General features: G+C 70.1%; 102 protein-coding genes and 2 pseudogenes. 39 read left to right on the top strand and 65 right to left on the bottom strand.

Annotated elements, in window-relative coordinates; all coding sequences use genetic code 11:
- The first annotated feature begins 639 nt into the window (after window positions 1–639).
- From ACZ49J_RS37030 to ACZ49J_RS37050, 5 genes are all read left to right on the top strand, one after another.
- Window positions 640–2025, top strand: coding sequence for a class II fumarate hydratase (locus ACZ49J_RS37030; RefSeq protein ID WP_467457222.1), 1386 nt, complete (start codon window positions 640–642; stop codon window positions 2023–2025).
- A 115-nt stretch (window positions 2026–2140) separates the two neighbouring features.
- Complete coding sequence (gene fomD, locus ACZ49J_RS37035; RefSeq protein WP_467457221.1) at window positions 2141–2836, top strand: cytidylyl-2-hydroxypropylphosphonate hydrolase; 696 nt, start codon at window positions 2141–2143, stop codon at window positions 2834–2836.
- Window positions 2837–3194: 358 nt separating this feature from the next.
- Window positions 3195–5354 carry an ATP-binding SpoIIE family protein phosphatase gene (locus ACZ49J_RS37040; RefSeq protein ID WP_467457219.1) on the top strand — a complete coding sequence of 720 codons (2160 nt, stop codon included), beginning with the start codon at window positions 3195–3197 and terminating at the stop codon, window positions 5352–5354.
- A gap of 273 nt (window positions 5355–5627) precedes the next feature.
- A complete protein-coding gene (locus ACZ49J_RS37045) occupies window positions 5628–6140 on the top strand; it encodes a hypothetical protein (RefSeq protein ID WP_467457217.1) in 513 nt (170 codons plus the stop codon).
- A 37-nt stretch (window positions 6141–6177) separates the two neighbouring features.
- A complete protein-coding gene (locus tag ACZ49J_RS37050) occupies window positions 6178–6747 on the top strand; it encodes a hypothetical protein (protein WP_467457216.1) in 570 nt (189 codons plus the stop codon).
- 79 nt (window positions 6748–6826) lie between these two features.
- Here ACZ49J_RS37050 and ACZ49J_RS37055 read toward each other — a convergent pair whose 3' ends face one another.
- The gene (locus ACZ49J_RS37055; RefSeq protein WP_467457215.1) at window positions 6827–7408 is read right to left on the bottom strand and encodes a hypothetical protein; all 582 of its coding nucleotides are present in this window, start codon (window positions 7406–7408) and stop codon (window positions 6827–6829) included.
- A gap of 358 nt (window positions 7409–7766) precedes the next feature.
- Window positions 7767–10133 (bottom strand): transglycosylase domain-containing protein, encoded by a 2367-nt coding sequence (locus tag ACZ49J_RS37060; protein ID WP_467457214.1) that lies wholly within the window; start codon window positions 10131–10133, stop codon window positions 7767–7769.
- A gap of 310 nt (window positions 10134–10443) precedes the next feature.
- On the opposite strand from ACZ49J_RS37060, the gene ACZ49J_RS37065 reads away from it, so the two are divergent.
- The 3 genes from ACZ49J_RS37065 to ACZ49J_RS37075 are packed head-to-tail and all read left to right on the top strand — an operon-like array spanning window position 10444 to window position 14014.
- Complete coding sequence (locus ACZ49J_RS37065; protein WP_467457213.1) at window positions 10444–10968, top strand: PadR family transcriptional regulator; 525 nt, start codon at window positions 10444–10446, stop codon at window positions 10966–10968.
- Window positions 10965–11651, top strand: a complete 687-nt coding sequence (locus tag ACZ49J_RS37070; RefSeq protein ID WP_467457212.1) for an ABC transporter ATP-binding protein — start codon at window positions 10965–10967, stop codon at window positions 11649–11651. The genes ACZ49J_RS37065 and ACZ49J_RS37070 overlap by 4 nt, the downstream gene beginning before the upstream one ends.
- A complete protein-coding gene (locus tag ACZ49J_RS37075; RefSeq protein ID WP_467457210.1) occupies window positions 11648–14014 on the top strand; it encodes an ABC transporter permease in 2367 nt (788 codons plus the stop codon). The genes ACZ49J_RS37070 and ACZ49J_RS37075 overlap by 4 nt, the downstream gene beginning before the upstream one ends.
- Window positions 14015–14075: 61 nt before the next feature.
- Here ACZ49J_RS37075 and ACZ49J_RS37080 read toward each other — a convergent pair whose 3' ends face one another.
- The 3 genes from ACZ49J_RS37080 to ACZ49J_RS37090 form a co-directional block, all read right to left on the bottom strand.
- Window positions 14076–14504, bottom strand: coding sequence for a hypothetical protein (locus tag ACZ49J_RS37080; RefSeq protein WP_467457208.1), 429 nt, complete (start codon window positions 14502–14504; stop codon window positions 14076–14078).
- Window positions 14505–14508: 4 nt separating this feature from the next.
- On the bottom strand, window positions 14509–14919 hold the full coding sequence (locus ACZ49J_RS37085) for a roadblock/LC7 domain-containing protein (protein WP_467457206.1): 411 nt from the start codon (window positions 14917–14919) through the stop codon (window positions 14509–14511).
- Between the two features lie 92 nt (window positions 14920–15011).
- Window positions 15012–16016: a MarR family transcriptional regulator gene (locus ACZ49J_RS37090; RefSeq protein WP_467457205.1), complete on the bottom strand. Its 1005-nt coding sequence runs from the start codon at window positions 16014–16016 to the stop codon at window positions 15012–15014.
- Window positions 16017–16231: 215 nt separating this feature from the next.
- Here ACZ49J_RS37090 and ahpD point away from each other — a divergent pair, with 215 nt between their 5' ends.
- Window positions 16232–16765: an alkylhydroperoxidase, AhpD family gene (gene ahpD, locus ACZ49J_RS37095; protein ID WP_467457204.1), complete on the top strand. Its 534-nt coding sequence runs from the start codon at window positions 16232–16234 to the stop codon at window positions 16763–16765.
- A gap of 164 nt (window positions 16766–16929) precedes the next feature.
- Here ahpD and ACZ49J_RS37100 read toward each other — a convergent pair whose 3' ends face one another.
- The 9 genes from ACZ49J_RS37100 to ACZ49J_RS37140 form a co-directional block, all read right to left on the bottom strand.
- Window positions 16930–18303 (bottom strand): AI-2E family transporter, encoded by a 1374-nt coding sequence (locus ACZ49J_RS37100; RefSeq protein WP_467457203.1) that lies wholly within the window; start codon window positions 18301–18303, stop codon window positions 16930–16932.
- Window positions 18304–18453: 150 nt separating this feature from the next.
- Window positions 18454–19143 (bottom strand): aggregation-promoting factor C-terminal-like domain-containing protein, encoded by a 690-nt coding sequence (locus ACZ49J_RS37105; protein WP_467457201.1) that lies wholly within the window; start codon window positions 19141–19143, stop codon window positions 18454–18456.
- A 417-nt stretch (window positions 19144–19560) separates the two neighbouring features.
- Complete coding sequence (locus ACZ49J_RS37110) at window positions 19561–20886, bottom strand: PhoH family protein (protein WP_467457200.1); 1326 nt, start codon at window positions 20884–20886, stop codon at window positions 19561–19563.
- Window positions 20887–21213: 327 nt separating this feature from the next.
- Entirely contained in the window at window positions 21214–21987 is a 774-nt protein-coding gene (locus tag ACZ49J_RS37115) for an isoprenyl transferase (protein WP_467457199.1), read from the bottom strand.
- Window positions 21988–22784: 797 nt separating this feature from the next.
- Window positions 22785–23174, bottom strand: a complete 390-nt coding sequence (locus tag ACZ49J_RS37120) for a winged helix-turn-helix transcriptional regulator (protein WP_467457197.1) — start codon at window positions 23172–23174, stop codon at window positions 22785–22787.
- Window positions 23175–23254: 80 nt separating this feature from the next.
- Window positions 23255–24079 carry a class I SAM-dependent methyltransferase gene (locus ACZ49J_RS37125; RefSeq protein WP_467457196.1) on the bottom strand — a complete coding sequence of 275 codons (825 nt, stop codon included), beginning with the start codon at window positions 24077–24079 and terminating at the stop codon, window positions 23255–23257.
- A 73-nt stretch (window positions 24080–24152) separates the two neighbouring features.
- Window positions 24153–24746, bottom strand: a complete 594-nt coding sequence (locus ACZ49J_RS37130; protein ID WP_467457195.1) for a dihydrofolate reductase family protein — start codon at window positions 24744–24746, stop codon at window positions 24153–24155.
- A gap of 130 nt (window positions 24747–24876) precedes the next feature.
- Window positions 24877–25206 (bottom strand): hypothetical protein, encoded by a 330-nt coding sequence (locus ACZ49J_RS37135; protein WP_467457194.1) that lies wholly within the window; start codon window positions 25204–25206, stop codon window positions 24877–24879.
- Window positions 25207–25211: 5 nt separating this feature from the next.
- Window positions 25212–25514, bottom strand: a complete 303-nt coding sequence (locus tag ACZ49J_RS37140; protein WP_467457193.1) for a hypothetical protein — start codon at window positions 25512–25514, stop codon at window positions 25212–25214.
- A gap of 158 nt (window positions 25515–25672) precedes the next feature.
- On the opposite strand from ACZ49J_RS37140, the gene ACZ49J_RS37145 reads away from it, so the two are divergent.
- Both ACZ49J_RS37145 and ACZ49J_RS37150 read left to right on the top strand, forming a co-directional pair.
- Window positions 25673–25963, top strand: coding sequence for a GntR family transcriptional regulator (locus ACZ49J_RS37145; protein ID WP_467457192.1), 291 nt, complete (start codon window positions 25673–25675; stop codon window positions 25961–25963).
- Between the two features lie 177 nt (window positions 25964–26140).
- Window positions 26141–27043 (top strand): hypothetical protein, encoded by a 903-nt coding sequence (locus ACZ49J_RS37150; RefSeq protein WP_467457191.1) that lies wholly within the window; start codon window positions 26141–26143, stop codon window positions 27041–27043.
- A gap of 29 nt (window positions 27044–27072) precedes the next feature.
- Here ACZ49J_RS37150 and ACZ49J_RS37155 read toward each other — a convergent pair whose 3' ends face one another.
- The 13 genes from ACZ49J_RS37155 to ACZ49J_RS37215 all read right to left on the bottom strand — a co-directional run bounded on the left by ACZ49J_RS37155 (window position 27073) and on the right by ACZ49J_RS37215 (window position 38770).
- Window positions 27073–27747, bottom strand: a complete 675-nt coding sequence (locus ACZ49J_RS37155; protein ID WP_467457190.1) for an OmpA family protein — start codon at window positions 27745–27747, stop codon at window positions 27073–27075.
- Window positions 27748–27750: 3 nt separating this feature from the next.
- Window positions 27751–28341: a hypothetical protein gene (locus tag ACZ49J_RS37160; RefSeq protein WP_467457189.1), complete on the bottom strand. Its 591-nt coding sequence runs from the start codon at window positions 28339–28341 to the stop codon at window positions 27751–27753.
- A 15-nt stretch (window positions 28342–28356) separates the two neighbouring features.
- A complete protein-coding gene (locus tag ACZ49J_RS37165; protein WP_468351699.1) occupies window positions 28357–28971 on the bottom strand; it encodes a pilus assembly protein TadG-related protein in 615 nt (204 codons plus the stop codon).
- The gene (locus tag ACZ49J_RS37170; protein WP_468351703.1) at window positions 28968–29219 is read right to left on the bottom strand and encodes a hypothetical protein; all 252 of its coding nucleotides are present in this window, start codon (window positions 29217–29219) and stop codon (window positions 28968–28970) included. Before ACZ49J_RS37170 ends, ACZ49J_RS37165 begins: the two co-directional genes overlap by 4 nt.
- A gap of 81 nt (window positions 29220–29300) precedes the next feature.
- On the bottom strand, window positions 29301–30074 hold the full coding sequence (locus tag ACZ49J_RS37175; protein WP_467457188.1) for a response regulator: 774 nt from the start codon (window positions 30072–30074) through the stop codon (window positions 29301–29303).
- On the bottom strand, window positions 30067–31482 hold the full coding sequence (locus tag ACZ49J_RS37180) for a sensor histidine kinase (RefSeq protein ID WP_467457187.1): 1416 nt from the start codon (window positions 31480–31482) through the stop codon (window positions 30067–30069). The genes ACZ49J_RS37175 and ACZ49J_RS37180 overlap by 8 nt, the downstream gene beginning before the upstream one ends.
- Window positions 31479–32369: a DUF5936 domain-containing protein gene (locus ACZ49J_RS37185; protein WP_467457186.1), complete on the bottom strand. Its 891-nt coding sequence runs from the start codon at window positions 32367–32369 to the stop codon at window positions 31479–31481. The genes ACZ49J_RS37180 and ACZ49J_RS37185 overlap by 4 nt, the downstream gene beginning before the upstream one ends.
- Before the next feature lie 42 nt (window positions 32370–32411).
- Window positions 32412–33353, bottom strand: coding sequence for a type II secretion system F family protein (locus ACZ49J_RS37190; RefSeq protein ID WP_467457235.1), 942 nt, complete (start codon window positions 33351–33353; stop codon window positions 32412–32414).
- Window positions 33354–33441: 88 nt separating this feature from the next.
- On the bottom strand, window positions 33442–34782 hold the full coding sequence (locus tag ACZ49J_RS37195; protein WP_467457185.1) for a CpaF family protein: 1341 nt from the start codon (window positions 34780–34782) through the stop codon (window positions 33442–33444).
- Between the two features lie 27 nt (window positions 34783–34809).
- The gene (locus ACZ49J_RS37200) at window positions 34810–35313 is read right to left on the bottom strand and encodes a TadE family protein (RefSeq protein WP_467457184.1); all 504 of its coding nucleotides are present in this window, start codon (window positions 35311–35313) and stop codon (window positions 34810–34812) included.
- Window positions 35310–36929 (bottom strand): AAA family ATPase, encoded by a 1620-nt coding sequence (locus ACZ49J_RS37205; RefSeq protein WP_467457183.1) that lies wholly within the window; start codon window positions 36927–36929, stop codon window positions 35310–35312. The genes ACZ49J_RS37200 and ACZ49J_RS37205 overlap by 4 nt, the downstream gene beginning before the upstream one ends.
- A 60-nt stretch (window positions 36930–36989) precedes the next feature.
- Entirely contained in the window at window positions 36990–37706 is a 717-nt protein-coding gene (gene cpaB / locus ACZ49J_RS37210) for a Flp pilus assembly protein CpaB (protein ID WP_467457182.1), read from the bottom strand.
- A 179-nt stretch (window positions 37707–37885) separates the two neighbouring features.
- Entirely contained in the window at window positions 37886–38770 is an 885-nt protein-coding gene (locus ACZ49J_RS37215) for a hypothetical protein (RefSeq protein ID WP_467457181.1), read from the bottom strand.
- Between the two features lie 361 nt (window positions 38771–39131).
- On the opposite strand from ACZ49J_RS37215, the gene ACZ49J_RS37220 reads away from it, so the two are divergent.
- Complete coding sequence (locus ACZ49J_RS37220; RefSeq protein ID WP_467457180.1) at window positions 39132–40826, top strand: chitinase; 1695 nt, start codon at window positions 39132–39134, stop codon at window positions 40824–40826.
- Between the two features lie 32 nt (window positions 40827–40858).
- On the opposite strand, the gene ACZ49J_RS37225 is transcribed toward ACZ49J_RS37220, so the two are convergent.
- The 5 genes from ACZ49J_RS37225 to ACZ49J_RS37245 form a co-directional block, all read right to left on the bottom strand.
- Window positions 40859–41914, bottom strand: a complete 1056-nt coding sequence (locus tag ACZ49J_RS37225; protein ID WP_467457179.1) for a hypothetical protein — start codon at window positions 41912–41914, stop codon at window positions 40859–40861.
- A gap of 103 nt (window positions 41915–42017) precedes the next feature.
- A complete protein-coding gene (locus ACZ49J_RS37230; RefSeq protein WP_467457178.1) occupies window positions 42018–43133 on the bottom strand; it encodes a CU044_5270 family protein in 1116 nt (371 codons plus the stop codon).
- Window positions 43130–43792 (bottom strand): RNA polymerase sigma factor, encoded by a 663-nt coding sequence (locus ACZ49J_RS37235; RefSeq protein WP_467457177.1) that lies wholly within the window; start codon window positions 43790–43792, stop codon window positions 43130–43132. The genes ACZ49J_RS37230 and ACZ49J_RS37235 overlap by 4 nt, the downstream gene beginning before the upstream one ends.
- A 112-nt stretch (window positions 43793–43904) precedes the next feature.
- Complete coding sequence (locus ACZ49J_RS37240) at window positions 43905–44510, bottom strand: Uma2 family endonuclease (protein WP_467457175.1); 606 nt, start codon at window positions 44508–44510, stop codon at window positions 43905–43907.
- A gap of 148 nt (window positions 44511–44658) precedes the next feature.
- Window positions 44659–45135, bottom strand: coding sequence for an ATP-binding protein (locus tag ACZ49J_RS37245; RefSeq protein ID WP_467457173.1), 477 nt, complete (start codon window positions 45133–45135; stop codon window positions 44659–44661).
- A 410-nt stretch (window positions 45136–45545) separates the two neighbouring features.
- Between ACZ49J_RS37245 and ACZ49J_RS37250 the strand changes: the two genes are divergently transcribed.
- Genes ACZ49J_RS37250 through ACZ49J_RS37260 form a run of 3 tightly spaced genes read left to right on the top strand, consistent with a single transcriptional unit; the run spans window position 45546 to window position 46970 of the window.
- Window positions 45546–46349: a helix-turn-helix domain-containing protein gene (locus ACZ49J_RS37250; RefSeq protein WP_467457172.1), complete on the top strand. Its 804-nt coding sequence runs from the start codon at window positions 45546–45548 to the stop codon at window positions 46347–46349.
- Between the two features lie 34 nt (window positions 46350–46383).
- Window positions 46384–46608 (top strand): DUF397 domain-containing protein, encoded by a 225-nt coding sequence (locus tag ACZ49J_RS37255; protein WP_467457171.1) that lies wholly within the window; start codon window positions 46384–46386, stop codon window positions 46606–46608.
- A gap of 56 nt (window positions 46609–46664) precedes the next feature.
- Window positions 46665–46970, top strand: coding sequence for a hypothetical protein (locus ACZ49J_RS37260; RefSeq protein ID WP_467457170.1), 306 nt, complete (start codon window positions 46665–46667; stop codon window positions 46968–46970).
- Between the two features lie 190 nt (window positions 46971–47160).
- Here ACZ49J_RS37260 and ACZ49J_RS37265 read toward each other — a convergent pair whose 3' ends face one another.
- From ACZ49J_RS37265 to ACZ49J_RS37275, 3 genes are all read right to left on the bottom strand, one after another.
- Window positions 47161–47973, bottom strand: a complete 813-nt coding sequence (locus ACZ49J_RS37265) for an amidohydrolase family protein (RefSeq protein WP_467457169.1) — start codon at window positions 47971–47973, stop codon at window positions 47161–47163.
- A gap of 133 nt (window positions 47974–48106) precedes the next feature.
- The gene (locus tag ACZ49J_RS37270) at window positions 48107–48847 is read right to left on the bottom strand and encodes a class I SAM-dependent methyltransferase (protein WP_467457167.1); all 741 of its coding nucleotides are present in this window, start codon (window positions 48845–48847) and stop codon (window positions 48107–48109) included.
- A 244-nt stretch (window positions 48848–49091) separates the two neighbouring features.
- Window positions 49092–49574 (bottom strand): hypothetical protein, encoded by a 483-nt coding sequence (locus ACZ49J_RS37275; protein ID WP_467457166.1) that lies wholly within the window; start codon window positions 49572–49574, stop codon window positions 49092–49094.
- A gap of 151 nt (window positions 49575–49725) precedes the next feature.
- Between ACZ49J_RS37275 and ACZ49J_RS37280 the strand changes: the two genes are divergently transcribed.
- A complete protein-coding gene (locus tag ACZ49J_RS37280; protein ID WP_467457164.1) occupies window positions 49726–50235 on the top strand; it encodes a SigE family RNA polymerase sigma factor in 510 nt (169 codons plus the stop codon).
- Between the two features lie 49 nt (window positions 50236–50284).
- Window positions 50285–51568 (top strand): hypothetical protein, encoded by a 1284-nt coding sequence (locus ACZ49J_RS37285; protein WP_467457163.1) that lies wholly within the window; start codon window positions 50285–50287, stop codon window positions 51566–51568.
- A gap of 75 nt (window positions 51569–51643) precedes the next feature.
- Here ACZ49J_RS37285 and ACZ49J_RS37290 read toward each other — a convergent pair whose 3' ends face one another.
- Both ACZ49J_RS37290 and ACZ49J_RS37295 read right to left on the bottom strand, forming a co-directional pair.
- Entirely contained in the window at window positions 51644–52957 is a 1314-nt protein-coding gene (locus ACZ49J_RS37290; RefSeq protein ID WP_467457162.1) for an Nramp family divalent metal transporter, read from the bottom strand.
- Between the two features lie 436 nt (window positions 52958–53393).
- A complete protein-coding gene (locus tag ACZ49J_RS37295; protein WP_467457161.1) occupies window positions 53394–53897 on the bottom strand; it encodes an ATP-binding protein in 504 nt (167 codons plus the stop codon).
- Between the two features lie 390 nt (window positions 53898–54287).
- Between ACZ49J_RS37295 and ACZ49J_RS37300 the strand changes: the two genes are divergently transcribed.
- Window positions 54288–55643, top strand: coding sequence for a M14 family metallopeptidase (locus tag ACZ49J_RS37300; protein WP_467457159.1), 1356 nt, complete (start codon window positions 54288–54290; stop codon window positions 55641–55643).
- Between the two features lie 101 nt (window positions 55644–55744).
- Here ACZ49J_RS37300 and ACZ49J_RS37305 read toward each other — a convergent pair whose 3' ends face one another.
- The 5 genes from ACZ49J_RS37305 to ACZ49J_RS37325 all read right to left on the bottom strand — a co-directional run bounded on the left by ACZ49J_RS37305 (window position 55745) and on the right by ACZ49J_RS37325 (window position 60319).
- On the bottom strand, window positions 55745–56305 hold the full coding sequence (locus ACZ49J_RS37305; protein ID WP_467457158.1) for a hypothetical protein: 561 nt from the start codon (window positions 56303–56305) through the stop codon (window positions 55745–55747).
- 89 nt (window positions 56306–56394) lie between these two features.
- Window positions 56395–57894: a GntP family permease gene (locus tag ACZ49J_RS37310; RefSeq protein ID WP_467457157.1), complete on the bottom strand. Its 1500-nt coding sequence runs from the start codon at window positions 57892–57894 to the stop codon at window positions 56395–56397.
- 125 nt (window positions 57895–58019) lie between these two features.
- The gene (locus ACZ49J_RS37315) at window positions 58020–58430 is read right to left on the bottom strand and encodes a RidA family protein (RefSeq protein WP_467457156.1); all 411 of its coding nucleotides are present in this window, start codon (window positions 58428–58430) and stop codon (window positions 58020–58022) included.
- A 48-nt stretch (window positions 58431–58478) separates the two neighbouring features.
- Window positions 58479–59240 (bottom strand): IclR family transcriptional regulator, encoded by a 762-nt coding sequence (locus tag ACZ49J_RS37320; RefSeq protein ID WP_467457154.1) that lies wholly within the window; start codon window positions 59238–59240, stop codon window positions 58479–58481.
- Complete coding sequence (locus tag ACZ49J_RS37325) at window positions 59237–60319, bottom strand: sugar kinase (RefSeq protein WP_467457233.1); 1083 nt, start codon at window positions 60317–60319, stop codon at window positions 59237–59239. The genes ACZ49J_RS37320 and ACZ49J_RS37325 overlap by 4 nt, the downstream gene beginning before the upstream one ends.
- 252 nt (window positions 60320–60571) lie before the next feature.
- Between ACZ49J_RS37325 and ACZ49J_RS37330 the strand changes: the two genes are divergently transcribed.
- On the top strand, window positions 60572–61864 hold the full coding sequence (locus ACZ49J_RS37330) for an amino acid deaminase (protein ID WP_467457153.1): 1293 nt from the start codon (window positions 60572–60574) through the stop codon (window positions 61862–61864).
- A 10-nt stretch (window positions 61865–61874) separates the two neighbouring features.
- Window positions 61875–63503, top strand: coding sequence for an N-acyl-D-amino-acid deacylase family protein (locus tag ACZ49J_RS37335; protein ID WP_467457152.1), 1629 nt, complete (start codon window positions 61875–61877; stop codon window positions 63501–63503).
- A gap of 43 nt (window positions 63504–63546) precedes the next feature.
- Here ACZ49J_RS37335 and ACZ49J_RS37340 read toward each other — a convergent pair whose 3' ends face one another.
- A complete protein-coding gene (locus ACZ49J_RS37340) occupies window positions 63547–64482 on the bottom strand; it encodes a trypsin-like serine peptidase (protein WP_467450512.1) in 936 nt (311 codons plus the stop codon).
- A 290-nt stretch (window positions 64483–64772) separates the two neighbouring features.
- Window positions 64773–65588, bottom strand: coding sequence for a hypothetical protein (locus ACZ49J_RS37345; RefSeq protein WP_467450513.1), 816 nt, complete (start codon window positions 65586–65588; stop codon window positions 64773–64775).
- 125 nt (window positions 65589–65713) lie between these two features.
- On the opposite strand from ACZ49J_RS37345, the gene ACZ49J_RS37350 reads away from it, so the two are divergent.
- Together ACZ49J_RS37350 and ACZ49J_RS37355 are read left to right on the top strand one after the other, a co-directional pair.
- Window positions 65714–66925 carry a pyridoxal phosphate-dependent aminotransferase gene (locus tag ACZ49J_RS37350; RefSeq protein ID WP_467450516.1) on the top strand — a complete coding sequence of 404 codons (1212 nt, stop codon included), beginning with the start codon at window positions 65714–65716 and terminating at the stop codon, window positions 66923–66925.
- A 378-nt stretch (window positions 66926–67303) separates the two neighbouring features.
- Window positions 67304–67723 (top strand): SCO4983 family protein, encoded by a 420-nt coding sequence (locus tag ACZ49J_RS37355; RefSeq protein WP_467450518.1) that lies wholly within the window; start codon window positions 67304–67306, stop codon window positions 67721–67723.
- A 586-nt stretch (window positions 67724–68309) separates the two neighbouring features.
- Here the strand turns inward: ACZ49J_RS37355 and ACZ49J_RS37360 are convergent.
- Window positions 68310–70145, bottom strand: coding sequence for a phosphoenolpyruvate carboxykinase (GTP) (locus ACZ49J_RS37360; RefSeq protein ID WP_467450519.1), 1836 nt, complete (start codon window positions 70143–70145; stop codon window positions 68310–68312).
- A gap of 330 nt (window positions 70146–70475) precedes the next feature.
- Here ACZ49J_RS37360 and trhA point away from each other — a divergent pair, with 330 nt between their 5' ends.
- The 3 genes from trhA to ACZ49J_RS37375 all read left to right on the top strand — a co-directional run bounded on the left by trhA (window position 70476) and on the right by ACZ49J_RS37375 (window position 72846).
- A complete protein-coding gene (gene trhA, locus ACZ49J_RS37365) occupies window positions 70476–71189 on the top strand; it encodes a PAQR family membrane homeostasis protein TrhA (RefSeq protein WP_467450520.1) in 714 nt (237 codons plus the stop codon).
- Window positions 71190–71392: 203 nt separating this feature from the next.
- A complete protein-coding gene (locus ACZ49J_RS37370) occupies window positions 71393–72049 on the top strand; it encodes a TetR/AcrR family transcriptional regulator (protein WP_467450521.1) in 657 nt (218 codons plus the stop codon).
- A gap of 65 nt (window positions 72050–72114) precedes the next feature.
- Complete coding sequence (locus ACZ49J_RS37375) at window positions 72115–72846, top strand: Mut7-C RNAse domain-containing protein (RefSeq protein ID WP_467450522.1); 732 nt, start codon at window positions 72115–72117, stop codon at window positions 72844–72846.
- A gap of 21 nt (window positions 72847–72867) precedes the next feature.
- On the opposite strand, the gene ACZ49J_RS37380 is transcribed toward ACZ49J_RS37375, so the two are convergent.
- From ACZ49J_RS37380 to ACZ49J_RS37400, 5 genes are all read right to left on the bottom strand, one after another.
- On the bottom strand, window positions 72868–75288 hold the full coding sequence (locus ACZ49J_RS37380) for a galactose oxidase-like domain-containing protein (RefSeq protein ID WP_467450523.1): 2421 nt from the start codon (window positions 75286–75288) through the stop codon (window positions 72868–72870).
- Window positions 75289–75368: 80 nt separating this feature from the next.
- The gene (locus tag ACZ49J_RS37385) at window positions 75369–76571 is read right to left on the bottom strand and encodes a glycosyltransferase (RefSeq protein WP_467450524.1); all 1203 of its coding nucleotides are present in this window, start codon (window positions 76569–76571) and stop codon (window positions 75369–75371) included.
- Window positions 76568–78238: an ArnT family glycosyltransferase gene (locus ACZ49J_RS37390; protein ID WP_467450525.1), complete on the bottom strand. Its 1671-nt coding sequence runs from the start codon at window positions 78236–78238 to the stop codon at window positions 76568–76570. Before ACZ49J_RS37390 ends, ACZ49J_RS37385 begins: the two co-directional genes overlap by 4 nt.
- A complete protein-coding gene (locus ACZ49J_RS37395) occupies window positions 78235–79497 on the bottom strand; it encodes a glycosyltransferase (protein ID WP_467450527.1) in 1263 nt (420 codons plus the stop codon). The genes ACZ49J_RS37390 and ACZ49J_RS37395 overlap by 4 nt, the downstream gene beginning before the upstream one ends.
- A gap of 217 nt (window positions 79498–79714) precedes the next feature.
- On the bottom strand, window positions 79715–81748 hold the full coding sequence (locus tag ACZ49J_RS37400; RefSeq protein ID WP_467450528.1) for a thioredoxin domain-containing protein: 2034 nt from the start codon (window positions 81746–81748) through the stop codon (window positions 79715–79717).
- Between the two features lie 201 nt (window positions 81749–81949).
- Between ACZ49J_RS37400 and ACZ49J_RS37405 the strand changes: the two genes are divergently transcribed.
- Window positions 81950–85171, top strand: coding sequence for a tetratricopeptide repeat protein (locus ACZ49J_RS37405; protein ID WP_467450530.1), 3222 nt, complete (start codon window positions 81950–81952; stop codon window positions 85169–85171).
- Window positions 85172–85219: 48 nt separating this feature from the next.
- Here the strand turns inward: ACZ49J_RS37405 and ACZ49J_RS37410 are convergent, their stop codons facing one another.
- On the bottom strand, window positions 85220–85489 hold the full coding sequence (locus ACZ49J_RS37410) for a hypothetical protein (RefSeq protein ID WP_467450533.1): 270 nt from the start codon (window positions 85487–85489) through the stop codon (window positions 85220–85222).
- A complete protein-coding gene (mca, locus tag ACZ49J_RS37415) occupies window positions 85482–86363 on the bottom strand; it encodes a mycothiol conjugate amidase Mca (protein ID WP_467450534.1) in 882 nt (293 codons plus the stop codon). The genes ACZ49J_RS37410 and mca overlap by 8 nt, the downstream gene beginning before the upstream one ends.
- Before the next feature lie 182 nt (window positions 86364–86545).
- Between mca and ACZ49J_RS37420 the strand changes: the two genes are divergently transcribed.
- Window positions 86546–86944, top strand: a complete 399-nt coding sequence (locus ACZ49J_RS37420; RefSeq protein WP_467450536.1) for a DUF4307 domain-containing protein — start codon at window positions 86546–86548, stop codon at window positions 86942–86944.
- Window positions 86945–87145: 201 nt separating this feature from the next.
- Window positions 87146–87643 carry a transcription elongation factor GreA gene (gene greA / locus ACZ49J_RS37425; RefSeq protein WP_467450538.1) on the top strand — a complete coding sequence of 166 codons (498 nt, stop codon included), beginning with the start codon at window positions 87146–87148 and terminating at the stop codon, window positions 87641–87643.
- 137 nt (window positions 87644–87780) lie between these two features.
- Here greA and ACZ49J_RS37430 read toward each other — a convergent pair whose 3' ends face one another.
- From ACZ49J_RS37430 to ilvA, 3 genes are all read right to left on the bottom strand, one after another.
- Window positions 87781–88626, bottom strand: a complete 846-nt coding sequence (locus ACZ49J_RS37430) for an ABC transporter permease (RefSeq protein ID WP_467450540.1) — start codon at window positions 88624–88626, stop codon at window positions 87781–87783.
- Window positions 88623–89633 carry an ATP-binding cassette domain-containing protein gene (locus tag ACZ49J_RS37435; RefSeq protein ID WP_467450541.1) on the bottom strand — a complete coding sequence of 337 codons (1011 nt, stop codon included), beginning with the start codon at window positions 89631–89633 and terminating at the stop codon, window positions 88623–88625. Before ACZ49J_RS37435 ends, ACZ49J_RS37430 begins: the two co-directional genes overlap by 4 nt.
- A gap of 231 nt (window positions 89634–89864) precedes the next feature.
- Window positions 89865–91094 (bottom strand): threonine ammonia-lyase, encoded by a 1230-nt coding sequence (gene ilvA / locus ACZ49J_RS37440; RefSeq protein ID WP_467450544.1) that lies wholly within the window; start codon window positions 91092–91094, stop codon window positions 89865–89867.
- A gap of 164 nt (window positions 91095–91258) precedes the next feature.
- Between ilvA and ACZ49J_RS37445 the strand changes: the two genes are divergently transcribed.
- From ACZ49J_RS37445 to ACZ49J_RS37455, 3 genes are all read left to right on the top strand, one after another.
- Entirely contained in the window at window positions 91259–91765 is a 507-nt protein-coding gene (locus tag ACZ49J_RS37445) for a MarR family winged helix-turn-helix transcriptional regulator (RefSeq protein ID WP_467450639.1), read from the top strand.
- 244 nt (window positions 91766–92009) lie between these two features.
- Window positions 92010–92504 carry a sigma factor-like helix-turn-helix DNA-binding protein gene (locus ACZ49J_RS37450; RefSeq protein WP_467450547.1) on the top strand — a complete coding sequence of 165 codons (495 nt, stop codon included), beginning with the start codon at window positions 92010–92012 and terminating at the stop codon, window positions 92502–92504.
- A 19-nt stretch (window positions 92505–92523) separates the two neighbouring features.
- Entirely contained in the window at window positions 92524–92772 is a 249-nt protein-coding gene (locus ACZ49J_RS37455; RefSeq protein WP_467450548.1) for a hypothetical protein, read from the top strand.
- Between the two features lie 27 nt (window positions 92773–92799).
- Here ACZ49J_RS37455 and ACZ49J_RS37460 read toward each other — a convergent pair whose 3' ends face one another.
- Window positions 92800–93954: a cystathionine gamma-synthase gene (locus ACZ49J_RS37460; RefSeq protein WP_467450550.1), complete on the bottom strand. Its 1155-nt coding sequence runs from the start codon at window positions 93952–93954 to the stop codon at window positions 92800–92802.
- 325 nt (window positions 93955–94279) lie between these two features.
- Here ACZ49J_RS37460 and ACZ49J_RS37465 point away from each other — a divergent pair, with 325 nt between their 5' ends.
- Window positions 94280–95398 carry a hypothetical protein gene (locus tag ACZ49J_RS37465; protein WP_467450552.1) on the top strand — a complete coding sequence of 373 codons (1119 nt, stop codon included), beginning with the start codon at window positions 94280–94282 and terminating at the stop codon, window positions 95396–95398.
- Between the two features lie 192 nt (window positions 95399–95590).
- Here ACZ49J_RS37465 and msrA read toward each other — a convergent pair whose 3' ends face one another.
- Window positions 95591–96103: a peptide-methionine (S)-S-oxide reductase MsrA gene (gene msrA / locus ACZ49J_RS37470; RefSeq protein WP_467450553.1), complete on the bottom strand. Its 513-nt coding sequence runs from the start codon at window positions 96101–96103 to the stop codon at window positions 95591–95593.
- Window positions 96104–96524: 421 nt separating this feature from the next.
- Between msrA and ACZ49J_RS37475 the strand changes: the two genes are divergently transcribed.
- From ACZ49J_RS37475 to ACZ49J_RS37490, 4 genes and pseudogenes are all read left to right on the top strand, one after another.
- Window positions 96525–97637 (top strand): AI-2E family transporter, encoded by a 1113-nt coding sequence (locus ACZ49J_RS37475; RefSeq protein WP_467450555.1) that lies wholly within the window; start codon window positions 96525–96527, stop codon window positions 97635–97637.
- Between the two features lie 78 nt (window positions 97638–97715).
- Window positions 97716–98180 carry an SRPBCC family protein gene (locus ACZ49J_RS37480; RefSeq protein WP_467450556.1) on the top strand — a complete coding sequence of 155 codons (465 nt, stop codon included), beginning with the start codon at window positions 97716–97718 and terminating at the stop codon, window positions 98178–98180.
- A gap of 55 nt (window positions 98181–98235) precedes the next feature.
- Window positions 98236–98388, top strand: a pseudogene (locus ACZ49J_RS37485) (DUF4291 family protein); the annotation flags it as partial.
- A gap of 18 nt (window positions 98389–98406) precedes the next feature.
- Complete coding sequence (locus ACZ49J_RS37490; protein WP_467450558.1) at window positions 98407–99921, top strand: recombinase family protein; 1515 nt, start codon at window positions 98407–98409, stop codon at window positions 99919–99921.
- Between the two features lie 180 nt (window positions 99922–100101).
- Here ACZ49J_RS37490 and ACZ49J_RS37495 read toward each other — a convergent pair whose 3' ends face one another.
- From ACZ49J_RS37495 to ACZ49J_RS37510, 4 genes are all read right to left on the bottom strand, one after another.
- Complete coding sequence (locus ACZ49J_RS37495; protein ID WP_467450640.1) at window positions 100102–101460, bottom strand: replication initiator; 1359 nt, start codon at window positions 101458–101460, stop codon at window positions 100102–100104.
- A gap of 294 nt (window positions 101461–101754) precedes the next feature.
- Complete coding sequence (locus tag ACZ49J_RS37500; RefSeq protein WP_467450560.1) at window positions 101755–101952, bottom strand: hypothetical protein; 198 nt, start codon at window positions 101950–101952, stop codon at window positions 101755–101757.
- On the bottom strand, window positions 101949–103253 hold the full coding sequence (locus ACZ49J_RS37505) for an FtsK/SpoIIIE domain-containing protein (protein WP_467450561.1): 1305 nt from the start codon (window positions 103251–103253) through the stop codon (window positions 101949–101951). The genes ACZ49J_RS37500 and ACZ49J_RS37505 overlap by 4 nt, the downstream gene beginning before the upstream one ends.
- Window positions 103253–103609: an SCO3933 family regulatory protein gene (locus ACZ49J_RS37510; protein WP_467450562.1), complete on the bottom strand. Its 357-nt coding sequence runs from the start codon at window positions 103607–103609 to the stop codon at window positions 103253–103255. The genes ACZ49J_RS37505 and ACZ49J_RS37510 overlap by 1 nt, the downstream gene beginning before the upstream one ends.
- Window positions 103610–103783: 174 nt before the next feature.
- On the opposite strand from ACZ49J_RS37510, the gene ACZ49J_RS37515 reads away from it, so the two are divergent.
- Window positions 103784–104563, top strand: coding sequence for a GntR family transcriptional regulator (locus tag ACZ49J_RS37515; protein WP_467450564.1), 780 nt, complete (start codon window positions 103784–103786; stop codon window positions 104561–104563).
- 410 nt (window positions 104564–104973) lie between these two features.
- Here ACZ49J_RS37515 and ACZ49J_RS37520 read toward each other — a convergent pair whose 3' ends face one another.
- Together ACZ49J_RS37520 and ACZ49J_RS37525 are read right to left on the bottom strand one after the other, a co-directional pair.
- The gene (locus tag ACZ49J_RS37520) at window positions 104974–105273 is read right to left on the bottom strand and encodes a hypothetical protein (RefSeq protein ID WP_467450566.1); all 300 of its coding nucleotides are present in this window, start codon (window positions 105271–105273) and stop codon (window positions 104974–104976) included.
- A gap of 331 nt (window positions 105274–105604) precedes the next feature.
- Entirely contained in the window at window positions 105605–106159 is a 555-nt protein-coding gene (locus ACZ49J_RS37525; RefSeq protein WP_467450567.1) for an ATP-binding protein, read from the bottom strand.
- Between the two features lie 208 nt (window positions 106160–106367).
- On the opposite strand from ACZ49J_RS37525, the pseudogene ACZ49J_RS37530 reads away from it, so the two are divergent.
- Window positions 106368–107744 (top strand): annotated as a pseudogene (locus ACZ49J_RS37530) (sporulation protein).
- A gap of 3 nt (window positions 107745–107747) precedes the next feature.
- Here the strand turns inward: ACZ49J_RS37530 and ACZ49J_RS37535 are convergent.
- Window positions 107748–108662 (bottom strand): phosphotransferase enzyme family protein, encoded by a 915-nt coding sequence (locus tag ACZ49J_RS37535; protein WP_467450568.1) that lies wholly within the window; start codon window positions 108660–108662, stop codon window positions 107748–107750.
- Window positions 108663–108920: 258 nt separating this feature from the next.
- Between ACZ49J_RS37535 and ACZ49J_RS37540 the strand changes: the two genes are divergently transcribed.
- Window positions 108921–109334 (top strand): hypothetical protein, encoded by a 414-nt coding sequence (locus tag ACZ49J_RS37540; RefSeq protein WP_467450570.1) that lies wholly within the window; start codon window positions 108921–108923, stop codon window positions 109332–109334.
- Between the two features lie 160 nt (window positions 109335–109494).
- On the opposite strand, the gene fxsT is transcribed toward ACZ49J_RS37540, so the two are convergent.
- A complete protein-coding gene (gene fxsT, locus ACZ49J_RS37545; RefSeq protein ID WP_468351686.1) occupies window positions 109495–111864 on the bottom strand; it encodes an FxSxx-COOH system tetratricopeptide repeat protein in 2370 nt (789 codons plus the stop codon).
- Window positions 111865–111889 lie beyond the last annotated feature (25 nt).

Below are 111889 nucleotides of genomic sequence, written 5' to 3' on the forward strand. Positions count from 1 at the left end.
GGGGCCAGGGCTGGCGTAACTCCCGCGGTGCGGGGGCCAGGGCTGGCGTAACTCCCGCGGTGCGGGGGCCAGGGCTGGCGTAACTCCCGCGGTGCGGGGGCCAGGGCTGGCGTAACTCCCGCGGTGCGGCGGGGACGGATCTCGCCCCCGCCGCCCCTACCCGCCCCATCCCCAGGGGCTCCGCCCCTTCGACCCCGCCAAGGGGCCTCGCCCCCTGGACCCCTGATCGGCCTGAACGGCCTTGTCCTCGAACGCCGGACGGGCTGTTCGGTGCCGTCGGCCGAACAAGTCGAACGACTTCTTCCAGGACCCGGCGCCGCAGCCGACGTTCACGTCGATTCCGGTGCGGGGGCCGGGGCTGGCCTAGTACCTCCTGTGCGGCGGGGGACTGGTTCGCCCCCGCCGCCCCTACCCGCCCCTTCCTCAGAGGCGCTGCCCCTTCGACCCCGCCAGGGGCACCGCCCCCGCACCGCTGGGGCCGCGCCCCAGACCCCTGTCGGCCGGACGGCCTCGTCCTCGGACGCCGGACGTGCCAGCCCGGCGCCGCCCTCCCCGAGCGGCAGCGGCAACGGCAACGGCAACGGCACTCGTGCGGCCCACACCCCGGAACATCCCCGCCGCCGAGATCGCTGTACGGGCATGAGCGAATACCGCATTGAGCACGACTCCATGGGTGAGGTCCAGGTCCCCGCGGACGCCAAGTGGCGGGCCCAGACCCAGCGCGCCGTCGAGAACTTCCCGATCTCCGGCCAGCGCATCGAGCGCGCCCACATCGAGGCCCTCGCCCGGATCAAGGGCGCCGCCGCCAAGGTGAACGCCGAGCTGGAAGTGCTCGACAAGGACGTCGCCCAGGCCATCCAGGAGGCCGCCGCCGAAGTCGCCGAGGGGCGCTGGGACGAGCACTTCCCGGTGGACGTGTTCCAGACCGGCTCCGGCACCTCGTCGAACATGAACACCAACGAGGTCATCGCCACCCTCGCCACCGAACGGCTCGGCCGGGACGTGCATCCCAACGACCACGTCAACGCCTCGCAGTCGTCCAACGACGTCTTTCCCTCGTCCATCCATATCGCCGCCACGGCCGCCGTCACCCACGACCTGATCCCGGCCCTGGAGCACCTCGCCGCCTCGCTGGAGCGCAAGTCCGATGAGTTCGCCGACGTCGTGAAGTCCGGCCGGACCCATCTCATGGACGCCACCCCCGTGACGCTGGGGCAGGAGTTCGGCGGGTACGCGGCCCAGATCCGGCACGGCGTCGAGCGGCTCCACTCCTCGCTCCCCCGCCTGGCCGAACTGCCCCTCGGCGGCACCGCCGTGGGCACCGGCATCAACACCCCGCCCGGTTTCTCCGCCGCCGTCATCGCTGAGATCGCGCGCGTCACGGGGCTGCCGCTCACCGAGGCCCGGGACCACTTCGAGGCGCAGGGCGCGCGGGACGGGGTCGTGGAGGCCAGCGGACAGCTGAGGACCATCGCCGTGTCCCTCACCAAGATCGCCAACGATCTGCGGTGGATGGCCTCCGGGCCGCGGACCGGGCTCGCGGAGATCTCGCTGCCCGACCTCCAGCCGGGGTCCTCGATCATGCCGGGCAAGGTCAACCCCGTGATCCCGGAAGCCGTCCTCATGGTCGCCGCCCAGGTCACCGGCAACGACGCCACCGTCGCAGCCGCCGGAGCCGCCGGCAACTTCGAGCTCAACGTGATGCTGCCGGTGATCGCGAAGAACGTACTGGAGTCCGTCCGGCTCCTCGCAGCCGTCTCGCGGCTGCTCGCCGACCGCACCGTCGACGGCATCGTCGCCCACCGCGAACGGGCCCGCGAGTACGCCGAGTCGTCGCCCTCCGTCGTCACCCCGCTGAACAAGTACATCGGGTACGAGGAGGCCGCGAAGGTGGCGAAGAAGTCGCTGGCGGAGCGGAAGACGATCCGTGAGGTGGTGCTCGAGAACGGATACGTGGAGCGGGGAGACCTCACCGTCGAGCAGTTGGACGAGGCACTGGATGTCCTGCGGATGACGCGGCCGTAACAAGGGACGACACCCCGGCAACCTCGCATGACGCACCCGTAACCGTTTTCCCGCCATGGCGTGAACCATCACGCGCGCAGCGGCGTCGTATGCCTGTGCCACCTAATATCTGTGCATGACGGACGATGAAGCGGTGAGACGAGTGGAAGAGGACGGACCGGCGGCGGGGCACTGGACGCCCGGGACTCAGATCCTGTGGCGGTACCGGGAGAACGCCGGCGAGCAGTTCCACATCGTGCGCCCCGTCACCGTCGTCCGGGACGACGACGAGTTGCTCGCCGTGTGGCTGGCGCCGGGCACGGAGTGCGTCAAGCCCGTGCTCGCCGACGGCACCCCGGTGCACGTCGAGCCGCTGGAGTCCCGCTACACCAAACCGCGGACCGTCCAGCGGGGCCGCTGGTTCGGCACGGGCGTGCTGAAGCTGTCCCGGCCCGGCGAGCCGTGGTCCGTGTGGCTGTTCTGGGAGCCGGGCTGGCAGTTCAAGAACTGGTACGTGAACCTGGAGGAGCCGCAGACCCGTTGGGAGCGCGGCGTGGACTCCCGGGACCACTTCCTGGACATCTCGGTGCGCCCGGACCGCAGTTGGGTCTGGCACGACGAGGACGAGTTCGCGCAGGCCCAGCGGGACGGGCTGATGGACGCGCAACTCGCCGAGCGGGTACGCGCGGCGGGCCGCTGCGCGGTGAAGGTGATCGAGGACTGGGGCCCGCCGTTCCCGGACGGCTGGCAGCACTGGCGCCCGCACCCCGGATGGGGCGTACCCTCCCTTCCGGACGACTGGGACCGCACTCCGGCGCACGCGTCACCATGAGACCCTTGATGCGCCCCCGGTGCAGAACCGTAGGATCGTCCTCCGCAAAGGAATTTCATGGGGGCAACTCCCGCAGGACGCACAGTGCTTGAACAGACGTCACCGAGGGGCGGCAGGACGTGATCAAGGGGTACGTGGGCCACACCGGTACGGGCCCAGGACGGCCGGTCAGGCCATCCGTGCGGCCGGTGCTGTGGGCCGCCGGGTCGGCCGGTACCGTCTGTGGCGCAGGAACTCCCTCCGGCCACGAGGGAATTCCGTTCCCGGGGCAAGTATTCCGGGTATCGGGATTCCTGCGGGCCGAAACAACGGGTTTGCTGTGTGCCGGACCCCACGCACGGCCCGCAGCCCCGGACGGATGGATTCGACACGCGTGACGGAGCACCCCACCTCCCACGAGCGCCCCCAGCCCGGCGCCAGCCCCGCGGACCCCCGCGGGGCGCTCCTGCGTACCCCGGAGGCACTGCCGATGCCGGCCACCGAACCGCTCCAGCTGCCGCCGTCCGCCGCTTTACCGGCTCAGGCGCGCACGGGGGACGCACCCTCCGATCCGGGTACGACCCCCTGCGCGAAGAGTTCCCAGGGCGCCTCCTCGGGCCCGGGCACCTCCGCGCCCGGCGACACCTCGGCGAACAGCGGCCCGGAGCACTCGCAGCCCGCCGCCACCGAGCCCGACCCGCACCGCCCGCGCCCCGCTCCGGAGAGCATCCCGGTCCAGCCGGGCGCCGAGCAGCCCGCGGGCGCGCCGGACGGCCAGGAGCGGCGTCTGGGCCAGGGACTGCCGCCGGGCAGCCCCATGCCCATGCGGCGGGACGGTGACCGGCTGCGGTTCGTGGGTGCGGCGACCCGGCGGATCGCCCGGGGCATCGACCTGGACGAGATCGTGATGGGTCTGTGCCGGGCCACCGTGCCGACGTTCTCGGACGCGATCCTGGTCTATCTGCGCGAGCCGCTGCCGGTCGGCGACGAGCGGCCCGTCGGTCCGCTCGTGCTGCGGCTGCGCCGCACCGACCGGATCCCCGCGGAGCGCGACACCGAGAACGGCTTCATGCCCGCGGTGCAGCAGGAGCCCGCCGATCTGTCGGCGGTCACGGCGGAGCTGTGCGAGGTACGGCCCGGTGGCGCGCTCGCCGAAGTCCTGCGGGGCGTGCGGCCGGTGTTCGCGGACGCTCCCGCGGCCCGCGACGCCCTGCCCGAGCTCATCGGCGAGGACAGCCCGTTCACGGTGCCCACGGGCCAGCGCGCCATCCTGGCGCCGCTGCGCGGCCGGCGCCGGGTGATCGGCGCGGCGCTGTTCCTGCGCCGCCCGGAGCGGATGGCGTTCGAACAGGACGACCTGCTGGTCGCCGCCCAGCTCGCCACGCACAGCGCGCTCGGCATCGACAAGGCGGTCCTGTACGGCCGCGAGGCGTACATCGCGGACGAGCTGCAGCGCACGATGCTGCCCGAGACCCTGCCGCGCCCCACGGGTGTACGGCTCGCGCACCGCTACCTCCCCGCGGCCGAGACCGCGCGGGTCGGCGGCGACTGGTACGACGCGATCCCGCTGCCCGGCAGCCGGGTCGCCCTGGTCGTGGGCGACGTCATGGGGCACTCCATGACGTCGGCGGCGATCATGGGCCAGCTGCGCACCACCGCGCAGACCCTGGCGGGGCTCGACCTGCCGCCTCAGGAGGTGCTGCACCACCTCGACGAGCAGGCCCAGCGCCTGGGCACCGACCGGATGGCGACCTGCCTGTACGCGGTGTACGACCCGGTCTCGCACCGGATCACCATCGCCAACGCCGGGCATCCGCCGCCGGTCCTGCTGCACCTGGGCGGGCGTGCCGAGGTGCTGCGGGTGCCGCCGGGCGCGCCGATCGGCGTGGGCGGGGTGGACTTCGAGGCGGTCGAGCTGGACGCGCCGGCCGGGGCCACGCTGCTGCTGTACACCGACGGTCTGGTCGAGTCGCGCCTGAGGGACGTGTGGACCGGCATAGAGCAGCTGCGCGAGAAGCTCGCCGCGACCGCGCAGCTGACCGGCCCGGACCATCCGCCGCCGCTGGAGGCCCTGTGCGACGAGGTGCTCGACATGCTCGGCCCGGGCGACCGGGACGACGACATCGCGCTGCTCGCCGCCCGCTTCGACGGGATCGCCCCCAGTGACGTCGCGTACTGGTTCCTGGAACCGGAGGAGATGGCTCCGGGTCGTGCCCGGCGGCTGGCGCGGCACGCGCTGTCCCGCTGGGGTCTTGAGGACCTGAGCGACTCGGTGGAGCTGCTGATCAGCGAGGTCGTGACCAACGCGGTGCGGTACGCCTCCCGGCCGGTCACGTTGCGGCTGCTGCGCACGGATGTGCTGCGCTGTGAGGTCACCGACGACGTGCCCCAGTTGCCGCGGCTGCGGCAGGCGCGTGCCACGGACGAGGGTGGTCGCGGACTGTTCCTGGTGAACAAGGTGGCCAGGAGGTGGGGCGCGACGCGGCTGTCCACCGGCAAGGTGGTCTGGTTCGAACTCGCGGTGCGTTCGGCCTCCTAGTGCCTTCCGCGGCACTGGTGCGGTGACCGCGCAGGCGCGGCGGGTGGGCCGAGCACGGTTGTGAGAGGGCGTCCGCCTCGGCGGGCGCCCTTCTCGCTTCGGATACGGGCGTCCCACGGACGGCTCAAAAGTGGTACCGCACGCTCCTCTGTTCGAGTGGCTGTCGGGGCCCTGACGCGCAGGGCGCGTTGCCCGGCGGAGTTCCGCTGCGTGGAATGACTCGCCAGTGCTCCGCAGACCGGGGGCACCCGCCGTCAACTCCTTGGAGGATCTATGCCCTGTTCCCCTGTCCGCCGCGCCGTGGCCGTGGCCAGCCTGACCGCCGTGTTCACGCTTCCCCTCTCCGCGTCGGCCTCGGCGGACGTCGGGGACGAGGACGTCGTGCGGGTCCGGTTCACCGGTGTCACCAAGGAGGACTCGCGCCCCCAGTTCGTCGAACCCGGTGCCAGCTGGGTCACCCACGAGCACCTGTACAGCCTGAAGAAGCGGTTCATCGGAGACGCCAGCGCCCGGTGCACCGCCTCCAAGGTCGAGGGGAGCCGGCTGACCAGCCAGTGCACGCGGGTGCTGCGTCTGAAGAAGGGAACCCTGACGCTCAGCGACATGATCACCCGCAAGTACCAGGACTCCCTCACCGGCCTGTTCGCCGACCCCCGCGCCGGCAAACCCGTCACCGCCAAGACCGCCATCGTGGGTGGCACGGGCATCTACAACGACGCCGAGGGAGAGGGCTACATCACCCTCGAGTCGGACCGGGTCCACTACGACCTCTACATCGATGACTGAGTCCGAGGAGGGGTACAAGGTGCGGCCTGGAGGTTCCGTGATCAGACCAGCTGTCCGCGGTGTCGTCATCACCGCTCTCGTCACCGCGATCGCCCTGCTGCCGACGTCGGCGCAGGCCGAGGGAACGGACAAGGACAACGACATCGAGAGGATCGAACTGACCGGCGTGCAGGCCGACGCGCCTCCCACGCGGATGGCGGTCGGGAACAGCTGGGTGGCCCAGCTGCATCTGTACGCGAAGAAGACGACGAAGGCCACGAAGGCGCCGCAGACCAAGAAGACGGCGAAGTCGGCGAAGACGTCGAAGGTGCAGAAGGCGACGAAGCAGTCGCGCACGACGTGGTGGCAGTACGCCGGTGACGGTGAGTCGGACTGCGCCGAAATCCGGGTCTCCGGAGACCGGGTGACCACCCAGTGCACGCGGGTCCTGCGCCTGAAGCGAGGGACGCTGACCCTCAGCGACATGATCACCTACCGCCCGCAGGAGCGCGTGACGGCCAAGACCGCCATCATCGGCGGTACCGGCCACTACCGCTCCGCCTACGGTGACGGCTACATCACCCTGGACGGCCGGTACGTCCACTTCGAGCTCAACGTCGACGAGTGACGGGCGGCATACCCCACCGGTGCGGAGACGCCGCCGCCCGCGGCGTCCGAGCACCGGCGCCCCACCCTTTCCGCCTCCTTCAGTCGATGCCGGAGGCGTTCTCGATGAGCCGGGTGAAAACGATGAGGACCCCCATGGCGGGAAGGAGGCTGGCCAGTGTCCACAGCACGAAGAACCCCGCTGCCGCACCCGCCGCCATATGCAGCGCCACAGGGGCGTCCTCGGAAATCCCCGCCACCACCAGGAGAGAAACAGTGGACAGGACACCCATGGCGACAATGGTGAAGAACGGCCACAGGTAATTCGTCATGGGCAGGATTCCGGCTTTTCTCGCCTTCTTGAGAAAAGTGTTGTCGCAGGCGCGTGTGATCATCGCCAGGATGGCGAACACGGATCCGATGATGACACCCACCATGGAGACGGCGACCCCCAGGACCTCCTCTATCGGCAGGTCGTCGTCATGGCCCAGCCACGCGCCTCCGGCAGCGCCGAGGACCGCGGCGACCGGCTCCCCCCACCATGACCTCCCCAGGCCGACATGCACGAGCCTCGTGAACTCCTTGAAGTACTTGTCCCCCAAGGTGCGCCCACTCGGCTCCTCGGGATACGAATGAAGGTCATCCCACTGTTTCCCGTTCATCAAAGCGCCGACCGCCACCATCGTTTCTGCGCTTTTCGGCCTCTACCACGGACCCATACGCACTCATGCCCCGAATGGCGTCGTACAGCGACGCGCACTGCTCCTCGGGAGACGAAACAACCGACTCCACCTTCGGAATGCCGGTGATGCTGTCCAGGAGAAGGCCACCCATCTCTGATTCACCTCGCATATGCACGCCGGATGGCGCCGCAGGAAAGGGACCTGGCACATGCGCACCACAATATGGCGGTTCCTGCGGATGGGCCCGTCATGGTGACATTTGGGTGAACACCTCACGCCGTGAACACCAACATCGGATGAACATCGGTGTCCGGCGAACGTCGCGGCCACGACCGGCTGGTCGTGGCCGCGACGGCGTCTACTGCCCGTTCTGTGGATCGTCCGGATCGCCCGGCAGTTCGATCTCCGGTGACGACGGTGTCCCGCCCGGCGCCGGGCTCGTCTGCCCGCTCGACGACGGTGTCGACTCCGGAGTCGTCTCCGGCGTGCTCTGCGGAGCGGACGTCGTCGGCTGCCTCGTGGTCGGCTCGTCCGACGGAGTCCTCGACGGCGTGTCGCTCGGCGTCGGCGTGAAGGTGGGCTGGACCGCCGCGCCCTGGTCGGTTTCCAGGTCGAACTTGGTGACCTTGCCCATCGCGCCGAAGGTGTACGCCGCCCAGATCTGCGCCGGGTAGCCACCGCCGTTGACGCGCCCCTTGCCCGGGAGCAGGCCCGTGGCGCCCTGCAGGGTGACCTGGGCGTGGGTCTTGGCGTCCTCACCGAACAGTCCGACCGAGGTGACCAGGTTCGGGGTGTAGCCGGTGAACCAGGCCGACTTGTTGTTGTCCGACGTACCGGTCTTGCCGGCGACCTGCTGGCCGTCGCGGGCCGGGTTGTCCCGCACCGACGCACGGGCCGTACCGTCGTCGACCACGCCGGTGAGTACCGAGGTGACCGTGTCGGCGGCCTCGCGGCTGATGACCTCTTCGCCGATCGGGTCCGGGAACTTGACCACGTGGTCCTTGTGTTCGGCCGACGCGACGACGGCCGGGGTGACCTTCCTGCCGTGGTTGTCGAGGGTGGCGTAGACGCCGGCCATCTCCAGCGGGCTCGCGCCCATGGTGCCGAGCGTCTGGGCGGGCACCGCCTGCTCGTTCTCGACGTCCATGCCGAGTTCGCCCGCGACCTTCATGACCTCGTCCATGCCGACGTCGACGCCCATCTGCGCGAAGACGGAGTTGATGGACTTGTTCATGGCGGTCTGGACGGTGACCGGGCCGTAGTTCTCGTCGTCCTCGTTCGGCGGGGCGAAGCCGACCTTGTTGCCGTCGCGGTCCACGACCGGCCGCTCGCTGGTGCCGTCGTAGATCGTCTTGGCGGTGATCGGTTTGTCGTCCTCGGTCGTGGCGCCCTCCTCCAGGGCCGCGGCCAGGATCAGCGGCTTGAAGGTGGAGGCGGGCTGGTAGTCGGTGCGCGTGGCGTTGTTGGTGAAGTGCTTGGTGTAGTCCACGCCGCCGTACATGGCGAGGACCTTGCCCGTCTTCGGGTCGACGGACACGGCACCGGCCTGGACGTCGCCGTCGACGGAGCGCTTCTTCGGGTCCAGCTTGCTGGTGAGGGTGTCCTTGACGGCCTTCTCCAGCAGGTTCTGCTTCTTCTTGTCGATGTTCAGCGTGATGGTCCAGCCGCCGGCGTCGACCATCGCCCGGGCGTCGTCCATGTCGCTGGCCGAGCCCTCGGCGACGAGTTGCTTCGCCAGCGCGTTGTTGGCCGCCTGAACCAGGTATCCGGTCTGGCCGTCGAGGCCCGGCGCGCCCTGGGGGTCCTTCGGCACGGGGAACTTCATGGCGTCGCGCTTGTCCGCGTCCAGCCACTTCTCCTCGACCATGTTGTTCAGGACGTAGTTCCAGCGCTGCTTGACCAGTTCCTTGCTGGTCTTGCTGGCGACCGCCCAGTCGTACTGGCTGGGGGCCTGGAGCAGCGCGGCGAGGTAGGCGCCCTGGGCGACGGTGAGCTTGCTGGCGTCCTTGCCGTAGTACGCCTGGGCGGCGGCCTGGATGCCGTAGGCGCCGCGGCCGTAGTAGCTGGTGTTGATGTAGCCCGCGAGGATGTAGTCCTTGGACTTCTGACGGTCCACCTTGAGCGAGATCACGAGCTCCTTGAGCTTGCGCGTGACCGTCTGGTCCTGGGTCAGGTAGTAGTTCTTGACGTACTGCTGGGTGATCGTCGAGCCGCCCTGCTTGCCCTTGCCGGACAGCGTGTTGATCAGGCCTCGGGCCGTGCCCTTCAGGTCGACGCCCGCGTCCCTGTAGAAGGACTTGTTCTCGGCCGCGACGAACGTGTACTGGACGCCCCGGGGGACCTGGTCGAGGTCGACGATCTCGCGGTTGACGTCGCCCTTGCGGGTGAGGGTCTTGCCGTCCGCGTACTTGTAGATGTTGCTCTGTTCCTCCGCGAGTGCGTTGCCCTTCGGGATGTCGATGGCCAGGTAGAGCACGATGAAGGCGCCCATGCCGAGCAGGCAGAGACCGAAGAACGTGCCGATGAGCTTCTTCCAGGTGAAGAAGCGGCGCATGCCGCCCGCCCTGGAGGGCTTGGAAGCGGCCGCCCTCCTGGCGGCCCTGGTGCCGGTCGCGCCGGTCGTGCCGGTCCCGACCGAACCGGAGGCGGCTGCCCTGGACGAGCGCTTGGGCGCCGCGCGGCGGCCACCGCGCTGTCGCGCTCTTCTCTCTTCCGCTCGTCCCATCGCGCTTCCTTCTCGTTTTCCTTCTCGTACGTCACTCGCGTGCGTCAACGGACAGCGTAGAAAGCTAACACCGCGACCTGTGACAAAGCTCCGTCGATCCCGGCTTTTCGGGACGTGACAATCAGCACCCGCCCCGTAGGAACCGACGTGCCAGCAGGGCGGAAGGTTGCCCCGCGGGCCCACGAGCACCGACGGGCCCAGTAGCAGAACCGTGACAATCGGCCGTGACCTGCGGGGTCGGAGCTCCGCGGCGGCATCTATACACGGCACGTATACGCGAGGTGTATACGCCGTGTGTACAGTGCTCCGCATGTCCATCGGTCACACACTCCTCGGGCTCCTGGAGTCCGGGCCCCGCCACGGTTACGACCTGAAGCGGGCCTTCGACGAGAAGTTCGGTCACGACCGGCCGCTGCACTACGGCCAGGTCTACTCGACGATGTCCCGGCTGCTCAAGAACGGCCTCGTCGAGGTCGAGGGCGTCGAGCCGGGCGAGGGCCCCGAACGGAAGCGGTACGCGATCACCGAGGCCGGCATCACCGATGTCCAGCGGTGGCTCGCCACCCCCGAGAAGCCCGAGCCGTACCTCCAGTCGACCCTCTACACCAAGGTCGTCCTGGCCCTGCTCACCCACCGGAACGCGGCCGACATCCTCGACAGCCAGCGTTCCGAGCACCTGCGCATGATGCGCATCCTCACCGACCGCAAACGCAAGGGCGATCTGGCGGACCAGCTGATCTGCGACCACGCCCTGTTCCACCTGGAGGCCGACCTGCGCTGGCTCGAACTCACCGCTGCCCGTCTCGACAAGCTCGCTCAGGCGGTGGTCCGATGACACCCCCCGGTTCCCTCCTCGTCGCGACCGACCTGCGCAAGGCCTACGGTCCGACCACGGCCCTCGACGGTGCCGAGTTCTCCATCCACCCCGGCGAGGTCGTCGCCGTGATGGGCCCCTCCGGCTCCGGCAAGTCGACCCTGCTGCACTGCCTCGCGGGGATCGTGACGCCCGACTCCGGGTCGATCACGTACAGCGGTCGCGAGATGGCCACCATGAACGACACCGAGCGCAGCGCGCTGCGGCGCAGCGAGTTCGGGTTCGTCTTCCAGTTCGGCCAGCTGGTGCCGGAACTGACCTGCGTGGAGAACGTCGCCCTGCCCCTGCGGCTGAACGGGACCTCCCGCAAGGAGGCCGAGCGCACCGCCCTGGCCTGGATGCAGCGCCTGGAGGTCGACGACCTCAAGGACAAGCGGCCCGGTGAGGTCTCCGGCGGCCAGGGCCAGCGGGTCGCCGTGGCCCGCGCGCTGGTGACGAACCCGCGCGTGCTGTTCGCCGACGAGCCCACCGGCGCGCTCGACTCGCTCAACGGCGAGCGCGTCATGGAACTGCTCACGGACGCCGCCCGGTCCACCAACGCGGCCGTCGTCCTGGTCACCCACGAGGCGCGGGTCGCCGCGTACTCGGACCGCGAGATCGTCGTACGGGACGGCAGGTCGCGGGACATGGAGCGGGCCATATGAGTGCGAGCCAGTGGCCTCGCGACCTGGCGATGGGCGTCAGGTTCGCCCTCGCCGGGGGCCGCGAGGGGTGGGTGCGCGCCGTGCTCACCGCGGTCGGGGTGGGACTCGGGGTGGCGCTGCTGCTGCTCACCGCGGCGCTGCCGAACGCCCTGGCCACGCGGGACGACCGCGACGACGCCCGGGACGACATCGGTCTCGTCTACCACGACGAGACCCGCACGTTGAAGCCGTCCGACAAGACCCTGGTCGTCGCCAACAGCGACACCACGTACCGGGGCACGGTCGTCCGTGGGCGGCTGCTGGAGCCCGAGGGACCACGGGCGCCGCGGCCTCCGGGGGTGGAAAAGCTCCCCGCGAAGGGCGAGATGGTCGTCTCCCCCGCGCTCGCCGAGCTGCTGAAGTCGGACGACGGGAAGCTGCTGCGGGAGCGGCTGCCGTACCGCGTCGCCGGCACCATCGACGAGGCCGGGCTGGTCGGCCCGGGCGAACTCTCCTACTTCGCGGGCGCCGACGGGCTGGTGAAGCTGATCAACGGCGCGACCGTGGGCCGCATCGACGGCTTCGGGAAGGTGACGGACCAGAGCGGCGGGGAGGAGATGGACCCGATCCTGCTGCTGCTCGTCCTGGTCGTGCTCGTGGTGCTGCTGATGCCGGTCGCCGTCTTCATCGCCGCGGCCGTACGGTTCGGCGGCGAGCGGCGCGACCGCAGGCTCGCGGCGCTCCGGCTGGTCGGCGCCGACGGCAGGATGACGCGCCGGATCGCCGCGGGCGAGGCTGTCGCCGGGTCGGTCCTTGGGCTGGCGTTCGGCACCGTGTTCTTCCTGGTCCTCCGTCAGCTCGCGGGATCGGTCGACCTGTTCGGCTTCAGTGTCTTCCCGAGCTATCTCAACCCCTCCCCCGCGCTCGTCGCGCTGATCGCCGTCGCCGTCCCGGCGTCCGCCGTCCTCGTCACGCTTCTCGCCCTGCGCGGCGTCGTCATCGAACCGCTCGGTGTGGTCCGCACGGCCAAGCCGCCCCGGCGCAGGCTGTGGTGGCGGCTGCTCCTGCCGCTGGGTGGTCTCGTGCTGCTCTACCCGATGATCGGCCAGGGCGCGGACAACGGGAACTTCAACGAGTACATGGTCACCGGCGGTGTCGTCCTGCTGCTCGTCGGTATCACGGCGCTGCTGCCGTGGGTCGTCGAGGCGTTCGTCGCACGCATGGGCTCCGGCTCGGTGTCCTGGCAACTCGCCGTACGCAGACTGCAGTTGAGCAGCGGCTCCGCGGCCCGCATGGTGAACGGCATCGCGGTCGCGGTGGCCGGCGCGATCGCCCTGCAGATGCTGTTCGCGGGGGTCGAGGACGAGTACACGAAGTCGACGGGACTGGACACCAGCCGTGCCGATCTGCAGATCACCCTGACGCACGCCGTCGGGGAGACAGCCGCCCAGGAAAAGCTCGACCGGACCAGGGGCGTACAGGACGCCGTGGCGGTCAGCAGGGGCTGGATCGGTGACAAGCGCTCGGAGCCGGACCGGTTCGGGGACGTCACCGTCGGCGGCTGCGCGGCCCTGCGGGAGATGGCGAATCTCCCCGCCTGCCGTGACGGTGACGTCTTCGTCCTGCCGTTCTCGGACGGCACGTATCCGGTGAAGCTCGCCAAGCCCGGCAACACGGTCTACTTCGACCCGTCCTACGACTCCGACCGGGGCAAGGAGATCGCCTGGACGCTGCCGGGTGAGCTGAAGAAGGCCCAGACGCGCGAGGACTCCCTGCGCGACGAGAACTACGAGCTGGCGGACGACATCGTGGGACTGCTGGTCACTCCGTCCGCCCTGCCCGATGAGGTCAACCCCGCGCTCGAGGGCACCGCCTACGTACGCCTCGATCCCTCGGTGCCGGACGCGACCGACCGGGTGCGGAACACGGCGGCCGCGATCGATCCGCTGGCGTCCGTCTGGAGCTGGACGTCGACCGAGCGCTCCGGCCAGTACGACTCCATCCGCACCGGCCTGTTCGTCGGCGCGGCCTGCGTACTCTTCCTCATCGGCGCGAGCCTTCTGGTGTCCCAGCTGGAGCAGCTGCGCGAGCGCAAGAAGCTGCTGTCGGCCCTGGTCGCCTTCGGCACCCGGCGCCGTACGCTGAGCCTGTCGGTGCTGTGGCAGACCGCGATCCCCATCGCGCTGGGCCTTCTCCTCGCCTCCGTCGTGGGTCTGGCCCTGGGTGCGGTGCTGCTGAAGATGACGGCCGTCCCGGTGACCGTGGACTGGGCGAGCGTGCTGTCGATGACGGGCGTCGGCGCGGGTGTCGTCGCGGTGGTCACGCTGCTCAGCCTGCCGCCGCTGCTGCGCCTGATGCGGCCGGACGGGCTGCGCACGGAGTAGCCGCGAAGGCGATGTACGGCGAGGGCCCCCTCCGCCCCGGAGGGGGCCCTCACACGCGCGCTCACAGCGTGTGGGCCTGCACCACCCGCCGCGCCTGGGCGAAGAGCATGCCCACGTTCACCGACTTGCGGCAGACGACCACGGCCACCACGTCCTGCTGGTCGTTCATGCGGATGAACAGATGGGTGAGGTTGTCGCTGTTGACGAGGATCTCCTGGAAGAAGTGCTGGTCGCTGGTGACGCCCCGGCGCTCCTTGAACACGTCCTCGATCATCACGACCGTACGGCCCTGGAAGAGGTCGAGGGTGGCGCCGGCGAGCAGGTCGAGGACCTCCGGCGGATGGCTCTCGACCGTCTCGTACGACAGCAGCATCCCGGTCGACATGTCGACCACTCCGGAGGCGACGCAGTCGGGGGTCTCGCTGCGCAGTGCTTTGACCAGGCTCATCACCTGGTCGGAGAAGGAAGACGTCATGCGCTTGGTCGCCATCCCCTCACACCGCCCCGACCGCGGGTGCGGGCTCGTGCCCGGCACCGGTCGCCGTCAGGATCGCATCGATGCGGGCAAGGGCCGGGCGGGCTTCCTCGTGCAGCCGGTCCACGTCGACGCCCTCGTCGCCCAGGACCACCAGCAACGCGGTCTCCCCCACCGCGTAGAAGGCGGCGCAGCCCCGGCTGCCGTGGGTCACCGTCTGGCGCAGGATGCCGCGCCCGGTCGCCTCCGCCGTGCGGTGGGCGAGCCCGAGTCCCGCGGCGGCGATCGCGGCGAGGCCCTCCGGGTCGATCCCGCCGGCGGTGTCGGCCGCGATGAGCAGTCCGTCTGCGGCGGCCACCGCCGTGTCGGTGACGCCGGTGACCTGCTCGCGCAGGCCCCGCATCTCCCTGGTCAAAGCCTCGTGATCCATGTGCGTGAACTCCCTGACGTGTCCGTGGTTCTCCGTGGTCTCCGTGTGCGGAGCCGTGTCCGTGTCCGTCTCCCTGTCCGTCTTCCTGTCCGTCAGGTGCCGGAGTCCGGGGTGAAGATGCGGTGCCGCAGACGGAAGAACCCTTTCCAGCTCGCCGCGCCGCTCTTCGTCGCGGCGAGAGTCTCGTTGATGCCACTGGCCCCCGGCTCGCGCCGGGGGAGCTTGCTGGGTTTGTCGAGCCGTACGGCTGCCGCCGGTGCCGTGGGCGCGGAACGGGGCGCCTCGGGGCGCGGGGGTGTCTCCGGTTCCGTGGGTGCGTCCTGGCGTACGGGGCTCAGGGCGCCCGTGGGCGGCGTGCGGACCGGGAACGGCAGGACCACCGGCGGGGTGTCCTCGCAGCGCAGGAGGCCCTCGGCGAGCATGCGGGCGAGTTCGACGGTGACGGGGTAGACCCCGCGGCCGGTGGCGAAGGCGAGGTCGCGGGCGGTGCGGCGGCCGTCGGCGTGGGTGAGGATCTCCCGCCGGGCGGACGGCAGCCGGGGGTCGTCCGCGTCGGCTCCGGGCGCGGGGAGGGGCCGTTCGCGGTCGGGCAGGACCGGGCAGGGCAGCGCGGAGAGCGCGATGAGCTTGCGGGTCGCCTCCTGGAGCAGCCGCAGCGGGCTCTCACCGACCGCGACCGGCGCGACGGGGCCGGCGCCGGACGGCTCGGCGAGGGGTTCGACGCCGTCCACGCGGCCCGCGACGACCGCGAACACCGCGTCCTGCAACGCCATCATGCGGACCACCCGCAGCTGGGCGGCGCCGGCGTACCCGTGCGCGACCAGTCCCCCCTCGGGCCAGCGACCGGCCCCCGGCTCGCGCAGCAGCCCGTCCCACTGCTCGCCGCTGATCCGCCCCGAGCGCAGCAGCAGCGCCTCGGGGCCGGGCGCGCCCGGGCTCTCGACGGCGACGACGAGCCCGCCCCGGAGGTGGAAGGCGCCACCGGGTTTCCCCGTCACCCGGAGCTCCCCGGTGGCCACGTCCCGCCCGCACTCCGCGAGGGTCCGTGACAGCAGGCCGTACCCGGCCCGGTCGAGGGATATCCGACGGTCCGCCATCACTCCCCTTGACCTGTCGCACACACGCCTGACGTGTAACTCCGAGGGGGTAGGTGTAGCAGCCGGGGAGCGCCTCGCGGCGGGAGTCTCGCTCCCTGCCGTTACCTGACGGAAGATGAAGGGTACGGCCGCCGAATGGTCTCTGTTCGAGTGCACATGTGACCGAATGCGGGGCGGTTTCTTGCGGCCGTTCCCGAGGGGGGAGGATGTCCGGCATGTCACTCGACTCCCTCAAGTCCTCGCTACCGGACTACGCCGAGGACCTGCGCCGGAACCTCGAGTCGGTCATCGGCGGTTCCGGCCTTCCCGCTCAGCGGCTGTGGGGGACGGTGCTGGCGACGGCGATCGCCTCGCGCTCGACGCTCGTGCTGCGTGAGCTGGCGCCGGAGGCGAGGGCCCACCTGTCACCGGAGGCGTACACGGCGGCAAGGTCCGCCGCCGCGACGATGACGATGAGCAACGTCTTCCACCGCACACGGCATCTGCTGTCGGACCCGGCGTACGGCACGCTGCGGGCGGGGCTCCGCATGAACGTCCTCGGCGATCCCGGTGTCGACAGGGCCGACTTCGAGCTGTGGTCCCTCGCCGTCTCCGCCGTCAACGGCTGCGGGGTGTGCCTCGACTCCCACGAGCAGGCCCTGCGCAAGGCCGGTATCGACCGCGAGACCGTCCAGGAGGCCGTCAGGATCGCGTCGGTCGTCCAGGCGGCCGGGGTGACGCTGGAGGCGGAGGCGGTCCTGGGCGAGTAGCCCGCGGCCTCGTCCTCAAGCGCCGGACGGGCTGGATTGTCCAGCCCCTCCGGCGCTTGAGGAGCGGGGCCCGGGGCGCAGCCCCGAGCCGGGTCGAAGGGGCAGCGCCCCTGGGGACCGGACGGGTAGGGGCGGCGGGGGCGATCAGCACGCCAGGGGCGACGTCACTTCTGCCCGCCGCCCGTGTCGCCCGGTGGTGGCGCCTCCTGTGCCGTGCCCGCCGCCGTGGCTCCCCGTGGCTGCGGCGCGTACCGGAGGGACGCCTCGCGGGAGTGGACCCGCAGATAGCCGACGACCGTGTTCGTCACCGCCGCCAGCGGGACCGCGACCACCGCTCCCCCGATGCCGGCGACCATGCCGCCGGCCGCGACGGCCAGGACGACCGCCAGCGGGTGGACGCGGACCGCCCGCCCCAGGATGAACGGCTGCAGGATGTGCCCCTCGATCTGCTGGACGGCCAGCACGACCGCCAGCGTCATCACCGCGGTGAAGACGCCCTGCGTCACCAGCGCCACGACCACCGCCAGGGCGCCGGAGACCACCGCACCCACCAGCGGGATGAACGAGAAGAGGAAGATGAAGACGGCCAGCGGCACCGCCATCGGCACGTCGAGGAAGTAGATGCCCAGGCCGATGAAGATGGCGTCGATCAGGGCCACCATCACCGTGCCGCGCACATAGGACGTCAGGGTGCGCCAGGCCCGCGGACCCGCTCCGGCCACCCCGGGCCGTGCCGCCTCCGGCACCAGCTTCAGGGTCCACTTCCAGATCCGATCACCGTCGTACAGCAGGAAGAGGGTGCAGAACATCGTCAGGAGGATCCCGGTCAGGGCCTCCACGATGACCGTCACACCCTCCAGGCCGGCGGAGGTGATCTCCTCGGTGTTGCTGCTGATCGCCTCGCGCAGGTTCTTGGCGATGTCGTTGATCTGGTCCTCGGTGACGTGGAACGGGCTGTTGAGCAGCCAGCGGCGCAACTCGTCGATGCCGTCCTGGATCTGGTCGGAGAGGTTGTCGATGTTCTCCATGACCTGCCAGGTCACGAACCATCCGATCAGGCCCATCACCACGAAGCCGAGGATCGCCGTCAGCGCCGTGGCCACGCCGCGCGGCACTCCGTGGCGGCGCAGCCGGGCGACCGCCGGCTGCAGCAGGGCCGTGATGAGGAGCGCCGAGACGAACGCCAGCACCACCAGCTGGACGGCGCTGATGACCCGCATCAGGACCCAGAGGGTGCCCGCGAGGACGAGCAGCCGCCACCCGGCCTCGGCCGCGACCCGCATCCCCCAGGGGACCGCCTCGGCGGGATGCGGGCGGGCCATGACGGAGGGTGCGTAAGAGGGCGGCGCCGGGACGTACTCGGGCGGCTGGGCCTCCGCCCAGGGGGAGGTTCCGGCGGTCTCGGAGCCCCTCGGCTCCTCGGAGTCCGACGCGTCGGCGTCGCGGGCCTCGGCCTCCGCGCGACGGCGCTCCAGCTCCTGACCCCATCCGGTCAGTCCGGCGCCGAGTCGGCCGAGCCACTTGGGCACTCGCGACATGATCCGCCTTCTCCCCCGTTCCTCTTCCGCCCCGGTGACTCCCCCGGAATCGCCGCTCCGACCGTACATGGCCCGAGCCCCTCACCAAAGGACGGTGAGGGGCTCGGGAAGGTTGAGCGGCCCACGGGTGCCCGGGGGCTCAGCGGCGGCTCAGTACCAGTTGTTGGCCTGCCAGAACGACCACGCCTCGCACGGGCTGCCGTAGCGGGACTCCATGTAGTTGAGGCCCCACTTGATCTGGGTCGCCGGGTTGGTCTGCCAGTCGGAACCGGCGGACGCCATCTTGGTGCCGGGCAGTGCCTGGAACAGACCGTAGGCGCCCGAGGAGGCGTTGACGGCCTTGTAGTTCCAGCTGGACTCGTGGTCCACGATGTTGCTGAAGCAGGTCCACTGGTCGGCGGCCACCACCTGCTTGGCCATCGCCTGGATCTCCGCGATGGTGTAGGTCTTGGAGGAGCTGCCGACGAGCGACGAGACATCGCGGCTCGCGGAGCGGCTGGCCGCTTCCTTGGCCTTGCGCTCGGCCTCCGCCTTCTCGGCGGCCTTCTGCTTGGCGATCGCGTCCTCGGCGGCCTTCTTGCGGGCCGTCTCCTCCGCGTCCTTCCGGGCGGTGGCGTCCGCGGCGATGGCCTGTGCGTCGGCCTGCTGCGTCAGTGACGCCGTCTGCACCTGGGCCTGCTGGCCCATGGGTATGTCCGAGAGGAGAGTCGCGTCGCTTGCTGTCGTCTCGGCGTCGACGTTCTGAGCGGTGCTGCCCGAGGCAACACCAACGACGCTTCCGACAGCGGTGACCGCGGTGGCCGAGGCCACTGCGAATCCCCGGACCGAAATCCGGCTCACACGGTTTCCTTCCAGCATCGCCCGCTTCGGTGACCCTGGCGGACGCAATCGTGCCCCTGGCACTGGCCTCCCAACTGCGGGGTCACGGGAGGCGCGGGCCCGGTGGGCAACTCCCTTGCGGGGAGCGCCGCGTGGTGCTCGGGCGGCATACGACGACGCTATGGAGTTGATCCTGGTGCTTCTGTTGTTCCGTACCGCTGGGGGTACAGGTGTGTCGTATGCGGGGCCTGACAGGAGTGAGACTCTGCCGTAACCGGACGCGGCATGGCAATTCTGAGTTGCGTGTGAAAGCTCACACCCTGTTTGCGCTGCGGGATTCCAGGAAAGCCGCACACGCCGAGCGCCGCCCAGCTAGGCTCATGGCCTTTGCTGAACGGCGCCAACCAGCGAGTAGCTACCTGAAGTTGAGCACTCCGGTCAGATCTGCCCGTCCTCCAGCATTTCGGTCACCAGGGCAGCAATCTGGGACCTTTCGGACCGCGTCAGCGTGACGTGAGCGAAGAGCGGATGCCCCTTCAGCTTCTCCACGACGGCGACGACACCGTCGTACCGGCCGACCCGCAGATTGTCCCGCTGGGCGACGTCGTGGGTGAGGACCACCCGTGAATTCGCGCCGATGCGGGACAGAACGGTCAGCAGGACGTTCCGCTCCAGGGACTGGGCCTCGTCCACGATCACGAACGCGTCATGGAGAGAGCGACCGCGGATGTGCGTGAGCGGAAGCACCTCCAGCATGCCGCGCGCGGTGACCTCCTCGATGACCTCGCGGGACGTGACCGCCGAGAGGGTGTCGAAGACCGCCTGCGCCCAGGGGCTCATCTTCTCGGCCTCGGTGCCCGGCAGATAGCCCAGCTCCTGCCCGCCCACCGCGTACAGCGGCCGGAAGACCATCACCTTCTGGTGCTGACGGCGCTCGAGGACGGCCTCCAGACCCGCGCACAGCGCCAGCGCCGACTTGCCGGTGCCGGCCCGGCCGCCCATCGACACGATGCCGACGTCCGGGTCGAGCAGCAGGTCGAGCGCGATCCGCTGCTCGGCGCTGCGGCCCTTGATGCCGAAGGCCTCCCGGTCGCCGCGCACGAGGCGGACATTGCCCTCGGCAGTCACCCGGCCCAACGCCTTGCCGCGCTCGGACTGGATGGTCAGGCCCGTGTGCACGGGGAGGTCGGCGGCCTCGGGGACGTACGCGTGCCCCTCTTCGAAGAGGATGTCCACCTGCTCGCCGGCCAGGGTCAGTTCGGACATTCCGGTCCAGCCGGAGGAGTCCGTGATGGCGAGCTCCGCGCGGTACTCCTCGGCAAGGAGGCCGACGGAGGACGCCTTGATCCTGAGCGGGAGGTCCTTCGAGACGACGGTGACGTCGTACCCCTCGGCCTGCAGGTTGCGGGCGACCGCGAGGATGCGGGAGTCGTTGTCCCCCAAGCGGTAGCCGGACGGCAGGACGCTGGGGTCCGAGTGGTTGAGCTCGACACGGACCGTGCCGCCGAGGTCCCCGGTCGGAATGGGGGCGTCGAGGCGACCGTACTTCACCCGGAACTCGTCGAGCAGGCGGAGGGCCTGCCGGGCGAAGTAGCCGAGCTCCGGATGGTGCCGCTTGGCCTCCAGCTCCGTCACCACGACGATCGGGAGCACGACCTCGTGCTCGTCGAAGCGGTTCAGGGCGTTCGGGTCGGCCAGCAGGACGCTGGTGTCGAGAACGTAGGTGCGCCGGTCTGGCTTATGGCGCTTTGTGCTGGTCACCACGGAAGGACGTACCCCCTCGGATGAGGTCGGGGAGCGACGGAGTGGAGCTGGACCGGTCGACGGCCGCGATGCACGGGCCGGTGACCGGCCCTCCGCCTCTTCGTCCGCGCAGTCACCGCACGGTCGGGCTGGTGCAAAGGGCCTCCCGGGCGGACGGCCCCGTGCCGTCCGCTGAGATACGACACCCGTGGTTCGGGTGTCGACCTGACTGGCTTATGCCCTCGAACACGCGCGGCCATGCCATGGGGTACGACGGCACCCCGGTGAACTCCTCGTTACTTGTGCCCCCATGGGGGTGATGTGCACCTCACCGGCGGATACGGAGCGTCAGCCTCCGAAACGCCGGCCTCGCGCGGAGTAGTCGCGCAGGGCCCGCAGGAAGTCCACCTTGCGGAAGGCCGGCCAGAAGACGTCGCAGAAGTAGTACTCCGAATGGGCGGTCTGCCACAGCATGAATCCCGACAGGCGCTGCTCGCCGCTGGTGCGGATGACGAGGTCCGGGTCGGGCTGGTCACTCGTGTAGAGGTGCCGGCCGATCATGTCGATGTCCACGGACTCGGCGAGCTCCTCCATCGAGGTGCCCTTGTCCTGGGCCTCCAGGAGCATCGAGCGCACGGCGTCGGCGATCTCCTGGCGTCCGCCGTAGCCGATGGCGACGTTGACCAGTATCCCGTCGACGTGGGCGGTGGCCTCTTCGGCCTCCTTGAGCGTGGTCTGCATCCCAGGTGACAGCAGGTCGAGCGCGCCTACGTGGTGCACGCGCCAGCGGCCGTCGGCGGCCAGGGTGCGTACGACGTCCTCGATGATGCCCAGGAGCGGGACGAGTTCCTCCTGCGGCCGGTTGAAGTTATCGGTGGAGAGCAGCCAAAGAGTGACGACCTTCACGTCCGTCTCGCTGCACCAGCCCAGGAACTCCTCGATCTTGTCGGCGCCGGCCCGGTGGCCCTGCGTCGTGGTGGAGCCCGCCGCCTTGGCCCAGCGACGGCTGCCGTCCACGATCACGCCGATGTGCTCGGGCACCTTGTTGTGGTCGAGATGGCCTTCCACCCTGCGTGCGTAGACCTTGACCAGCAGGCCACGCAGTGTGTCGCGCAGGTTCACGTGATGAAGCCCCTCCGTAGCGAATGCGGTCCCCCAACGGCGAAGCCTAGCGCTGCCGCTGGGGGTCGGGGGGAAGGGGGTGCGGGGGCCGGTGGGTATGTGCGGGTTGTCGGTGGCTGGTCGCGCCCACGCGGCGGAGCCGCATTTCGACGTCGCTACGCGCCCCTGAAAAGACGAGGGGCGCCCGCGCGATCCCCGCGCCCTGAGAACCGGGGCATGCCGCCCACACCTCCACGTCAGCGCGCCCCTCGTTACCGCACAAAAAACGGGCCGGTCCGTGGGGGGGAGACGGACCGGCCCGAGGGGGGGCTTCCACCATAACCCTTCGTGAGTGATGCTGCGTGCATCGGCGCCAAAAAATTACTCTCCGAAGTCGGCTGACGACGCGCGGGTGGGTGCGGAAGCGTTGATTCAGGGGGTATTCATGGCCGGATCACAGCGGATTCCAAGGCAATCGGGTGGCATCCAGAGGGATCCAAGGGGTTTGAGCTCGCTTGCGCGCCGCATGACGGCATCTTCCGGCGCACCCCGCACGGGTGAACCGCACTGAGAACGCACACTTGACGCCAACGTGGGATTCGCGGCCACAGCCTGCACCCGACGGGCCCGGACGGCCCGCTACCGACTGTCGGATACCGGCACCGCGCAGCCCCCTCCTCTGCGCGGTACCGCCCGCGCAGCTTTGCTCACGCGAATTTCCTTGGTCTGAACTTAACGCGAGATACCCGACTTAAGCCAGCCGCGTCGGATAACAATGTGGACACCGCACCTACTTAATCACCATGAAATAGGACATGTCAGGTTGGCGGAGCGGTGCTCTGAGCAGCTGAGGGGTTCTGATGGTTCGCGAACTTTCGGGCGACGATCTCCTGCATGTGCCGGTCCCCCCACACCCCGAGTGGGACCAGGGCGGTGTTGAGGTCCTCGCCCAGGCCCGTGAGGGAGTACTCCACCCGGGGCGGGACCTCGGGATGGACCTCACGGTGGACGACACCGTCCGCCTCCAGCTCACGCAACTGCTGGATCAGCACCTTCTCGCTGACCCCGTCGATGTTCCGGCGCAGCTCGCCGAAGCGGAGCGTCCCGCCCGCGTGCAGCGTCCAGAGGATCACCGGCTTCCACTTGCCGCCGACGACGTCGACGGCCGCGTCGAGACCGCAGCTGTAGGGGCCCTTGCCCTTGGCCATGGTGGACTCCTGGTCAGAGGTGGACGGGTGGTCAGTGCGCTCCTGGGGGCGCGCTCCTGAGGGCGCACCCGCCGCCGTGGTCAACGGACGGGCTTGCGGGCCTCGATGAGGTGGCGGGTGCTGTGGGCCACGAACGGGCCTTCCGCCTCGATCCGTTCGTGCAGCGCGAGGAGCCTGGGCCGGTACGCCTCGACGGTGAACCCGGGCACCATCCAGACGACCTTGCGCAGGAAGTGCACGACAGCACCGATGTCGAAGAACTCCATCCGCAGCCGCTCCGCGCGCAGGTCGACGACCTCCAGCCCGGCGGCCTCGGCGCCCGCGCGCTCATGGTCGGGGTGGCGGCCGCTGCTCTGCGCATCCGGCTGCGGCCCGAGGAAGTACTCGACGACCTCGAACACGCTGCGAGGTCCCACGTGCTGGGCGAAGTACGTGCCGCCCGGCCTGAGGACGCGCGCGATCTCCGCCCACTGCGGGCTGACCGGGTGCCGGCTCGTGACCAGGTCGAACGCCTCGTCCGCGAACGGCAGCGGAGCGTCCTCCGGACTGACGACGACCGCGGCGCCGCGCGGGTGGAGCAGAGCGGTGGCCTTGGCGGCGTTCGGGGGCCAGCCCTCGGTGGCGACGGTGAGCGGGGCGAGCACCGGGGCGGAGGCCAGGACCTCCCCTCCCCCGGTCTGCAGGTCGAGCACGGCGGAGGCGTGAGCGATGCGCTCGGCCATCGACCGCGCGTACCCCCACGAGGGCCGCTCCTCCGTGGCCCGGCCCTCGAACCAGGAGAAGTCCCATCCTTCGGTCGGCGCGGCCTCGGCCTCGTCGACGAGGTCCTCGAAGGTGCGGCGTGCGCCGAGGATGCGGTGGGGGTTACGGGCGCTGTGGGCGTGGTCGGTGTCGGCGGCGGTCATGGTGGGATCTTCGCAAGGGCGGAGTGGGGGGCGCGACCGAATTCCCCAGCGGCGAAGGCAGGATGAGGGTGTGTCAGTGGGCACTGACAACCGGCGGACCCACGGGCTCGGCACGCTCGTAGCGCAGCAGCACGACCCCGTTGCCGAAGGTCCGGGTCTCCAGCAGCCGCAGCTTCCGGAGGGCGTCGGACTCCGCGAACAGGGGCCTGCCCCGGCCGATGAGGACCGGGTGCACGTAGATCCGGTACTCGTCGACCAGGTCGTGCCGCATGAACTCGGCGGCGAGGTCGGCACCCCCCAGGGTCAGATCACCGCCGTCCTGCGCCTTCAGCGCCCGGATGCCCTCGGGCACGACGTCCCGCACGATCGTCGAGTTCCACTGGGCGTGCCGCAGTGTCCGGGAGAACACGAGCTTGGGCATGTTCCGCCAGACCACGGCGAAGTCGGCCACGTGACGGGGTACGTCCTTCTCGCGGTCGGCGGTCGGCCAGTAGGCCGCCATCAGCTCGTACGTCACCCGTCCGTGGATGAAGGCCCCCATGCCCGCGAGGTACTCGTCGAAGTGCTGGAGCAGTTCGTCGTCGACCATGTGCCAGTCGATCTCGCGGTTCGGTCCCTCGAAGTAGCCGTCGAGGGACACGGACATCATCAGGACGATCTTTCTCATGGTGGCTCCCGGTTCCGTGCGGCCGTACTCGCTCGTGGCACCAGCATCGCGCGGTCCTGCCCGCCGGACGGGGACGCCGCCCCGTCCAGCGGGTTCTCAGGCGCTTCTGTGCCCAGCGCCCGGGGCTCAGCTATCGCGGCTGCAGCACCGTACGGCATCTGGGGCAGGCGCACGGCGGATACGCGGTCATCGGCGGGGGCGCGGCCACGTGGTCGCCGGTACACGTGCGGATGCCACCGCGCTCTCGGCTGCTGATGCCGTCAGGGCTGACCGTGTAGACGCGGATCGTCATGCGGGAGGCTCGCAGGCCGGCGTCGATCAGGTCGAGGGGGTCCTGCTGCGGCGCGTAGTGCGGGGCGCAGTCCGGGCAGGCGTAGACGTGGAAGCCGGGCCCGGTGGCCGCGTGGACCTCGTGGACGACGACCGGGCTGTCGGTGGTGCGCTCGCAGCGGGCGCACATGCGGATCACCGGGCGGCCCCGACGCGTACTCCGTGGATGTGGCTCGGGCCCATGTCGATACCGAGGGTGGCGAGGCAGAGTGCGCGTCGCCGGGCTCGCTGATGGCGGCGCTCCTCGGAGGTGAGGACGTAGGGGCGGACGAGGGCGGAGGCGGTGCACTCGAGGCGTTCGGTGAAGCGGGGTGGGGGCGGGGCGATGTGAGGGGGCGGGGTGTTACCGGCCCGGTGCCTGCCAGGTGGGGTCGGCAGAAGGGTGTTCAGCACCCGTGCGAGGGCTCGTGCGAGGGCTCGGACGATAAGGTCCAGCATGTCGACGCTCCTTGTGCAGCGTTGGCCATGCCCCGGGACGGCCGCGAACCGTCGCCGGGGTCCTTTGTGGTGCGACCAACTTAGCTCGACTTGTATCGCTACGTACAGAGACGTATCTCGATGACGGAGACCTTATCGGTACGAGTAGCTTCCTGATCATGCACTTCCAGCCGGACGACGAAATTGATCACGAGGGCCCCGTGACGCCCTACCGACAGCTCGCGGGCATCCTGCGGGCGCGGATCGAGCGCGGGGACTGGCAACCGAACCGACCCATCTCCAGCGAGACGCAGCTGGTGCAGCAGTACGGCCTGGCCCGAACGACCGTACGCCGGGCCATCGCCGTGCTCGTCGAGGACGGGCTGGTCTTCACGGTCCCGCAGCGCGGCACGTACGTATCGCCGAGCCCCTCCACGACGCTGGGCGGCGACGAGGCGGCCGACGAGTAGCCAATTGGACTCTCAGTCCCACGGGTTCATTCGGCTCCCTCTCGTACCCGCAGGTCAGAGGCATTGCCCACACACAGCCCTGGGACTGCGGAGACAATTGCCGGCCCCTCCGGGGTGCTCGGGCCCGTTGTCCACAGGGCCCAGTGCTCGGTCCGGCGGGTGCGGGAGCATGGGCGCGTGCGGGAGTTGCGGGAGCTGGCCCTGGGGGGCGTGTTGCTGACGTCGTGGGCCGTGGCGGAGGGGTGGTCACGGTCCTCTCTCTTCCGGCGCCTGCGGGAGGAGGGGTGGGCGGCGATCGGGGAGGGTGCCTGGGCGGTGCCGGGCAGGACACCGGACCTCCGTACCCGGCTCCGGGCCACGCAACTCGCCGCGCCCGGGCTGGTGGTGAGCCATCGGGCGGCGGCCTGGCTGTGGCGGATCGAGGTGCTGCACGTGGAGGCGGAGTTCACCGATCCTGACGGGCTGCGTAAGCGGAAGCACGTGCGGGTTCACCGTTGCGCGATGCGTCCCGAGGATGTCGTCTTACGCGACGGGTTGCGGGTCACCTGCGTGGACCGGACCCTGGCCGACCTGCTCGTGGCCTGCCCGCGGGACGAGGCGCTGGTGGCCGTCGAATCGGCGCTCGCTCACCGTACGGTCACTGAGGGGGAGTCGCGGGTCCGGCGAGCTCCCCTGACCAGCCTCGACCGCGTCGCCGCCTCCCTCGGGGGACGCTCGCGGGGCGCCGTCCGCGCCAGGCGCCACCTCGCGATCGCCGATCCCGCATCCGGTTCACCCGCCGAGACCGTGGCCCGGCTGCGCATGTACGACGCGGGCCTGCGCCCTGAGACGCAGGCCAGGATCGTCACGGGAGGCGGGCGCGTCCTGCGAGTCGACTTTCTGTTCCGGGCGCGGGCCGTCGCCGTCGAGATCGAGGGGTACGCCTACCACGGGCGCCGTGAGGACCACCGGCGTGACGTCGCCCGCTTCAACGACCTCCAGCAGTGTCCCGAGGTGCGGGTGGTGCTGCGGTTCACGGCGGAGGAGGTCTTCCACTCCCCCGGGACGATGATCGCGGCGATCCGGCGGGCGCTGGGGTGACGGGGCGGCGGTGCCGGGGCGGGCAGCCCTCAGCTCTGGTCGCTCGCCGTCTCGCTCCCCGTTCCGCTGTCGCTCGCGCCGGCGCCCGCGCCCCTCGGGAACGACACCTCCACGCGGCGGTTCTTGCGGCGGCCCTCCTCCGAGGTGTTGTCCGCGATGGGGTAGTCCTCGCTGTAGCCGCGCACCTCGAAGGTGATCTCCGAGCCGAGGGAGCCGGCCAGCTCGTCGTGGACGACGTCCGCGCGCTTCTTGGACAGGGTCTTGCCGTGCTCGTAGGAGCCGAGGTTGTCCGTGAAGCCGAAGACGCGGACCGTGGTGGGCTTCTGGGCCTTGATCTCGTCCGCGATCGCCTGGATGCGGGAGCGCGCCTCCGGGTTCAGCTTCGAGCTGTCCTTGGGGAACAGCACCTCCGCCTGGAGCGCGAACGTCACGTTCTGGTTCGTGTCCTCCCTGCGCTCCTCGCCGCCGAGGTCCTCCACGACCGACTTGATGTCCAGCACCTTCGCGGGCGCGAGCGTGGCGCCGTTGGCGAGCTTGAGTCCCGGGCTGTTGGCGTCGACCTCCGGTGGCGGGGCGGTGGTGACGGTGCCCGGGGGTTCGCTGGGGCCGTCGTCGGCATGGGCCGGGGTGACGAGGGCGAGCGTGCTCAGTACGGCGAGCGCGGTGACCGTGGTGGTGACGCTACGGGGCGTGGGGGCGGCCATGGGTCACTCGCCGTTGGTGAGTTCGATGGAGGCGGGGGGCATGGAGCCGACGAGGAAGTCGACCTTGTTGGTGCCGTCGGGTGGGGCGGGGAACTGGGCGTACCAGTCGGCGGTCGCGCCCGTGTCGAGGCCACCGGTGAACTGCGTGCACAGGCAACGGCCGGACGTGTCACGGAGGATGAGGTACCTCTTCTTGCCCGACTGGTCGATCAGGCTCGCGCCCGCGATCGAGCCGCCGTTCTTGGCCAGTTCCCTCTCGTCACCTCGCCATTCCGCGCCCACCCACGGTGCGCCGGTACCGTTTGTCACCGTTCCCTCGACCGTGACGAAGCCACCCTCTTCCCGGGCAGCCGAAGTGACCTTGAGCGTCAGGCCTCCGGCCTTGACCTCGGCCAGCGCCGACTCGCCAGCAGGGGCTTGGGACTCCTTCTCGTCATCCCCACTGTTGTTGGACGGCTTTGAAGAGGACTTCGAGTCCGACGACTTGTCGTCGTCCCCACCCCCGCCGCAACCGGCCACCGTCAGGACCAGCCCGGTGGCGATCGTCACCGTGGTCAGAGCCGCGCGGCCCTTCGTGGTGTACCGGAACTTCATGGACACAGCTCCCTCTCACTTGGCCAGATGCACAGAGAACATCACGGACGCGTCGGGAAGGTCGTCCGGATCGAAATCTTCGGGGTCGATGTTCACGGGCTGGCCGTCGCAGACCAGGTCGATGGGCTTCGTAGGGTCCGCGTCGTCGTCGAACTCACAACGCGGCTGGATAAAGGCCGTGGCCTCGGCCTGGGCGTGCCTGCTTTCGGTGCCGGGAACGATCGAGTCGCCGACTGTGTAGTCCGTTTGCACCTTGGCCCAGAATCCAGGGTGACCGTCCACATCGGGCGTACCGAAGCCCACAAGGGCCGAGTCGTTGTCGGCAGCCAACTGCTGGGCTGCGGCCTCGGCCCCGCCGACGGGCAGTCCTCCTTCGCTCGGGAGGTCCAGCCAGTCGAGCCAGTTGTCGTCCGTCCCGATGGCATCCCCCAGGTCGAGCACCAGCTCGTCCCGAGCCTCTTGCGCCGCCGCCAACGCCGCGGCGTCCGCCGCGGACTGAGCGCCGTTCCGGGCGACCGCTGCCTGGGCGAACGCGAAGAAGGCCAACGCCGCGAAGAGCAAAATCGCCGTCAGCCAGATGTAGATGGGGAGTATGGACCCTCGGTCGTCGATCGATCGTACGACCGTCAGCCGCCGCTGGTGACGTTGTTGACGGCCGTCAGGATCGCTTGGGAGATCTTTCCGTCCAACCCCAACCCATCGATCATCACGAAGATCCCCGCCACAATGATCATGATCCCCGCATACTCCACGAACCCGGCCCCCGCGTCCCGCCCCTCCCCCCGCATCCGGGAGACAACGGTCCGCTTCCAGTCGCCGAACCTGCCGAACCCGCTCACGACGCCCGCCCTCTCGCCCGATGCCGATGCCACTACCAACCACAGCACCGTACGTGAGAATCCGCCTACTGCGGGTGGGTCCGGGGGCCCAACTTCCCCCGTGTGGGCCGTCGACCGGACTCATCGGCTCCACCCCTCCCGAGCCGTTCCGAGCCAGTGGGCGATCGCTTCGCTGCGCGAGGAACTGTGCAGCTTCGCGAAGATGCGGTTGATGTGGTTCTTCACGGTCTTCTCGCTGATGAAGCAGGCGGCGGCGATCTGGCGGTTGTTCATGCCGGACGCGATGAGGTCCATCACCTCCACCTCCCTTGAGCTCAGACCGAAGGCCGGACGGTCGGGCACGCGGCGACGGAGTCGTGCGGTGACCGCAGGCCGAGTCTTCGACGACTGTGCCACAACCGGTTGCAGCTGCGAAGGCACTTCGTGACTTTCATGTGAAGGTTCGTACGAAACACCGAGCGGAGACAAGACACGGACAGCGGTGGACAGCGAGGGGGAAAACGTCGGTCTGCCCTCCCGTAAGTCCCGCACCGCCGCGATCAGTTCGGGCGCCGTGAACTCGCCGTGGACGAGGTAGCCGATCGCGCCCCGGCGCAGCGCCTCGGTCACGACCTGGGGTTCGCGGCTGTAGGTCAGCATCATCACGGGGGCGAGCGCGGCGAGTTCGGGGAGCGCGGTCAGGCCGTCCGTGCCGGGCATGCGGACGTCCAGCAGGATCACGTCGGGGCGGTGGGCGGCGGCCTCACGCACCGCCTCCTCCCCGTTCGTCGCGTCCGCCACGACCTCGATGCCGGGGTGCGCGCCGAGCAGCGCGGCGAGGCCCGCGCGGACGACCGGGTTGTCGTCGGCCACGAGGACGCGCAGGGGCGGGCCGGGAAGTGCCTGGTCAGACATGGGCGGCCTCCTGTCGGGGGGTATGGGGGGCGGGCAGCGGGAGGTCGATCGTGATCTCCGTGCCTCCCGTCGCGGGCCGGGCCAGACGGAGGCTCGCGCCGGTCCTCGCCGCCCGCTCCACCATGCCCAGCAGCCCGAAGTGGCCGGATCCGGCCGCCTGGTTGACGGTGAAGCCGGGTGGCAGGCCCACTCCGTCGTCCGTGACGCGGAGGCGGAGGGCGTCGGCGGACTCCTCCAGCTCGACCACGACCTCCGTCGCCCGCGCGTGGCGGTGGGTGTTCTCCAGGGCCTCCGCGACGATCGCCAGGAGGTCGCGGGTCGTCTCGTCGGGAAGGGGCGGGAGCGGGGGCGAGGGCGGGGGCGTGGTGCTCGTGTGCCGCAGGGCCGCCGGGAGCGCGGTACGGGACGTGAAGTCCTGCAGGCGGGTGCTCAGTTCGGTCTTCAGGTCCGCCGCCGGGCGCGGTGTCGTCAGGTCCGTGTGGCGGCGCAGGTCCGTCAGGAGGTCGCGGGACTCCGAGGCCGCCCGGCGGGCCGCCACCGCGACCAGAGTGGCCTGTTGCTTCAGTACCCGGGGGTCGGCCGAGCGGTCCGCCGACGTCGCCAGCGCTTCCGCCGCCAGCGCCAGGCCGTGCAGGGTCTTGGCGACCGAGTCGTGCAGTTCGCGGGCCAGCCGGGCGCGTTCGGACTCGACCGCCTCGGCCACGGCCAGGCGGGACGTGGCCTCGGAGAGCGCCTGGGTGGCCGTACCGAAGCGGAACATCAGGTTGCGCAGGGTCACGCCGACGATGCCGGCGGCGACGCAGAAACCGGCGACGAGGAGGGTGCTGGTACCCGTGCCCGGGCGGTGTTCCCAGGCCCGGTACACCAGGAGCAGCACCGGCAGTTGCAGGCCCGTGAAGACTCCGGCGCCGCGCCGGCCGTAGAGGAGACCGGAGAGGAGCGGGGTGCAGACGGTGGCGTAGGCCAGGGGGGACGCCGGGGACGCCGTGAGGAGGAGGACCGCGCCGAAGAGGAGGTCCAGGGCCATGAGGGTGGGGTGCGCGAGGAGGCGGGGGCCGAAGCGGTCCCAGTCCCTCAGCATGGCGTACGAGCCCATGATGCCGAGGACCCCGGCGGTGAGGACGGCGTGGCTCGGCGGACCGTCCGTGGCGTTGGCCATCGCGAACGGAGTGCCGATCAGCAGCATGGTGAGGCGGACGGCGAAGGTCTGGCGGCACAGCGCCTGCAGGGCGCTCAGGTGCAGGCGGAGGCTCGTGGGGGCGGGCACGTCGTCGGCGAGGTAGCCGACGGCCGGGCCCGTCGGGCTCAGATGTCTCCAGGAACGCCGCCGTAACGGCCGGCCTCTCGTCAGCCCCCTCGTCAGTCCCCTCGGCAGCCCCATCATCGGTCCTCTGATCGGCCTTCTCATCGGCCCAGGATGTCGCCGAAGTTGGTGCCCGAGCCCAGGAACATCCCGGTCGCGATGAGGATCATCGTCGCGGGCAACATGAAGACCAGGGTCACGAGGGTCGCCTTGGGGATGGTCTTGGCGGCGCGGCGGCGGGCGTTCTGGGCGTCGGTGCGGCGCATGTCCGTGGCGAGCTGGATGAGGGTCTCGGCGATCGGGGAGCCGAGTTCCTCGCCCTGCTGGAGCGCGGAGACGAACTGGGCGACCTGTTCGGAGGAGTTGCGCCTGCGGAGTTCGTCGAAGGCCTGGCGGCGGCTGACGCCCATGTCCATCTGGCGGAGGGTGATGCGGAGTTCGTCCGCCCAGGGCCCTTCGTACTTCTCGGCCACCCGGTCCAGGGCCTGGCGGAAGCCGAGGCCCGCGGAGACCACGACCGCCAGGACGTCGAGGAAGTCGGGGAGCGTGCGGTCGATGACGTCCTTGCGTTCGCGGATGGCCTGCCAGATCAGCGCGTCGGCGGCCAGCAGGCCGAAGGCGAAGGTGCCGAGGGCGAGGAGGAGCCGGCCGTTGGTGAGGAAGACCAGGCCCATGAACGCGCCGAAGAAGCCGTAGACGGCGCGGCGGGCCGCGTACCGGTTGAGGGTCAGGCCGCCGGGGTTGCCCGCCATGTCGATGCGGCGGCGCTTGGCGTCGACGCGGCGCGGGCCCATCAGGCGCAGGACGAGGGGCGCGAAGCGCATCCCGAGGCGGTCGACGGCCGAGTCCGCCTTGGAGACGCGGGTCGCGCCCACCTCCAGGGCGAGGGCCAGGTCGCCGGGGAGTTTCGCCTCGGCGCGGATCATGCGGATGCCGAGGAGGATGCCCGCGACGGAGACGGCCGTCAGGAGGGCCAGCAGCAGGGGCAGCACCGCGATCTCTCCTCCCCTCTCATACGTGTCATGCGTGGATTCTCATACTTCGATCTTGCCGAGGCGGCGGATGACGAAGAAACCGACGGTGTAGAGGCCCAGCGAGATCAGGACCAGGGCCTGGCCGAGTCCTGAGCCGGTGACGCGGGCCAGCGCGCCCTCGTTCGAGGAGTTGATCAGCACCAGGGAGCCGAGGCCGAGCAGCGGGACCGTGAAGGCGGTGGCGTTGACCTCGGAGAGCATCGTGCGGACCTCGCGGCGGGTCTCCTTGCGGTCCTCCAGCGTCTGGACGAGGTTGCGCAGGGAACTGACGACCGAGCCGCCCGCCTTGTTGGACAGGACGAGGGTGGTGACGAGGACGATCAGCTCGCGGGAGGGCAGGCGTTCGGCCAGCTCGCCCAGCGCGTCGTCGATCGACCGGCCCAGGGTCAGCTGGTCGGCGACCCTGGCCAGTTCCTCGCCCGCCGGGGCCTCCAGCTCCTCCGCCGCCATCGCCAGCGCCGTACGGAGGGCGAGACCGGCGGCCGTGGCGTTGGCGATGAGCCGTGCCACGTCCGGCAGTTGGTTGATGAAGGCCTCGATGCGTTTCTGGCGCTGCCAGTTGAGGAAGATGGCGGCGCTCCAGATGCCGACGAGGGCGGCGACCGGGCCGAAGAAGGGTGCCAGGGTCGCGGCGGCGATCAGCCAGAGGGCGCCGACGACCGCGGCGACGTACGTGGCGAACTCGCCCGCCGTCAGGTCGAGTCCGGTGGCCGACAGGCGCAGGTTGATGGCCCGGCCGAGGCGGGTGCGGCGCAGGCGCCGGTCGATGCCGGTGAACCGGCGGACGCGGCCGCCCACCGCACGGGCGGGGGCGGTGCCCGCGAGGCGGTCGACGAGCGCCTGGCGCTGCGCGCGGCCGGAGGCGAACGTGTGGACGCCCGCGACGGCGAACGTGCCGCACAGGACGGTGGCGCCGAGGGCCAGCAGGGCGGGGTTGTTCATGCCGGGCACCCCTTCGAGGGCTCGTACGTACTCGTCGTACTCGTCGTCCTGGTCGTACTCGTCGTCCTGGTCGTACTCGTCGTCCTGGTCATCCGATGGCCTGCCTCGTGGTGAGTACGTCGAGGGCATCGGCCACGCCGAACGCGGGCGGCAACGGTTCGTTGGCCACGTACAGCTTCTCGGCGACCGGGCGGGGCAGCGGGAGGTGCTCGAAGCGGCCCTTGACGACGCGGTCCGCACCGAGGGGCTGCGGGACGAAGCGGGAGACCGTGGCGATACGGAACTGTTCGCGGCCGTGCGAGACCAGCAGCGCGATCTCCGTCACCTTGCGGGAGCCGTCCGCGAACCGGGTGAGCTGCACGACGACGTCGACGGCCGAGTTGATCTGGTCCTTCAGCGCCTCGAAGGGGATCAGCACCTCGGACATGGAGCCGAGGGTCTGGAGCCTCATCAGGGCGTCCTCGGCGGAGTTGGCGTGGACGGTGGCCAGCGAGCCGTCGTGGCCCGTCGACATCGCCTGGAGCATGTCGAGGGTCTCGCCGCCGCGGACCTCACCGACGATGATGCGGTCGGGGCGCATGCGGAGGGAGTTGCGGACCAGGTCGCGGATGGTGATCTGGCCCTTGCCCTCGATGTTCGGCGGGCGGGACTCCAGGCGGATCACGTGCTCCTGCTGGAGCTGGAGTTCGGCGGAGTCCTCGATGGTGATGATGCGCTCCTGCTGCGGGATCAGCCCGGAGAGCGCGTTGAGGAGGGTCGTCTTTCCGGTGCCGGTACCGCCGCTGACGATCACGTTGAAGCGGGCGCGGACGAACGCGGCGAGCAGCATCAGCATCTGCTCGTCGAGCGAGCCGAGGCCGATCAGCTCGGGGAGCGTGTAGGCGCGTGGGAAGCGGCGGATGGTGAGGGTGGGGCCGGTGAGAGCGAGCGGGGGGATGATCACGTTGACGCGCTCGCCGGTGGGGAGGCGGGCGTCGACCATGGGGTTCGACTCGTCGACACGGCGGTTGACCGTGGAGACGATGCGCTCGATGGTCTGCATGAGCTGCTCGGTGGAGGCGAAGCGGAGGGGGAGCTGTTCGACGCGTCCGGCGCGCTCCACGAAGATCGAGTCCGGGCCGTTGACCATGATCTCGGTGATCGAGGCGTCGGCGAGGAGGGGTTCGAGGACGCCGAGGCCGAGCGCCTCGTCCACGACCCTTCTGATCAGCTGGGACCGCTCGGCGGACGAGAGGACGGGGCCCTCCCGGCTGATGATGTGGCCGAGGACGCGCTCCAGTCGGGCCCTGCGTTCGGCTGCCGCCAGGCTCGACATCTCGGCGAGGTCGATCTCTTCGAGGAGCTTGGCGCGGTAGACGGCCACGAGGTGCCCGTCCTCGCGTCCGGCTTCCCCGTTCTCGGGGGCGGCGATACGGGATCGGAGGCTCATCTTCTGTGTCAGCTCCTCTCGGGGGCTTCAGTCGTCGGGGTTGTCGGTGGGCATGGTGACTTCGCGGGTCACCTGTACGGGGTCGAGGAGGGGGATGAGGGAGGGGACGGTGACGGTGACGCTGGCGGTGACGGTGGCGCCACCCGCCTGGGGGGCGTTCGGCTCCGGATTCAGCCATGCGCTGGCCGCCGCCACGCCCGCCGCGTTGCCGTCCTCTCCCAGGGACGCCGCCCGAGCCGCAGCCCGCGCCGCCGTCCCCGCCTGGTTGATCCCGTACCCGATGAGCCCGAGCTGGATGGCCGCCATCCCGACGAGGAGCAGGATCGGCAGGAATCCGGCGAACTCCAGGATGGACGCGCCGCGGTCGTTCCCCCGGCGACGGGTCGGCTTCGCCCGGGGATTCTCGCACTCGCCGCCCCTACCCGATCCCGGTCCCGTTGCCAGGGGCTCCGCCCCTTCGTCCCCGGGGGCGAGGTGGTGCGGCGAAGCCGGAGGCGGACACGCGGTCTTGGGGCGGCGGCTCCGGGTCATTGCCCGTCCCCTTCCAGCGCTGCCCCGGCCTGCCCCTCGACCGGCAGCCAGCCCGGGTTGAAGCCCGGGAAGAAGAGAGGGGCATCGGCGGTGACCGTGGCCCTCATGACCGTGCCGTCCGAGCCGCACTCGATTGTCGTACGGTCCTTCCAGGCCCCCGGCAGATGCTCGCTCCCCGCGGCCTGACAGGCACCCGGCACATCGTCGCCCACGGCAGCCGCCGCCGTAGCCGCCCGCGCCGCCTCGTCCGCCGCGTTCCCCGCGAGCGAGTACGTGTAGCCGTACAACACGCACTGCCACAGGATCGCCATCACCACGAGCACCAGCGGGAAGATGCCCGCGAACTCCAGCGTCACCGAGCCCCGGTCGCCGCCCTTCCTGCGGAGCACGAGCGCGCCGCGGTCCGATCCCGGCTTCCGGCGGCGGCCGTGGCCGCCCTCTTGCATCACGACCAGCCCGAGCTCTCCGGCCAGGGCCCACAGGGCCTGCTTGACGGTCGACTTGGTGTCGAGGTCCTGCAGGCGGCCCGCGTCGACGACCGACTGGAGTTCCTTGAAGGCGGCCGGGACGGCGACCCGGGTCACCCGGGTCCCCGTGACCTTCTCCACGAGCGAGGGCTGGATCTCCGTGCCCCGGGAGTGGCGGTTGACGACCGTGAGGGTCTCCTCCGCCTTGCGGATCTGGAGGCGGTCCCACAGGCGGACCATGCGCTTGGCGGCGCGGACCGCGACCACGTCGGGGGTCACCAGGAGCAGCGCCTGGTCGGCCGTTTCCACGGCCGCCGCGGTGGCCGCGTTCATCTGGGAGCCGCAGTCGACGATCACCACGTCGTGCCGGGCCCGCAGCGCGCCGAGGACCTGGCGGGCCACCCGGTCGGTGACCTCCTCGCCGCGCTCGCCCTCGGCGGGGGCGAGCAGCAGGGCGAGGCCCGTGTCGTGGGCGTACACCGCCTCCTGCAGGACGCGCGGGTTGATGTCCGCGATGCCGGCCAGGTCGGCGACCGAACGCCGGAACTGCACGTCGAGGTACGAGGCCACGTCCCCGGACTGCAGGTCCAGGTCGAGCAGCGCCACCGTACGGCCCGACGCGCGTGCCGCCAGGGCCAGGTGGACGGCGGTCAGGGTCGTGCCGACGCCGCCCTTCGCTCCCGTCACCGTGACGAGCGTGCCGCCCGGTCCCGCGTACAGCTCCGGCGCACCGCTGCCGAGGTGGCGGCGCATGCCGGCCGACCAGGAGGCCGCGGCCTGGACGCGTTCCGCGAGGGCGTCGTAGCCGAGGGGGAGCGTGATGATGCCGCGGGCGCCCGAGTCCATGGCGGCGGTCAGCACGCCGGTGCTCGTGTCGGCGGTGATGAGGACGACCCCCACCGCCGGGAAACGCATGACGAGGTCGCGGATCAGGTCGAGCGCCGGGACCGGGCCGATCCGCTCGTGGACCAGGACGACCTCGGGCAGTTCGTCCAGGGAGTCGGCCGCCAGGCGGGCGAGCGTGTCCAGCAGCGCGGTCGAGTCCGGGACCGGGGCGGCCGGTTCGGCGTCCGCGAGCTGGCTCAGCATGGTGCTCAGGGCCCGGGCCGAGTCGATGTCCCCGACGGCGGGGAGGATGCGGATGGTCATCGCCGGGACCCCGTGGTGATGCTCGCGCGAACCCTACGTACTGACCTCATGCGCGGCCTCCTACTTGTCCTCTTCGAGGGTGTACGTACGGTCCGAGGGCGACACGCCGGTGGCGTCGCCGCCCGCGACCAGGGCGAGCCGTACGTGCTCGGCGAACGACTCGGCGTACGCGACGCGCTGGGCGTCCGCGGTGTCGAGCGCGAAGGTGATGGGGACCGCCTCGGTGGCCGTGCGGCGGCGGTCGTTGCTGGACTGGTCGGGGTCGAGCGGGGTGAGCCTGCCGACGTCGAGGACGCGCGCGTCGGCGACGATCAGCTTGGACTGGTCGACGCCCTTGTCGCTGTCGTCGGCCTCGAAGGTGGCGAAGATGTTGACGCGGGAGCCGGGGTTGATCTTCCCGGCGACACCCGTGGACGCGTCGATCATGATCGCGATCTCCTGCTGCCCCGGCTCCAGTGCGGGCCGGTCGACGATCATGTCGCTCTGGAGGAGTGATCCCTTCTCCAGCCTCGTGACGGCGATCTTCCCGCGGATCTCGGCGAGGTTCGTGACGGCCGTCTCCGACAGCCACCGCTCGGGCATCGACACCTTCTCGAACTGGCCCGCCGACAGCTCCTTGTACGGGGCGATGTCGTTCCTCAGGCGGTACGCCGTCACCTCCGGCCCGACCTTCGAGTCCACGTCACGGATCACCGACAGCACCCCGGCGAACGCGCCGACGGCGCAGAGCGCCGAGAGGACCAGCAGGATGACGCCGCGGCGCTGGCGCGAGTTCACTGAATCTCACCTCGTAGGGACTTTCCGGTGGCTGTGCCGAGCGTTTCCTGCCGGGGGTCCGGGGGGTGTCCCCCGGGGTGATGCAGCATGACGCGGACAACCTCGATCGAAGGGCATGGGGCGGGCGGGGCGGGCGGGGTCGAGCGGTCGTGCCTGCTATGGAGTTGTTCGTATGTGACTCACGTCGCGCCTCGGGGTAGCGCACGCGCGGCCGACGTCTGGACGGCGGGTAAAGAGGTCGACAACGGTGCCGCGCAGAATCCGCAGCGGTCCCCGATGAGTTCGAGTCCGCACCAGTGGCACGTCTCCCGGCGCACGGACGAGACGAGCTGGTAGAGCACGGACACGTCGTACAGCCCGGCGGCGAACTCGACGAGCTTGCCCGTCCCCCACCAGCGGGCGGACTCGGCGGGCAACGGCACGGTGCCCACGCCCTGCACCTGCCAGGCGGGCGCGAGTGTCGAGGTGACCCAGTCGGAGGGCGGCTGCGGGCCGTTGGCCACGAGCAGCCGCGTCCCGAACTCCGGCCCGGCGAGCTCCTCCTCCTGGCCGAGGCGGACGAGCCGGGGCCGCGGGTTGGCCAGCACGGCGAACTGGGCTCCCGGCACCCACGACTTGGCGTGGGACTTCAGCGACACCGGCACCCGGTCGAGCTTGGCGACGGAGCCGAGGAGGGCGCCGGCGTAGATGTAGTGGGCGAGGAGGCGGGCGGAGGAGGCCAGTACGCCCGGGCTGAAGTCGCACACGGACAGCTGGCGCAACTGCTGGCAGAGCAGGGCGATCCCGAGCGGCGGCAGATCGATGCCGAGCAGAGCGATCCGGTCGCTTTCGAGCACGGAGCGAACGGTGTGCAGGCGTCGCGCGACGGCCTGTTCGGCGGGTCCGGCGTTCTCGGCGGAGGCCGCGTAGAGGGCGATCACGTACCCGTGCTGCTCGATGAGCGCGTGCATCCCGACGAGGGAGTCCTCCAGCGTGTCCCGCGGCTGGACGCAGGCGGGCGGGGTCTGCCGGTCGAGCGGCGGGAGCACCAGATCGGGACTGGTGACGGCTATCGCGGTCGGCACGCTGCACACCACCCCGTTCCGGCTGCGGCGGGGGTGGTCGACCACCGCCTCAGATGACCCCTGTGACTTCGTGACTTCTTTTCGCATCGACTTTTCGCATCGTCCTGCATCAGCACCATATCCACGGCATGGCCCGCTCAACACCGAATCTCCTTGATCAACTCACGGAAGGTACGGCGTGTCCCACACAGAGTGAGACGCGCATGTCTCAACTCAGCACTGACGTACGGGGATTGAGATGGAGCGGGAAACCTTGACAAGCGGATTGGTCTGGACCAACTTGTACGTCCAGCGGTGGCCACCGTGACGGATTCCCCACATCCACTCCCCTCGGGAGGCATCAGTGCACCGCGTACCAGGCATGCCCAGACGCGGACGCCGGACCTGGGCAGGAGCCCTCGCCGCCGTCCTCACCGCCGCCGGTCTCGCCCTCACCGGCGCGGGCCAGGCCTCGGCCGCCGACATCAACAACGCGAGGAACGCCGGCTTCGAGTCCGGCCTGACCAACTGGACCTGCTCCGCGAGCAGCGGTAGGACCGTCTCCTCCCCCGTCCACAGCGGCTCGGCGGCCCTGAAGGCCACCCCGGCCGGCCAGGACAACGCCAGGTGCGTCCAGACGGTCGCGGTGAAGCCCAACTCCACGTACACGCTGAGCGCGTGGGTGCGGGGCGGATACGCGTACCTGGGCGCGAGCGGCACGGGCACGACGGACGTGTCGACGTGGACCCCGGACACCACGGTCTGGAAGCAGCTGACGACGACGTTCACCACCGGCGCGTCCACCACCTCGGTCACCCTTTACACGCACGGCTGGTACGGGCAGGCGGCCTACTACGCGGACGACGTGTCGGTGTACGGCCCGGACGGCGGGGGCGGGAGCGATCCGGACCCCACGGTCCCGTCCGCCCCGGCCGGTGTCACGGTCTCGGGCTCGTCCTCGTCCTCCGTGTCCCTCGCGTGGAACACGGTGCCGGGCGCGACCGGCTACAACGTCTACCGGAACGGCACCAAGGTCCAGGCGGTGACGGGCACGTCGGCGACCGTGACCGGGCTCGCCGCCTCCACCTCGTACACCTTCCAGGTCACGGCGACGAACGCGGCGGGCGAGTCGGCGAGGTCGGCGACGGTGACGGGGACGACGACGTCCGGCTCCGGCGGTGGCGGCACCGGGCTGCCCAGGCACGCCCTGACCGGGTACTGGCAGAACTTCGACAACGGCGCCACGGTCCAGCGCCTCTCGGACGTCCAGTCCCAGTACGACATCATCGCGGTGGCCTTCGCCGACGCGACCACGACGCCGGGCGCGGTGACCTTCAACCTGGACTCGGCGGGTCTGGGCGGCTACACGGTCGACCAGTTCAAGGCCGACATCAGGGCCAAGCAGGCGGCGGGCAAGAAGGTCGTCGTCTCGGTCGGCGGCGAACGCGGCACGGTGACCGTCAACGACGCGGCGTCGGCCACGAACTTCGCGAACTCGGTCCACTCCCTGATGCAGACGTACGGCTTCGACGGCGTCGACATCGACCTGGAGAACGGTCTCAACGCGACGTACATGACGCAGGCCCTGCGGTCGCTGTCGGCCAAGGCCGGCCCCTCACTCGTCCTCACGATGGCGCCGCAGACGATCGACATGCAGTCGACGTCGAACTCCTACTTCCAGACGGCGCTGAACGTGAAGGACATCCTGACGGTCGTCAACATGCAGTACTACAACAGCGGCTCCATGCTGGGCTGTGACGGCAAGGTCTACAGCCAGGGCTCGGTGGACTTCCTGACGGCCCTGGCCTGCATCCAGCTGGAGGGCGGCCTGGCCCCGTCCCAGGTGGGCCTGGGCCTCCCGGCGTCAACACGGGGAGCGGGTAGCGGCTATGTGGCCCCCTCGGTGGTGAACAACGCGCTCGACTGCCTCACCCGGGGCACGAACTGCGGCTCCTTCAAGCCCTCGCGCACGTACCCGGACCTGCGGGGCGCGATGACGTGGTCGACCAACTGGGACGCCCTGGCGGGCAACGCCTGGTCGAACGCGGTGGGGCCGAAGGTGCACGGGTTGCCGTAGGGGGACCAGCCCGTGTGGGGGCGGGGACTTGGTCAGTCCCCGCCGCCGCCTCCACCGCCGTCGCCGCCACCGCCACCGTCGCCCCCGCCGCCACCGCCGTCGTCGCCTCCTCCGCTGCCCGAGTCCCAGCCGTCCCCCGACCCTCCGCCGGGGCCGTTGTCGTCGCTGTCACGGCCCAGGTGGGTGAACCAGGGCTCGTTCCAGTCGTCCTCGTCCCGGGACCGGTCCGGCCGTGCGCGGAAGCGGACCGCGCCCGTCGCGTCGCCGAGGCCGAAGGCGACCGCGAACACGTGGGCCATCACGGCGTCCAGCGGGTCGGGGCTGTCGTGCCGTACGTCCGCGAGAGGGAGCAGCACGGTGCCGAGTACGGGAGCGGCGGGCCGGGGGCGGGTGAGGCGGGCGACCGGACGGCCGTTGCAGGTCAGGTGGGACGACCGCGCGTCCGCGCGCGTCAGCTCCCAGCGGCGCTGCGGGATCTCGACGGTCACCGAGCGCTTCGACTTCCGCAGGGTGAAGGTGACGGCCGTCAGGGCGGGTGTCTCCCCCACCGTCAGCAGCAGCCCCCGCCCGGGGTCCCTCCGGTCGGCCGACACGCCGTACGGGGCGCGGATCCGCACCACGGGGGCCGACGGCGCCCAGACGTCGACCCGTGCGGTCCGCCGGTCGACCACCACCGTGACCGGGCCCGCCGGGCCCATGGCGACGCGCCGCGCGAGCCACAGCGGGACGCCCTCGGCCCTCGCCCGGTCCGCGAGCGCGGCGACCGCCGCCGGACCACCGGCGTGGCGTACCGCCATGTCCCCGAGGGCCCGCGCGAACTCGGCGGCCCGGCGCACCCGCACCGGCTTCATGGACCCGGTGATCCGCGTGACCGGCACGATCCCGTCGCCCGCGGGAAAGTGGGCGAACGGCCGCTCGGAGCCACCGCCGCCGAGCCACTGCCCCCGCAGATACGCGTCCGCCATGGCCGCCATGTGCAACTCCTCCGGCGGGGTGGTCCTGCGCCCCACCCGCAAGCCGCCCTCGGTCAGTACGACCGTTCTGGCCAGCGGGTTCCGGGACTGCTCCGCGTACACGACCTCGATCACCTGTGCTCCCCCATGTCTCGGGCCGGCCCATGCACTGGTGAAGTCGCTCAGAAGCCCCTGGGCAGTTCCGGTTCCGGGACCCGGGGTCCGGGTCCGGTGGGTGTCACCTGGCGGCGGAACCGGGCCGCTCGCGGTACTCGTCGACGACGGCCCGCTGGAGGATGGCGGTCTCCGCCAGGATGGTGCCCTTCTTGCCCGCCTCGCCGTCCTTCGACAGGTAGGTGCGTTCGCCGAGGTAGGCGAGGCTGTCGCGGTCGAAGATCCACTCGGTGGCCCAGGTGGACCGCTTGTCGACGCGGCGGATACCGATGCCGTGCCGGCCCGCCGGGTCCACCGCGTCGTCGACCAGCTTCACGCCGGGGATCCTCGCCGCGGCCTCGTAGAGCGCGGCTGCGGTTCGCGGCGGCATGACCATGCCCAGCAGTCGGCCGATCTCGTCGAAGACGGCCTGCGCCTTCTCCTTGCCCTCGTCCTGCTGGGTCAGGCGGCCGATCTCGTCGAGCAGTTCGTCAGGATCGGTGGGCAGCGAGGCCAGCCACTTGTACGTGGGGCGGCCGATGCCCGCCGGAGTGCCGGGCGAACCGGGGGGCAGCAGTTCCCTGAGCGGGGCGTAGCCGCCGCCCTCGTAGAGCAGGGCCAGCTGCTTCACCGGGCCCGGCTCCTGCGACCACCAGGCCTCCCGCTCGCTCAGCTGCCCCGGCTCGCACGGACCGTCCTCCTGGCACTCCGCCCCGGCGTCCATGCTCTTGATGTAGACCAGTTGGTCGTCGCGCACGGGCGTGGCCTCCGTCTTCGCGGCGACATCGGCGATGCGGTCGAGCAGGACCACGGCGGTCTCGCCGTCGGACGGCTGGACCCCGTAGCCGGAATCCATGGTTGTGACGAGACCGACGGTCAGGGCCCCGGCCAGCGCGAGGGCCGCAGTCGGCATCCACACCGCCGGGCGCAGCAGCCGGGCGCGGGACCGCGTCGGCCGCGGGGTGTCCGGAGTGTGCGGGGTGTGCGGGGTCTGTTCGGGCGTCTCGGCGGAAGCGGGCGTACGGCTCTGGTCGTCATCGATGAGCTGCATCAAGCGGTCCTTGTGGTGGGAGTGGCGACCAGGGGGCAGGTCCCGTTCGGCGGGGGCCGGGAGCACTCGGAGCAACTCCTCGTGCGCCTCTGCCTCGTGCGCCTCGTCCTCACGCTCGGCCCGGACCGGCCCGGAACCAGCGGCGTTCATCGGGATCCCTCCTGAATCTCCTGGAACGGAAGGGCCGCCAACGCGGCCTCACCGGGTATCTCTCCGCGGCGACGGGTCGGTTCCGTGGTTTTTGGACGGTTTTCCGACCCTTCCTCCCGCAGCCGCTGCTCGGTCAGCTTCCACAGCCGCGCCCGTGCCCGGGACAGGCGCGAGCGCACGGTTCCCACCGGGACGCCCAGTGCCTGCGCGGCCTGCGCGTAGTCGAGCCCCGACCACACGCACAGCGCCAGCACCTCCCGCTCGCCGCGCCGCAGGCGGTCGTACACCTGCCGTACGGCGGCCAGCCGGCGGGCGTCGTCGAGGCGCCCGGCGGTCTCGTCGGCGAAGTCCGCCACCGCGTCCGGAGCGGGGCGGCGGGCCAGGAAGTCCAGGCGGCGGCCGAGGCCCCGGTTGGCGTTGCGGGACTTGTTCGTCGCCATGCCCAGCAGCCACGGCTTCACCGTGCCGCCCTCCGGCTCCAGTTGCTCCCGGGTACGCCAGGCGTCGAGGAAGGTGTCCGCCATGACCTCCTCGGCGGACGACCAGTCACCGGTCAGCCGGTAGGCGTGGTTGTAGACGGTGCGCGCGTACTCCTCGTAGATCTCCGCGAAGGCCTCGCGGTCACCCGCCCGTAGCCGCGCGCGCAAGCGGTCACTCATGTCGTATGCACCCCATAGACCTCACACCCGTGACTCTCCGCCGGACGGGGGTGGTTCCGGTGACGTGCGCCACAGCGGGTGGCGTGCGGTGTGCGGCGACCGCCTTCCGCGGTTACTCCTCCTCGGGCTCCAGCCCCATCTCCTTGGCGCTGTACCGGGGCAGCTCACCGGTGTCGATCGTCCACGTGCCCAGATCCGTGCTGACGGTCACGGGCTTGCCGTAGGACTGACGCAGGCGGTTCTCGTACGCGGGCCGCCCCTCGGACCGGCCGATCCCCCACTGGTAGGTCCACGTCCCGTCACGCGGGTCGATGATCAGGTAGTGGCGGATGCCCATGGCCGGGTAGTCGCGGGTCTTGTGCTCGTAGTCGTTCTCAGGGTTCGAGGGGGAGACGATCTCGATCGCGACGATGATCTCGTGGGGATCGAGAGGCTCGTCCGTCTGCATGGCCTCGCTGGAGCAGACGAGGATGTCCGGAACACGCAGCTTGCCGAGCGACTCGTCGTCGGTATCGGTGGCTTGGAAGGCGAAAAACCCCTCCGGAAGTTGCGCGTCGAGCTGCCGGGAGACCCACTTGGCCGTGAACTGGTGGCGGGGCGGCGGGCTTGTCATCATCACGAGCTGCCCGTCACTGATCTCTGGCCAAGTGAAGCCGGGCGGCGGGGTGATGTGGTCACGGCGGTGGCGGAGCCGCCGGTACAGGCTCTTCTGGGTCATCAAGGCCTCCCGCATCCAGCATGAGGGGTGCGGTGTGATCGCGGGCATCATCGGAGCAGACCTCGGCACTCGGTGGCGATCTCGGCCCAGACCGTCTGACCGCCGCCCACTCCGTGCACCCCCCAACGGTCGGCCAGCGCATCCGTGATCAGCAGCCCGCGCCCGTGCTCGCCCTCCGGGTCGGACGGCGTTCCCGATGCGTCCAGCGGCACGCCGCCGCGCCCCTCGTCGAGCACGCCGATCGTGACCGTTCCGGCACGTGGGCGCAGGTCACCGTGATGGTGCTGCTGTCAGTGTGCTCCAGGGCGTTCGCGACGAGTTCTCCGGTGACCGTCTCCAGGTCGTCCGTCGTACGGGGAGGCAGGCCCCACGATCGGGCGGTGTCCCGCACGTAGCGGCGGGCCGCGGGCTCGGAGGCGAGGTCGTGGCCGGGGAGGGTGAGCAGGGCGTACGCGCGGGCTGCGGGCGGGACGCTCGGGAACGCGGGCGCCGGCGGCGTTCCCTCCAGGTGAGCCGGCGGCACTCCGCCGAGCCGCGCACCTCGGGACCTGGCGATGAGCAGGGCCTCTGCGAGCGCGTCGGCCAACTGCCCTGCCAGGGCCGCGAGTTCCTTGTCCAGATTCACATTCCGACTTACAAGCAAGTCTCCTGCACACGCGAGGAGCCGGTCTGCGAGGTCGAGTTGCATGTTCTCGACCCGATCCGCATGCCGGAAGGCGGGCTCGCCTCCATCCGTGAGGAGAAGGCAGGGTTGGCCGTGGGCACCGTTCCAGGGCAGGAGCCGCGCGAGGTTCACTTCACCCTTCCTCTCGTTCACGCAGCCGCTCCCAGTTGGGCGTGGATGTCGCGGGTGTCGAGGTCGACGCCGTAGCTGGCGCACCACAGAGTGTCTCGCCGCAGCCGCTGGATCCGCGCCTCCTCCTGCCGTTCGTAGGCCTTGAGGTAGGGGCGGACGAGGGTGGTGGCGGAGCCGTCGATGGGTTCGTTGGAGGCGTGAACGTGACCCTACGAGGCTCAGCAGGACCGGCCGGTCGTATGCAGATCGCCCGGGGCCTCAGGGCACTCCGTACGCGGGCCGGTCTCACACAGTCCGAGGTGGCGAAACGGGCGGGAGTCTCGGTCGGAACTGTGAATCGCTACGAGACGTGGCAGGACCGTGCGAAGCTCAGGCTGCCGACCGTGAACGCCCTGGCGGATACGTGCGGCGCGACACCCCAGGAGCGCGCGGCCTTGGCCCAGCTCGTCCGGAACCAGGAGAACGGCTGGTGGATGGACCTCCCCGCCGTCCCCGAGGTCATGGACCCGCTGTTGTCGTTCGAGGACGTCGCCGAGTACGAGCATGTCTTCGCCAATGCCCTGGTGCCCGGACTGCTGCAGACGCGGAACTACGCCCTCGCCCTGCATCGCGCCCAGGACGCCCGCGCCGGAAACGACGTGATCGAGAGCAAAGTGGACGCCCGCCTCAAGCGGCAGGCCATCCTGGACCGCTCTCCTGCCATGCACCTGTGGGTGGTCCTCGACGAGGCCGTACTGCGCCGAACTGTCGGTGGTGATGAGGTGATGGCCGAGCAGATCGATCACCTTCAGCTCATGGCGCGCCGCCCCAACGTGGACATCCAGGTGCTGCCGTGCACCGCGGGCGCACACGCCGCAGGATCCGGCGGGCATTTCCTGATCCTCGGCCGGGACGACGAAGGCGACCCCCTCAGCGGTGTGAACGTCGTCTACCTCGAACTCCACAAGCGGGGCCTCTATCTCGACGCACCGGAAGAGTACAGAGCTACAAACTCATGTTTGACTACTTGCGGTCCCAAGCTGCCGACACCTCGGCCAGCCTGAACCTGCTGACTGCCGCGAGACAGGAGCTCTTCCGATGACCGAGGCGCCAACCCCCGTTGAGCTCGCACCTGAGATCTGGCGCAAGAGCAGTTACAGCGCGGCCGACAACGAGTGCGTCGAGATCGCTGTCCACAGCCGTCTCGTGTCCGTACGCGACTCGAAAGCCCCTCACCGAGGCGTGCTGGCCGTGCCGCACTGCGCTTTTGCCGCCTTCATGGCAGGGTTGAAGGCGCGGAAGGACATACGTGAGGTGCTGTAACCATCAGGTCTTCGCGGGCGTCGCGGCCGTCGACCGCGACCCGTGACCCGTGACCCGTGACGACGCTCGGTGGGCAAAGCGTCGTGCTCCTGCTGCGGGCCCGGCGCTTCGTCTGCGGCAGCGCGGCCTGTTCGCGGTGCACCTCCCCGGAATTGTTCGCGCGGCTGACCGCCCCCTACACGCGCTTACCGCGCCTTGAACCGCTGCTGGAGCACGTCGGGCACGCTGGGCCGGAGGGGTCGGTGCCCGACTACCAGTGCAACTCCCAGAACCTCGTCACACGCGTCCAGGAGTTGACCCAGGCCACCGCAGAACTCGAAGGCCGTCTCCGCCATGCCATGGAGGGAGAAAGCGCTCCTTGAAGGCCGAGTCAGTGAGCTCGAAGACGACCTCGCGGCTGCTCGCGCCAGCCTCCGGAGAATGATCCGCGCGGAGGACGCATCGCCCAGCACTGCGTGATTTTGCAGGCCAAGTGGCTTGTCGAGCGATGTTGGACGGAATCTGCATTTCCACCTGGCGGCGATCCTCTGAGCCCGGCGCTGCCCGGTGTGATCAAAGGTTGAACAGTCGTCGGGCGTTGCCGGACAGGAACAGCTCGGTGGCCTCCTCATCCAGGCCCAGATCACCGAGGTGTTCCAGCGCTCGGCCAGGGGTGATCATGGGGTAGTTGGTGCCGAACAGTATCTTCCTGCGGCCCCGGCCTCGCAGGTAGTCGACCAACTCGCGTGGATAGCGGCGGACAGTGTAGGCGCTGGTATCGATGTAGACGTTGGCGTGCTTGTCGGCCACCGCGATCATCTCGGCGGTCCACGGGTAGCCAATGTGTCCGCACACGATGGTCAGCTCGGGGAAGTCGAGGGCGACTTGGTCAATGTAGGGGATGGGACGGCCGGTCTCGGACGGGCGCAGCGGGCCGGTGTGCCCGACCTGTGTGCAGAAGGGGATGCCGAGGTCGACGCAAGCTGCGTACAGCGGGTAGTACAGCCGGTCGGTGGGCGGGAGCTGCCACAGCCAGGGCACGATCCGCAGGGCCACAAAGCCGAGTTCCTGCACAGCCCGGCGCAGTTCCCGCACGGCATCAATCGGCCGCGTGAGGTCCGCGCCGGCCACCCCCCGCAGCCGTCCGTCGGACTGGGCGACGAACTCGGCCACTTCGTCGTTGCTGATCAGCGGCCCTTGCGGCCCGTACCAGGCCGCTGAAAGCCCAATCTCGACTCCGCCCGTGGCCATCGCGGCCACTGTGGCCTCGACCGGCAACTGCTCCTTCAGCAACCCCTGGCCCGTCCATCGACGCAATGACTCAAACATCTCGTGGTTTGAGTGACGGAGTGTTGGGTGCTGCATCCACGCATCGATGACTGCCATCAAGTTTCCTGCCCTCTGCTGGCGCCACCGGTCATCCTGCCCCGAAGTGGCCAAGCGATCGCTTACCGCGACCGTAGCCGTTGCGCATTGCCCACAGCCAACGTTTGAGACGCAGTCAAAAGGCGTGCCCGGCTCACAAGTCGGCTACGACCAGCCGGTAGCCGGCATCGAGCGCTTCGCGGTCGAGCAGGTCGGCATGACGTTGATGCCACCGGCCGGAAGACACGTCGTCGGCCAGCCGGGCCAAGCCTGGCTGGATGACGTCGTCGCTGATCTGGGCGAACATCGAGATACCCGCCCGGACTTCCGGATCGAGGTACGCCTCGGGTCGGCGCCAGAATGCGGCGAGGAATCCGTCGGCGCAGTCGTGCGGGATGGGGACGGTCTCGACGCGGGCGCCTCCTAACAGCGTGACCAGGCGGTCGACGCCGACGGCTCGTGTGTCGTCGAACGCGGCTGCCTCGGGCAGGTACTCGTCCAGCAGCCAGAACCTGCGGCTGATGTCGTGGTCGAAGGTGAAGATGACGATCCGTTGCCGGGCAACGCGACGGAGTTCCCCGATGCCGGCATCCAGGTCGCTCCAGTGGTGCACGGTCAGAAGGGCCATCACCGCATCGGCCGAGTCATCGGCGAGAGGGATCGACTCCGCGGATGCTTCCAGAGCCCGCGCGGATCCGGCCGGACGCTGGGCGATCATCACTGCGCTGGGTTCAACAGCCAGCACCGTTTGCGGCGGCTCGTAGGAGCCGGTGCCGGCTCCGACGTTGATCACGGTGGCAGCACCACCCAGGGCCTGATGAATCCTGGCGGCGATTCGGGGGTCCGGCCGCCTGGTGCAAGCGTAGGTCGCACCGATGCTGTTGTAGGTCGCCATACCACGCAGTATGCGCGCTTGCTGCTGACATCGGGAGGAGCACGCAGCGGCGGTGATCCGCAGCACGACGCCGCCTCCGCGGCGTGAGGCGCGACCAGCATCGGACCGACCCTCGAAGCCGTCCGGCACGATCAGAGTCTGGGCCCAGTTGTGATGCGGCCCAGCCCACTACGGTCAGGGGGCATTGCAATTGATGAGGATGCCCTTGGGGCGCGGAACAGGTTGCTTGCTGTCGAGCCCGCCCTCACCCCATGGGCCGGTAGTACCGAAGCACCCCGAACAGGTGGGCGAACCATTCCTGGAGACGGTCATGGCGTTTGGCGTCGACCACGCACTCGTAGAAGCGGCCGTCGACGTGGACGACGCCCATGACGAGTCCCTTGTTGTCGGTGTGGGGCTTGTAGTGGACGCTGCGGATCTCCGGCCAGGAGAAGTCGATGGTCCGGCCGTGGTCTTCGAAGGAGACGCCGGAGATGTCGACGACGATGGAGTTGTGACGGTCCACGGCCAGGAACTCCGGGCCCGCGGGCGCGGCCGGCTGGGGTGACGGCGGTGGCGGGGCCGGGTACGGGGCGTACGGCTGGGGTGGTGGCGGCGGCGCGTAACCCTGGGGCGGTGGTGGTGCGTACGGCTGGGCGGGCGGTGGTGCGTGCGGCGGGGGCGGAGGGCCGAAGCCGGGGGGCGGTGGTGGCGGTGACGGCTGTGGGCCTTGGTCGGGCTGCTGCATGCTCGCGTCCCCCTCGCGCGTCTGTCCTGGTGCCGTCGGCGTGATCCTCGACGCACCGTATCTCTCGCTCACCGGTGAAACATTCGCCGGGGTCCACCGCATCAAAGTAGTGGAGCGGTGCCACGAGCCCACACGAGTGCAGGGGGAACGCATGAGACACGTCCGCGCGGACGGCTATCCGGAGTTCGCGGCGGCACGCGCGGGGCACCTCTACCGGTCCGCCTGTCTGCTGACGGGCGGGGACACCCATCTCGCCGAGGACCTCGTGCAGGAGACGCTCGGGCGGCTGTACGTGAAGTGGGGGCGGGTGTCAGGGGTCGGGAACCCGGCCGCGTACGCGCAGACCGTGCTCACCCGCACGTTCCTCTCCCACCAGCGGCGGCGCAGCAGTACCGAGCGGGCCACCGACACGTTTCCCGACCTGCCGGACCCCCACGGCGCCGACACACCGCTGCGGCTCACCCTCGTCGAGGCGCTGGCCCAACTGCCCGCCAAGGACCGGGCTGTGATCGTCCTGCGGTACTGGGAGGACCGCTCCATCGAGGAGACCGCCAACGCGATGAACGCCAGCTCGGCCGCCGTACGCACGCGCTGCGTCCGCGCGCTCGCCCGCCTCCGGGAGCTGCTCGGCGAGGACCTCGGCGAGTACGCGACACCCTGACCCACCCCGCGCCCACACACGTACGCCCCTGAAGAAACGGTGGTTCGCCATGCCCGTCGAACATCACGAGGACCCCTTCGAGGACCGGCTCGGTGACGCCCTGCGTCAGGCGGGCGGAGCCTTCGAGGCCGACGGCACCGCCCTGGTCGCCGGCGGGGAGGTGCGGGGGCGCAGGTTGCTGCGGCGGCGCCGCGCCACCGTCGCCGGGGGCGTCGCCGGCGTCGCGCTCGCGGGGGTCGGCGGTGCCCTGCTCGTTCCCTGGGGCGGGGGCGGCGACGAGGAGTCCGTGGCGGGCGACCCGAAGCCGAGGCCGTCCTCTTCCCTCTCCGCCTCCCCCACGCCGTCCCGGCCGGTGTCGGGCGACGCGCTGCTCCGTACGCTCAAGGGTCTGCTCCCGGAGGGGAGGTTCAGCGGCGAGAACGCCCGTGGAACCGGCGCGGACCTCGGCCCCTCCGCGCGTCTCGTCTACGACGACGGCAAGGGCCCCGCCGCGATCGGCATCAGCATGGACCGCGTCGAGCCGGGCAGCCGGCAGGCCCGCCAGGTGACCACGTGCCCGGCCCAGGAGCTCACCCCGCACGACGCCTGCTCCACGAGCCGGCTCCCCGACGGCTCACTGCTCATGGTCTTCCAGGGCTACGAGTATCCCGACCGGCGCGTGGACACCAAGTGGTGGAACGCCGAACTCGTCACCCCCGAGGGGTACCACGTCTCGCTGAGCGAGTGGAACGCCGCGGCCGAGAAGGACGCACCGGTCAGCAGGCCCGACCCGCCGCTCTCCGCGGATCAGTTGAAGAAGGTCGTCACCGCCAGGGCATGGCGTACGGCTGTCGACGCCATCCCCGAGGCCCCGGAGGCTACGGCCTCCCCGACCGCGCCCGCCGAGCCCCCGGCCGCCGACGGCCCGGCGATCCGCAAGACGCTCGTCAGCCTGCTGCCCAAGGACCTCAAGGTGGTGTCGAAGGGGGGCCAGGAGTCCGAGTACGGCTTTGCCGTCGTCGACGACGGCAAGGGCGCGACCTTCGTCCAGATCAACGTGCAGCCCGGCATGTCGGACGTCGAGGACCAGCTCTTCGGGCCCGACGCCGAGGTCCTGCCGGACGGCACCAAGGTGACGACACGGAAGGGCCCGGGCGACGACAAGGGCGCGGCTCTGGTGATGTGGACCGTCGACACCATCCGCACCGACGGTGTGCGGGTCGTGGTCAGTGCCTTCAACTCCGGCTCCCAGGTCACCGCCCCGACCCGCGCCACTCCCGCCCTCACGATGGGGGACCTCAGGAAGATCGCCACAAGTGAGCGGTGGGAGCGGCTCCTTCAGGCCGGCAGGTGAGAAGAACCGATCAGAAGGACCGGTCAGAAGGACCGGTCAGAAGGACCGGTCAGAAGGACCGGTCAGAAGGACCGGTCAGAAGAACTCCGCCCACGGCTGGTCCCAGATCTGCTTCACGCACAGCACCAGGAACAGCAGTCCCGCGACGGCCAGCATCACGTTGCTGAGCGGCCCGTTGCGCCACTGACTTGGTGTGCGCGAGGAGTTGAGGAGCCAGAGCAGTGTCCCGGCGAGGAAGGGGAGGAAGGCCGCGCCCAGGACGCCGTAGATGATGATCAGGCGGAAGGGCTGGCCCTGGAAGAGCAGCACCATCGGCGGGAAGGTCAGCCACAGCAGGTACGCGCGGAACGGCCACGACCGCTCCCGCTCGCCCGAGGCGACCTCCTCGCCCTTCAGCTCGCCGCCGCTCGTGCGGTAGCGGGCCACGAAGTCGGCGAACATCAGGCTCACGCCGTGCCAGACGCCGATCAGCGAGGTGAAGGAGGTGGCGAAGAAGCCGATCAGGAAGAACTTCGCGGTGGCCGTGCCGTACTCGTCCTCCAGGATGCCGCCGAGCTGGATCAAACCCTTGTCGCCGGTCGCGATGGCGATGTTCGCCGAGTGCAGGAGCTCGGCTCCGACGAAGAGCATCGCGATCACGAAGATGCCGGTCGTGGCGTAGGCGACCCGGTTGTCCAGGCGCATGACCTTCATCCAGCCGGTGTCCGTCCAGCCCTTGGCGTTGACCCAGTAGCCGTACGCGGCGAGCGTGATCGTGCCGCCGACGCCGCCGATCAGGCCGAGGGTGTTGAGGACGGAGTCCTTCTCGTCGGGCAGGACGGGGAGGAGGCCGGCGAAGGCGTCGGGGAGGTTCGGGGTCACCCGGACGGCCAGATAGACCGTCACCACGAACATGACGCCCACCAGGACCGTCATGACCTTCTCGAAGACGGCGTACTTGTTGAACCAGACGAAGACCAGGCCGACCAGCCCGCAGGCGATGCCCCACCACTTGAGGTCCATGACGTCCGGGAACAGCGCCTGCAGCGGCAGCGCGCTCGACGACATCGCGGCCGCGCCGTACACGAAGCCCCAGATCACGGCGTAGACGACGAAGAAGTACGTCGTCCAGCGGCCGAGGCTGGCCCAGCCGTCGAAGAGGGTGCGGCCGGTGGACAGGTGCCAGCGGCCGGCCGCCTCCGCGAGGGAGATCTTGACGAGGCAGCCGATCACCGCGGCCCACAGCAGGGTGTAGCCGAAGTTGCTGCCCGCGATGAGGGTCGCCACCAGGTCCCCGGCGCCGACGCCGGTCGCGGCGACCACGATGCCGGGACCGATGTACTTCCAACTGGACTTGCGGGGGGCCGCGGTGGCCTTCCCTGTCGCTGTGTTGTCCGTGGTGTCCGCCATGCCGATCAAGAAAGCGCAAAGCGGTCGAGGGCACAAGAGGGCATGCCGTGAAGGAAGCCGGTGGGTGGACGGTCCCCGCGAGGGGCCGGCCCGGCAAGGAACTGGTGATGCCAAAGGGCGGGCCATGCCAAGAAGCCGACCATGCCAAAGGCCCGGCCCCGCCAGGGAGCCGACCCCACCTAGGAACAAGTGAAGCCAAAGGGCAGGCCACGCCAAGAGGCCGACCATGCCAAAGGCCCGGCCCCGCCAGGGAGCCGACCCCACCTAGGAACAAGTGAAGCCAAAGGGCAGGCCACGCCAAGAAGCCGGCCCCGCCAAGAAGCCGACCATGCCGAAGGCCGGGCCCGGCCGAAGGCCCGGCTATGGCCAAGGGCGGGTCCCGGCGGCCTGGCCTGCCGCCGGGGTTCGGGATGCGGTCCGGGACGGAACGCGCGGGCTACGGCTGTCGCCGACCGCAGCCGTCCAGTCCGCACGTGCCGAGCTCGAACCACACGGTTTTGCCCGGCCCGTCCTGGTGGCAGCCCCAGCGCTGCGCCAGCGCGTCCACCAGGAACATTCCGCGGCCGCTCTCCGACGTCTGCGCGACACGGCGCACACGGGGACGACGCCGGTCGGTGTCGGACACCTCGCAGCGCAGGACGCCGTGCGCGGCCGTCAGCGTCAGCCGGAGCCGGCTCTCGGCGTGCACCAGGGCGTTGGTGACGAGTTCGCTGACCAGGAGCTCCACCGTCTCGCTCTGTTCGGTGAGTCCCCAGCTCTCCAGCTGTCTTCGGACCTCCGCGCGGGCCTGTCCGGCGGCGGAGGGAAGGGGTTCGTACTCGACGCTCCGGTGCCCCGCGCCCAGCGGTAACACGGAGAGTGTGCCGAACCGAGGGCCGTGTTCGGAGAGTTCGGAGAGTTGGCCCTCTTGTGTCTCAAATCCCTCGGAAAGTCGCAGCATGGGTCCAAGTTATCCCTTTGGGGCGTCCGGCACACCCGGAGGAATGCGCGATTCCGCGCGTACGCACACCGTAGGCGCCACTACAGAATCCTGCGTACGGGACCACGTTGACGCCTCCGCGCACCCAACGTGGCGCGCCCCGGGCGGCGTTGGACCAAGGCAGCGTGGACCTCTGCGGCGACAGCGCCAACTCGGGCCACCTACAGGCCACTTCAGGCCACTTCAGTCCGCCCTCGCCGCTCCTCAACCCCCTCGCACTCTTGACCTGCTCATGCCACGCCCGCACGATGAGCGCCACACCCGCACCAGAGGTCGTACGTCGCACAGAACCACCCCCCGCTCCACTCCCCGTCCGGAGACCCCGGATTCCCCGGAGAACCTAGGAGACTCATGCGACTCCGCACACGCGGCAGCGGCAGACCAGGTCGCCGCTCCGCCGCCCTCATCGGCCTGCTGGCCCTCACCCTCGCGGCGCCCGTCGCCGCGACGACCACCACCGACGCCACGGCGACCAGCGCGCAGCGCCCCACGGCCTCCGCGGACGACATCCGCCAGTACGAGGTCACCATGCACTCGGACGCCAAGTCCCGCACGGCGCTGCAGCAGGCGGGCGTGACCGTGGACAGCGCCGACGACCACACGGTCTTCATCTCCGGCCGCGCGGACCAGATCAGGAAGCTCAAGCGGCTCGGCTACGACGTCACACCGGCGGGTGCCGTACCCGACCGGTCGGGCGGCGAGGACGACGTACGGCTCCTCGACTTCCCCTCGGCCGACTCGCGCTACCACAACTACGCCGAGATGAACACGGAGATCGACCAGCGGATCGCGGCGTACCCGAGCATCATGAGCAAGCGCGTGATCGGCAAGTCGTACCAGGGCCGCGACATCGTCGCCATCAAGATCAGTGACAACGTCGCGAGCGACGAGTCCGAGCCCGAGGTGCTGTTCACCCACCACCAGCACGCCCGTGAGCACCTCACCGTCGAGATGGCGCTCTACCTCATCCGTGAGCTCGGCGCCGGGTACGGATCGGACTCCCGTGTCACCAACATGGTGAACAACCGTGAGATCTGGATCGTCCCCGACCTCAACCCGGACGGCGGCGAGTACGACATCGCCACCGGCTCGTACCGGTCCTGGCGCAAGAACCGGCAGCCCAACAGCGGTTCGTCGGCCGTCGGTACGGACCTGAACCGGAACTGGAACTACCGGTGGGGCTGCTGCGGCGGATCGTCCGGCTCCACGTCCTCGGAGACCTACCGGGGCACGTCCGCCGAGTCCGCACCCGAGGTGAAGGTCGTCGCCGACTTCGTGCGCAGCCGCGTCGTGGGCGGCAAGCAGCAGATCAAGGCGGGGATCGACTTCCACACCTACAGCGAGCTCGTGCTCTGGCCGTTCGGCTACACCACCGCCGACACGACCACCGGGATGACGGCGGACGACCGCAACGCGTTCGCGACCGTCGGCCAGAAGATGGCCGCCAGCAACGGGTACACGCCCGAGCAGTCCAGCGACCTCTACATCACGGACGGCTCGATCGACGACTGGCTGTGGGGCAACCAGAAGATCTTCGGCTACACCTTCGAGATGTATCCGGGGTCGGCCGGCGGTGGCGGTTTCTACCCGCCCGACGAGGTCATCGAGCGGGAGACGTCCCGGAACCGGGACGCGGTGCTGCAGTTGCTGGAGAACGCGGACTGTATGTACCGGTCCATCGGCAAGGAGGCCCAGTACTGCGGGTGACGCTCCGCTGAGGCGCGGTGGTTGAGAGCGGCGCGGGGCTGTGCGTTGTGGCTGGTCGCGCCCACGCGGCGCAGCCGCACAGTGTCACAGCCCCGCGCCCCTTACGGGGCGCTCTCCTCCGCCGCGCCGTCCTCGAAGTACGCGTCCAGTACCTCGTCCAGCTGGGTGTCCCACTCCTGGAAGCGGCTCCTGGACGTCGCCTCGATCTCGATCGGGTACCAGCGGCTGTCCGGGGTGTGCACCGTCACCGTGAACCGCTTCCCGAAGCGCGGCGTCTCGGTCTCCACGGCGCCGATCTCGTCCCAACGGAACTCGCAGCTCTGGTCGTCCAGGGAGAGCCGTACGCCCTTGTGGTCCGCGACGATCCTCGCGCGGCGGTCGGACGCCTCGAAGACGGGACCGCCGGGCGCCTCCTCCTCGTCGGTCCCCTCGTCCTCCTCGTCCTCCTCGTCCTCCTCGGCCGCTTCGGCTTCGGCCTCGGGCTCCTCAGGCGCCTCGTCACCGGCGTCGGCGTCGGTCTCGTCCGCCTCCTTCCGCCTGGCGTCCTTCGGCTTGGCGTCCTTCGGCTCGCCGGACGCGGGTGAGGGGAGCCCGGGGATGAAGGCCGGGTCGAATCCGGCGCCCTCCAGGGGCTGGCTGCTCGAACCTATGCGCTGCTCCACAGCGGGAAGTATGGTCGACGATCCTGTGCCGGGCACAGCCAGCCCCTTGTTCGTTACATGCGTTACATGAGTTCCATGCGCCCGGCGCCTCAGACGAAGACGCTCAGCAGCGCCGCCACCGCGAAGCCCGCCACCGACAGCACCGTCTCCAGCACCGTCCATGACTTCAGGGTGTCGCGTTCGCTGATGCCGAAGTACTTGGCGACCATCCAGAAGCCGCCGTCGTTGACGTGCGAGGCGAAGATGGAGCCCGCCGAGATCGCCATGATGACCAGGGCGATGAAGGCCTGGGAGTGGTCGCCCTCGGACAGCAGCGGCGCGACGATGCCCGCCGTCGTGACGATCGCGACCGTCGCGGAGCCCTGGGCCACGCGCAGGACCACCGAGATCAGGTAGGACAGCACGAGCACCGGCAGGCCCACGTCGTTGAAGGTGTCGGAGAGGGCCTGGGCGACCCCGCTGGCCTTGAGGACCGCGCCGAAGACACCGCCCGCGCCGACGACGAGCAGGATGTTGCCGACCGGCTTGAGGGAGGCCGTCGACACCGTCTCCAGGGACCTGCGGGACCAGCCGCGGCGGATGCCGAGCAGGTAGTACGCGAGGAACAGGGCGATCGTGAGCGCCACGAACGGGCTGCCGAAGAACTCGATCACCGAACGGCCGGTGGAGGGGTCCAGCGCGATCGAGGAGAACGTGGCGGCGAGGATCAGGACCAGCGGCGTACCGATGATGGCGAGCACCGTGGTGAGCGGCACCGGCTTCTCCTGGGGCTCGACGCCGGCCGCGCGCTGCTCGTCGATGACGGCCTGCCTGGCCTCCTCGGCCGCCTCGACCATGTCCTGCGGCACGGCGACGAAGATCCGCTTGCCGATCCACGCCGAGTACGCCCAGGCGGCGATCACGGCGGGGATGCCGCAGACGACGCCCATGAGGATGACCCAGCCGAGGTCCACCTTGAGCAGGCCGGCGGCGGCCACCGGGCCGGGGTGCGGCGGCAGGAACGCGTGGGTCACCGACAGGCCGGCGAGCAGCGGCATGCAGTACAGCAGGATCGACTTGCCGGAGCGCTTGGCGGCGGCGTACACGATCGGCGCGAGGACGAAGATGCCGACGTCGAAGAACACCGGGATGCCGAAGATCAGGCCCGTGAGGCCCATGGCGAGGGGGGCGCGCTTCTCGCCGAAGAGGTTCAGGAGGCGGGAGGCGAGTACCTCCGCGCCGCCGCTGACTTCGAGGATCGCGCCGAGCATCGTGCCCAGGCCGATGATGATCGCGACGTGACCGAGGATGCCGCCCATGCCGGACTCGATGGTGGACACGGCGTCCGACTTCTGGACGGTGCCGAAGAGTTCGGTGACGGACAGGCCCGCCGCCAGGCCGACGGCTATGGAGACCGCCAGGAGGGCCACGAACGGCTGGAGTCTGACCCTGATGATCAGTACGAGGAGCAGGACGATGCCGAGGGCCGCGACCGTCAGGAGCCCGGCGGTGCCGTCGATGAGGGTGAGCAGGCCGCCGGTGTGGGGAGGTGTCTCGGGGGCGGCCGCCGCGAGGGAAAGGGCTGTTGGGGGAAAGGGTGTTGGGGACATGGGTGGGGGGACCTCTTCGTAAGTGCATAAAGCTCTTGGGCAGGGGGGATCGCGGCACGGCGCCCCGTGCGGGGGTGTGGGCGTCGTGCCGTGAGGGCGTACGGAGTGCGGGAGTCGAGGGGGTGTCAGCCGAGCACGGCCAGGGCGTCGATCTCGATGAGGAGGCCGGCGGGGAGGCCGACGTAGACCGTGGTGCGGGCGGCGGGCGGAGCGGTGAGCTGCTGCTCCTCGAAGTACTGGTTGTAGATCGCGTTCATCTCGGCGAAGTGGTCGACATCCGTGAGGTAGACGCGGATCATCATCACGTCGTCCCAGCCTGCGCCGCCCTCCTCGAGGATCGCCTTGACGTTGGCGAGGGTCTGGAGGGTCTGCTCGCGCAGGGTGGGCCCGGCGGGCGTGGGCGGCTTGCCCTCCTCCGCCGGCAGGAAGCCGACCTGGCCGGCGACCTGGAGGATGTTCCCCTTCTTCACGCCGTGCGAGAACTTCGCGGGCGGGGTGGTGTGCGTCTTGGGGGTGAGCGCGATCTTGTCGGTCATACGGTGTCCTTTGCCGTGTCGGTCATAGGGGGTCCTTGGCCGTGTCGGTCATACGGTGTCCTTCGCCGGGGTCCTGCCCGAGTACTCGCGGCTGACGGCCTCGGCGGTGCGGCGCACCAGGGGGAGGAGGGTGAGGAGTTCGTCGGCGGTGACGACGACGTTGGGGGCCGAGACCGACATCGCGGCGACGACCCGGCCGTCGGCTCCGCGGATGGGGGCGCCGACGCAGTTGATGGACTCCTCGTGGCCCCCGAGGTCGGTGGCCCAGCCCTGCTCGCGCACTCGCTCCAGTTCCTTGAGGAAGGCGGCGGCGTTGGGCGTCGAACGGCGCGTGTAGAGGGGGTAGTCGAGCTTGTCGGCGAGGGCGCGGCGCTCGGCCTCGGGAAGGTCGGCGAGGAGCAGCTTGGCGACGGCGGCGACGGTGATCGCGACGGGTTTGCCGATCCGGGAGTACATGCGCACCGGGTAGCGGCTCTCGACCTTGTCGATGTAGAGGACCTCGTTCTCCTCGTAGACCGCGAGGTGGACGGTGTGGCCGCACTCCTCGTTGAGGCGTACGAGGTGGGGGTGGGCGATCTCCCGGACGTCGAGGTTCTCGACGGCTTCCTGGGCGAGGGCGAACAGGCGGGCGCCGAGGCGGTAACGCTGGTCGGACTGGCGGTAGACGAGGCCGTGCTCGTGGAGCGTGCGCAGGAGGCGCAGAGCCGTGGACTTGTGGACGCCGAGGCGGTCGGCGACCCGGCCCAGGTCGGCGGGGCCCTCCGCCAGCAGCGGCAGGATGCTGAGGGCGCGGTCGACGGTCTGGCTCATGGGTGCTGTACCTCCTCCTCGGCCCGGGTGGCGGCTGTGGTCCAGCCGGGGCCGAGACGAAGTGTGCCCCAGGTCCCGTCGTCCAGGTCGGCGAGGCGGTCGGCGTACTCGCGGGTGGGGGGCGTGGCCAGGTCACCGTGCACCGTGAGCACGGCGGCGGCCATGAGATGACCGTGGCGCAGGCGGGCCCGTGCGGGGAGTCCGCGCAGCGTGGCGGACAGGAATCCGGCGGCGAAGGCGTCTCCGGCGCCCACGGGGGCGACGACGTCCACGTGGAGGGCGGGGGCGTGGGTGATCGTGTCGGCCGCCGGCCCCGACAGGGCCGACGGGACCGGCGGGGCTGACAGGGCTGGTGGGGCTGACGGGGCTGGTGGGACTGGCTGCCCGGACCGGTCCTGGGGCCGCTCGAACAGGGTCGCTCCCTGGGCGCCCTGCTTCACGACCAGCGTGCGAGGCTCGGGGAGGGCGTCCCGTACGGCCCGGGGCGCGCCCTCGACGCCCCAGGCGGCCGCCGCCTCGTCGGCGCCCACGAACACGATGTCGGCGCGTCGGGCGAGGTCGAGCAGGACCCGCCGGCCGTCGGCGTCGCGCCACAGGCTGGGGCGGAAGTTGACGTCGAAGGAGACGAGCGGGCGGCCGGGGCGGGGCTCGGTCAGTTCCCGGAGCAGGGCGTGGCAGTCGTCGGACAGCGCCGCGGTGATCCCGGAGAGGTGCAGGACGCGGCCCGCCCGCACCGCCGCGAGGTCGACGTTCCCCACGGCCATCGCGGACGCGGCCGAGCCCGTCCGGTAGTACGCCACCTCGTGCCCGTCGTCGGCCCGGTCGCCCGCCGTACGGAAGTAGACGCCGGTGGGGCGCGCGGGGTCCCGTCGCACGGCGGAGACGTCGACACCGTAGCCGCCGATGGTCTCGACGAGGTGGTCGCCGAAGCCGTCGGCCCCCACTCGGCTCACCCACCGCGTCGTGTGTCCGGCGGCGGCCAGCGCGCACGCAACGTTGGACTCCGCTCCCCCGATGTCCCGCGCGAAGGACGGGACGTCGGCGAGGCGGCCCGGCCGGGAGGGAAGGAAGGTGACCATGGACTCGCCGAGTGCCACCACGTCGACGACGCCGACGCCCGTACCCACACCGACACAGGTGCCGCGAGCCGCGCCGTTGTCCGCGTGGTCGGCGGATCGGTCGGTGGTCACACAGGCTCCTTGTCGGTGCTGGGCGATGGGGCGGGGTCAACGGCTCCGTTGACCCGGTGTTGGCTGGGATGTTAGACAGCTCTGAGCGACATACGCAATGACCGTTGCACATAGCGCAATCCGCCTGATCAGGGAGGCCCCATGGGTGCGGAAGGCAGTACCGACGTACGGACCGAGGCCCTCGCCCGCCTGGCCGCAGAGCGCGTCGGCCACCGTTTCAAGGGCCTCCCTCCGGACGCCACGGAACTGACCGTCGGCGAGCTCACCGCCGAGCGCCGCAACCTCTTCACGGGCGGCTTCACCACCCCGGTCCTCGCCCTCTCCGCGGAGCGCCTGGAGCACAACCTCGCACTCATGGAGACGTACGCAGCCCGTCACGGCCTCGTGTTCGCACCGCACGGCAAGACGTCCATGGCCCCGCAGTTGTTCTGGCAGCAGATCGACCGGGGCGCGTGGGGCATCACGCTGGCCGTTCCGCATCAGGTGCGGGTGGCGCGGGAGTTCGGGATCGAGCGGATCTTCCTCGCGAACGAGGTGGTCGACGAGGCCGCGCTGAAGTGGATCGCGGCCGAGCTGGACGCCCACCCCTCCTTCCGGCTCGTCTGTTACGTCGACTCCGTGCGCGGGGTCGAGCTGATGGACTCGGCCCTGCGGGGTGCCGCCTCCCGCCCGCTGGACGTGGTGGTCGAGCTCGCCGCCGGTGAGGGCGCGCGGACCGGTGTCCGGACCGAGGCGGAGTGCGCGGCGGTGGCGGACGCGGTGGCGGCCGTGCCCACGCTGCGGCTGGTGGGTGTGGCGGGCTACGAGGGCGAGGTGCCCGGGGCGGACCCGGAGCGGGTGCGGGCCTGGCTGCGGCGGCTCACCGCGCTCGCGACGGACTTCGACAAGGCCGGGCGGTTCGCGGGACTGGACGAGATCGTGGTGAGCGCGGGCGGGAGCGCCTGGTTCGACGCGGTCGCGGACGTGTTCGCGGGGATCCCCGAACTCTCGCTGCCCGTACTGAAGTTGCTGCGGTCCGGGGCGTACGTCTCGCACGACGTGGGCCACTACCGCCGGGTGACCCCGTTCAACCGCGTCCCGGAGGAGGGCGCCCTCCTGCCCGCCTTCCGCCTGTGGTCCCAGGTGGTCTCCCGCCCCTCCCCCGAGCAGGCCTTCGCCAACGCGGGCAAGCGGGACGCGGCGTACGACCTGGACCTGCCCGCGGCGGAGGTGGTACGCCGTGCCGGGGCCGACCGTCCCGCCACCGGCATCACGGTCACGTCCCTCTCCGACCAGCACGCGTGGCTCGCCACGGACCCCGAGGCGGATCTGGAGGTCGGTGACTGGCTGGCCCTCGGCCTCTCGCACCCCTGCACGTCCTTCGACAAGTGGCAGCTGATCCCCGTCGTGGAGGCGGACGGCACGGTCGTCGACTACGTCCGCACGTTCTTCTAGGAGGGGTTCCATGGAGGATCTCGTCATCCGTGACGCGGACGTGGTGGACGGCACCGGAGCCCCCTCGTACCGCGCCGACGTGGTCGTCGACGGCGGCCGGATCGTCTCGATCGTCCAGGAGGCCGCCGCGGCGGGCTGCCAGCGCCCGCGTGCGACACGGGAGGTGGACGCGGAGGGCCTGGTGCTCTCCCCCGGCTTCGTCGACATGCACGCGCACAGCGACCTCGCCCTGCTGCGGGACCCCGACCACAGCGCGAAGGTCGCGCAGGGGGTCACGCTCGAAGTCATCGGCCAGGACGGGCTGTCGTACGCGCCCGTCGACGACCGCACCCTCGCCGAGGTCCGCAGAGCCATCACCGGCTGGAACGGGTACGGCGACGACATCGACTTCGCCTGGCGGTCCGTCGGCGAGTACCTGGACCGGCTCGACCACGGCTTCGACGGCGAGGGCATCGCGGTCAACGCCGCGTACCTCGTCCCGCAGGGGACCGTGCGCATGCTGGCCATGGGCTGGGAGGACCGCGAGCCCACGCCCGAAGAGCTCGGCCGGATGCGGCAGTTGGTGGCCGACGGGATGCGCGAGGGCGCCGTCGGCATGTCGTCGGGCCTGACGTACACACCCGGCATGTACGCCAAGGACGCAGAACTCACCGAGCTGTGCCGGGTCGTCGGCGAGTACGGCGGCTACTACTGCCCGCACCACCGGTCGTACGGGGCCGGGGCGCTCGAAGCGTACGAGGAGATGGTCGCCCTCACGCGGGAGGCGGGCTGTCCGCTCCATCTCGCCCACGCCACCATGAACTTCGGCGTGAACAAGGGGCGGGGCGCCGAGCTGCTGGCCCTGCTGGACGGCGCGCTCGCCGACGGCGCCGACATCACGCTCGACACGTACCCCTACACCCCCGGCTGCACGACGCTCGTGGCCATGCTGCCGAGCTGGGCGAGCGAGGGCGGCCCGGAGGCGGTTCTCGCGCGGCTGGAGGACGAGGACACCGCCGAGCGTATCCGGCACCACATGGAGGTCGTCGGCGCCGACGGCTGCCACGGCGTCCCCATCGAGTGGGACACGATCGAGATCTCGGGGGTGACGAACCCGGAGCTCTCCTCGTACGTCGGCAGAACCGTCCAGCAGTCCGCCGACGAGCGCGGCGAGGCCCCCTGGACGACCGCCCGCCGGCTGCTCGTCGCCGACCGGCTCGGCTCGACGATCCTGCAGCACGTGGGCCACGAGGAGAACGTCCGGACGATCATGCGGCACCGCGTCCACACAGGCGGCTCCGACGGCATCCTGCAGGGCGCCAAGCCCCACCCGCGCGCGTACGGGACGTTCCCGCAGTACCTGGGGCGTTACGTACGGGAGTTGGGGGTGCTGTCGCTGGAGGAGTGCGTCGCGCACCTCACCTCGCGGCCCGCGGCCCGGCTCGGGCTCGCCGACCGGGGACTGGTGCGCGAGGGGTACCGCGCCGACCTGGTGCTGTTCGACCCGGGCACGGTGGCCGCTGGGTCCACGTTCGCGTCACCGCGGACGCTGCCCGTCGGCATCCCGTACGTCCTCGTCGGCGGCCGGTTCGCGATCGAGGACGGCCGCCGGACGGACGTGCTGGCGGGGCGGGCGGTGCGCCGGGCCCAGGCCCGGTGACCGCCCGCCCCGCGGGGCTGTCCACGCCTGCGGCTGTGTACGCCTACGGCTTGGGCAGGGCGCAGCCGCTCGCGCTCAGGTCGAGCTTGTTGTCGACCCCGAAGCAGGCGGGGATCTGGTAGGTCTCCTGGGCGTAGTTGATGCCCTGGCGGACCGTCACGTTGCCGCTCTCGTCGACCTCACAGGGGTTGTTGAGGGTGCAGCGCTCGCCGTCCTCGTTGCCCGTGTTGTTGACGGCGACGACCTTGCCGGTGGCCTGGTCGACGACCGGAGAACCGGAGGTGCCGCCGATGGTGTTGCAGGCGGAGGTGTAGCGGACCGAGTCCTTCCAGGTCCAGTCGCCCTCCTTGAGCCGGTACGCGAACCCGTCGACGTTGCAGTTGTAGATCCGCTTCCAGTAGCCGGAGACGACGCTGATGGCGGTTCCGGCGGTCGGGCGCGTGTCGTTGAGGGTGAGCGCGTTGATGCCGTACGAGCTCTTGATCTGCGCGTACGTGGTGGTGAGCTGGTACAGCGCGACGTCCGTGTCCGTCATCGTGCCGTACGAGAGCTTGCTGGCCCGGAGCGTGGCGACGCGGCTTCCGGCGGAGTTGAGCAGGCCGAAGGTGCGGCTGGACGCCCGGTCGACGACGACCTCGCCGGCCGCCGGGAAGCCGGACTCCAGACAGTGGCCGTTGGTCATCACCAGCGCCGGGTCGTTGTCCTCGGAGTCGGGCATCCGGACGACGGAGCCGGAGCAGTTGCTGAGCGAGACGGTGCCGGCGAAGTCGACGGCCTGGGCGGACGGTTGGGTGATCCGGCCCACCGTCGCCGTGGCGGACGTGACCAGGTCCGTGACCTCGGACGTGATCGTGTCCGTGTCAGCGCCCTTGCCCACCGAGGCGGGGTCGGCCGCGGGCGCGCTCGCGGCGACCGCGGGTGCCGTGCCCGCTCCGGCCAGTGCCAGGGCGAAGACTGCGGCGACGAGAGGTTTTCTCATGTGGGGGTCCCCTCTTGCGACGTGGGTGACGGAAGGTTTCCGATCACCGCGTGTTTGTCATGCGCATTGTGAGGGGCGTGGAATGGGTGAGCAAGGAGCTCTTTCCGGACGCACGGCGTCCGCGACTGATCCCACGACCGACCGCCCGTGGACCATGATCGGGGCAACTGGCGGCCTCGCGCACCTACTTGGGGCCGTCTTGGGCACCTTGTTGCGCGGACTCCACCGGATCTCCGCATTGCGACGGATTGCGCGACGACTTACTCGGGGTCACCCCGGCTGACCTGGCATCACTTCGGCTTCTTGGTGGAACCCTGCCCGCGGCCCGGGTTGTTGCCGGAGTTGCCCCTGTTCGACTCACTCGTGGTGGCGGAGGCCGCCGGGGCCGAGGACGTCCCGCCGGCGGAGGCGGAGCCGGCCGGGTCCGCCCCGGCGCGGTCGGCTGAAGAACTCGCCGACGCGCCGTCGGAGGACCTGGGCGACGTTCCGTCGGCCGCCTCCGAGGCGTCCCGGGACGACGGGGTCCGCGGGGCGCCGGGCGAGCCGCCCGCGCCGGGCTTCTCGCCGGCCGGGGCGGATTCCCGCGTCGCCGGGGACTCCTGGGTCCCGCGTCCCGAGGAGCCGGAGCCGAGAATCCCGGTGATGGTGACGGCCGCGAGGACCGCGCCCACGCCACCGGCGACCAGGACCCCGCGCCGCCCGAGCCGGCCCGCGCCCACACCGGCCCGCCACCCCTTCCGTGGCCGGCGGCGACTCCCCGTCCGCCTTCGGCGCCCGTCCCCGCCCACACCTCCCACGCCGTCCTCGACCGGGCGCACGCCGCCCTTCCCGACGGAACCGGTCTCCGTGGACACCCGCCCGGCGTAACCGTCCTCGACGAGTTCCATCCGCACCGTGTCGTCGTAGGCGTTCTGCCAGCCGTGTGCGGCGGCCGGGTCCCGGTACGCGTCGTAGACGGGCGCCGCGTCGGCGTCACCGTACGGGTGGTACACGTTCGGGGGACCCTGGAGACCCCTCTCCTCCCCGGATGGGCCGGTCATCCCGTTCGCGCCGTTCGCCGCGTCCACTCCGTATGCCGTGTCGTTGCGTTGAGGGTGGCTGGACATGGGCGCGCATTGTAGGGACCTTCGGGGTTCATGAGACAGCAGAGGCGCATATGTACCCATAGCGGTCGGCTCACGTGGTGGAAAACACGCCACAGGATGCGTTACCGGGCCGTAAGCTCGCGGACATGCAGGTGATCCAGTCGACCAAGCTCGCCAACGTCTGTTACGAGATCCGGGGCCCGGTGCTCGAGGAGGCGATGCGGCTTGAGGCGGCGGGACACCGCATCCTCAAGCTCAACACCGGCAATCCGGCCGCCTTCGGCTTCGAGTGCCCTCCCGAGATCCTGGAGGACATCCTCCGCAACGTGTCGTCGGCCCACGGGTACGGGGACGCCAAGGGCCTGCTCGCCGCGCGCCGGGCGGTCGTCATGCACAACCAGACCCTCGGCATCGAGACGGACGTCGAGCACGTCTTCATCGGCAACGGCGTCTCCGAGCTGATCGTCATGGCGATGCAGGGCCTGCTGGACGACGGCGACGAGGTCCTCGTACCGGCCCCGGACTACCCCCTGTGGACGGCGGCGGTCTCGCTCTCCGGCGGTACGGCGGTCCACTACCGCTGTGACGAGCAGTCCGACTGGATGCCCGACCTCGCCGACGTGGAGCGGAAGGTCACCGACCGCACCAAGGCGATCGTCATCATCAACCCGAACAACCCGACAGGCGCGGTGTACGACGAGGCGATGATCAAAGGGCTCACCGACATCGCCCGCCGCCACAACCTGCTGGTCTGCTCGGACGAGATCTACGACAAGATCCTGTACGACGACGCCACCCACCGCCCCACGGCCTCGGTCGCGCCCGATCTGCTGACCCTCACCTTCAACGGCATGTCGAAGGCGTACCGGGTGGCGGGCTACCGGGTGGGCTGGATGTCGATCTCCGGCCCGCGGGCGCACGCCGACTCCTACATCGAGGGCCTGACGATCCTGGCGAACATGCGGCTGTGCGCGAACATGCCGGGACAGCACGGTGTGGTGGCCGCGCTGAGCGGCCGCCAGACGATCAACGACCTGGTGCTGCCGGGCGGCCGCCTGAAGGAGCAGCGGGACGTGGCGTACGACCTGCTGACGCAGATCCCGGGCGTGACGTGCGTGAAGCCGAAGGGCGCGCTGTACCTGTTCCCGCGTCTGGACCCGAAGGTCTTCAAGATCAAGGACGACCGCCGGATGGTCCTCGACCTGCTGCGCCGCGAGAAGATCATGGTCGTCCAGGGCACGGGCTTCAATTGGCCGGAACCCGACCACTTCCGCGTGGTGACCCTGCCGACGGTGGCGGACCTGACGTCAGCGATCACCCGGATCGGCAACTTCCTGGACGGCTACAGCCAGCCGTAGCGCTGCGCTCGCTTCGCCCGGGCGTCCGGGCCGGGTCCGGACACGGGCGGGTCCGGGCCCGGGCGGGTCCGGACCCGGGCGGGTCCGAGTCAGGGTCCGGGGCCGGTCCGAGTTCGGGGCGGGTCTGGATTCGGGGCCGGTCTGGGCCCGGGTCTGGGCCCGGGTCTGGGCCCGGGGCCGGGGCCTGGCCCGGGGCTGCGCCCCTGGCTGCCTCCCGGGCAGGTCCCCTTCGGGTCCGGGGCGACGCGTGCAGGGTTCGCTGTTTCGGGACGGTGGCCCGGACCCTTTTCTTTGCGGCCCCTTGAAGATTTCGGACTCCACTCAACTTTAGACGAAATCTAAGCTAGGATGGGTGGACGAGAGCTTGGAGGCCATCCCATGTACGAACCGATCCGCACCAAGTCGGTCCACACGATGGCCGGCACCACCGCCGACTTCCCCCACCGCTCCCGCGAGGAAGAGCTGGACATCCAGCTCGCGGGTCATCTCGCGGCGCTGCTGACCGTGACGGACGAGCTCCGCGCGCTGGCGCCGTCCGACGACCTGGACGTGGCGGCGGAGCGGCTGGCCGGGCAGGTGGCCCGGCTGCGGGGCGGGCGGCCGCCCGTGCGGTCGTCGGCGTCCGCCGCCGGCCACGACGCGCGCACCGCGGCACTCCACGAGCGGGCGCACACCCTCGCGGGCCGCGCCCTCGTCGTCGCCGCGTCCCGTGCCGACACGGCGGCCGCGATCCTCTCCGCCGAGCGCATGGACGCGCACACCGCGGCGCTGGCCGGCGAGCTGACCACCACGGGCTGAGCCCTCCCCCGCCGGGGGTTCCCACGAGCGGCCCCGGTCCGCGCGCACCCGCAGCGACGTGCGGACCGGGCGCCACAGCACGGCGGCCACCCCAGCCACGGCGGAGCGCCGGGGCCCGTCACAACCCCGGCGCTCCATGCCCCCGTGCCAGAACCGCCACCACCAGGCAGCACCCCACTGGTCACCGCACGCGATCAGCCCAGCAGAACCATCAGAGCGGCGAAAACGAGCAGCATCAGGACGACCAGCAGCCACACCGGCCAGGTACCGCGCTGTCGCGGATCCGCGGGGCCACCCCCACGGGGGCCATCCCCGGGGCGCCTCGGCTCGTCGGAACGGTCATGCGAGGAGAAGCCACCAGCTGCCACGGGACCTCACTCCTCCCGTACTCCTCCGGCACGCCTTCGATCGTGCGCCACCCCGAGTACCCGCCCGCTCCGGGGACAATCAGCCGCAGCAGAGCCGTAGAGGCAGGTGCCCGGACGCGTTGTCCGGGCACCTGCCTCTTCAGGGATCGCTCACCGCGGCCGACCGTGACGACGTCGCAGGTCAGGGCAATGTCGGGCCGGCCGCGGAGCCACGGGTGTCAGCCCAGGCGCCGCACCAGGGCGTGGTACTCGTCCCACAGCTCCTTGGGCGTGTGATCACCGAAGGTGTTGAGGTGGTCGGGAACCAGCCCCGCCTCCTCACGCCACACGTCCTTGTCGACGGTGAGGAGGAAGTCCAGGTCCGACTCCGACAGGTCGAGACCGTTCGTGTCGAGGGCCTCCTTCGTCGGCAGAATGCCGATCGGCGTCTCCACGCCCTCGGCCCGCCCGTCCAGCCGGTCCACGATCCACTTCAGGACACGGCTGTTCTCACCGAAGCCCGGCCAGACGAACTTGCCCTCGTCGTTCTTCCGGAACCAGTTGACGTAGTAGATCTTCGGCAGCTTCGCGGGGTCCTTGCCCTTGGCGACCTCGACCCAGTGGCCCATGTAGTCGCCCATGTTGTAGCCGCAGAAGGGCAGCATCGCGAACGGGTCGCGCCGCAGTTCGCCGACCTTGCCCTCGGCCGCCGCGGTCTTCTCCGAGGCGACGTTCGCGCCGAGGAAGACGCCGTGGTTCCAGTCGAAGGACTCGGTGACCAGCGGCACGGCCGTGGCGCGGCGGCCGCCGAAGAGGATGGCCGAGATCGGCACGCCCTTCGGGTCCTCCCACTCGGGCGCGATGATCGGGCACTGCGAGGCGGGGACCGTGAAGCGGGCGTTGGGGTGGGCTGCCGGGGCGTCCGCGGACGGCGTCCAGTCGTTGCCCTTCCAGTCCGTGAGGTGCGCCGGGGTCTCCTTGGTCATGCCCTCCCACCAGATGTCGTTGTCATCGGTGAGCGCGACGTTCGTGAAGACCGAGTTGCCCCACAGCGTCTTCATCGCGTTGGCGTTGGTGTGCTCGCCCGTGCCGGGGGCCACCCCGAAGAAGCCCGCCTCGGGATTGATGGCGTAGAGGCGCCCGTCCTCACCGAACCGCATCCACGCGATGTCGTCGCCGATCGTCTCGACGGTCCAGCCGGAGATCGTCGGCTCCAGCATGGCGAGGTTCGTCTTGCCGCACGCCGAGGGGAAGGCCGCGGCCACGTACTTCGACTCGCCGGAGGGCGGGGTCAGTTTGAGGATCAGCATGTGCTCGGCCAGCCAGCCCTCGTCGCGCGCCATCACGGACGCGATGCGCAGGGCGTAGCACTTCTTGCCGAGCAGCGCGTTGCCGCCGTACCCGGAGCCGTACGACCATATCTCGCGCGTCTCGGGGAAGTGCGAGATGTACTTGGTGCTGTTGCACGGCCACGGCACGTCCGCCTGGCCCGGCTCCAGCGGGGCGCCGAGCGTGTGCACGGCACGCACGAAGAAGCCCTCGGAGCCCAGCTCGTCCAGCACCGGCTGCCCCATACGGGTCATGGTGCGCATGGACACCGCCACGTACGCGGAGTCGGTGATCTCGACGCCGATCGCGGAGAGCGGCGAGCCCAGCGGCCCCATGCAGAACGGGACGACGTACATCGTCCGGCCGCGCATCGATCCCCGGAAGATGCCGCCGTCGCCGTCCCTGCCCCGGAAGATCTCCCGCATCTCGTCGGGGGCCTTCCAGTGGTTGGTCGGGCCGGCGTCCTCCTCCCGCTCGGAGCAGATGAACGTACGGTCCTCGACCCGGGCGACGTCGGTCGGGTCGGATGCCGCGTAGTAGGAGTTGGGGCGCTTGATCGGGTCGAGCCTCCTGAAGGTGCCCTTGTCGACAAGCTCCGCACAGAGCCGGTCGTACTCGGCCTCGGATCCGTCACACCAGACCACGCTGTCCGGTTGCGTCAGTTCGGCGATCTCGTTCACCCACGCGATCAGTTCCCGGTGGGTGGTGGGGACGGTATCTGGGGGAGCCGCGATGTCCTGCGCCACGATTGCTCCTAAATGAGGGATTTTTCATTGGGACGCCCCGTGGGGGCCGCGACCCGGATGCTTCGCCAGATGGATCTTCTGGCGCTCATCCGGTGCCGACCGCACTCATTTGATCATCCGACGCATCCGCCCATATGTCCAGAGGACCTCACACCTGAGCGACGTGACCATCACCACTCGGTAGAATTCGCCCATCCGGTTTCGCCCTGTCACCGGCACTTCACCACCGGTATCCCGGATTCGGGCGACCGGTGAGAGCATGGCCACTCTTGAGCGCCCAACCTGTCGGACTGATAGGTCACTTACGGCGCCGTAGGTACGATGCGGGTCATGACTGCGTCCGCCTCCGACGCGCCCACGGACTTGCCGGTCACCGACCGCGGTCCCGCCGCGCTCTCCCTGCCGCATCCGATCAAGCCACGACTCCGAGGCTGGCTGCACGCGGGCATGTTCCCGGCCGTGATCGTCGCGGGTCTGGTGCTCACCGCGCTCGCGAACTCGACGCGGGGACGCATAGCCTGCGGCATCTACATGCTGACGGCCTGCCTGCTCTTCGGGATCAGCGCGCTCTACCACAGAGGCGACTGGAGCCCGCGCATGGACGCCGTCCTGCGCCGCCTGGACCACGCGAACATCTTCCTGATCATCGCGGGCACCTACACACCCCTGACCCTGCTGCTCCTGCCCGACAGCAAGGGACAGTGGCTGCTGTGGGGCATCTGGGGTGCCGCACTGGCGGGCATCGTCTTCCGGGTGTTCTGGATCGGGGCCCCACGCTGGCTCTACACCCCCTGCTACATCGCGATGGGCTGGGCCGCCGTCTTCTTCCTCCCCGATTTCCTGCGGACGGGCGGGATCGCCGTCCTCGTCCTGGTGATCGTCGGCGGCGTCCTCTACAGCGCGGGCGGCGTGATCTACGGCATCAAGCGCCCGAACCCGTCACCGCGCTGGTTCGGCTTCCACGAGGTCTTCCACTCCTTCACCCTCGCCGCGTTCGTCGTGCACTACGTCGGCATCTCACTCGTGGCCTATCAGCACGCCTGACCCTCCCGTCCTGCCGGTTCTTCCGGCCAACTCCTCCTCGGTGGCCGCGGCTCGCAAGCCGCGGCCACTTCGCGCGTCAGGACCAACCCGGGCATCACTGTCCGTAACCGTCATGGGCCCCGGAGTGACCCACAGGCCCCGGTACCGGACGGCGCGGCTCCGGATCTGGCTCCGGGCCGGACCCATGGCCGACAATGAGCGACATGACCACGGCACGAACTCCTGTTCCGGACACGGCCCGCCGCCCCCCGGAGGCGGAGCGCCGGCTGAGCCTGCGGGAGCGCAAGAAGCTCAAGACACGCACCGCGATCAGGGACGCCACCTACCGGCTGGTCAAGGAGCAGGGGTACGAGGCGACGACCATCGAGCAGATCGCCGAGGAGGCCGAGGTCTCTCCCAGCACCGTCTTCCGGTACTTCCCCACCAAGGAGGACATCGTCCTCACGGACGAGTACGACGTCCTCGTCGAAGACCTGCTGCGCGCGCGTCCGGCGGACGAGCCGGTGCTGGAGTCCGTGCGGTGGTCGATCCGGCAGTCGCTGGCCCTCGCGGTCGCCGGCACGCCGGACTTCGGGGACGAGGCGATGAGGCTCCGGATCGGGCTGCTGGTCTCGGTCCCCGCGGTGCGCTCGCGGATGATGGAGACCATGTCCGTCACGGGCCGTCTGATGTGCCGTGCGCTCGCCGAGCGCACGGGACGCGACGAGGACGACCTCGAAGTGCGGGTCTACGCGATGGGCCTGATGGGCGCGCTCCTCGAAGCGATGATCTACTGGGCCGAGCGCGACTACCAGGACGACCTGATGGACGTGGTCGACCGCACCCTGGGCACCTTCCAGAGCCTCCCGAGGAAACGGTGACCCCGGCCGCGCGGGGCACCGGAAAACCACCGGCCGGCCGCGGGCGGCCATGACATCCTGATCCGGTGAACGGACCTGAGATCCACGTCGAGTTCGCCCCCGAGCTGGGACTCTTCGTCCCCCAGGGGCGGCGGAAGGGCGCCACGAAGGTCGTCACCGACGGCGTCTCCACGCTCGGCCACGTCATCGAGTCGCTGGGCGTCCCCCTGACCGAGGTCGGCGCGCTGGTGGCCGACGGGCGTGAGGTTCCCGTCTCCCATGTGGCCGGGCCGGGAGAGACCGTGGAGGTGCGGCCCGTGGCCCGCCCCCAGCGTGTGCCCGGCGCCCCGCTCCGCTTCCTCCTCGACGTCCACCTCGGCACCCTCGCCCGCCGGCTGCGCCTCCTCGGCGTCGACGCGGCCTACGAGTCCACCGACATCGGGGACCCCGCCCTCGCGGCGCGCTCCGCCGCGGAACGCCGGGTCATGCTCAGCCGTGACCGGGGGCTGCTGCGGCGGCGCGAGCTGTGGGCCGGGGCGTTCGTGTACAGCACGCGGCCGGACGATCAACTCGACGACGTGCTCGACCGGTTCGCGCCCGAGCTGCGGCCCTGGACGCGCTGCACAGCTTGCAACGGGCTGCTCAGGGACGCGGCGAAGGACGACGTCGTGGACCAGTTGGAGGGCGGGACGCGGCGGTCGTACGACGTGTTCGCGCAGTGTGAGGAGTGTGGGCGGGCGTACTGGAAGGGCGCGCACCACGACCAGTTGGAAGCGATCGTGGTGCGCGCCCTCGCGTTGTGCTCCGAGCGCCGTTGAGGGGCAGCGCCCCTCGAACGGCTAGCCCTTCCTCACGTCACCCTTCCCGCACGCCACCCCGTCCCTATTCCTGTCCAGCCTCAGCGGGTCGTCCTTGCCGTTGACCTTCAGGCGCCCGTAGTCGTGCTCCTTCAGCCACGTGCAGCGGGCCTTCGTCGTGGGCTCGACCTCGGACGGGAAGTCCGTCGGCACGCACACGTTGGCGGAGCCGTAGTGGCGGTCGCAGCCCGAGATCGCGGTGCTGACCTTCTGCGACTTCCTCTTCTTGCCGGGCCCCGTGACCTTGCCTGTCAGGGAGTCGGCGAAGGAGTGGATATGGGCCGAGGCGGTGTCGTCGGACGATGTGGAGGACAGCGCCGCCAGCGCCGACGGGCCCTGGAGGTGCACCCACTTCGCCACCGAGGGCACGCCGTTCGCGTCGACCGCGAAGAGCATGTACCAGCCGGGCGGCGCCAGGTTGGGGTTGCTCGTGACGTTCAGGTCGACGTTGTTGCCGTCCACCGACAGGGGCAGGTCCACGAAGCGCTGGTTCGGGTCGGAGGAGTGCGTCACCGCCGCCGGACGGATCAGCTCCGCCTTGGCGATGGGCCGGTCGACCGTGATGCGCTGCGTGTCGCCGTACTGCCACTCCGTGTCGATGACGGACGTGATCGTCGGGCGCTCGCCCTTGAGCAGGTACGGCGGCGTGTAGATGGACACGTCGTGGTTCCACGAGCCGTTGCCCGGGTTGTCGCCCGTGGCCATCACCCGGCCGTCGGGCAGCAGGAACGCGGACGAGTGGTAGCCGCGGGCCTCGGGGTCGGCCGCCACCGGGTCGAAGGTGTTCGTCGCCGGGTCGTAGATCGACGACTCGTACACCGGGTCGGCCCGGTTGTGCAGCGCGCCGCCCGTCTCCAGGACCTTGCCGTCGGGCAGGAGCACCGCGGAGACGTACATCTTGCCCTGGTTGCCGGTCTGCGGGACGGGACCGTTGCCCGTGTCGACGGTGCCCTGCGGGAGCGGCGGGCCGGCGACGTACGACGGGTTCGCGGCCTTCAGGTCGATGACGTCGGTGAGGCGGTTGGCCTCGGGGTTGGAGTCGATGTTGCCGCCGCCGATCGTGAGGACCTTCTGGTCCTGGGCCGGGGGCAGCAGCACGCTCGCCGACTGGTCACGCTGGTCCTTGTTCTGCAGGCCGGGGATCTGCGTGACCGAGTTGGCGTCGTAGTCGTAGATCGCCGAACCTGTGCCCGGGATGTTGTTGCCGAAGACATGGCTGCCCGAGTAGAAGAGCCGCCCGTCCTGCATGAGGATCATCGACGGGTACAGGCCCCAGAACGACCAGGTCTGGTTGACCTTCCACAGCGGCTGCCACTTCTGCTCGGCGTCCGACCACAGCTCGGCGGTCACCGAGCCGGAGGAGTCCTCGCGCAGGCCGCCGAACGAGATGACGTCACCGTTGCCGAGCTCGGTGGCCGACGGGTACCAGTGGCCGTCGTTCATGTCGTTGGTCTTGCTGTAGGTCTCGGTGACCGGGTCGAAGATGTACGAGTCCTTGTAGCCCTCGTAGCCGTGCCCGCCCGGGACCGGGTACGCCTTGTTGCCGCTCATGACGAGCACGCGCCCGTCGTCGAGCTGGACGTGGCCGGCGCAGAACATGTCCTTGGGCGTGGGGATGACCTTGTACGTTCCGGCCACCGGGTCGTAGACCGCCGACGTGAACGTCCCCGCCTCGAACATCGTCTCGCTGTTGCCGGAGCCGGCGATCAGCAGCACCTTGCCGTTCTTGAGGACGACGGAGTGCATGGAGCGGACGGGGTTCTGGGTGGGCAGGACGTCCCACCGGCCGTTCGCGCACTCGTCCGCCGTGCCCGTGCACTCGGGCTCGGGGACCGGGTCGGCGACCTGCTCCATCGTGTAGTCGTCGGTGGTGGCCGATCCGGTCCCGTACACCGACACGCCCCAGGTGATGCGGTCGGTGCCCGCCGGGACCGCGGGGGTGCGGACGGAGGCCTCGGTCCAGCTGCCCGCCATCTCCAGCGTCTTCAGGTCGGTCCAGTACTGCCAGCCGGCCGTGGTGTCGTGCCGGAACAGGGTGACGTTCGCGTCCGGTGTGGTCGTCTTGTACCAGAGCGACAGGTCGTACTGCTTGCCCGGTGTGACCACCGGCGCGCACTCGGCCGTCTCGGTGATCATGGCCTTGCGGTCGCCGTCGACGCGCCGGGTCAGCTCGACCTTCATGGCTTTCGAGCCGGAGTGGGCGCCGGAGACGGTGGAGAAGGTGAAGTCGTTGTCGCCCCAGCCGGACTTCTCCCAGCAGTACGGCATGCCGTCGGTGCCGGCGGTCTCGAAGCCGGGGTTCTTGATGAGGTTGGCGGCGGACGCGGGCTGGGGTACGGCGAGCAGCAGGCCCGCGGCCAGCGCGCCCACGGCCAGCAACGACGTCCTCCGCGACGCTCTCATCCGGAGTCCTGGTCTCGTCCGGAGTCCCGGTCTCGTCCGGAGTCCCGGCCCCCTACGGAGTGTGGGTCCCACCCGAGCTCTCATGCGGTTCTCCTTGCTGTGCGGCTCCCGCGCCCGGCCTTGTTCCTGCGCGGCAGATAGACCAGCGCCTCGGTCCCGGCGAAGCGCAGGACGAACGTCGTCACCAGCGCCAGCGCGGTGGCGGGCAGCGCGTCCATGCCGAACTGGCTGACGAACAGCGCGATCAGCGGGATACGCAGCACCAGGTCGGCGTTGGCGAGCAACGCGAACCGGCCGAGGCGGTCCCACCCCTTGCGGTGCCTGCGCCGCTCGCGGAAGCACAGGTGCTCGATGAGGAAGAAGTTCCAGAGCACCCCGAGCTGGTTGGCGAGGATCTCGGCGGGCACGTAGTGCATGCCTGCCGCGGTCAGCGCGTACAGGCCGGCGAGGTTCGGTACGAATCCGGTGACGCCGATCAGCCCGAAGACGATCATGCGGGCGACCGGTGAGGCGGTCCGCAGACCCGCCAGGTGGCGCAGGAACCTGAGGCCCTCCTGCGCGGTCGACTTCGACTCCCCCGCGAACCGGTCCTGGAAGACGAACGGCACCTCGGTGACCTGGCGCGGACGGCTGCGCACGGCGAGTTCGAGGAGGATCTTGTAGCCGAGCGGCTGCAGGACGCCGGCGGTGACGGCGCTGCGGCGGATGGCGAAGAAGCCGCTCATCGGGTCGCTGATGCCGTGCAGCCGGCGCGGGAAGAGGGACTTGGTGAGCCAGGTCGCCCCGCGGGAGACGGCGACGCGGTAGCTGCCCGCGAGCCCGGCGCGGCTGCCGCCCTTGATGTAGCGGGAGGCGACGACCAGCCCGGCCATGGCCCGCTCACCCGTCGCCACCAGCTCGGGCACCAGCGACGGCGGGTGCTGGAGGTCGCCGTCCATCACGACGATCCAGTCGGAGGTCGCCGCCTTCATGCCCTCGACGACCGCTCCCCCGAGCCCGCCCACCGGTTCGTCGCGGTGGATCACGGTGACGGGGAACGGGCAGTCCTGCGCGGCTTCCTTGATCACCTGGGGGGTGTCGTCGGTGGAGTCGTCGACGAAGACGACCTCGCAGGGCAGCCTGCCGGGCACCGACTCGGTGATCTGGTGCAGCAGTTCGCGTACGTTGGCGGACTCGTTGAAGGTGGGTACGACGATGGTGACGGCACCGGGTTCGGGAATCTCGGCGCCGTCCACGGCCGGGTCGTTCAGCTCCCCGGGGACGGTGGACTCGTAGCTGCTCATCGGTCGCCTCCCGCGGCCGTGCCGGACTTGATCTGCCTGATCTCGATACGGTCCTCACCGGTGCCGAAGGTGGCGACCGGAGTCGAGTGCTCCATCGCGGCCCTGACGCCCGGCAGGTCGACCGCGTCGCGCCGTACCGTCGGGGAGGCGACCACGTAGTCGAGGTCGCGCCAGCCGCGCGGCATCGTCTTCGTCACCGCGGGGTCGAGGTCGGCCTTGTAGAACCAGATGGCGCCGAGGCCGGGCTGGTAGCCCTCGTGCACGAGGTCGAGCCAGAGCGCGTCGTCGACGAGGACGCGTGTCCTCCCCGGGTTCTCCACCTCGCTGCCCAGCCACTCGGCGGCGGCCTGGTAGGGCGCGTTGGCGTCGGCGGTCATGGCGGTGCGGTTGCCGTCGTACCAGCGCGGGACCACGTACGCGGCCGAGGCGCCCACGAGCACCGCCGCCACCGCGTACCGCCCCCAGGTGAGGTACTGGTGCTCGTCCTCGCTCCGGCGCCGCCGCAGAACCGCGTGGGCCACGCTCGCGGTGCCGCCCGCGAGGACCAGGGCGAGGAAGGGCAGCGCCTGGATGACGTACATCGCGGGCAGGTAGCCGGGGCGCATGGCCATCCCGGCGAGGATCGCCACGGCGAGCGCGGGTCCGGCGAGCGCCCGCGCGGTCACCGACCAGCGCCAGGTGACCAGGAGCAGCAGCGCGCCGGCGAGGCCCCCCAGAGGGAGCACCCGGTCGTAGTAGAGCCACGACTGGAGCACCCCGTACGAGCCGGAACCCGGGTCGAGGATGAAGCCCGAGCCGGGGCGGGTCATCTGGTACGCGATGCCGTCCCACAGCGAGACGTGGCCGTCGCCCGGGAGCAGCTCGCCCTTGAGCAGGGCGAGCAGCGGGTACGAGATGCCGATGAGCGCGCAGGCGGTGACGGCGCCGGTGAGGGCGAACTTGCGGGTGTCGCGGTGGCTGTGCCGCCACATGGTGACCATCACCGCGGGCAGGACGAGGAGCATCGTCTCCTTGGTGAGGACCGCCATCGCGGCCGCGATCCCGGCGCCGAAGTGGTGCCAGAGGTGGCGGCTCGGCGAGGCGGCCAGGCAGAACGCCAGCAGCGTCCACATCACCGCGATGTTGTCGAGGAAGATCTCCCGCTGGAGGACCACCGACAGCGGGGACAGCCCGAACAGGACCATGCCGAGGCCCGCGGCCCAGCGCGGCAGCGACAGGCGGCGTGCGAGGACGTAGACGAGGACGGCGCTGACCGCGCTGACCACCAGCATCACCGCGCGCATCGAGCCGACGGTCATCGACTCGGGCGCGAAGTGCGCCGGGATCCAGGTCAGTACGGCTATCTGGATCCAGCCGAGGGGCGGGTGGTCGTACCAGTACGTGTAGTGGGCGAGGCCCCGGCCCTCCTGGACGGCCCAGGCCTGGGCGAGGTAGGTGCCCTCGTCGTCGCTGAGCGTCGGGTAGTCGGCGATGTTCCAGCCCTGGACGATGAGGATCGCGACCAGGAGGACGGCGCACAGGGCGAGGTCGGGGCGCGAGCTGCGCAATCGTTTCGGCGGCGCGGGGGGCGCCTGGGGCGTTGTTCGAGGGGCCGAACCGGCTTTTGGCGCAGCTGTCCGCTGCGCGGGGACCTTGACTCCGGTCGCCGCGGGAAGGGTGGAGGTCACGCAGGAACGTCCTCTCGGTTCACGTGCGCGAGATGTGCGCCGACGTGGCTGGTCAACTCCCAGTCGTTCTGGCCGCGTTGCTCACGCCATACGGCGCGGACGGCGGCCCCGGCGAGGAGCACCTGGTAGAAGGGGCCGCCCACCACGAGCTTGAGGTAGTGGACGAAGCGGACACGCAGCCCGTACTGCTTGCCGAAGTCGTGCAGCCCGACGACCTCGAAGACGAAGGTGACGAGAGCGGTGACGGCCGGCAGGAAGGTGATGAAGGCGACGCCGACCGGCACGTCCAGGAAGAGCGCGATGGCCACGTTGAGCGGGATGACCACGCCCGAGATCGCCTGGAGATAGGGCGTCATCAGGGTGTAGCGGGCGAGCAACCGCTGCCCGAAGCTCGGCAGTTGCTTCCAGTCCCGCTTGCGGTAGACCTGCAGGAAGCCCTGGTTCCAGCGGGTGCGCTGCTTCATCAGCGACATGAGGCTGCCGGGGGTCTCCTCGCGGGTGACCATGTCGGAGTCGTACGCGACGACGACCTTCTTGCCGACGCTGGAGAGCCGGACGCCCAGGTCGCAGTCCTCGGCGAGGCAGTTGGGGTCCCATCCGCCGGCCTCGCGCAGGACACCGGTCCGCACGAAGACGGTGTTTCCGCCCAGCGGAATGAAACCTTTCTGCGCATGCAGATGGAGCCGCGACCGGAACCAGAAGAAGTACTCCAGGCAGTTGCGCAGGCTGTACCAGCTGGAGTGGAAGTTGATGAGCTGCACGCCGCCCTGGACGACGTCCGCCCCGGTGGAGCGGAACGCGTGGTCGACGTGGGCCAGGAGCTCCGGGTGGACCTGGTCCTCGGCGTCGAAGACCCCGACGACGTCGCCGCGGCAGTGCGGCAGCGCCGTGTTCATGGCCTTCGGCTTGTTCTTCTTCTCATGGGTGTCGACGACGACCCGGACGCGCGGGTCGCGCTCCGCAGCCTTCCGGGCCACCTCGGTGGTCTCCGGGTCGTCGTGCCCGACGATGACGATGATCTCGAAGTCCGTGTGCGTGGACTCCAGCAGGCGCTGGATGGTGTGGTCGAGCACGGCCTGCTCGTGCCGTGCCGGCAGCAGCAGCGAGAAGGAGACGTGTTCGTCCCCGTCCGGTCTGCTGAACCGGGTGGAGGCCAGCACCTCGGGCGTGCGCCACGCGTGCATCTGCCACCACAGGGTGAACGCCGCCATCCAGAACAGAGCGAGCGAAACGGCAGCGATGAAGACAGACGTCAGCAAAAGATCCCCCCAGATCCCCAGTACTCGTGCGCAACAGGACATGACTGGTCCATCGCGAGTCACATCTGTCGCGTCACTGTGCAGAGATTAGGGGGGAACTGTGAAGCCGGAGGGCACTTCCGTTAAATAACATGTTTCGGATTGGGCGCCGATGTAACCCGAAGTATCCGAACAGGGACCGTTTCAGACCGTTCTGCAACCGCTTTCGCCCGTTATTTCAGCGGCTCAGCGCCGCCCTCAGGCGATCCGCGTCGGTCGTCGGGGCATCACAGGTGAAGTTACGGCAGACGTACGCGGTCGGTTCACCGCCGACGAGCGGACGGTCGGCCAGCAGCGGCAGTTCGCCACTGTCCGCGGTCCCCACCGCTACGACCGCGCCCGGCGCGGTACCGAGAAGTGCCGTACGGTGCAGGGCCCTTGTCCCCGGATCGTCGGCGGCGGGTCCCACGACGGCGACCTCCCGGGGCCCGTCGAGAAGCGCCTCGGCGGTGGCGAGCCCCCACCCGATGAAACGCGGCACACGCGGCCCGAGAGCCTTCACCACACCCAACGCCCGTTCCGCGGCGGTGCGATGGGGTGCGGAACCGGTGTGGGCGGCATACCCGAGCAGCGCCCCGGCCGCCGCGCTCCACCCGGACGGGGTCGCGTTGTCCGTGGGATCCTGCGGCCGCCGGATGAGCCGCTCGGCGTCAACAGCCGTGTCGTACAGAGCGCCTGACTCCTCGTCGGTGAACGAGGCGAGCACATGGTCGAGCAGGAACCCGGCGAACTCCAGCCAGACGCCCTCCCCGGTGACGGACGCCAGCGCGAGGAACCCCTCGGCGACATCGGCGTAGTCCTCCAACACGCCCGCATTGGCGCCGACTTGCCCGTCCTTACTGGTCCGGGAGAGCCGCGCCTGCTCGTCGAGATGCAGCCGTACGAGCAGATCACCGGCCGCGAGCGCCGCCTCGACCAGGTCCGGGCGCTCGAAGTACGCGCCGGTCTCGGCGAGCGCGGCGACGGCGAGGCCGTTCCAGGCGGCGACCACCTTGTCGTCGCGACCGGGGGCGGGCCGCGCCGAGCGCGCGTCCAGGAGCCTGCGCCTGATGGACTCGACGCGCCCGGCGTCGAACACGCCCTCGTGCTGCGGGAGCTGGAGGACGGACTGCCCGTGCTCGAAGGTGCCCTCGTCGGTGACACCGAAGTAGTGCGCGGCGAGCTGGGCGTCGTCGTCTCCGAGGACGTCGGTCAGCTGCTGCGGGGTCCACACGTAGTAGGCGCCCTCGACATGCCTGCCGGTCCCGTCGTCGCTGTCGGCGTCGAGCGCGGAGGCGAACCCTCCCTCGTCGGTCCGCAGCTCGCGCACCATGAAGTCGGCGGTCTCCAGGGCGACACGGCGAGCGAGCTCGGAGCCGGTGGCACGCCAGAGGTGAGCGTAGACGCGGCAGAGCAGGGCGTTGTCATAGAGCATCTTCTCGAAGTGCGGCACGACCCAGTCGCGATCGACGGAGTACCGCGCGAACCCGCCCCCGAGCTGGTCGTAGATGCCCCCGCGCGCCATGCGCTCGCACGTGTCCTGCGCCATCTGCAGGGCACCCTCGGAACCGGTCCGGGCGTGGTGCCGCAGCAGGAACTCGATGACCATGGACGGCGGGAACTTGGGCGCCCCGCCGAACCCGCCGCGCGAGGCGTCGTACTCCCTCGTCAGCCCGAGCAGCGCCTGAGCGAGCTCCTCCTCCCCCGGCACGTCCATGGCGCCGTACTTCAGCTCCCGCCCGGCCAGATCCCGCACGATCTTCCCGGCGACCTCGGCGACCTCGTCCCTCCGGCCGGCCCACGCGGCCCGCACACCCTCCAGGACCTGCCGGAAGGAGGGCATGCCGTGGCGGGGTGCGGGCGGGAAGTAAGTCCCGAAGTAGAAGGGCTCGGCGTCGGGCGTGAGGAACACGGTCATGGGCCAGCCACCCTGCCCGGTGGCGGCCTGCACGGCCTCCATGTAGACGGCGTCCACGTCGGGGCGCTCTTCGCGGTCGACCTTGACACTCACGAAGTGCGCGTTGAGGTACTCGGCGGTCTCGTGGTCCTCGAAGGACTCATGAGCCATGACGTGGCACCAGTGACATGAGCTGTACCCGACACTGAGCAGCACCGGCACGCCCCTCTTCCGTGCCTCCTCGAACGCGTCGGCCGACCAGGGCCACCAGTCGACGGGGTTGTCGGCGTGCTGGAGGAGATAGGGGGACGTCTCGTGGGCCAGTCGGTTCGCCATGGTGTCCATCATTCCCCAGTACCCCGATCGAGCAGGACTCCGCGGGTCGCCGACGCCACGGACAAACCTCCGGACGGGCGGTCGGCCCCGGCCGCCCCGCACTCACACCCCACGCCCCCCATTCCGGCCCTCTCGCCTCAAGGCCCCATCCGCAGCACACTTGGCCGGGAACGCCGTTGCTGCGAGCGAGGGGGACGTGTGATGCGGAACGGCCATCGGGTGGAGGCCGAGCGGCTGCTGGCGAGGGCGGTGGAGGAAGAGGTCCGGCGGTCGGGTGGCCGTACCGACGGTGGCGTACTGCTCACCAGGGCACGCGCCGCGCTCGACGCCATGGCGGAGGCGGCCAGGGAGGAGTACGCGGCCTACACCCGCGCACTCGACGAGGCCGAGGCCGGCCAGGTCACCTTCGCCCAGCGGTACGCGAAGGAGGGCGCCGGCACGCCCCTGCTGGTCGCGGCCGTGGCCGCGGTCGCGGCGGCCGTCGCCGACCTGGCCCTCGGCACCGGCGCGGGCACCGCCCTCGGCGCCGGTGTCACGGTGGGCGTCGTCGGCGCCGCCGCCACCGTGCTGAAGGTGACCGCCTCCCACTTCCCGGCCGCCCACCACCGCGCCGGAGCGCTGGGCCAGCCCGGCGGCCCCGAACAGCTGCGACTCCAGTGGCTGACCGCCCTGGAGGTGCGCGGCATCCGCCCGTTCCTCGACCAGCAGCGCGTACTGAGCGCGAACACGAGCGCCGCCGCCGGCGCCGGCACGAAGAAGGGCGCCCCCCAGCTGCGCCGCACCGACAAGAGCGCGGCGGCACGCAGAAGAACTGTGCTGGAGCAGTCCTTCCAGCAGCTCCCGGAGGCGGACGGCCCGTTCGCGGGGCGGCGGGCGGAGATGGCCCGAATCCGGCAGTGGGTGCAGGCCGCGCGGGCCAGCACCGAGACCCGTTCGACGGTCGTCGTGCTGCACGGCGCCCCCGGTTCGGGCCGTACGACGCTCGCGGTGCGCGCGGCCCGTGATCTGAAGGACCAGTTCCGCGGGGCGTGCGTGGTGGACATGCGCGGTGACAGCGCGGGTGAGCCGCCGCTGTCCACCCGGGACGCCCTGCTGCATCTGCTGAATCGTCTCGGCGCGCCCCGCGAACAGCTTCTCTTCCGCGAGCGTTCCTCCCCCGACCAGCAGGTCAAACGGCTGGGCGAGCTGTACCACCAGCATCTGACGGGTCTGCCGGTCACGATCATCCTGGACGACGCCTCGGACCCCGAGCAGGTCCGCGCCCTCGTCCCCGACCGCTCCGACAGCCTCGTCCTGGTCACCGCCCGGGGACCCCTCGACCTGCCCGCCGACGTTCCCGCCTGGGTGCACCAGCTGCCGGTCGAGGCCCTGGACGAGGCAGGCGCGGAGGAGCTGCTGGGCGCGGTGGCCCAGGACAGTTCGGCGCCGTACGACGCGCAGTCCTGCGAGCACATCCGGGAGCTGTGCGGCGGTCTCCCGCTGGCCCTGCGCGTCGCGGGCTCGTCCCTCGGCGGCACGCGCACCCCGCCCCGGCTGGCCACGGACCTGGGCGCGTACGGCCCGGTGGAGCCCGTGGAGCGTGCCCTGTGGCTGCGCTACACCGACCAGCCGGACCCGGCGCGGCGGCTGCTGCGGCGCCTGGCCCTGGCGGGACGGGCGTCCCTGGGCGTCGCCGCGGCGGCCTCCTTGCTGGCCACGGACGAGCCGGAGGCCGGCCGGCACCTGACCGCACTCGCCCGCGCGGGCCTGATCGACCACGTGCGCGGCAACCGCTACCGCCTCCACGACCTCGTCCGCGTCTTCGCCCAGGCCCGTCTGCTGGACGAGGAGGATCCGGCGGAACGGACGGCGGCGCACGAGCGCCTGATCGTCACATACGCGGAACTGGCCGACTCGGTACTCCGCCTGGTCGACGGCAAGATGTCGACCCGTTCGGACCGCTTCGGGCCACACGGCTTCACCTCGCTCGACGAGGCGCTGCGCTGGCTGGACGACGAGTCCAGCTTCATCACGGCCGCGCTGCGCCACACGGAGGGCGTGAACCAGGCGGCCGTCCTGAACCTGCTGGGCGCCCTGTGCGACTACTGCCTGCTGCGCGGCGACCTCTACCGGCTGGGCGAGATCAGCGAGCTGGCCCGCGCGGTCGACCAGGGCCTGCTGGTGCGCTCGGTCCAGTGGCGCACGGGCATCGCGGCCCGTCAGCTCGGCGAACTGGACCAGGCCCGCACCACCCTGTCCTCCGTCGTCGACCTCTACATGGAGGCGCACCACGACGCGGGCGCGGCCCGTGCTCTGTGCTCCCTCGGCATCACGCTCCACCACCAGGGAAACCTGACCGAGGCGGCGGCGAAGCTCCGGGAGGCACTGGACCTCCAGGCGGCGCCGGAACTGGCGGTGGACCGGGCCTGGACGATGCACGCTCTGGCGGCGGTGGAGCGGGACCGGGCGAGGCCGGCGGAGGCCCTCGACCTCCTCACCCGGGCGCTGGTGCTGCACGGCGAGGGAGAGTCCGTGCACGGCCAGGCGTGGGCGCACTTCCAGCTGGGCCAGCTGAAGCTGCGGATGGGCGACGTGCCGGGCGCGGAGGCGGAGCTGCGCGTGGCCCTGGACCTGTACGGCCGCACCCGCGACGCCCGCGGCACGGCGTGGGCCATGACCCAGCTCGCCCGCGCCCGCATGGTCTCCGGCGACGCCACCGCCGCCGTCGACGGGCTGCGCCAGGCGGCCGCCCGCCACCAGGACAACGAGGACGCCCGCGGCGTGGCCTGGTCGGTGTACTACCTGGGCCAGGCCCTGGAGGAGACGGGCAACCTGGATCAGGCGGTCCGGGAGCTGGAGCGGTCGAGGACGATGTTCTCGCGGATGCGGGACGTGTACGGGCTCGCCTGCGCCCGCCACCACTCGGCCCGGGTGACCCGCGACCAGCGAGCCGTCCAGACGGGTTCGCTGCGCAACTCCGGTTTCGCCCGCCAGCTGCTGGTCGACGCCCGTGCGGACTTCCAGCGCATCGGCGTGGCCCACGGCGAGGCGTGGACCTGCCTGGAACTGGCGGTGGTCGACGCCGGCAACGCCCGCACCCAGCAGGCCCTGTCCCTGTGCGACGACGCCCTGTCGCTCTTCGCCGCCTACGGCGACCGCCGGGGCGAGGACTGGGCCAGGTTCCTGCGGTGCACCCTGCTGCCCTACGCGGCGCCGGGCGGAGTAGAGGTCGGCACGGCGGTCGCCCAGGAGGAACTGGCCCAGCTCTCCCGCGCCACGCACCCGCTGCGCGACACCAAGCTCGACGAGTACGTGGACGCCTACCAGTTGCTTCTGGAGCGAGGGGTCGACCTGGACGCCGGGTGGCGGGCCTGGACCCTGGGGATGGTGCCGGACCGGCACGCCCGTGAGGTCATGGGGGTGCCGGTGGCGGCCCGGCAGTGACTGCCTCCACCGGGCCCCGACTGCCGGTCACCCTCGGGGGACCGGCGGTCAGCCCCGCTGTGGCTTGGCCGTGCCCGTGGCCTTGGCCGCGGCTTCGGCGGCCGGCTTTCCGGAGCCGCCGGACTGCTCGTCCGGTGCCTCCTCGAAGTCGACCTTGCCCATGTGGCGGCTCATCGACTTCATCAGGCCCCAGACCGCCAGGGCCATCACCGCGAACACGATGAAGCCGAGGACACCGGGGGTGACCTTGTTCTCGTCCACCTCCTTGGCGAGGGGGACGAGGTGTGTCAGTGCCAGGCTTGCGCTCATGTCAGGCATTGTCGCGGATGCCCGCGAAGAGGTCGTCCTCGGGGAGGGAGGTATCCACGAGCGACTTCGCCAGCTCGTACTCCTCGGTCGGCCAGACCTCCTTCTGGAGCTCCATGGGAACCCTGAACCAGCCGCCGTCGGGGTCGATCTGCGTGGCGTGCGCGATCAGTGCCTTGTCGCGGATCTCGAAGAAGTCGGCGCACGGGATGTGCGTGGTGAGTGTGCGCTCGCTGCGCTGGATCTCGTTCCACCGCTTGAGCCACTCCCCGTACGGCGACTCCAGGCCGCGGTCCAGCATCGCGTTGTGCAGCGCCTCGGTGCGCGGACGGTTGAAGCCCTGGTTGTAGTAGAGCTTGCGCGGCTGGTAGGCGGGGCCGAACTCCTCCTCCGGGTACTTCTCGGTGTCCGCCGCACCGTCGAACGCCACCATGGAGATCTTGTGGGTCATGATGTGGTCGGGGTGCGGGTATCCGCCGTTCTCGTCGTACGTCGTGATCACCTGCGGACGGAACGAGCGGATCTGCTTCACCAGCTCACCGGCCGCCTTGTCGACGTCCTCCAGGGCGAAGCAGCCTTCGGGCAGCGGCGGCAGCGGGTCTCCCTCCGGCAGCCCGGAGTCGACGAAGCCGAGCCATTCCTGCTTGACGCCGAGGATCTCGCGCGCCTCGTCCATCTCCTTCTTGCGTACCTCGTGGATGTGCTCCTCGATGTACTTGTCGCCCTGCAGCTTGGGGTTGAGGATGGAGCCGCGCTCCCCGCCCGTGCAGGTCACCACCAGCACGTCCACCCCCTCGGACACGTACTTCGCCATGGTGGCCGCACCCTTGCTCGACTCGTCGTCGGGGTGCGCGTGCACGGCCATCAGTCGCAGCTGGTCAGTCAAGACTCATTCCCTCGTAAGTCGGCGCCCGCTTCCGCACTCGGTGACTCGTGTGACTCGCCCCGGCGTGAACCCGGGTGTCGGGCGACTTCTATAGTGACCGAATCGGGGGACGAAAAATTCCGGGACCGGCCCCCGGGCCCCTCGCAGGGCCTTCGTCCGGGCCCGCTTCGAGAGGACGACGCATGAGCACGGCGAGCACGCGGCTGCCCGAGGGCCGGTACGGCCGCTCCGCGGACGAGCGCGCCGACCGCACGCTCAAGATCCTCGGGGCGGTGCTGGGGACCGGCCTGCTGGTCCTCATCGGCTGGTTCGCGTACCACTACGTCGGCGGCAGCAGGATCAGCGCCGAGGTGATCACCTTCGAGACCTCGGCCACCGAGGTGAAGGTGCACCTGGAGGTGCGCAAGGACGCGAATGCGAGCGGCTACTGCACCGTGCGCTCCCAGGCCGAGAACGGCGCCGAGGTGGGCCGGAAGGACTTCCGCTTCGACGGGGACGCCACCCGCATCGACAAGGTCGTCACGCTCCGCACCACCTCCCGCGGCACCACGGCCGAACTGCTCGGCTGCCACGCCGACTGAACTCCCACCCGGCGGTACGGCCGACCGGCCTGCGCCACCCCCGACAGTTACCGCGCTGACCTGCGTCGATGTAATTCTGATGGCTTATGTCCTCCCCCTTCGGCTGTTGAATTGTTAGGCTCGTGGTTTCGCCCACTCGTGAAGGAACATTCTTCTGGGTAGGGCGATGCTTTGTATTCCCAGTACCTACGAGGAGCACCTGTGACCCAGACCAGCGAGAACGTCACCTGGCTGACCCAGGAGGCGTACAACAAGCTCAAGGATGAGCTTGAGTACCTTACTGGTCCTGCGCGCACGGAGATCGCCGCCAAGATCGCGGCCGCGCGCGAGGAGGGGGACCTGCGGGAGAACGGCGGGTACCACGCGGCCAAGGAAGAGCAGGGCAAGCAGGAGCTCCGTGTGCGCCAGCTGACCCAGCTTCTGGAGACCGCCAAGGTCGGCGAGGCACCGGCGGCGGACGGTGCGGTGGCACCCGGCATGGTCGTGACCATCGCCTTCGACGGTGACGAGGACGACACGCTGACGTTCCTGCTCGCCTCCCGCGAGTACGCGAGCTCCGACATCGAGACCTACTCGCCGCAGTCCCCGCTGGGCTCCGGCGTGATCGGCAAGAAGGTCGGTGAGGACGCCGAGTACGAGCTGCCGAACGGCAAGCTGGCCTCGGTGAAGATCCTCAATGCCGAGCCCTACCAGGGCTGACTGCTACCAGGGCCGACTGCACGGACCGTTTTTCCGGCGAGCCCCCGGTGCCCTTCGCGGCACCGGGGGCATCGTCGTACCCGGTGTCATGCCGGGTCCGGCTTCATGCCCGGCCCGGCGTCATGCCCGGCCCGCTGTCACGCCGTCGCCGAGCGGTACTTCCGTACCGCCAGCGTCCTGAATATCAGGACGATCACGACCGAGTAGATCAGTGAGGCCCAGACCGGATGCTGCATGGGCCAGGCGTCCGACGGTGTCACCCCGGGGTTGCCGAAGAGCTCACGGCAGGCCTGCACGGTGGCACTGAACGGGTTCCAGTCGGCGACATGCCGAAGCCAGGGCGTCATCTGACTGGAGTCCACGAAGGCGTTCGAGACGAACGTGACCGGGAAGAGCCAGATCAGTCCGCCGGAGGTGGCCGCCTCGGGCGTACGCACGGAGAGGCCGATCAGCGCGCCGATCCAGGTGAACGCGTATCCGAGGAGGAGCAGCAGGCCGAAGGCGGCGAGCACCTCGCCGATGTTGGTGTGCGTGCGCCAGCCGACCAGGAGGGCGACCACGGCCAGGACGAGCAGGGTGAGCGCGGTCTGCACCAGGTCGGCGAGCGTCCGGCCGGTCAGCACCGCACCACGGGCCATCGGCAGGGAGCGGAAGCGGTCGATGAGCCCCTTGTGCATGTCGTCGGCGATGCCCGCGCCGGCGCCCGCGGTGGCGAAGGTCACGGTCTGCGCGAAGATGCCGGCCATCAGGAACTCGCGGTACCTGCCCGGGTCCGTGCTGCCGCCGATGTTCATGGAGCCGCCGAAGACGTAGCTGAACAGCACCACGAACATGATGGGCTGAATGAGTCCGAAAATCACCATTTCGGGGATTCTGGACATCCTGATGAGGTTTCGCTTCGCGATGACCAGCGAGTCGCGGACGGACTGGCCGATCGGGTTCGCGGGTGCCGCTGCGGGCGCGGCGTCGGTCGCGGCACTCACTTGGCGGCCTCCTTCCTGCGCTTGGAGCCCTTGGTGTCCTGGGGTGTGCCGCGCTCTTCCTCTTTCACCTCGGCGACGTGTCCCGTCAGGGAGAGGAAGACGTCGTCCAGGGTGGGCCGGCGCAGCCCGATGTCGTCGATCTCGATGCCGCGGGTGTCCAGCTCGCGGATGACCTCGGCGAGGAGCTTGGCACCACCGGTCACGGGCACGGTGAGCTTGCGCATGTGCTCCTCGACGGTGGTGTCTCCCTTGCCGAAGCCCCTCAGCACCTCCGAGGCAGCCTGTATGTGCTCGCGCTCGTGCACCACGACCTCCACACGCTCTCCGCCGGTGCGGGCCTTGAGCTGGTCGGAGGTGCCGCGGGCGATGACACGACCGTGGTCGACGACCGCGATGTCGTGCGCCAGGTGGTCGGCCTCTTCGAGGTACTGGGTGGTCAGCAGCAGGGTGGTGCCGCCGGAGACCAGCTGCTTGATGACGTCCCACAGCTGCTGGCGGTTGCGCGGGTCGAGCCCGGTCGTGGGCTCGTCCATGAACATCACCGGCGGTGAGACGACCAGCGCGGCGGCCAGGTCGAGGCGGCGGCGCATACCTCCGGAGTACGTCTTGGTGGTCCGGTCGGCGGCGTCCGCGAGGTTGAACTGCTCCAGCAGCTCGTCCGCGCGCGCTTTCGCGGCCTTCGCCTTCATCTGGTAGAGCTGGCCGACCATCTGCAGGTTCTCCCGGCCCGTCAGGTACTCGTCGACCGCGGCGAACTGTCCTGACAGGCCGACCGAGCGCCGCACGGCGTCGGGGTTCTTGACGACGTCGATGCCCGCGACGACGGCCGTGCCGCTGTCGGGCCGCAGCAGGGTCGTCAGACAGCGGACGGTCGTCGTCTTGCCCGCGCCGTTCGGCCCGAGCAGGCCCAGCACCGTGCCCTCGGGGACATCGAGGTCGACGCCGTCCAGTGCCCTTACGTCACCGAAGGTCTTCACCAGGCCTTCGGCATAGATGGCGCCCGGCATGTAATTTCTCCACCTCGTTGGGGATTTCTTCGGTAGGACTGTGTCTGCGTGCTTTGCTGGATGCGCCAGGCGGGCTATCATCCGCCCGGCAGGTCCACATCGCGAGACACCCTAACGCGATGTATCGCGTCCCTCAACGGATTTTCCCGAACGAGTGACACAGGGCCCCTGACCTCGGCGGTCAGCCGCGGTGGAAGCGGAACGGACGGGTTCCGCCGACGCGAGCGGAGGTCAGTCCATCACCGTGTAGCCCGCCTCCCGCAGCGCCTGGCCGACCTCGGCGCAGTGCTCAGGGCCCTTCGTCTCCAGGTGCAGCTCGACCTCCGCCTCCGCGAGTCCGAGCCGTGGGTCGGTCCGTACGTGACTCACGTCGAGGACGTTGGCGTCGACCACCGACAACGTCCCCAGGAGCGTAGCGAGGGCGCCCGGCCGGTCCGTCAGCCGCAGCCGGACGGCCAGGTAGCGGCCCTGCGCGGCCATACCGTGCCGCAGCACGCGCTGCATCAGCACCGGATCCACATTGCCGCCGGACAGCACCGCGACCACCGGCCCCTCGAAAGCGTCCGGCCCGCTCAGCAGCGCCGCGACGGGGCTCGCCCCCGCCGGCTCGACGACGAGCTTGGCCCGCTCCAGACAGAGCAGCAACGCGGCCGACAGCTGGTCCTCCGAGACCGTGCGGACCTCGTCGACCAGTTCGCTGACGATGCCGAACGGTACGTCACCCGGCCGCCCGACCTTGATCCCGTCGGCCATGGTCGCCGGGGCGTCGATCACCACCGGGCGCCCGGCCGCCAGCGAGGGCGGATACGCGGCCGCCCCCTCCGCCTGCACGCCCACGATCCGTACGCCCGGGCGCAGCGCCTTCACGGCCGTCGCGATGCCCGCGGCGAGCCCGCCCCCACCGATCCCTACGACGATCGTGCGCACTTCGGGGCACTGCTCGAGGATCTCCAGGCCCACCGTGCCCTGGCCCGCGATGATGTCGGGGTGGTCGAAGGGATGGATGAACACCGCGCCCGTCCGCTCCGCGTACTCCTGCGCGGCGGCCAGCGTCTCGTCGACCACCACGCCGTGCAGGCGCACGTCGGCGCCGTACTCGCGGGTCGCGCTGACCTTCGGCAGCGGGGCGCCCTTCGGCATGAAGACCGTGGAGCGCACTCCGAGAAGTTCGGAAGCCAGGGCGACGCCCTGCGCGTGGTTGCCCGCGCTCGCCGCCACGACGCCCGCGGCACGTTCCTCGGGCAGCAGCCCGGCGATGCGCACGTACGCTCCGCGCAGCTTGAACGAACCGGTCCGCTGCAGGTTCTCGCACTTCAGGTGCACCGGCGCGCCCACCAGCTGCGACAGGTGCCTGCTGCCCTCCATCGCGGTGACCCGCGCGACTCCCGTGAGCATCTTCTGGGCGCCCCGCACGTCGTCGAGGGTCACCCGTGGCAAGGAGTCAGCCGTGCTGTAGCTCATGACCACCAGTCTCGCAGTTCACAGCGGCAGGGCGCCGGAGTGACCAAGGGGCGAAACTGGATTGCGAAGCGCCCGCACGACGTGCCTGTCCGCCGCGTACTCTGTCCCCCAACCCAGCACCCTCGCAATGAAGTGAGCCCCCGGCCATGCCCACAACACCTGAAATGTCGATGGACATGTCGACCGTCGGTGACACCGGTCTTCTCGACGCGCTGCAGCACGAGGTAGCGCTGTTCGCGCGCCGTGCCGAACAGACCCGGCTCGGCGGTGTCGGGCAGGTGCGCAACTCCATGGACCGCGCCGCGTACCTGCTGCTCAACCGTCTCGACAAGGAAGGCCCGATGGGCGTCAAGGCGCTCGCCGCGAGCATGGGGATCGACTCGTCCACAGTCACCCGCCAGGTGGCCCCGCTCGTCGACACCGGGCTCGTCAAGCGCACCTCGCACCCGGAGGACGGGCGCGCGGTGGTGCTCCAGCTGTCCCCGCGCGGACTGTCCCGCCTGGAGGAAGTCCGTTCCTCCAGGCGCCAGTTGATGGCCGAGCTGACCCACGACTGGGCCCCGGAGGAGCGAGAGGCGTTCTGCGCTCTCCTCACCCGCTTCAACACCGCTCTCTCCGCCCGCATGGCCGTCACGGGCGTCGGAATGGGGGACTCGTCGCCCACGTCCTGAGCGGCGGCGGTCGCCCGCACCCCGTGCCCGCGCGCGGTCGGTGATCGTCCCGCACGCGCGCGTGGAGGACCGTTTCGACGCCGGCGCGCGGCTCCCCGGCGCCCGGCTCCGGCGCTGCGCGGCTCTTGACCGTGGGGCCGCCCTCGGTCTGATATGAGATCAGGCCCCTGTCGTACGGCTGTCCCGTCGTCCGTACCCGGCCGGGGCCGGTCCTTTCGTCGGGGTGCCCTCAGGGGGAGGCGCGGTGCGAGATCGGCAGGCGTCCCAAGGCGCCCGCCGGGCCCGGGAGTTCGAGGCGTTCGTCGCGGGCGCGGCTGGGCGGCTCCTCCATGCCGCGACGCTGCTCACCGCGGAAGCGCCGGACGACAACCCGCGCGCGCGGCGCCTGCTGACCCTGGCCCTCGCCCACACGTACGCCTCGTGGGACCGGCTGCGCGGCGAGGACCCGTACGACCGGACGCGCCAGCAGCTGGCGGTGCGCTTCGCACGCGGGGCGTGGCACCAGCACGGCCGGTTCCGTGCCGCTCCGGTGAACGTTCTGGCGGGGCTCACCCCCCAGGAGCGGCTGATCGTCGTCCTGAGGGTGTACGAGGGCGTCGCCGAGGAGCAGACGGCGGCACTGCTCGGGCTGCCCGTCGAGCGCGTGCACACGCTCTGCGCCCGTGCGATGGCGACCCTGCTCCATCCGCCGCGCGGGCCCGCGCCGACGACCGCGGAGGCGAAGGCGGCGCCGTCGTGAGACCTGGCGGAGGTGGCTCATGAGCGTGCACGACCGGGAGGCGGCCGTGCGGCGGATGCTGGAGCGGACACCGCCCGCCGTGCCGCCCGACCTGTACGGGGACGTGGTGCGGCGCGGCGGGCGCATGCTGCGCCGCAGGACCGTGGCCCGCCGCATCATGTGGCTGGTGCTGCTGGCCGCGGTGGTCGCGTTCGCCGTGTGGGCGTCGATGGCACGCCCCTGGGTGGAGCCGCCGTCGGACACGACTCCACCGATCACCGGCTGGTGACCAGGGCCCCTGCGAGATCCATGCGCCCTAGCCCAGGGCCTGTTGCAGGTCCTCCAGGAGGTCGTCGGCGTTCTCGATGCCCACGGAGAGGCGTACGAGATCGGCGGGCACCTCCAGCGCCGAACCGGCCGCCGACGCGTGCGTCATGCGGCCCGGGTGCTCGATCAGGGACTCCACGCCGCCCAGGGACTCACCGAGCGTGAACACCTTGGCGCGGTTGCAGACCTCGACGGCCGCCTCCTCGCCCCCTTCCACCTGGAACGAGACCATGCCGCCGAACGCCTTCATCTGCTTGGCGGCGACCTCGTGCCCCGGGTGCTCCGGAAGGCCCGGGTACAGCACGCGCGTCACGCGCGCGTGCCGGCTGAGCATGTCGGCCACCCTGGTCGCGTTCTCACTGTGCCGGTCCATGCGCACCGCGAGCGTCTTGGTCCCGCGCAGCACCAGCCAGGAGTCGAAGGGGCCGGCGACCGCGCCCATCGCGTTCTGGTGGTACGCCAGTTCCTCACCCAGTTCCTGGTCGCTGACGACGAGGGCGCCGCCGACCACGTCCGAGTGGCCTCCCATGTACTTGGTCAGCGAGTGCACGACGACGTCCGCGCCGAGCGCGAGCGGCTGCTGGAGGTACGGGGTGGCGAAGGTGTTGTCGACGACCAGCTTGGCGCCGGCCTCACGGGCGACCTGCGCGACGGCGGCGATGTCGGTGATGCCGAGGAGCGGGTTGGAGGGGGTCTCCACCCACACGACCTTGGTCCTCGGGGTGACGGCGGCCCGTACGGCGGCGGGATCGCTGGTGTCGGCCACGGACCATTCCACGCCCCACCGCGAGACGACCTTCGCGAACAGACGGAACGTACCTCCGTACGCGTCGTTGGGGATGACCACGTGGTCGCCTGGGCTGAGGAGCGTACGCAACAGGCAGTCCTCGGCGGCCAGCCCGGACGCGAACGCGAGACCGCGGCGTCCGCCCTCCAGGGCGGCGAGGTTCTCCTCCAGCGCGGTACGGGTCGGGTTCGCGCTGCGGCTGTACTCGTATCCGCCACGCAGGCCGCCCACGCCGTCCTGCTTGTAGGTCGAGACCTGGTAGATCGGCGGGACGACCGCGCCGGTGAGGGGATCCGCGGTGTTGCCGGCGTGGATCGCGAGTGTCTCGAAGTGCTGACTGATGTGCCTGTCGCTCATGGGCATCGAGCGTAGTGCGCGCGGCGCACGGATGACGGCGGACGCCCGATGCCGCCACCGGCCGGCAACGATCGCGTGCGCCGGAATCGGGGCGGGTGCGTGGTCCGACCGGGAAAGAGACGCGTGGCCCGCCCGGGAAGAGATGCACGCGGATGGCCCGAAACCCACCCACGGCCGCCGTACGACCCCGCGGAACCGAACCCTCCCGCTCCCCCGCCCACCCGCGGAGCGCTCCGGCCAGGAACCAAGTCGTGAAGCGGTCAGGAACCAAGTCGTGACGCGGCCAGGTTGGCCAATTGTCAGAGCCGTCTGGTTCGCTTGAGGCATGGAGATTCTCTGGGTCCTGATCGCGCTGGTCATGATGAGCTTCGTCATCGGCCCGGTCCTGATGCGCAGGCGTGCCGGAATCCAGCAGGTGGCGCCCGGCGACCCGGACGCCGCGGACCCGGCGAACTACGGCTTCGTACGGCAGGAGGAGCTGGACATCCGCATGCCCGGCGCCGACCAGGACCTGCTGGACGTACTGGACGTGGTGCAGGGCACGCAGAACCACCGCGCCGCGTCGCAGCTGCTCGCAGGCACCGAGGCGGAGGGCGAGCGGCGGTGGCAGCGGGTGCAGGCCTTCGCGGGCGCCGCGGCGCTGGAGCTGCAGCAGCGTCCGGGCGGAGTGAGCGAGTCCCCCGGCGGGCAGTGGCTGCGCGTGTGGCGGGCCGAGGCGCCCAAGGACGCGGGCGGTGCGGCGGTGCACGCGGAGTTCCTGGTGCAGCAGGCCTGGCGCACGTCGACGCCGGGCACCGACGACTTCCGGATCATCATGGAGGAGGCGAAGGCCGCCTGCGGTGAGGCGGCGCTGCTGGCTCCGGGTGACCCGATCCCGTACATCATCGAGCTGTCGGTGGCGCGCGGACTCGCCTATGAGCAGCCGGAGTTCGAGAAGCTCTGGCTGAAGATCCTGGACCGCGCCCCGACGCACATGGGTGCGCACCTGGCGGCGTTGCACTACTGGTGCGAGAAGTGGCACGGCTCGCGGGAGCTGGCGTACGCCTTCGCGGAGGCGGCCGCGGCCCGTGCGCCGCAGGGTTCGCTCCTCGCGGCCATGCCCCTGTTCGCGGTCTTCGAGCACCTGCCCGAGGTGAACCTGGTCAGCGGCTTCTACCAGAGCGAGGTCGTGACGAAGGCGGTCCACGGCGCCCTCTTCGCGGTGCACGCGGCCCGCCCGGACGACCCGATGCTGGCCCACGTCCGCCACCTCCTGGTGTACTTCCTGGTCCGCGGCGAGCGCTGGGCCGAGGCGATGAACCAGCTCGTCCACGTCGACGGCCATGTGGGCGCCCTGCCGTGGACCCTCACGGCCGACCCGGCCGCGGACTACGCGATATACCGGGCGCTGGCGGTCGCGGGCTACGAGGCCAACGGCGGCAGCCCGGCGACGCTCCAGGCCTGAGCGGACCCGAGGCCGCGCGGAGGTCACCGGCCTGCCGCTGCCCGGCCGGGCGGTGTCGCGCACTGTCTGACCGTGCTCGTACGTTGGGCGAGGTGTGACGCAGCTCTGGCGCACGTCGGCCCGTGGCGCAGGCACGCGCGGCTGCGGGAACCCCGCCAGTCGGCTTCCGCCTGCCGCCGGGCCGTCTCGCCCTCAGCCCTCCGTACGGGCTGGCAGCCGCCATCCCGGACGCGGGAAGTGGCAGGTGTAGCCGTCCGGATAACGCTGCAGGTAGTCCTGGTGCTCCGGCTCGGCCTCCCAGAAGGGGCCGACCGGCTCCAGCTCGGTGACGACCTTGCCCGGCCACAGGCCGGAGGCGTCCACATCCGCGATCGTGTCCTCAGCGATCCGCTTCTGCTCGTCGTCCACATAGTAGATCGCCGAGCGGTAGCTGAGGCCGATGTCATTGCCTTGGCGGTTCTTGGTACTCGGGTCGTGGATCTGGAAGAAGAACTCCAGGAGCGCGCGGAAGTCAGTCCTCTCCGGGTCGAAAAGGATCTCAATGGCCTCCGCGTGCGTGCCGTGGTTCCGGTACGTCGCGTTCGGCACGTCACCCCCGGTGTATCCGACTCGGGTCGCCGTCACGCCCGGGAGCCGGCGGATCAGGTCCTGCATTCCCCAGAAACATCCGCCCGCCAGCACGGCCCTCTGCGTCTGCGTAGCCATCGCGGCCCTCCCATACGTGTCAGCTTGGTCACTCGGGCTGCTCGCCGCCACACCACCGGCATCCGACGCCCAGCTTCCTCAACGCGTGAGGGCTCCTGGCGATTCCGTGCCCGTCCGTCCGGCCCTCGACCAGGCCATCGAAATCCGGGTCAGAGCCGCCGGGCCGACGAGAACCGGGTGTCCGCGGCCTCCAAGGTCATGACGGCGGCCAAGGCCGGACAGACGGCCGTCGTCGCAGTGGTCGGCGGCGAACCGGTCGGTGTGGCCGTCCCACAGGCGAGGGGCAAACGGGCGCCGATCCTCTGTGATGCGGTCGGCAGGATCAGACCTGGCCCGCCCCCGGCCAGGGGCGTGCGCGCCGGTGGTATCCACACCCCGGCCAGCGATACCGGTGTGACGTGAGTACCAATAGGGTGCCTCCGTGACTGCCACGTTGAGTTCCACCAGAGCCCGCGCAGCGCTCCGCACATCGGCGCGCGTCTCCGCGGAGTTGCTGCTCATATTCCTGATGCTCGCGGTGGCCCTGTGGCTTCTGGGCCGGATGTGGTCGGTGGTCTGGCCGCTCGTGGTCGGCCTGCTCATGACCACACTGACCTGGCCCTCGGCTCGTTTCCTGCGTCGTCACGGGTGGAAACCCGCGCTCGCCGCGTCGGTCGTGACCGTGCTGTTCCTCCTGGTCGCCATGGGCGTCGTGGCGCTGATCGCCGTGCCGGTGGCGTCCCAGGCGGGCGAGCTGACCGACGGTGTCGTCGAAGGAATCCAGAAGCTGCGCGAGTGGGCCGCCGGTCCGCCGTTGAACATCGGGGACGCCCAGATCACCAAGGCCTTCGACACCGCGGTCGCCCGGGCTCAGGAGGGGCTCGGCAGCATGGTCGGCGCTGTCGTCACGGGGGTGAGCACCGTGGTGAACGGCGTGGTCACCGCCGTCCTGGCACTCTTCCTGATGTTCTTCTTCCTCAAGGACGGCCCGCGGTTCCTGCCGTGGCTCGCCCGCCAGCTGCCCGGTCGGCTCGCCAACGACGTCCCGACCGTGGCCGCGCGCGGTTGGGACACCCTGAGCGCGTTCGTGCGTTCCCAGGCGGCCGTCGGCCTGCTCGACGCCGTCCTGATCGGCCTGGGCCTGTGGGTTCTGGGGGTACCGCTGGTGCTCCCGCTGGCGGTGCTGACCTTTGTCTCCGCGTTCGTGCCGATCGTAGGCGCCCTCTTCGCCGGTTTCGTCGCGGTTCTAATCGCGCTGGTGTCCAACGGGCTGACGGACGCGCTGATCGTGCTGGCCATCATCGTCGTGGTGCAGCAACTCGAGGGCAACGTGTTCCAGCCCATGATCCAAAGTCGGGGGCTTGGCCTTCACGCGGCCGTCGTTCTCCTGGCGGTGACCTTGGGCGGCAATCTGGCCGGCATCGTGGGCAGTCTTCTCGCCGTACCGATCGCCGCACTGATCGCGGTGGTCTGGAACTATGTGCGCGACCAGCTCAGCGAGCCGTCACAGGACACGGGGACCGGGGGGTCGGACACGGCCGCCCTCCCGTCATAGCGCGGCCGTCTCGACGAACCGGTGCCCGCCGTAGCGGGTGCCACGCGATTGTCGGGGCCGGGTGCTTTCATGGGTGGCATGACCAGCAGGAGCGTCGTCGTGGAGCGACGCATCGCCGCGGGGCAGGGGCGTGTGTGGGCCGCCCTGACCGACCTCGAGGGCATGGAGGGCGTACTCAGCGGCGTCTCGAAGGTCGAGGTCCTCACGCACGGGGCATTCGACGTCGGCACGCGGTGGCGGGAGACCCGGCGCATGTTCGGCAAGGACGCCACCGAGGAGATGTGGGTGACCGCCAGCGAGCCACCCGCACGCTGTGTCGTGGAGGCGCAAGCGCGTGGCACCCGCTACGTCTCGGAGTGGCTGCTGCGGGCGGACAGCCCGTCGACGACGACCATCCGCATGACGTTCAGCGCCGTGACTCCAGGCGGCGTCACAGGCCTGCTCGCCAAGATCCTCGGCGGCTTGGGCGCACGGGCAGTGCGCAAGGCCATCGCGAAGGATCTCGAGGACGTCGCCTCGGCGGTCGAGGGCCGCAGCGACTGACCCGCGGCCCGGAATTCAGTGGCCGCGGGCTCCGCCACAGCGCACGCTGTCGGCCATGGAAGAACCACAACGCCGGATACGCGCGGTCCACACGGCATCCACGATCACTGTCTACCAGGCGTACTCCCCTGCCATCGGCCTGCCGGCGGTCCGGGAGGGACGCTTTCCCGCAGGGTGGAAGCGGGACCGTATGACGTGGACCAAGCCGCGCTCATAGTCTTTTTCCATGACTGAAGACCACAGCAAGCAGCAGGCAGACGCCCGGTTACGGCGAGCCCTCCGGGCCAAGCAGGCAGCCGGTACACAGCGGACCAAGCAGCGCCGTACCGACTGGACGGGGGAGTCCGCAGCGATCTACTGCCGGATTTCCCACGTGAACGATGACGACCAGACCGGTGTGGAGCGCCAGGAGCGCATCTGCCGTGATGTGGCCGAACGCCTCGGGCTCGTTGTCGCCGAGGACCAGGTCTTCGTGGACAACAACCGGTCGGCATGGCAGCGGAAGCGCAAGCGGCCCGGGTGGGACGCGCTACTCGCCGAGGCCAGCAAGGGCCGTGTCCGCCACGTCCTCACCTACCACCCGGACCGGCTGATGCGACAGCCGCGCGATCTCGAAGAGCTGCTGCAGATCGCCGATGATTACGACATCACGTTGCACGGCCAGGCTAACCGGCGTGATCTCGCAGATCCCGACGACCGGTTTTTCCTGCGGATTGAGGTGGCGCACGCGTGCCGGTCCAGTGACGACACGTCGCGTCGACTCGTCGACTCCATGGTCGAGCGGGCCCAGGAGGGAAGGCCGCACACCGGCCGACGCCGCTATGGCTACGACAAGACCGGTATGCAGGTCGTTCCCGAAGAAGCCGCCATCGTGCGGGAGGTCTTCACCCGCTATCTCGACGGTGTGAGCCCGGTTCAACTGGCCAAGGAGTTGTACGAGCGAGGCGAGACGACCGCCGAGGGGCGGAACTGGACCGCGCCGCGAGTGCGCGATCTTCTGGACAATCGACACGTTGCCGGGATCCGCGTGTTCCGGGGTGAGGAGATCGGCGATGGGGAATGGCCCGCGATCATCGATCGGGGGATGTGGAACGAGGTACGGGAGCGCCGCACGTACAGGGCCGCCGCGACCAAGGGGGAGAAGTCGACCAGATTTTACCTGTTGCGCGGCGTGGTCACGTGCACGGGATGCGGCAAGGTCATGGGTGGGTCGGGGGGAACCGGAGCCAAGTACGTCTGCAACCACAGTCACCGGCTCGATGTCCGGCGCTGCAACAGGGCGATCTCCGCCCCGCTTCTGGAGGAGTTCGTGACCGAGGCCGCGGTCAATCTTCTGGAACGTCTCGACCTCACCGAGGCGCCGTCGCCGTCCACGCTGTCGGAGGAGGACCAGGAGGCCATTGAGGCCGATCGGCGGGAACTCGACGAGCTCAAGGACATGTGGGAGAACCAGGAGCTGAAGACGCGGGAATACCGCGAGATGCGCAAGACCGTCGAGGCGCGTATCGCGGAGATCGAGCGCAAGCTGATCGTGCGTCCGACGGCCGAGGTCCTGGACGGCCTGGTGGGGCCCAACGCGCGTAAGAGTTGGAAGGCGCTGGAAGAGGCGGAGGACTACCAGCGCATGAACGCGGTCATGCGGTTCCTGTTCGCCGCCGTCAAGATCAAGGAAGCGACGAAGAAGGGCCGCCAGTTCGACTACGGCAGGATCGACATCGAGCAGAACCCCATCTGGTTCTGATGCGCCGCCGGACGAGGGGCCCTCTTGGGCCCCTTGTTCTGTCTCACTCGGTTTGGCCCTTGGTGTGGCGTGCCAGGAGACGGGCCAGACGCTGCGCTGACTTCGGCCCGATCTTGGTGGAGAACTGTCCGCATACTCGTTCCAAGTGCCGGGCTTTCTCCGCTTCACGGTCGCACTTGGTCAATGGCCCGCTCCAAAGCCGTGGGCTTCGCTCCGTGCGATCTCGCGGTTTGTGGCGAGGTCTTCGGCGATTCCGGCCGCGATGAGTGCCGCGCCGGGGGTGTGGCCGGAGCCGACGTAGCGCCAGTGGGCTTCCGTGACCGTGCCGGGCATCTCGGTGTGGCCGAGGTGGTGGGCGCGTTCGGCGCGGAGCGCTGCGTAGGTGGTGGAGTAGGCGCGGGATTTGGTGAGGATGTGGCCCCGGTAGCCGAGGGTGTGGGCCGAGGCGCGCAGGCGCAGGGGTTCGTACTCGGGTAGGGCGCCGAGGCGCCAGCAGGTGCGCATGAGGGTGCGGACATGGGTCGTGACGCGGGTCGCGCCGATGTCGTCCCAGGTGGCGAGCTTGTAGTCAGTGCCGGCGCCGGTCTCGCTGGCCCCCTTGGTGACGTACTTGGCGACGTACGCGGCCACGGCGTCATCGTCCGGTCCGTCGCCGTCGGCGTGCAGAGGACGGGTGTCGATCTGGGCGCCCCAGCGGAGGGTGAGTTCCCCGATGGCGGCACTGTGGGGGGTGTGGACGAGGACGCGGCTTGCGGAGGCGCGTACGGCGTCCGCGATGCGGTCGGGGGTGGCCCAGGCGGGGGGTTCGTCGTCCGGTCCGGCCGGTCCGTCGATGCGGATGACCGCGTGCACGTGGACGGCTGCCCGCTTCTGGTACTCCGCGACGCGTGCGAAGGACAGACGGGCGTGGTCGGGGAAGCGGGACTGGACGAGGCCCGCCGAGGTGGCGAGGTGGCGGCGGACGCCGATCACGAAGCGGTCCCAGAGCTGACCGGCGTGCGCGTGCCAGAGGATGTGTGCCGGGTAGTCGTAGCAGTCGGCGCACAGGGGTTGGCCGACGGCCACAGCGTCCGGGGTGTGGAGGGCGCCGCAGCCGAGGGGACGGCCGTGCTCGCAGGCGCCGCCGTCACGGCGGGGGTGGCAGCGCTCCCCGGCACGGTGGACCGGGCCGAAGGAGGGTGCGGTCAGGGTGACGAAGAGCCGGGGACGGTGGCGGATGGTGGTGGGGATGTTCTTGCCGCCGAGGAGTCCGGCGCGCACCAGGTGGTAGGTGTCCCCGGCGTGGAGGCGGGAGCAGGGGGCGCAGACGGTTGCGCGCCGGTTGCGGCAGCGGACCAGGAGGCGTTCGCCGGGTTCGGTGCGGGTGTCGTAGCGGCGGATGATCTCGCCGGTCGCCGTGTCCAGGGTGGTGGTGGAGCCGGAGAGGTGGATGGGGTGGGCGCAGCCGCCGGTTGCGGTGATCTGTGCCAGCCAGCGCGCGTATTGGGGGTCTTGGGCGAGGCGGATGGCGTCGCGGTCGGTGTCGGAAAGCTGACGCAGGCGCGCCGCGCGGTCGAGTTCGGCGCGCCTGCTAGCCGGGGTGTGTTCCGGGGTGATGGTGGTGACCTTCCGGGGTGGGCCGCCGCAGCGGCACGGGGGTGGGTTGCTGGCGGGTGGTGGGTCATGGGATTGCTCCTTTGCTGGTCAGGTGGGGCGGGATGGTTCAGCGGATGGTGCCGGTTCCCCGGCAGATGCGGCAGCGGCGGAGCCGTCCGGTCCAGGTCTTGCGGGCCCCGTCGCCCTTGCAGTGGGGGCACCTCACACGAGGCATCGGCATAGGTGTGTCCCTTCTGCTCAGGTGTGGGAGAAGCCGTTGATCATCCACGTGACGAGGCCGTGGATGGTGTAGAGGACGGGGGTCTGGCCGAGGTAGAGGCCGAACAGGCCGACGCAGACCGCTTCCCAGGCCCGCACGTCACGGGAGCGGACCAGAAGAACCGTGATGATTCCGAAGATCACCGCGAACGTGAACGCCGTACCCTCGCTGATCACTTGTCGTCTCCTTCTTCCAGCGCCGCCAGGGCGCGGTCCAGGGCGGGCAGGTGAGGGGTCATGCCGGTGTGCTTGCGGGCCGTCGAGACCGCTTCCTCGGTCGTGGTCAGGTGGGAGCGGGCCCGGTTCCAGCCGCCGTCCGGGCCGGTGCAGACGGCCACACCCTGTTCGTCTGCGGTGATGGCCTGAGCGACGGCCACGGCATCCTTGTTGAGGTCACCGAGGGCCATCTCGGCGGTGCCGGGGTCGTTGACGCGGTGACAGATCCGGCCGCCGAGCTGGGCGCGCAGCGCGGTGACTCCGGGGCCCAGGTCGGAGCCGACGCGTTGCCCGGCGACGACCAGGTGCAGGCCGAGCGCGGCCCCGAGCTGCGCGAGCCGCAGCAGCAGGGTGGAGCACTGTTCGGCTTCCGCTCTGCTGTCGCGGGTGCCGTCGGACAGGTACAGTTCCGCGATCTCGTCGACGATCACGACGACCGGTACCGGCCGCTGCTTGTCCGGGAGCTCCCAGATGGAGCGGACCCCGGCCGCCCGGCAGGCCGCCATCCGGTCCTGTATCTCGACCACCAGCGCCGCCAGGATGGCGACCGCTTCCCTTCGGGAGGTGGCCAGTGCGCTGAGCCGTCCTGTGAAGAGGCCGAGTTCCATGCCGCCCTTGCAGTCGATGCCGACCAGGGCGACCGGTTGCGGGGCGAGCTGGGTGACGAGCCGGGCCAGCAGGGTGGACTTGCCCGAGCGGGTGGCCCCGGCGATCAGCCAGTGCGGCACCAGCCGCAGGTTCACCACCCACGCCCCGCCGCTCTCCAGCACCCCCAGCAGCGCGGACATCAGCATCGTGGGTGCGGTGGCCAGGCCGGGCCGCTGCAGCGGATCGGTGGCCGTCGCGGTCAGCAGCACCAGGCCCCGTTGCGGTGAGGTGACCCGCACGGCGTGGACCTTCCAGGCGTGCACCAGGGCATCGGCCGCCTGCAGATAGGTGGCCGGGGTCTGCCCCGGGTGCAGGCGCACGACCACCGTTAATCCGGTGCGGGTGGCCCGCGGGAACGAGGTCTTCGGTGCCACCGGCCGCAGCGGATCGCCCTTGACCAGCACGTCCCCGAGCAGTCCGCGCGGCGGACGCCGGGAGATCGCCAGGTCGTTGAGCACCGCCACCCTGCGCCAGGTGAACACCACTCGGCACGCGGTTACCGGATAGCCGGCCAGGTACCAGTGCCAGAGGGGGCGGTGTCGCCGCAGCAGGTCACCCACCACCAGCAGCCAGGCCAGCACGGCCAGGCCGAGGGCCAGCAGGACGGGGCTCATCAGGCACCACCGCCCTTGCCCGCCCCGCCGGTCGCGGCAGTGGTCTGCACGGGCGTGATGGCGTCGGCGCGGAAGCTGACGCCGTGCCGGTCGCCCATCGACCATGCGAACGCCGTCAGCCCGGTGACCTTGACGATCTGTCCTTCCTCGATGCCCTTGGGCTCACCGCTCACGGCGATCTCGATGACGGAGATCCGCCGCCGGTCCTGCCGCACGGTCACGGCCACGGTCCAGACCGGGTTGCCGTCCCGGTCCTTCTTCACCTCCTGTGTCTCGGGGTTGCTGAGCTTCACTTCGGGCGCGATGGCGCACCGCAGTACGCCGAGCCGCGCCGTGTCCACGGGAATGGACTGCATGTGATTGGCCTCCCTGGCCTGTTGGTTGGAACGCCCGACATCTCATCCGGACGTCACTTGTCATAACGAGTTATGAGTGTGGGGTGCTGTACAGCGAGGATGCAACTACTTATGCTGACGAGTGATGTCGCGTGTGCGACGTGCCTATGACCTAGACTCGTCGGAGATGCCGAGATGACGGAGATCCAGCGCCCCGGAGCCCTCTACCAGCAGGTGGCCGCCGCCATCCGCGAGGCGATCCTGTCGGGTGAGTTCGCCCCCGACTCCCTGTTGCCGTCCGAGGCCCAGCTCATGGCCCGCTACGGCGTCTCGCGCCCCACCGTCCGCAACGCCATCGCGGCCCTGCGCGCCGAAGGACTGATCGACGTCCGCCACGGCAAGGGAAGCTTCGTGCGCTCCGCCGGACAGCCCGCCCTGACGATCGAGCGCAGCATCAGCCGCACCACCGACGGGAAGTTCGTCATGCCAAACGGCGATGTGTGGCAGGAGGCCGAGAAGCCCAGCACCTACCGCACCCACGCCACCAAGGCCACCGGCCGACTCCTCCAACTCGGCGAGGAGGAAGCGCTGTTCGGCTGTGACCGGCTGCTCTTCGACCCGGGCACGGGCACGCGTGCGATGCACCGCACCCTGATCCCGTTCGCCGTCGCCGACAGCATCCCCCTGCTGGCCGAGGAGCCGTGCAGGCGCCCGGCAGCGTTCTACCGGCTGCTCACCCAGGACGGCCACCAGCTCACCTGGTCGGAGACCGTACGCGCCCGCATGCCCCTGCCCGACGAGCGCACCACGCTCCAGCTCCCCGACGCCACACCCATCCTGCACCTGGCCCACGTCACCCACGACACCGACGACCGGCCCCTGATCCTCGAAGAACTCCGCATCGGCGCCGACCGCGCCGAACTCACCTACCGGATCACCGCCGACCAGCAGCCCGCGCAACGCACCCGCACCTGAGCGGCCACCGGCATCGGTCGAAACGCCCTTCACTTCCTCAAGGGCGCGCCTGCGGCGCGCCGGGACGCCCGGCCGCCCCGGCCGGGCGTGCGGCGTGAGCGCCGGTCCCGTCCGGACGGCCAGCGCCCCCACCCGCAGCACACCCCAGCAGGCGAGGCGACGTCCGGCCGCCGCAGGCCGGGGCGTGGTGGGCCGGGGGTCGACGGCCTCCGAGACTTTAGGCAGCTCCCATGGGGCGAGCCTCGAAGAACAGGGGGCCCATCGGGCACAACCGCGGGCAGGGCACATGCCTGCCCGATTCGCCGGGCCAGCGTAGGGCCCCCTGTTCACTCGCCCCATGGCAGCTACCGCCCAAAGTCTCACCAGCCGGCGACGTGTCCACCCGCGCCGCTCACCAGCGAGAAGACCCCTCACCGCGCACCGCCGTCACTGTCAGCCAGTGCCTCCAGGAGTCCGGCAAGCCGGTCCATGGCACCGGGCCAGCCCGCCAGGCGTACGACACCGCGCCCCTGCTCATCCGTCGAGGCGATCGCCCGAACCTCCGACAGCTCGAACCCCGCACTGATCAGTGCCCGGTTCATCCGGTCGGCAGCCTCCCGCGCGACCCGCCACCCCGCCACGTAGTCGACACCAGGCACCCACAGACCCCAGTCCATGCCCGCGATGCCGTCGAGCCCACCGCTCAGCCAGTCCTCACCCGCGCCAGCCACCGCGTCCACCTCAGCCCTTCCCGAGATAACGAGTCGTCAACTCCCTTTGCCTGTAAGGGACCCAAGGCGACGCAACGCGACGACCCCGGTACCATCAGGCACCGGGGACCGTCGCGTCCCCTGCCGGGCCACCCTTCGCTTTCCAGGGCTGACGGGGTGGCCCGGTCTCGGTATGAGGTTGTAGGCGCGGCCCCCACTCGGGAGGGGAGCCCCCGAGATACGGACCTTGGGAGCCGCGCCCCTTGGCCGGATAGGTCAGTCCGGCCGTGTCCGGGTCACCGTCCGCTCCTGATCGCGAAGGAGCCGACCGGCACAGTGGCCCGGCGCCTGTTCAGGCCGAGTACTCGGCCCACAACCGTTCGAGGTCGAAGCGGCACCACACGGTCTTGCCGCCCTTGACCGCCGGGGACCACCACACCGCATCGGCCAGCCGCTGCACGATCAGCAGCCCACGCCCCCGGTCCGGCAACAGCGCCTCGCAGAAGTCACCCGCCAGCTCAGGTGAGACGAACTCACCGGCCGCCAGCTCAGGCGGAGTCGAGTCCTCATCCGCCACACCGATGACCAGCAGTTCCGGGTACGTCATCAGCGAGACCTTGATACTCCGCGCGGCACCGGGCACGGCGAGCACGGCATCCGGCACCGCATGGTGCACGACGTTGCCCACCAGCTCCGACACAACGAGCTGCGCAGCGTCGACCGCATGCGCCAGACCCCAGGTCCGCAGGTAGGCGCCGACCATGTCCCGCGCCGCTTTGGCGCAGTCCGGCGACTCCGCGAAGAGCGTCAGCGCACGAAAGTGCCCGTTCGCCGGATCATGCACCGAGCGGGGCGGAGCACCCGCCGCCGAGGCGTTCGCCGAGCGTTTGCTCTGCTGCGTTTCCACCGCGATCCCTCCCGAGCCCCGACGAGCCCGGTAGCCCGTCGATCTGTGCCGACCAGTGAACGGCGTAGGAGAGCCAACCGGGAGCGTTCACCAGGGGGTTCACGTGAACACTGGCAAACGCAAAGGGGGTTCACCAATGAACCCCCTCAGGGCGACACTGCTGTGACAGGATGAGCACTCGCCGTCAGTCTCGGGTTGGCAGGGGAGCATGAACCGAGAGCCGAACGCGCACTTAATCGCCGTCATGGACGAAGCGAACGTCTCGAACAAGGGACTCGCGAAACGCATGCGTGACGCCGCCACGCAACGCGGCACCACCCTCGGGACGACTCACGTCGCCGTCCAGCGATGGCGAGACGGCGCGGGCATCCAGCCCCAGACAGCCGCGATCATGGCGGACGTCCTCAGCACCAAACTGGGCCGCCACATCACACCCGGCGATCTCGGCTTTTTCAAGACCTCCCGCCCGGCCGCTCCCCAGCCGATCGGATACCCGAGCACCGTCCCCGACGTACTGTCCACACTGGCAGCACTCGCCGACGAACGAGCCGAGGCACCCGCCACCAAGCCACTGGCTATCGCAGACGCCGACCTCAGTTCGGCAGTCCTGTCATGGATGATCGGCAGACCCGACGGCATCCAGGCCGACAGGCCCGCTCACCAACACGTCGGCATGCGCGACGTACGCGCCATCCGGGACGCCGCCAGCATGTTCATGCAACTCGACTTCAAATACGGCGGAGGCCACGGCCACAAGGCCCTGCGCCACTACTTCCGCCACGAAGTCCTGCCCCTGCTGGACGCCAGTTACAGCGAGAAGGTGGGCACCGCACTGTTCGGCGCCGCCGCCGAAGTCTCCCAGCTGCTCGCGTGGACCGCCTACGACACCGGAAACCACCGACTCGCACACCGCTACCTGACATCCACGCTGCGACTGTCCCAGGTCATCGACGACCGCATGTTCGGCTCACGCATCCTCGGCAACCTCAGCCACCAGGCCAACTACCTCGGCAACCACACCCAAGCTATCCAACTCGCCCGCGCCGCCGTCGAGGGCGCCAAGGGCCGGGCCACCCCACGCGCCATGGCGAACTACTCGGCCATGGAGGCATGAGCCCTCTCCCACGCAGGCGACCCGATCGCAGCGGGCCGCGCCATGAACGAAGCAGAACGCCACTTCCAGCGCGCCGACACCGCCGACGACCCCGCATGGCTGAGCTACTTCGACGAGGCGGAACTCATGGGCGAACTCTGCCACTGCTTCCGCGACCTCAAGATGCGCCGCGAAGCAGTCGAGCAGGCACAGCGAGCCGTGGACAGCACCGACCCCAAGTACGCCCGCACCCTGGGGTTCTGCCGCATGGTGCTCGCCCAGAGTCAGCTACTCAACGGCGAACTGGAAGCCGCCGTCACGACAGCCAGCCTGGCCGTGGACGGCGGTGACTCCCTCCAGTCGACACGCTTCCAGCGCTACATCACCGACTTCCAGGCCCAGGTGAGCGCCCACGCGGCGAACCCGATCGTGGCCGCTTTCAACGACCGGGTACGCGACGCACTCACCCGCCTGGAGGACGACGAGGAGTAGCAGCTACCAGGGCCGCCAGTCCCGAGGCGCATGATCGTTGCGCAGCCCGGCGATACGCCGGCGGTACTCCTCCGCCGTCCCCTCGTCCTCTTGCACGTTCTGCATGAGCCACGTCGTCATCCCGAACTCTTGCAGGCCACGCAGTGTCTCGTACCCGGGCCAGTCGTACAGATCCCGCCCGTACGCAGCCACGAAGTCCGCATACTGCTCGTCCGTCTGCCACCCGAGGCTGTGGTGCTCAACAGCTGTGACCATCAGATCCCACTCCGGATGGTCGTAACAGAAGGCCTCAAAGTCGATCAGGATCACCTGCCCGCGGTCATCCACCATGAGGTTCTGCACGTGGGCGTCACCGTGCACGGGCCCCTTCGGTGTCTCGAAGCGCAGCTCTTCGTACTTGTCCCGCAGCTCCCGCCACCGCTTCCGCAAGAAGACCCTGTCATCCTCCGGGATCACCGCCCGGTCCATCCGCAGCTCTTGCTTGTCGAAGGGATCGAACGAGGGCAGCTCAAGACCATCTGGCACGGTCAGGGAGTGCAGATCCCGCAGCACACCGCCCAACTCACCGTAGGTAGCTTTCCGGTCTCCCTCAACGATCAGATGCCAGAACGTCACCGGGTGACCATCGACCACGAGCGGCTGCTCAAGATCCTCAACGATGCGTGCGGCAGGGACTCCCTCTGCTGCCAGCCACCTCGAAACGGCCACCTCAATGCGCGCCTTGGACAACCACTCACGCCCACGAGCCACCCGCACGATAACCGGGGCCGAAGCCAGCCGGAACAACGCGTTCTCCCCGAGCCGGATTAACTCCGCCCCGGTGTCGTCGAGCCCCGCCGCCCGGCACGCGGCCACCATCACCCGCGCAGCCCTCGCCGACGTAAACCCCTCTTCCGATCGAGCAGCGCCAACCGCCATGCCCGTACCAGCTCCCCTAGTCGCACGCGATCAACCAGCGCACGTTCACGGGTGACCAACCCGAGGCGCGCCGGACACAACGACGACCGTACTGAACGAGGCTCAGTTGTCTACGCCAGGGTGACAGGGATGAGATCGAGCCTGGGGCGACTACCCGAGGGAGTCGAACCTTTTATCGATGTTTCGGATTTGCGCTGGTTACTGCATGATCTAGGACACTGGTCCTACGGCGGACGCCCACGCAGAAAGACCATGGTGATGGACGAAGACGAGAGCCTCCACCGCTACGGCCTGCACCCTGTTGGTGCGAGCCTTGACGAGGTTCGCGGACTGCTCACCGTTCACATCCGGTTGGAGCAGCATGCACAGGGGGGCGGTGACACGGAGTTGATGAAACTGTGCTGCGTTCAACTGTTCAACGCCGGAGTTCTGGACGACGTACTACTCATCTGGAAGGGCAAGTCCGCCAGCATGGACGCCGACTGTTCGATCGACATCCAGTTGCTGTGCGGGAGCGGACTGGCCAGGACCAAGGCGTACCTGGCGCGCCAGCGTCTGCCGGAGGCGGAAGCAGCACTGCAGAGATTGCTCCACTCTGAGACGGTTGGCGACTTCGAGGATTTCTCCGTCGAGGAACACTCCGCCCAGTACACCGCCTATTACCTGCCGTGATGCTTGCTGTCTCGCACAGGGCTGCAGGCCGGCAGGCACCGTCGGACGAACCCTGGTCAGGGATGAGCCGATCGTAAAAGGTCTGTGAACGAGCCTTGATCTTGGCCATCAAGCCGCGTTCACAGCCTCAATCCATGGGGGACTTTCCAGGGCGCGGGCCTCAGGAGGTATCTGCTCCGCGGCGCTGCTGTAGTCCTGAACGAGTTCTTCCAAACCGCCCATGGGTTCCCTTGGCGGCCTTGTAGGCGGTTGCGAGGTTGTTGCGGTAGGTGAAGGTGTCGGGGTGGTCGGTGCCGAGGACGCGTTCGGTGTCGGCGAGGTTGGACTCGAACAGGGGGATGGCGCGCTTGAGGTCCCCGGCGGCCTTGTAGGCGGTTGCGAGGTTGTTGCGGTAGGTGAGGGTGTCGGGGTGGTCGGTGCCGAGGATGCGTTCGGTGTCGGCGAGGTTGGACTCGAACAGGGGGATGGCGCGCTTGAGGTCCCCGGCGGCCTTGTAGGCGGTTGCGAGGTTGTTGCGGCGGGTGAGGGTGTTGGGGTGGTCGGTGCCGAGGATGCGTTCGGTGTCGGCGAGGTTGGACTCATACAGGGGGATGGCGCGCTTGAGGTCCCCGGCGGCCTTGTAGGCGCGAGCGAGGGTGTCGCGGTGGGTGAGGGTGTGGGGGTGGTCGGTGCCGAGGATGCGCTCGGCGTCGGCGAGGTTGGACTCGAGCAGGGGGATGGCGCGTTTGAGGTCCCCGGCGTCCTGGTAGGCGGTTGCGAGGTTGTTGCGGTGGATCAGGGTGTGGGGGTGGTCGGTGCCGAGGATGCGTTCGGTGTCGGCGAAGGTGGACTCGAGCAGGGGGATGGCGCGTTTGAGGTCCCCGGCGTCCTGGTAGGCGCGGCCGAGGTTGTTGCGGTGGGTGAGGGTGTTGGGGTGGTCGGTGCCGAGGATGCGTTCGGTGTCGGCGAGGTTGGACTCGAACAGGGGGATGGCGCGCTTGAGGTCCCCGGCGGCCTTGTAGGCGCGGCCGAGGTTGTCGCGGTGGATCAGGGTGTGGGGGTGGTCGGTGCCGAGGATGCGTTCGGTGTCGGCGAGGTTGGACTCGAGCAGGGGGATGGCGCGTTTGAGGTCCCCGGCGTCCTGGTAGGCGCGGCCGAGGTTGTTGCGGCTGGTCAGGGTGGCGCGGTGCCTTTTCCCCAGCAGGCGCTCGTGAATGTGGGCTGCGCGACTTCCGGCGGCTGTGCCACGGGCCACGGCTCCCTGCTGGCGGAGGAACTCCGACGCGTCCCTCAGAAGCCGGGCGGTGGTGGCGGTCTCCGATTCCGGCGGGGTGTGATCGGTGTGGGCGATGACATGGGGCAGCAAGGCATGCCATGTCGGCCAGGTACCAGGGTCATAAGCATCTGTGGGAAGGCGGGATTCCAAGGCGTTCGCTGCTACCCGTTGTGCGTTTGTGATGTCCTTGGCGCGGCGGTGAGGATCCTTGGGATCGGGTGTCCGGGCGAGGGCTTGGACCAGCCGGTGCACGGTGATGGTGCCGTCCTGTTCGCTGATCATGCTGTAGGCGGCCAGTCTGCCGATGGCCGTGTTCAGCGCCTGAGGGTCAGCGAGTTTCTCCATGTAGGAGAGGGTGAGCTCAAGAAGCCGGAGACGCCGCCCGGTGACCCCCTGCGCGCGTTGAGACTGCAGCTGTGCGACTCTCGAGCGTAGTAGGGATGGGTAGGCAAGATCGTCGAGGAGGTTGCGGGGGATGCCGTCAGGGGCGTACCAGGCCAGTACCCGCAGTACCTCTCCCGCCAGCGGTGTGTCCTTGAGGCGGTCCAGGGTGATGCTCCAGATCCGGGCGATCGTACGGTCCGCGTCCCCGTCTTCCGCGGTCGTGGCGAACATCTCGGCCGGCCTGCTGGTGAGCAGGTCCAGGTAGGCGCGTGGGGAGACGCCGGTCTCGGCGCAGTACGAGGCTGCCTGCTCCACCGCCAGGGGCAGAAAGCCCACTTCCGCGCAGACCTCGGCGGCACCGTCACTGTCCCGCTGCTTCTCGTGGTTGAGGATGCGGGTGAACAACTCGACGGCTTCCGCTTCTTCCAGGACGTCCAGGGGCACGGTGGAGGACAGCTGGTGCCAGCCGGTGGCACGGCGACTGGTGATGAGGAAGCGTCCACCGTGACCGGCCCGCTCGATGACCGGACGGACATGCTGGGGGTCGTTGACGTTGTCCAGCACGATGAGCCAGTTCCGGTGGGCAGCGAGCCACAACAGGGCCCACTCTCGTAGATCATCGGCTCCCATCTCCGTACTTGTGAGAACGGGATGAAGGGCGACCGCGAAATCCGCCAGCCCGGAGTCCAGAGCGGCGGGCGACTCAGCGGTGATCCACCATTGCGGGGAGCTCCGTGAACGTGTCCTGGCCCAGTGAGCGGCGAGCGTGGACTTGCCGACCCCTCCCAAGCCGTGAAGGGCCTGTACGACCACTTCCCCCGACGTGGCGAACGCCGTATCCAGCGCGGCAAGCTGGCGATCACGTCCGACGAACCCATGCGGCCGCGGCATATTGCTCAGGCCTGTCGGCGCCTTC

Source organism: Streptomyces sp. NPDC030840 (genome assembly GCF_055572015.1).

What these genes read in the sequence shown, in the direction of transcription:
- ACZ49J_RS37030 (WP_467457222.1), top strand. Translation starts at nt 640, where the DNA reads ATGAGCGAATACCGCATTGAGCACGACTCCATGGGTGAGGTCCAGGTC.
- fomD (WP_467457221.1), top strand. Translation starts at nt 2,141, where the DNA reads ATGACGGACGATGAAGCGGTGAGACGAGTGGAAGAGGACGGACCGGCG.
- ACZ49J_RS37040 (WP_467457219.1), top strand. Translation starts at nt 3,195, where the DNA reads ATGGATTCGACACGCGTGACGGAGCACCCCACCTCCCACGAGCGCCCC.
- ACZ49J_RS37045 (WP_467457217.1), top strand. Translation starts at nt 5,628, where the DNA reads ATGCCCTGTTCCCCTGTCCGCCGCGCCGTGGCCGTGGCCAGCCTGACC.
- ACZ49J_RS37055 (WP_467457215.1), bottom strand. Translation starts at nt 7,408, where the DNA reads ATGGTGGCGGTCGGCGCTTTGATGAACGGGAAACAGTGGGATGACCTT.
- ACZ49J_RS37060 (WP_467457214.1), bottom strand. Translation starts at nt 10,133, where the DNA reads ATGGGACGAGCGGAAGAGAGAAGAGCGCGACAGCGCGGTGGCCGCCGC.
- ACZ49J_RS37065 (WP_467457213.1), top strand. Translation starts at nt 10,444, where the DNA reads ATGTCCATCGGTCACACACTCCTCGGGCTCCTGGAGTCCGGGCCCCGC.
- ACZ49J_RS37070 (WP_467457212.1), top strand. Translation starts at nt 10,965, where the DNA reads ATGACACCCCCCGGTTCCCTCCTCGTCGCGACCGACCTGCGCAAGGCC.
- ACZ49J_RS37075 (WP_467457210.1), top strand. Translation starts at nt 11,648, where the DNA reads ATGAGTGCGAGCCAGTGGCCTCGCGACCTGGCGATGGGCGTCAGGTTC.
- ACZ49J_RS37080 (WP_467457208.1), bottom strand. Translation starts at nt 14,504, where the DNA reads ATGGCGACCAAGCGCATGACGTCTTCCTTCTCCGACCAGGTGATGAGC.
- ACZ49J_RS37085 (WP_467457206.1), bottom strand. Translation starts at nt 14,919, where the DNA reads ATGGATCACGAGGCTTTGACCAGGGAGATGCGGGGCCTGCGCGAGCAG.
- ACZ49J_RS37090 (WP_467457205.1), bottom strand. Translation starts at nt 16,016, where the DNA reads ATGGCGGACCGTCGGATATCCCTCGACCGGGCCGGGTACGGCCTGCTG.
- ahpD (WP_467457204.1), top strand. Translation starts at nt 16,232, where the DNA reads ATGTCACTCGACTCCCTCAAGTCCTCGCTACCGGACTACGCCGAGGAC.
- ACZ49J_RS37100 (WP_467457203.1), bottom strand. Translation starts at nt 18,303, where the DNA reads ATGTCGCGAGTGCCCAAGTGGCTCGGCCGACTCGGCGCCGGACTGACC.
- ACZ49J_RS37120 (WP_467457197.1), bottom strand. Translation starts at nt 23,174, where the DNA reads ATGGCCAAGGGCAAGGGCCCCTACAGCTGCGGTCTCGACGCGGCCGTC.
- ACZ49J_RS37125 (WP_467457196.1), bottom strand. Translation starts at nt 24,079, where the DNA reads ATGACCGCCGCCGACACCGACCACGCCCACAGCGCCCGTAACCCCCAC.
- ACZ49J_RS37130 (WP_467457195.1), bottom strand. Translation starts at nt 24,746, where the DNA reads ATGAGAAAGATCGTCCTGATGATGTCCGTGTCCCTCGACGGCTACTTC.
- ACZ49J_RS37135 (WP_467457194.1), bottom strand. Translation starts at nt 25,206, where the DNA reads ATGTGCGCCCGCTGCGAGCGCACCACCGACAGCCCGGTCGTCGTCCAC.
- ACZ49J_RS37140 (WP_467457193.1), bottom strand. Translation starts at nt 25,514, where the DNA reads ATGCTGGACCTTATCGTCCGAGCCCTCGCACGAGCCCTCGCACGGGTG.
- ACZ49J_RS37145 (WP_467457192.1), top strand. Translation starts at nt 25,673, where the DNA reads ATGCACTTCCAGCCGGACGACGAAATTGATCACGAGGGCCCCGTGACG.
- ACZ49J_RS37155 (WP_467457190.1), bottom strand. Translation starts at nt 27,747, where the DNA reads ATGGCCGCCCCCACGCCCCGTAGCGTCACCACCACGGTCACCGCGCTC.
- ACZ49J_RS37160 (WP_467457189.1), bottom strand. Translation starts at nt 28,341, where the DNA reads ATGAAGTTCCGGTACACCACGAAGGGCCGCGCGGCTCTGACCACGGTG.
- ACZ49J_RS37175 (WP_467457188.1), bottom strand. Translation starts at nt 30,074, where the DNA reads ATGTCTGACCAGGCACTTCCCGGCCCGCCCCTGCGCGTCCTCGTGGCC.
- ACZ49J_RS37180 (WP_467457187.1), bottom strand. Translation starts at nt 31,482, where the DNA reads ATGAGAAGGCCGATCAGAGGACCGATGATGGGGCTGCCGAGGGGACTG.
- ACZ49J_RS37190 (WP_467457235.1), bottom strand. Translation starts at nt 33,353, where the DNA reads ATGAACAACCCCGCCCTGCTGGCCCTCGGCGCCACCGTCCTGTGCGGC.
- ACZ49J_RS37195 (WP_467457185.1), bottom strand. Translation starts at nt 34,782, where the DNA reads ATGAGCCTCCGATCCCGTATCGCCGCCCCCGAGAACGGGGAAGCCGGA.
- ACZ49J_RS37200 (WP_467457184.1), bottom strand. Translation starts at nt 35,313, where the DNA reads ATGACCCGGAGCCGCCGCCCCAAGACCGCGTGTCCGCCTCCGGCTTCG.
- ACZ49J_RS37205 (WP_467457183.1), bottom strand. Translation starts at nt 36,929, where the DNA reads ATGACCATCCGCATCCTCCCCGCCGTCGGGGACATCGACTCGGCCCGG.
- ACZ49J_RS37220 (WP_467457180.1), top strand. Translation starts at nt 39,132, where the DNA reads ATGCCCAGACGCGGACGCCGGACCTGGGCAGGAGCCCTCGCCGCCGTC.
- ACZ49J_RS37230 (WP_467457178.1), bottom strand. Translation starts at nt 43,133, where the DNA reads ATGAACGCCGCTGGTTCCGGGCCGGTCCGGGCCGAGCGTGAGGACGAG.
- ACZ49J_RS37235 (WP_467457177.1), bottom strand. Translation starts at nt 43,792, where the DNA reads ATGAGTGACCGCTTGCGCGCGCGGCTACGGGCGGGTGACCGCGAGGCC.
- ACZ49J_RS37240 (WP_467457175.1), bottom strand. Translation starts at nt 44,510, where the DNA reads ATGACCCAGAAGAGCCTGTACCGGCGGCTCCGCCACCGCCGTGACCAC.
- ACZ49J_RS37250 (WP_467457172.1), top strand. Translation starts at nt 45,546, where the DNA reads ATGCAGATCGCCCGGGGCCTCAGGGCACTCCGTACGCGGGCCGGTCTC.
- ACZ49J_RS37255 (WP_467457171.1), top strand. Translation starts at nt 46,384, where the DNA reads ATGACCGAGGCGCCAACCCCCGTTGAGCTCGCACCTGAGATCTGGCGC.
- ACZ49J_RS37265 (WP_467457169.1), bottom strand. Translation starts at nt 47,973, where the DNA reads ATGGCAGTCATCGATGCGTGGATGCAGCACCCAACACTCCGTCACTCA.
- ACZ49J_RS37270 (WP_467457167.1), bottom strand. Translation starts at nt 48,847, where the DNA reads ATGGCGACCTACAACAGCATCGGTGCGACCTACGCTTGCACCAGGCGG.
- ACZ49J_RS37275 (WP_467457166.1), bottom strand. Translation starts at nt 49,574, where the DNA reads ATGCAGCAGCCCGACCAAGGCCCACAGCCGTCACCGCCACCACCGCCC.
- ACZ49J_RS37280 (WP_467457164.1), top strand. Translation starts at nt 49,726, where the DNA reads ATGAGACACGTCCGCGCGGACGGCTATCCGGAGTTCGCGGCGGCACGC.
- ACZ49J_RS37285 (WP_467457163.1), top strand. Translation starts at nt 50,285, where the DNA reads ATGCCCGTCGAACATCACGAGGACCCCTTCGAGGACCGGCTCGGTGAC.
- ACZ49J_RS37290 (WP_467457162.1), bottom strand. Translation starts at nt 52,957, where the DNA reads ATGGCGGACACCACGGACAACACAGCGACAGGGAAGGCCACCGCGGCC.
- ACZ49J_RS37295 (WP_467457161.1), bottom strand. Translation starts at nt 53,897, where the DNA reads ATGCTGCGACTTTCCGAGGGATTTGAGACACAAGAGGGCCAACTCTCC.
- ACZ49J_RS37300 (WP_467457159.1), top strand. Translation starts at nt 54,288, where the DNA reads ATGCGACTCCGCACACGCGGCAGCGGCAGACCAGGTCGCCGCTCCGCC.
- ACZ49J_RS37310 (WP_467457157.1), bottom strand. Translation starts at nt 57,894, where the DNA reads ATGTCCCCAACACCCTTTCCCCCAACAGCCCTTTCCCTCGCGGCGGCC.
- ACZ49J_RS37315 (WP_467457156.1), bottom strand. Translation starts at nt 58,430, where the DNA reads ATGACCGACAAGATCGCGCTCACCCCCAAGACGCACACCACCCCGCCC.
- ACZ49J_RS37320 (WP_467457154.1), bottom strand. Translation starts at nt 59,240, where the DNA reads ATGAGCCAGACCGTCGACCGCGCCCTCAGCATCCTGCCGCTGCTGGCG.
- ACZ49J_RS37325 (WP_467457233.1), bottom strand. Translation starts at nt 60,319, where the DNA reads ATGGTCACCTTCCTTCCCTCCCGGCCGGGCCGCCTCGCCGACGTCCCG.
- ACZ49J_RS37330 (WP_467457153.1), top strand. Translation starts at nt 60,572, where the DNA reads ATGGGTGCGGAAGGCAGTACCGACGTACGGACCGAGGCCCTCGCCCGC.
- ACZ49J_RS37335 (WP_467457152.1), top strand. Translation starts at nt 61,875, where the DNA reads ATGGAGGATCTCGTCATCCGTGACGCGGACGTGGTGGACGGCACCGGA.
- ACZ49J_RS37340 (WP_467450512.1), bottom strand. Translation starts at nt 64,482, where the DNA reads ATGAGAAAACCTCTCGTCGCCGCAGTCTTCGCCCTGGCACTGGCCGGA.
- ACZ49J_RS37345 (WP_467450513.1), bottom strand. Translation starts at nt 65,588, where the DNA reads ATGTCCAGCCACCCTCAACGCAACGACACGGCATACGGAGTGGACGCG.
- ACZ49J_RS37350 (WP_467450516.1), top strand. Translation starts at nt 65,714, where the DNA reads ATGCAGGTGATCCAGTCGACCAAGCTCGCCAACGTCTGTTACGAGATC.
- ACZ49J_RS37355 (WP_467450518.1), top strand. Translation starts at nt 67,304, where the DNA reads ATGTACGAACCGATCCGCACCAAGTCGGTCCACACGATGGCCGGCACC.
- trhA (WP_467450520.1), top strand. Translation starts at nt 70,476, where the DNA reads ATGACTGCGTCCGCCTCCGACGCGCCCACGGACTTGCCGGTCACCGAC.
- ACZ49J_RS37370 (WP_467450521.1), top strand. Translation starts at nt 71,393, where the DNA reads ATGACCACGGCACGAACTCCTGTTCCGGACACGGCCCGCCGCCCCCCG.
- ACZ49J_RS37380 (WP_467450523.1), bottom strand. Translation starts at nt 75,288, where the DNA reads ATGAGAGCGTCGCGGAGGACGTCGTTGCTGGCCGTGGGCGCGCTGGCC.
- ACZ49J_RS37385 (WP_467450524.1), bottom strand. Translation starts at nt 76,571, where the DNA reads ATGAGCAGCTACGAGTCCACCGTCCCCGGGGAGCTGAACGACCCGGCC.
- ACZ49J_RS37400 (WP_467450528.1), bottom strand. Translation starts at nt 81,748, where the DNA reads ATGGCGAACCGACTGGCCCACGAGACGTCCCCCTATCTCCTCCAGCAC.
- ACZ49J_RS37405 (WP_467450530.1), top strand. Translation starts at nt 81,950, where the DNA reads ATGCGGAACGGCCATCGGGTGGAGGCCGAGCGGCTGCTGGCGAGGGCG.
- ACZ49J_RS37410 (WP_467450533.1), bottom strand. Translation starts at nt 85,489, where the DNA reads ATGCCTGACATGAGCGCAAGCCTGGCACTGACACACCTCGTCCCCCTC.
- ACZ49J_RS37420 (WP_467450536.1), top strand. Translation starts at nt 86,546, where the DNA reads ATGAGCACGGCGAGCACGCGGCTGCCCGAGGGCCGGTACGGCCGCTCC.
- ACZ49J_RS37435 (WP_467450541.1), bottom strand. Translation starts at nt 89,633, where the DNA reads ATGCCGGGCGCCATCTATGCCGAAGGCCTGGTGAAGACCTTCGGTGAC.
- ilvA (WP_467450544.1), bottom strand. Translation starts at nt 91,094, where the DNA reads ATGAGCTACAGCACGGCTGACTCCTTGCCACGGGTGACCCTCGACGAC.
- ACZ49J_RS37445 (WP_467450639.1), top strand. Translation starts at nt 91,259, where the DNA reads ATGTCGATGGACATGTCGACCGTCGGTGACACCGGTCTTCTCGACGCG.
- ACZ49J_RS37455 (WP_467450548.1), top strand. Translation starts at nt 92,524, where the DNA reads ATGAGCGTGCACGACCGGGAGGCGGCCGTGCGGCGGATGCTGGAGCGG.
- ACZ49J_RS37460 (WP_467450550.1), bottom strand. Translation starts at nt 93,954, where the DNA reads ATGAGCGACAGGCACATCAGTCAGCACTTCGAGACACTCGCGATCCAC.
- ACZ49J_RS37465 (WP_467450552.1), top strand. Translation starts at nt 94,280, where the DNA reads ATGGAGATTCTCTGGGTCCTGATCGCGCTGGTCATGATGAGCTTCGTC.
- msrA (WP_467450553.1), bottom strand. Translation starts at nt 96,103, where the DNA reads ATGGCTACGCAGACGCAGAGGGCCGTGCTGGCGGGCGGATGTTTCTGG.
- ACZ49J_RS37480 (WP_467450556.1), top strand. Translation starts at nt 97,716, where the DNA reads ATGACCAGCAGGAGCGTCGTCGTGGAGCGACGCATCGCCGCGGGGCAG.
- ACZ49J_RS37490 (WP_467450558.1), top strand. Translation starts at nt 98,407, where the DNA reads ATGACTGAAGACCACAGCAAGCAGCAGGCAGACGCCCGGTTACGGCGA.
- ACZ49J_RS37505 (WP_467450561.1), bottom strand. Translation starts at nt 103,253, where the DNA reads ATGAGCCCCGTCCTGCTGGCCCTCGGCCTGGCCGTGCTGGCCTGGCTG.
- ACZ49J_RS37510 (WP_467450562.1), bottom strand. Translation starts at nt 103,609, where the DNA reads ATGCAGTCCATTCCCGTGGACACGGCGCGGCTCGGCGTACTGCGGTGC.
- ACZ49J_RS37515 (WP_467450564.1), top strand. Translation starts at nt 103,784, where the DNA reads ATGACGGAGATCCAGCGCCCCGGAGCCCTCTACCAGCAGGTGGCCGCC.
- ACZ49J_RS37535 (WP_467450568.1), bottom strand. Translation starts at nt 108,662, where the DNA reads ATGGCGGTTGGCGCTGCTCGATCGGAAGAGGGGTTTACGTCGGCGAGG.
- ACZ49J_RS37540 (WP_467450570.1), top strand. Translation starts at nt 108,921, where the DNA reads ATGGACGAAGACGAGAGCCTCCACCGCTACGGCCTGCACCCTGTTGGT.
- fxsT (WP_468351686.1), bottom strand. Translation starts at nt 111,864, where the DNA reads ATGCCGCGGCCGCATGGGTTCGTCGGACGTGATCGCCAGCTTGCCGCG.